108 protein-coding genes, 1 tRNA gene and 1 pseudogene are annotated in these 115,343 nt (G+C 43.6%); 48 read left to right on the top strand and 62 right to left on the bottom strand.

Going from position 1 to position 115,343, the window contains the following annotated elements; all coding sequences use genetic code 11:
* Nucleotides 1-14: 14 nt before the first annotated feature.
* The 3 genes from rsmG to J4N23_RS11025 are packed head-to-tail and all read right to left on the bottom strand — an operon-like array spanning nt 15 to nt 2,381.
* Nucleotides 15-647, bottom strand: coding sequence for a 16S rRNA (guanine(527)-N(7))-methyltransferase RsmG (rsmG, locus tag J4N23_RS11035; protein WP_207427268.1), 633 nt, complete (start codon nt 645-647; stop codon nt 15-17).
* A complete protein-coding gene (locus J4N23_RS11030) occupies nt 637-1,251 on the bottom strand; it encodes an RNA polymerase sigma factor (protein ID WP_207427266.1) in 615 nt (204 codons plus the stop codon). Before J4N23_RS11030 ends, rsmG begins: the two co-directional genes overlap by 11 nt.
* Complete coding sequence (locus J4N23_RS11025; protein ID WP_242689193.1) at nt 1,242-2,381, bottom strand: glycosyltransferase; 1,140 nt, start codon at nt 2,379-2,381, stop codon at nt 1,242-1,244. The genes J4N23_RS11030 and J4N23_RS11025 overlap by 10 nt, the downstream gene beginning before the upstream one ends.
* A 90-nt stretch (nt 2,382-2,471) precedes the next feature.
* Here J4N23_RS11025 and tgt point away from each other — a divergent pair, with 90 nt between their 5' ends.
* From tgt to J4N23_RS11000, 5 genes are all read left to right on the top strand, one after another.
* Nucleotides 2,472-3,602, top strand: coding sequence for a tRNA guanosine(34) transglycosylase Tgt (tgt, locus tag J4N23_RS11020; RefSeq protein ID WP_207427264.1), 1,131 nt, complete (start codon nt 2,472-2,474; stop codon nt 3,600-3,602).
* 3 nt (nt 3,603-3,605) lie between these two features.
* The gene (locus J4N23_RS11015) at nt 3,606-4,697 is read left to right on the top strand and encodes an LptF/LptG family permease (protein ID WP_207427262.1); all 1,092 of its coding nucleotides are present in this window, start codon (nt 3,606-3,608) and stop codon (nt 4,695-4,697) included.
* Between the two features lie 4 nt (nt 4,698-4,701).
* On the top strand, nt 4,702-5,616 hold the full coding sequence (locus tag J4N23_RS11010; protein WP_207427261.1) for a DMT family transporter: 915 nt from the start codon (nt 4,702-4,704) through the stop codon (nt 5,614-5,616).
* Between the two features lie 739 nt (nt 5,617-6,355).
* Nucleotides 6,356-9,187: a hypothetical protein gene (locus J4N23_RS11005; protein ID WP_207427259.1), complete on the top strand. Its 2,832-nt coding sequence runs from the start codon at nt 6,356-6,358 to the stop codon at nt 9,185-9,187.
* Nucleotides 9,188-9,192: 5 nt separating this feature from the next.
* Nucleotides 9,193-9,486 carry a hypothetical protein gene (locus J4N23_RS11000; protein WP_207427257.1) on the top strand — a complete coding sequence of 98 codons (294 nt, stop codon included), beginning with the start codon at nt 9,193-9,195 and terminating at the stop codon, nt 9,484-9,486.
* A gap of 135 nt (nt 9,487-9,621) precedes the next feature.
* Here J4N23_RS11000 and ispE read toward each other — a convergent pair whose 3' ends face one another.
* Complete coding sequence (ispE, locus tag J4N23_RS10995; RefSeq protein ID WP_207427256.1) at nt 9,622-10,428, bottom strand: 4-(cytidine 5'-diphospho)-2-C-methyl-D-erythritol kinase; 807 nt, start codon at nt 10,426-10,428, stop codon at nt 9,622-9,624.
* 96 nt (nt 10,429-10,524) lie between these two features.
* On the opposite strand from ispE, the gene J4N23_RS10990 reads away from it, so the two are divergent.
* From J4N23_RS10990 to J4N23_RS10975, 4 genes are all read left to right on the top strand, one after another.
* The gene (locus J4N23_RS10990) at nt 10,525-11,319 is read left to right on the top strand and encodes a thymidylate synthase (RefSeq protein ID WP_207427255.1); all 795 of its coding nucleotides are present in this window, start codon (nt 10,525-10,527) and stop codon (nt 11,317-11,319) included.
* A 51-nt stretch (nt 11,320-11,370) separates the two neighbouring features.
* Nucleotides 11,371-11,883, top strand: a complete 513-nt coding sequence (locus tag J4N23_RS10985; RefSeq protein WP_207427254.1) for a dihydrofolate reductase — start codon at nt 11,371-11,373, stop codon at nt 11,881-11,883.
* 124 nt (nt 11,884-12,007) lie between these two features.
* A complete protein-coding gene (gene secDF / locus J4N23_RS10980) occupies nt 12,008-14,998 on the top strand; it encodes a protein translocase subunit SecDF (protein ID WP_207427253.1) in 2,991 nt (996 codons plus the stop codon).
* Nucleotides 14,999-15,140: 142 nt separating this feature from the next.
* Nucleotides 15,141-16,445 (top strand): NAD(P)/FAD-dependent oxidoreductase, encoded by a 1,305-nt coding sequence (locus tag J4N23_RS10975; RefSeq protein WP_207427251.1) that lies wholly within the window; start codon nt 15,141-15,143, stop codon nt 16,443-16,445.
* A gap of 79 nt (nt 16,446-16,524) precedes the next feature.
* Here the strand turns inward: J4N23_RS10975 and J4N23_RS10970 are convergent, their stop codons facing one another.
* The 4 genes from J4N23_RS10970 to fbaA form a co-directional block, all read right to left on the bottom strand.
* Nucleotides 16,525-16,956 (bottom strand): GNAT family N-acetyltransferase, encoded by a 432-nt coding sequence (locus J4N23_RS10970; protein ID WP_207427249.1) that lies wholly within the window; start codon nt 16,954-16,956, stop codon nt 16,525-16,527.
* 15 nt (nt 16,957-16,971) lie between these two features.
* Nucleotides 16,972-18,306 (bottom strand): flippase, encoded by a 1,335-nt coding sequence (locus J4N23_RS10965; RefSeq protein WP_207427247.1) that lies wholly within the window; start codon nt 18,304-18,306, stop codon nt 16,972-16,974.
* Nucleotides 18,284-19,249 (bottom strand): hypothetical protein, encoded by a 966-nt coding sequence (locus J4N23_RS10960; RefSeq protein WP_242689192.1) that lies wholly within the window; start codon nt 19,247-19,249, stop codon nt 18,284-18,286. Before J4N23_RS10960 ends, J4N23_RS10965 begins: the two co-directional genes overlap by 23 nt.
* Nucleotides 19,250-19,392: 143 nt before the next feature.
* A complete protein-coding gene (gene fbaA / locus J4N23_RS10955; protein ID WP_207427245.1) occupies nt 19,393-20,472 on the bottom strand; it encodes a class II fructose-bisphosphate aldolase in 1,080 nt (359 codons plus the stop codon).
* Nucleotides 20,473-20,618: 146 nt separating this feature from the next.
* Between fbaA and accD the strand changes: the two genes are divergently transcribed.
* Nucleotides 20,619-21,464 (top strand): acetyl-CoA carboxylase, carboxyltransferase subunit beta, encoded by an 846-nt coding sequence (gene accD / locus J4N23_RS10950; protein WP_207427244.1) that lies wholly within the window; start codon nt 20,619-20,621, stop codon nt 21,462-21,464.
* A 14-nt stretch (nt 21,465-21,478) separates the two neighbouring features.
* Here the strand turns inward: accD and J4N23_RS10945 are convergent, their stop codons facing one another.
* The 5 genes from J4N23_RS10945 to glmM form a co-directional block, all read right to left on the bottom strand.
* Nucleotides 21,479-22,372: an MBL fold metallo-hydrolase gene (locus tag J4N23_RS10945; RefSeq protein WP_207427243.1), complete on the bottom strand. Its 894-nt coding sequence runs from the start codon at nt 22,370-22,372 to the stop codon at nt 21,479-21,481.
* Nucleotides 22,373-22,419: 47 nt separating this feature from the next.
* Nucleotides 22,420-22,596: a hypothetical protein gene (locus tag J4N23_RS10940; protein ID WP_207427242.1), complete on the bottom strand. Its 177-nt coding sequence runs from the start codon at nt 22,594-22,596 to the stop codon at nt 22,420-22,422.
* 1 nt (nt 22,597) lies between these two features.
* The gene (locus J4N23_RS10935; RefSeq protein ID WP_207427239.1) at nt 22,598-23,212 is read right to left on the bottom strand and encodes a hypothetical protein; all 615 of its coding nucleotides are present in this window, start codon (nt 23,210-23,212) and stop codon (nt 22,598-22,600) included.
* Between the two features lie 89 nt (nt 23,213-23,301).
* A complete protein-coding gene (locus J4N23_RS10930) occupies nt 23,302-24,441 on the bottom strand; it encodes a cysteine desulfurase family protein (protein ID WP_207427237.1) in 1,140 nt (379 codons plus the stop codon).
* A gap of 83 nt (nt 24,442-24,524) precedes the next feature.
* Entirely contained in the window at nt 24,525-25,916 is a 1,392-nt protein-coding gene (glmM, locus tag J4N23_RS10925) for a phosphoglucosamine mutase (protein ID WP_207427235.1), read from the bottom strand.
* 105 nt (nt 25,917-26,021) lie between these two features.
* Here glmM and J4N23_RS10920 point away from each other — a divergent pair, with 105 nt between their 5' ends.
* Genes J4N23_RS10920 through J4N23_RS10910 form a run of 3 tightly spaced genes read left to right on the top strand, consistent with a single transcriptional unit; the run spans nt 26,022 to nt 28,034 of the window.
* Nucleotides 26,022-26,759, top strand: a complete 738-nt coding sequence (locus J4N23_RS10920) for a cyclopropane-fatty-acyl-phospholipid synthase family protein (protein WP_207427233.1) — start codon at nt 26,022-26,024, stop codon at nt 26,757-26,759.
* The gene (locus tag J4N23_RS10915; protein ID WP_207427231.1) at nt 26,752-27,333 is read left to right on the top strand and encodes a phosphatase PAP2 family protein; all 582 of its coding nucleotides are present in this window, start codon (nt 26,752-26,754) and stop codon (nt 27,331-27,333) included. The genes J4N23_RS10920 and J4N23_RS10915 overlap by 8 nt, the downstream gene beginning before the upstream one ends.
* The gene (locus tag J4N23_RS10910) at nt 27,315-28,034 is read left to right on the top strand and encodes a ZIP family metal transporter (protein WP_207427230.1); all 720 of its coding nucleotides are present in this window, start codon (nt 27,315-27,317) and stop codon (nt 28,032-28,034) included. The genes J4N23_RS10915 and J4N23_RS10910 overlap by 19 nt, the downstream gene beginning before the upstream one ends.
* On the opposite strand, the gene J4N23_RS10905 is transcribed toward J4N23_RS10910, so the two are convergent.
* The 9 genes from J4N23_RS10905 to J4N23_RS10865 form a co-directional block, all read right to left on the bottom strand.
* A complete protein-coding gene (locus J4N23_RS10905; RefSeq protein ID WP_207427228.1) occupies nt 28,031-28,477 on the bottom strand; it encodes a MarR family winged helix-turn-helix transcriptional regulator in 447 nt (148 codons plus the stop codon). The two genes, J4N23_RS10910 and J4N23_RS10905, sit on opposite strands and share 4 nt — an antisense overlap.
* Nucleotides 28,437-28,664: a DUF5522 domain-containing protein gene (locus J4N23_RS10900; protein ID WP_207427227.1), complete on the bottom strand. Its 228-nt coding sequence runs from the start codon at nt 28,662-28,664 to the stop codon at nt 28,437-28,439. The genes J4N23_RS10905 and J4N23_RS10900 overlap by 41 nt, the downstream gene beginning before the upstream one ends.
* Nucleotides 28,664-29,605: an exonuclease gene (locus J4N23_RS10895; protein ID WP_207427226.1), complete on the bottom strand. Its 942-nt coding sequence runs from the start codon at nt 29,603-29,605 to the stop codon at nt 28,664-28,666. Before J4N23_RS10895 ends, J4N23_RS10900 begins: the two co-directional genes overlap by 1 nt.
* A gap of 1 nt (nt 29,606) precedes the next feature.
* Nucleotides 29,607-30,197, bottom strand: a complete 591-nt coding sequence (gene coaE / locus J4N23_RS10890) for a dephospho-CoA kinase (RefSeq protein WP_207427225.1) — start codon at nt 30,195-30,197, stop codon at nt 29,607-29,609.
* On the bottom strand, nt 30,190-31,137 hold the full coding sequence (locus tag J4N23_RS10885; protein WP_207427224.1) for a YbbR-like domain-containing protein: 948 nt from the start codon (nt 31,135-31,137) through the stop codon (nt 30,190-30,192). The genes coaE and J4N23_RS10885 overlap by 8 nt, the downstream gene beginning before the upstream one ends.
* A gap of 134 nt (nt 31,138-31,271) precedes the next feature.
* Entirely contained in the window at nt 31,272-31,583 is a 312-nt protein-coding gene (yajC, locus tag J4N23_RS10880) for a preprotein translocase subunit YajC (RefSeq protein WP_207427223.1), read from the bottom strand.
* Between the two features lie 12 nt (nt 31,584-31,595).
* Nucleotides 31,596-32,054: a DUF1573 domain-containing protein gene (locus J4N23_RS10875; RefSeq protein WP_207427220.1), complete on the bottom strand. Its 459-nt coding sequence runs from the start codon at nt 32,052-32,054 to the stop codon at nt 31,596-31,598.
* Between the two features lie 5 nt (nt 32,055-32,059).
* Nucleotides 32,060-33,007 carry a transcription antitermination factor NusB gene (gene nusB, locus J4N23_RS10870; RefSeq protein ID WP_207427219.1) on the bottom strand — a complete coding sequence of 316 codons (948 nt, stop codon included), beginning with the start codon at nt 33,005-33,007 and terminating at the stop codon, nt 32,060-32,062.
* Between the two features lie 33 nt (nt 33,008-33,040).
* The gene (locus J4N23_RS10865; RefSeq protein WP_207427218.1) at nt 33,041-34,129 is read right to left on the bottom strand and encodes a Glu/Leu/Phe/Val dehydrogenase; all 1,089 of its coding nucleotides are present in this window, start codon (nt 34,127-34,129) and stop codon (nt 33,041-33,043) included.
* Between the two features lie 109 nt (nt 34,130-34,238).
* Between J4N23_RS10865 and J4N23_RS10860 the strand changes: the two genes are divergently transcribed.
* From J4N23_RS10860 to J4N23_RS10795, 14 genes are all read left to right on the top strand, one after another.
* Complete coding sequence (locus J4N23_RS10860; RefSeq protein ID WP_207427217.1) at nt 34,239-36,032, top strand: ABC transporter ATP-binding protein; 1,794 nt, start codon at nt 34,239-34,241, stop codon at nt 36,030-36,032.
* Nucleotides 36,033-36,111: 79 nt separating this feature from the next.
* Nucleotides 36,112-36,441: a DUF3276 family protein gene (locus tag J4N23_RS10855; RefSeq protein WP_207427216.1), complete on the top strand. Its 330-nt coding sequence runs from the start codon at nt 36,112-36,114 to the stop codon at nt 36,439-36,441.
* Between the two features lie 115 nt (nt 36,442-36,556).
* The gene (speB, locus tag J4N23_RS10850) at nt 36,557-37,444 is read left to right on the top strand and encodes an agmatinase (protein WP_207427215.1); all 888 of its coding nucleotides are present in this window, start codon (nt 36,557-36,559) and stop codon (nt 37,442-37,444) included.
* A 44-nt stretch (nt 37,445-37,488) separates the two neighbouring features.
* Entirely contained in the window at nt 37,489-38,589 is a 1,101-nt protein-coding gene (gene ychF, locus J4N23_RS10845) for a redox-regulated ATPase YchF (protein ID WP_207427214.1), read from the top strand.
* Between the two features lie 234 nt (nt 38,590-38,823).
* Nucleotides 38,824-38,895: transfer RNA gene (locus J4N23_RS10840), tRNA-Arg, on the top strand.
* 608 nt (nt 38,896-39,503) lie between these two features.
* On the top strand, nt 39,504-40,235 hold the full coding sequence (locus tag J4N23_RS10835) for a LytTR family DNA-binding domain-containing protein (protein ID WP_207427213.1): 732 nt from the start codon (nt 39,504-39,506) through the stop codon (nt 40,233-40,235).
* A gap of 652 nt (nt 40,236-40,887) precedes the next feature.
* Nucleotides 40,888-42,117, top strand: a complete 1,230-nt coding sequence (locus tag J4N23_RS10830; protein WP_207427211.1) for a glycoside hydrolase family 105 protein — start codon at nt 40,888-40,890, stop codon at nt 42,115-42,117.
* A 1-nt stretch (nt 42,118) separates the two neighbouring features.
* Nucleotides 42,119-43,894 (top strand): alpha-L-rhamnosidase C-terminal domain-containing protein, encoded by a 1,776-nt coding sequence (locus J4N23_RS10825; RefSeq protein WP_207427208.1) that lies wholly within the window; start codon nt 42,119-42,121, stop codon nt 43,892-43,894.
* Between the two features lie 79 nt (nt 43,895-43,973).
* Nucleotides 43,974-44,528 (top strand): OmpA family protein, encoded by a 555-nt coding sequence (locus tag J4N23_RS10820; protein WP_207427207.1) that lies wholly within the window; start codon nt 43,974-43,976, stop codon nt 44,526-44,528.
* 348 nt (nt 44,529-44,876) lie between these two features.
* Nucleotides 44,877-45,899: a pectinesterase family protein gene (locus J4N23_RS10815; RefSeq protein WP_207427206.1), complete on the top strand. Its 1,023-nt coding sequence runs from the start codon at nt 44,877-44,879 to the stop codon at nt 45,897-45,899.
* Nucleotides 45,900-45,908: 9 nt separating this feature from the next.
* Nucleotides 45,909-47,579 carry a glycoside hydrolase 43 family protein gene (locus J4N23_RS10810; protein ID WP_242689191.1) on the top strand — a complete coding sequence of 557 codons (1,671 nt, stop codon included), beginning with the start codon at nt 45,909-45,911 and terminating at the stop codon, nt 47,577-47,579.
* Between the two features lie 26 nt (nt 47,580-47,605).
* Entirely contained in the window at nt 47,606-48,529 is a 924-nt protein-coding gene (locus tag J4N23_RS10805) for an alpha/beta hydrolase (RefSeq protein ID WP_207427205.1), read from the top strand.
* A gap of 4 nt (nt 48,530-48,533) precedes the next feature.
* Nucleotides 48,534-49,715, top strand: a complete 1,182-nt coding sequence (locus J4N23_RS10800) for a right-handed parallel beta-helix repeat-containing protein (RefSeq protein ID WP_207427204.1) — start codon at nt 48,534-48,536, stop codon at nt 49,713-49,715.
* 160 nt (nt 49,716-49,875) lie between these two features.
* Nucleotides 49,876-50,445, top strand: coding sequence for a MarC family protein (locus tag J4N23_RS10795; RefSeq protein ID WP_207427203.1), 570 nt, complete (start codon nt 49,876-49,878; stop codon nt 50,443-50,445).
* A 2-nt stretch (nt 50,446-50,447) separates the two neighbouring features.
* On the opposite strand, the gene J4N23_RS10790 is transcribed toward J4N23_RS10795, so the two are convergent.
* The 4 genes from J4N23_RS10790 to J4N23_RS10775 all read right to left on the bottom strand — a co-directional run bounded on the left by J4N23_RS10790 (nt 50,448) and on the right by J4N23_RS10775 (nt 55,419).
* Nucleotides 50,448-51,608, bottom strand: a complete 1,161-nt coding sequence (locus tag J4N23_RS10790; RefSeq protein ID WP_207427202.1) for an RsmB/NOP family class I SAM-dependent RNA methyltransferase — start codon at nt 51,606-51,608, stop codon at nt 50,448-50,450.
* Between the two features lie 80 nt (nt 51,609-51,688).
* Entirely contained in the window at nt 51,689-53,218 is a 1,530-nt protein-coding gene (gene guaA, locus J4N23_RS10785) for a glutamine-hydrolyzing GMP synthase (RefSeq protein ID WP_207427200.1), read from the bottom strand.
* A gap of 119 nt (nt 53,219-53,337) precedes the next feature.
* The gene (locus J4N23_RS10780; RefSeq protein WP_207427198.1) at nt 53,338-54,807 is read right to left on the bottom strand and encodes an MFS transporter; all 1,470 of its coding nucleotides are present in this window, start codon (nt 54,805-54,807) and stop codon (nt 53,338-53,340) included.
* Between the two features lie 192 nt (nt 54,808-54,999).
* Nucleotides 55,000-55,419 carry a hypothetical protein gene (locus tag J4N23_RS10775; RefSeq protein ID WP_207427196.1) on the bottom strand — a complete coding sequence of 140 codons (420 nt, stop codon included), beginning with the start codon at nt 55,417-55,419 and terminating at the stop codon, nt 55,000-55,002.
* 96 nt (nt 55,420-55,515) lie between these two features.
* Here J4N23_RS10775 and J4N23_RS10770 point away from each other — a divergent pair, with 96 nt between their 5' ends.
* On the top strand, nt 55,516-56,274 hold the full coding sequence (locus tag J4N23_RS10770) for a sulfite exporter TauE/SafE family protein (protein WP_255534808.1): 759 nt from the start codon (nt 55,516-55,518) through the stop codon (nt 56,272-56,274).
* A gap of 5 nt (nt 56,275-56,279) precedes the next feature.
* Here the strand turns inward: J4N23_RS10770 and J4N23_RS10765 are convergent, their stop codons facing one another.
* The 3 genes from J4N23_RS10765 to J4N23_RS10755 are packed head-to-tail and all read right to left on the bottom strand — an operon-like array spanning nt 56,280 to nt 58,681.
* Complete coding sequence (locus J4N23_RS10765; RefSeq protein WP_207427192.1) at nt 56,280-57,350, bottom strand: DNA topoisomerase IB; 1,071 nt, start codon at nt 57,348-57,350, stop codon at nt 56,280-56,282.
* A gap of 21 nt (nt 57,351-57,371) precedes the next feature.
* Entirely contained in the window at nt 57,372-58,184 is an 813-nt protein-coding gene (locus J4N23_RS10760) for an alpha/beta fold hydrolase (RefSeq protein ID WP_207427190.1), read from the bottom strand.
* 2 nt (nt 58,185-58,186) lie between these two features.
* The gene (locus tag J4N23_RS10755; protein WP_207427186.1) at nt 58,187-58,681 is read right to left on the bottom strand and encodes a hypothetical protein; all 495 of its coding nucleotides are present in this window, start codon (nt 58,679-58,681) and stop codon (nt 58,187-58,189) included.
* A 262-nt stretch (nt 58,682-58,943) separates the two neighbouring features.
* On the opposite strand from J4N23_RS10755, the gene J4N23_RS10750 reads away from it, so the two are divergent.
* The 4 genes from J4N23_RS10750 (at nt 58,944) to J4N23_RS10735 (ending at nt 64,160) form a co-directional block, all read left to right on the top strand.
* Complete coding sequence (locus J4N23_RS10750; RefSeq protein ID WP_242689190.1) at nt 58,944-60,860, top strand: rhamnogalacturonan lyase; 1,917 nt, start codon at nt 58,944-58,946, stop codon at nt 60,858-60,860.
* A 127-nt stretch (nt 60,861-60,987) separates the two neighbouring features.
* Nucleotides 60,988-62,205, top strand: a complete 1,218-nt coding sequence (locus tag J4N23_RS10745; protein ID WP_207427185.1) for a family 1 glycosylhydrolase — start codon at nt 60,988-60,990, stop codon at nt 62,203-62,205.
* Between the two features lie 49 nt (nt 62,206-62,254).
* Nucleotides 62,255-63,172 carry an alpha/beta hydrolase gene (locus tag J4N23_RS10740; RefSeq protein WP_207427184.1) on the top strand — a complete coding sequence of 306 codons (918 nt, stop codon included), beginning with the start codon at nt 62,255-62,257 and terminating at the stop codon, nt 63,170-63,172.
* A 7-nt stretch (nt 63,173-63,179) separates the two neighbouring features.
* On the top strand, nt 63,180-64,160 hold the full coding sequence (locus J4N23_RS10735; RefSeq protein WP_207427183.1) for a Gfo/Idh/MocA family protein: 981 nt from the start codon (nt 63,180-63,182) through the stop codon (nt 64,158-64,160).
* 44 nt (nt 64,161-64,204) lie between these two features.
* On the opposite strand, the gene J4N23_RS10730 is transcribed toward J4N23_RS10735, so the two are convergent.
* From J4N23_RS10730 to J4N23_RS10720, 3 genes are all read right to left on the bottom strand, one after another.
* Entirely contained in the window at nt 64,205-65,137 is a 933-nt protein-coding gene (locus J4N23_RS10730; RefSeq protein ID WP_207427182.1) for a 1-phosphofructokinase family hexose kinase, read from the bottom strand.
* Nucleotides 65,138-65,230: 93 nt separating this feature from the next.
* Nucleotides 65,231-66,529, bottom strand: coding sequence for a pitrilysin family protein (locus J4N23_RS10725; RefSeq protein ID WP_207427181.1), 1,299 nt, complete (start codon nt 66,527-66,529; stop codon nt 65,231-65,233).
* 1 nt (nt 66,530) lies between these two features.
* On the bottom strand, nt 66,531-67,913 hold the full coding sequence (locus J4N23_RS10720; protein WP_207427180.1) for a pitrilysin family protein: 1,383 nt from the start codon (nt 67,911-67,913) through the stop codon (nt 66,531-66,533).
* Between the two features lie 77 nt (nt 67,914-67,990).
* Here J4N23_RS10720 and J4N23_RS10715 point away from each other — a divergent pair, with 77 nt between their 5' ends.
* On the top strand, nt 67,991-68,242 hold the full coding sequence (locus tag J4N23_RS10715) for a hypothetical protein (protein WP_207427179.1): 252 nt from the start codon (nt 67,991-67,993) through the stop codon (nt 68,240-68,242).
* 14 nt (nt 68,243-68,256) lie between these two features.
* Nucleotides 68,257-68,742, top strand: coding sequence for a CinA family protein (locus J4N23_RS10710; protein WP_207427178.1), 486 nt, complete (start codon nt 68,257-68,259; stop codon nt 68,740-68,742).
* A 48-nt stretch (nt 68,743-68,790) separates the two neighbouring features.
* On the opposite strand, the gene J4N23_RS10705 is transcribed toward J4N23_RS10710, so the two are convergent.
* The gene (locus J4N23_RS10705; protein WP_207427177.1) at nt 68,791-68,973 is read right to left on the bottom strand and encodes a hypothetical protein; all 183 of its coding nucleotides are present in this window, start codon (nt 68,971-68,973) and stop codon (nt 68,791-68,793) included.
* A 67-nt stretch (nt 68,974-69,040) separates the two neighbouring features.
* Between J4N23_RS10705 and J4N23_RS10700 the strand changes: the two genes are divergently transcribed.
* A complete protein-coding gene (locus J4N23_RS10700) occupies nt 69,041-69,862 on the top strand; it encodes an SDR family NAD(P)-dependent oxidoreductase (protein ID WP_207427175.1) in 822 nt (273 codons plus the stop codon).
* Here J4N23_RS10700 and J4N23_RS10695 read toward each other — a convergent pair.
* Complete coding sequence (locus J4N23_RS10695) at nt 69,859-70,320, bottom strand: dCMP deaminase family protein (protein WP_242689189.1); 462 nt, start codon at nt 70,318-70,320, stop codon at nt 69,859-69,861. The two genes, J4N23_RS10700 and J4N23_RS10695, sit on opposite strands and share 4 nt — an antisense overlap.
* A 25-nt stretch (nt 70,321-70,345) precedes the next feature.
* Nucleotides 70,346-71,620, bottom strand: a complete 1,275-nt coding sequence (locus tag J4N23_RS10690) for a sugar MFS transporter (protein WP_207427173.1) — start codon at nt 71,618-71,620, stop codon at nt 70,346-70,348.
* Nucleotides 71,621-71,816: 196 nt separating this feature from the next.
* On the opposite strand from J4N23_RS10690, the gene J4N23_RS10685 reads away from it, so the two are divergent.
* A complete protein-coding gene (locus J4N23_RS10685) occupies nt 71,817-72,449 on the top strand; it encodes a LysE family translocator (RefSeq protein WP_207427172.1) in 633 nt (210 codons plus the stop codon).
* 66 nt (nt 72,450-72,515) lie between these two features.
* Here J4N23_RS10685 and J4N23_RS10680 read toward each other — a convergent pair whose 3' ends face one another.
* The 20 genes from J4N23_RS10680 to ubiE form a co-directional block, all read right to left on the bottom strand.
* A complete protein-coding gene (locus J4N23_RS10680; protein WP_207427171.1) occupies nt 72,516-74,411 on the bottom strand; it encodes a class II glutamine amidotransferase in 1,896 nt (631 codons plus the stop codon).
* Between the two features lie 68 nt (nt 74,412-74,479).
* A complete protein-coding gene (locus J4N23_RS10675) occupies nt 74,480-75,976 on the bottom strand; it encodes an NADH-quinone oxidoreductase subunit N (RefSeq protein ID WP_207427170.1) in 1,497 nt (498 codons plus the stop codon).
* A gap of 3 nt (nt 75,977-75,979) precedes the next feature.
* Nucleotides 75,980-77,581 carry a NuoM family protein gene (locus tag J4N23_RS10670; RefSeq protein WP_207427169.1) on the bottom strand — a complete coding sequence of 534 codons (1,602 nt, stop codon included), beginning with the start codon at nt 77,579-77,581 and terminating at the stop codon, nt 75,980-75,982.
* On the bottom strand, nt 77,578-79,638 hold the full coding sequence (nuoL, locus tag J4N23_RS10665; RefSeq protein WP_242689188.1) for an NADH-quinone oxidoreductase subunit L: 2,061 nt from the start codon (nt 79,636-79,638) through the stop codon (nt 77,578-77,580). Before nuoL ends, J4N23_RS10670 begins: the two co-directional genes overlap by 4 nt.
* A gap of 1 nt (nt 79,639) precedes the next feature.
* The gene (gene nuoK / locus J4N23_RS10660) at nt 79,640-79,945 is read right to left on the bottom strand and encodes an NADH-quinone oxidoreductase subunit NuoK (RefSeq protein ID WP_207427167.1); all 306 of its coding nucleotides are present in this window, start codon (nt 79,943-79,945) and stop codon (nt 79,640-79,642) included.
* Complete coding sequence (locus J4N23_RS10655; RefSeq protein ID WP_207427165.1) at nt 79,942-80,490, bottom strand: NADH-quinone oxidoreductase subunit J; 549 nt, start codon at nt 80,488-80,490, stop codon at nt 79,942-79,944. Before J4N23_RS10655 ends, nuoK begins: the two co-directional genes overlap by 4 nt.
* A complete protein-coding gene (locus J4N23_RS10650) occupies nt 80,490-81,083 on the bottom strand; it encodes an NADH-quinone oxidoreductase subunit I (RefSeq protein WP_242689205.1) in 594 nt (197 codons plus the stop codon). Before J4N23_RS10650 ends, J4N23_RS10655 begins: the two co-directional genes overlap by 1 nt.
* Before the next feature lie 94 nt (nt 81,084-81,177).
* Complete coding sequence (nuoH, locus tag J4N23_RS10645) at nt 81,178-82,248, bottom strand: NADH-quinone oxidoreductase subunit NuoH (RefSeq protein WP_207427163.1); 1,071 nt, start codon at nt 82,246-82,248, stop codon at nt 81,178-81,180.
* A gap of 137 nt (nt 82,249-82,385) precedes the next feature.
* Nucleotides 82,386-82,943, bottom strand: coding sequence for an OmpH family outer membrane protein (locus J4N23_RS10640; protein ID WP_207427161.1), 558 nt, complete (start codon nt 82,941-82,943; stop codon nt 82,386-82,388).
* 33 nt (nt 82,944-82,976) lie between these two features.
* Nucleotides 82,977-83,507, bottom strand: a complete 531-nt coding sequence (locus J4N23_RS10635; protein ID WP_207427652.1) for an OmpH family outer membrane protein — start codon at nt 83,505-83,507, stop codon at nt 82,977-82,979.
* A gap of 65 nt (nt 83,508-83,572) precedes the next feature.
* Complete coding sequence (gene bamA / locus J4N23_RS10630; protein WP_207427160.1) at nt 83,573-86,128, bottom strand: outer membrane protein assembly factor BamA; 2,556 nt, start codon at nt 86,126-86,128, stop codon at nt 83,573-83,575.
* A gap of 59 nt (nt 86,129-86,187) precedes the next feature.
* Nucleotides 86,188-86,928, bottom strand: a complete 741-nt coding sequence (locus J4N23_RS10625; protein WP_207427159.1) for an isoprenyl transferase — start codon at nt 86,926-86,928, stop codon at nt 86,188-86,190.
* A 117-nt stretch (nt 86,929-87,045) separates the two neighbouring features.
* Nucleotides 87,046-87,864 (bottom strand): DUF6089 family protein, encoded by an 819-nt coding sequence (locus tag J4N23_RS10620; RefSeq protein WP_207427158.1) that lies wholly within the window; start codon nt 87,862-87,864, stop codon nt 87,046-87,048.
* Nucleotides 87,865-87,919: 55 nt separating this feature from the next.
* Entirely contained in the window at nt 87,920-88,804 is an 885-nt protein-coding gene (locus tag J4N23_RS10615) for an NAD kinase (RefSeq protein ID WP_207427157.1), read from the bottom strand.
* 64 nt (nt 88,805-88,868) lie between these two features.
* Entirely contained in the window at nt 88,869-89,531 is a 663-nt protein-coding gene (locus J4N23_RS10610) for a CBS domain-containing protein (RefSeq protein ID WP_207427156.1), read from the bottom strand.
* A 2-nt stretch (nt 89,532-89,533) separates the two neighbouring features.
* Nucleotides 89,534-90,298 (bottom strand): alpha/beta fold hydrolase, encoded by a 765-nt coding sequence (locus J4N23_RS10605; protein WP_207427155.1) that lies wholly within the window; start codon nt 90,296-90,298, stop codon nt 89,534-89,536.
* 104 nt (nt 90,299-90,402) lie between these two features.
* Nucleotides 90,403-90,852: a GatB/YqeY domain-containing protein gene (locus J4N23_RS10600; RefSeq protein ID WP_207427650.1), complete on the bottom strand. Its 450-nt coding sequence runs from the start codon at nt 90,850-90,852 to the stop codon at nt 90,403-90,405.
* A 39-nt stretch (nt 90,853-90,891) separates the two neighbouring features.
* Complete coding sequence (locus J4N23_RS10595; RefSeq protein WP_207427153.1) at nt 90,892-91,662, bottom strand: SDR family oxidoreductase; 771 nt, start codon at nt 91,660-91,662, stop codon at nt 90,892-90,894.
* A gap of 144 nt (nt 91,663-91,806) precedes the next feature.
* On the bottom strand, nt 91,807-92,541 hold the full coding sequence (locus J4N23_RS10590) for an outer membrane beta-barrel protein (RefSeq protein ID WP_207427151.1): 735 nt from the start codon (nt 92,539-92,541) through the stop codon (nt 91,807-91,809).
* Complete coding sequence (ubiE, locus tag J4N23_RS10585; RefSeq protein ID WP_207427648.1) at nt 92,538-93,269, bottom strand: bifunctional demethylmenaquinone methyltransferase/2-methoxy-6-polyprenyl-1,4-benzoquinol methylase UbiE; 732 nt, start codon at nt 93,267-93,269, stop codon at nt 92,538-92,540. Before ubiE ends, J4N23_RS10590 begins: the two co-directional genes overlap by 4 nt.
* A 111-nt stretch (nt 93,270-93,380) precedes the next feature.
* On the opposite strand from ubiE, the gene yihA reads away from it, so the two are divergent.
* From yihA to J4N23_RS10555, 6 genes are all read left to right on the top strand, one after another.
* Nucleotides 93,381-93,989 carry a ribosome biogenesis GTP-binding protein YihA/YsxC gene (gene yihA, locus J4N23_RS10580; protein ID WP_207427646.1) on the top strand — a complete coding sequence of 203 codons (609 nt, stop codon included), beginning with the start codon at nt 93,381-93,383 and terminating at the stop codon, nt 93,987-93,989.
* Nucleotides 93,990-94,049: 60 nt separating this feature from the next.
* Nucleotides 94,050-94,910 (top strand): 4-hydroxybenzoate octaprenyltransferase, encoded by an 861-nt coding sequence (locus J4N23_RS10575; protein WP_207427149.1) that lies wholly within the window; start codon nt 94,050-94,052, stop codon nt 94,908-94,910.
* A 12-nt stretch (nt 94,911-94,922) separates the two neighbouring features.
* Nucleotides 94,923-95,555 carry a Crp/Fnr family transcriptional regulator gene (locus tag J4N23_RS10570; protein ID WP_207427147.1) on the top strand — a complete coding sequence of 211 codons (633 nt, stop codon included), beginning with the start codon at nt 94,923-94,925 and terminating at the stop codon, nt 95,553-95,555.
* Between the two features lie 71 nt (nt 95,556-95,626).
* On the top strand, nt 95,627-96,565 hold the full coding sequence (locus tag J4N23_RS10565) for an NAD-dependent epimerase/dehydratase family protein (protein WP_207427146.1): 939 nt from the start codon (nt 95,627-95,629) through the stop codon (nt 96,563-96,565).
* 70 nt (nt 96,566-96,635) lie between these two features.
* On the top strand, nt 96,636-98,345 hold the full coding sequence (locus tag J4N23_RS10560) for a M3 family oligoendopeptidase (protein ID WP_207427144.1): 1,710 nt from the start codon (nt 96,636-96,638) through the stop codon (nt 98,343-98,345).
* A gap of 139 nt (nt 98,346-98,484) precedes the next feature.
* Nucleotides 98,485-99,147 (top strand): hypothetical protein, encoded by a 663-nt coding sequence (locus tag J4N23_RS10555; protein WP_207427143.1) that lies wholly within the window; start codon nt 98,485-98,487, stop codon nt 99,145-99,147.
* On the opposite strand, the gene J4N23_RS10550 is transcribed toward J4N23_RS10555, so the two are convergent.
* Nucleotides 99,144-100,718 (bottom strand): glycosyltransferase family 39 protein, encoded by a 1,575-nt coding sequence (locus J4N23_RS10550; protein ID WP_207427141.1) that lies wholly within the window; start codon nt 100,716-100,718, stop codon nt 99,144-99,146. The two genes, J4N23_RS10555 and J4N23_RS10550, sit on opposite strands and share 4 nt — an antisense overlap.
* A complete protein-coding gene (locus J4N23_RS10545; RefSeq protein WP_207427139.1) occupies nt 100,711-101,361 on the bottom strand; it encodes a phosphatase PAP2 family protein in 651 nt (216 codons plus the stop codon). The genes J4N23_RS10550 and J4N23_RS10545 overlap by 8 nt, the downstream gene beginning before the upstream one ends.
* 65 nt (nt 101,362-101,426) lie before the next feature.
* Here J4N23_RS10545 and J4N23_RS10540 point away from each other — a divergent pair, with 65 nt between their 5' ends.
* Nucleotides 101,427-103,145 carry an APC family permease gene (locus J4N23_RS10540; RefSeq protein ID WP_207427137.1) on the top strand — a complete coding sequence of 573 codons (1,719 nt, stop codon included), beginning with the start codon at nt 101,427-101,429 and terminating at the stop codon, nt 103,143-103,145.
* A 33-nt stretch (nt 103,146-103,178) separates the two neighbouring features.
* Here J4N23_RS10540 and J4N23_RS10535 read toward each other — a convergent pair whose 3' ends face one another.
* On the bottom strand, nt 103,179-105,119 hold the full coding sequence (locus J4N23_RS10535; protein WP_207427135.1) for a KUP/HAK/KT family potassium transporter: 1,941 nt from the start codon (nt 105,117-105,119) through the stop codon (nt 103,179-103,181).
* A gap of 192 nt (nt 105,120-105,311) precedes the next feature.
* Between J4N23_RS10535 and J4N23_RS10530 the strand changes: the two genes are divergently transcribed.
* Genes J4N23_RS10530 through bcp form a run of 4 tightly spaced genes read left to right on the top strand, consistent with a single transcriptional unit; the run spans nt 105,312 to nt 108,696 of the window.
* Nucleotides 105,312-105,857: a T9SS type A sorting domain-containing protein gene (locus J4N23_RS10530; RefSeq protein WP_207427133.1), complete on the top strand. Its 546-nt coding sequence runs from the start codon at nt 105,312-105,314 to the stop codon at nt 105,855-105,857.
* A gap of 38 nt (nt 105,858-105,895) precedes the next feature.
* The gene (locus tag J4N23_RS10525; RefSeq protein ID WP_207427131.1) at nt 105,896-106,507 is read left to right on the top strand and encodes a fumarylacetoacetate hydrolase family protein; all 612 of its coding nucleotides are present in this window, start codon (nt 105,896-105,898) and stop codon (nt 106,505-106,507) included.
* Nucleotides 106,476-108,227, top strand: a complete 1,752-nt coding sequence (locus J4N23_RS10520) for a M23 family metallopeptidase (protein ID WP_207427129.1) — start codon at nt 106,476-106,478, stop codon at nt 108,225-108,227. The genes J4N23_RS10525 and J4N23_RS10520 overlap by 32 nt, the downstream gene beginning before the upstream one ends.
* Before the next feature lie 4 nt (nt 108,228-108,231).
* Complete coding sequence (gene bcp / locus J4N23_RS10515) at nt 108,232-108,696, top strand: thioredoxin-dependent thiol peroxidase (protein WP_207427127.1); 465 nt, start codon at nt 108,232-108,234, stop codon at nt 108,694-108,696.
* 40 nt (nt 108,697-108,736) lie between these two features.
* Here bcp and J4N23_RS10510 read toward each other — a convergent pair whose 3' ends face one another.
* Genes J4N23_RS10510 through J4N23_RS21165 form a run of 4 tightly spaced genes read right to left on the bottom strand, consistent with a single transcriptional unit; the run spans nt 108,737 to nt 114,690 of the window.
* Complete coding sequence (locus J4N23_RS10510; protein ID WP_207427125.1) at nt 108,737-110,719, bottom strand: OmpA family protein; 1,983 nt, start codon at nt 110,717-110,719, stop codon at nt 108,737-108,739.
* Between the two features lie 9 nt (nt 110,720-110,728).
* On the bottom strand, nt 110,729-111,727 hold the full coding sequence (locus J4N23_RS10505) for a type IX secretion system membrane protein PorP/SprF (RefSeq protein ID WP_207427124.1): 999 nt from the start codon (nt 111,725-111,727) through the stop codon (nt 110,729-110,731).
* A 1-nt stretch (nt 111,728) separates the two neighbouring features.
* A complete protein-coding gene (locus J4N23_RS10500) occupies nt 111,729-112,946 on the bottom strand; it encodes a gliding motility-associated C-terminal domain-containing protein (RefSeq protein WP_207427123.1) in 1,218 nt (405 codons plus the stop codon).
* Nucleotide 112,947: 1 nt separating this feature from the next.
* Complete coding sequence (locus J4N23_RS21165; protein WP_304622448.1) at nt 112,948-114,690, bottom strand: hypothetical protein; 1,743 nt, start codon at nt 114,688-114,690, stop codon at nt 112,948-112,950.
* A gap of 205 nt (nt 114,691-114,895) precedes the next feature.
* Between J4N23_RS21165 and J4N23_RS10490 the strand changes: the two are divergent.
* Nucleotides 114,896-115,343 (top strand): annotated as a pseudogene (locus J4N23_RS10490) (transketolase); the annotation flags it as partial.

The raw sequence follows: 115,343 nt of genomic DNA, 5'->3' as shown, positions 1-115,343 counted from the left end.
TTAAAAATGACCTCTTATTGGGCGGGAAAGTACACGACGTATTTTGTGTCAAAAAACTCTTCTTCGAAATAGGAAGAGAGATTGTACAGTTCGATATCCTTCAGCTTTGAGTCCTTTAACTCTTGTTCCAAATCTCCCCCTTTAAGATATAGAACACCGTTGGGCAGCTTGTTCAATGGCTTTTTCTCAAACTTGCCTCTTACCCATGGATAGAAATCTTTGAGTTGGGTAACTGCTCTTGAAATGATAAAGTTGAATTTTTCATCAATCTGCTCTGCGCGGGCGTGAGAAGCCCGAAGATTTTTGAGACCAATGGCAGAAGAAACCTCACTCACTACTTTTATCTTTTTCCCAATCGAGTCAACCAAATGAAAATCCGTTTCGGGAAATAAAATAGCTAAAGGGATACCCGGAAAGCCTCCTCCTGTACCCACATCCATTACTTTTTCCCCGGGAACGAATTCTAGCACTTTTGCTATACCCAGCGAGTGAAGAATGTGGCGCAGGTAAAGACTGTCTATATCCTTGCGGGAAATGACATTGATTTGCGCGTTCCAAAATTTGTATAGCTCCTCGAGCTGATTGAACTGCTCTTTCTGAGAATCTGTAAGATTGGGAAAATATTTAAAGATGATATCAGAAGTCACTTCCTGGGATTTTCTTCCTTCTATTTAGAATGTTTGACAGCAGATCTCTAGCCCGAAACAACTGTGCTTTCACTGTTCCCAAGGGCAGGTCAAGCTGCTGAGCAATCTCCTCATACGATTGCTCCTCAAAGTAACGCAGAATTATCAGAGTTTTATAGCGGAGAGGCAACTTATCTACAATAATTTTCAACTGTTCCTGCTGTTGCTTTTTAATAGACGTTTCCTCAGGATTTAAAGTATCCGATTTAATCTGCAGCGGGCGATCGTCTCCTTCCTCATCTACCATTGAATTGATAGATACCATACTCACCCTTTTCTTTCTGATGAAATCGATGCAATTGTTGGTTGCAATCCGAAACAGCCAGGTGCTAAAAGCAAAATCCGGCTTATATTTTTCTATGTTTTCAAAAGCTTTTCCGAAAGTCTCAACAGTAAGGTCCATGGCATCATCCTTATTGTTCACCATCTTCAAAGCCATAAAATAGATCGAGTCCTTGTATCGCTGCATCAACTCGGCGTATGCCTTCTGGTCTCCCTCTTTGGCTTTCCCTACAAGGTTGAAGTCATTTAATGCATTTGCTGAAAAATTGGGATTTACTTCCATTCAACTTTTTTCTTAAATAAAGAAATTATGCTTAGGACGAGTATATAAAAATTATAAATCAAATCCAATGCCGGAAGCAGCCAAATTAAATCTTTGTAACTAAGTTTCTTGAATACAGGATAATAAATAATTGCCTGCACAGAGAGTCTGATTAGATAAATAGATACCAGCAGCCACCACTGTGCATTTAACACTACAAGGAGCATCAACATGAGATAAAACAGCAGGGCGGAGGCTGTTTGAACGCTAAGGGAATACTTATCCGAAGTTTTATAGGCCTTGCCTGCTCCCATATGCCTCACTTTTTGGCGGAAGTACGATGAGAAACTTCGTTTAGGCTCAGTCCAGACGTGAGTTTCGGGATGAATTTCAATGGCGGTGTTTGTTGCTGTAGCGTTCTGATTGACAAAGAGGTCGTCATCCCCGGAAGGGATATGCATGTGAGAAGCAAAACCCTTCCCCTTAAAAAACAGCGACTTTTTGTAGGCCATATTTCGCCCTACACCCATGTAAGGTCTGCCAGCCAATGCGAAGGAGAGATAGTTTAACGCAGTATAGAAAGTTTCGAAACGAATCAACGCGTTTAAAAAGCCAGCTTCTTTTTGGTAAGGCGAATACCCCAGCACAATTTCAATACCTCCGCTGAAGTTTTGCTGCATCCTGTTAATCCAACTCTTGCTGGCAGGTTTACAGTCAGCATCAGTAAAAAGCAATTGCTCGTGTTTAGCTGCCTTGATGCCAATTGTTACGGCAAATTTCTTCCCATGCTTAAATCGGCTATGTTCGGTGAGCGTCACCACTTTTAAATGCGGATACTTTTGAGCAAACGCTCGCAGCACCTGGTCGGACTCGTCCAGAGAACAATCGTTAACCACCACGACTTCGAATTCAGGATAGTCCTGCTCAAGAATCATGGGTAAGTTCTCCTGAAGGTTCCGTTCCTCATTCCTTGCGCAGATAATCACAGAAACAGGATGACAGAGGGTGTTTTCAGTTTTGCCTTTATAGCTTCTCAAGCCTCTTTGAATGACAAGAATATAGTATAACTGCACTAAAAAGGCCACCTGGAACAGCACAAAGGCAGCTACAAAAAAATAGTCGGTCAAGTCTTTAGCTTTTAGGAGCTGCAAAGGTCTGATTTTTAAAGAACATTTTTTAACAGTACGGCAATATTTTAAGGGGAAAGGGCGTCTTATTTTTGCTACTTTTGCACACTTAGAATGAAATTTAAATTAGAAGCTTCAGACAAACTTTCTAAAGCCAGAGCAGGGGAGATTACTACCGACCATGGGGTTATAAAAACACCTATTTTTATGCCAGTTGGTACAGCTGCATCAGTAAAAGCAGTCCATCAGCGAGAGCTGAAAGAAGATATAAAAGCGCAAATAATATTAGGAAATACCTACCACTTATATCTCCGCCCAGGGTTAGACACGATTGAGCGAGCTGGCGGGCTTCATAAATTCAACAATTGGAATGGCCCAATTTTAACAGACAGCGGTGGTTATCAGGTATATTCCCTGTCTGAAGTACGAAAGATCAAAGAGGAAGGCGTTACCTTTCGCTCCCACATAGACGGTTCAAAGCATTTATTTACTCCTGAAAGTGTAATGGATGTTCAGCGAACCATTGGAGCCGATATTATCATGGCATTCGACGAGTGCACGCCTTATCCATGTGACTATATCTATGCCCGGAAGTCGATTGAGATGACTCACCGATGGCTAAAAAGATGTTGCGAGCGCTTTGACAGTACAGAGCCGAAATACGGCTACTCACAAACTCTGTTTCCAATTGTACAGGGATCGGTATATAAAGACCTGCGAATAAAGTCTGCCGAAGTCATTGCTTCCTTCGAGCGAGAGGGTAACGCGATTGGAGGATTATCGGTTGGAGAACCAGCGGAGGAAATGTATGCAATGACGGAAGTTGTGTGTGATATATTACCGGAAAGCAAACCGCGTTATTTAATGGGTGTAGGAACTCCTGCAAATATTCTGGAGAATATTGCTCTGGGAGTGGATATGTTTGATTGTGTGATGCCGACGCGTAATGCCCGGAATGGGATGTTATTTACAAAAAACGGCATCATCAACATCCGGAATGAAAAATGGAAAAACGATTTTTCTCCGATTGAAGCTGATAGTGACCTTTTTTCGGATATACAGTATTCAAAGGCATATTTACGCCACTTGATTACCTCTAAAGAAATCTTGGGAGCGCAAATTGCCACGCTACATAATCTGCATTTTTATCTTTGGTTAGTTGCTGAAGCAAGGGATAGAATTATTGCCGGAGACTTTTATGACTGGAAAAATAAAATGGTAAAACAGCTTTCGCAGCGTTTATAAAATATGTTTGGCGGCTTCATAAAACTCATTGACTGGTACATCATCCGAAAATACCTTGGTACTTTTTTGTTTACCATTGTAATATTCTCGGTGATCATCATCATTTTCGACGTTTCTGAGAAGCTGGACGACTTTTTGAAACACAACGCTCCTCTGTCGAAGATTGTGTTTCAATACTATGCCGGATTCCTGCCATTTTACCTCAACTTTCTTTCCCCATTAATCAACTTTATTGCGGTGATCTTTTTTACAGCTAAGATGGCGGATCAGACGGAAATAGTACCGATTTTGAGCGGCGGCGTGAGCTTCACTAGGTTCCTCCGACCCTACTTTGTGGCCTCCTTCATCATTTTTTTGATCACGCTCATATTTAATCTGTTTATCATTCCCGAGACAAACGAGCTTAAAATTAATTTCGAAAACACCTACATAAACCCTAAAGCGGACAACACCAAAATGTATACACACATGCAGTTGGACAAAGGCAGCTATGTGTACGTTGAGAATTTTGACAACAATCAGAAGGTAGGATATAAGTTCTCTCTGGAAAAGTTTAACGGAGATGAGCTGGTTGAGAAAACCATGGCTGAAAGACTTGCCTGGGACTCTGTTAAAAGAAAGTGGAACATCGAAAATTACTCTGTAAGGAGAGTAAACGGCTTGAAGGAGTCGATGGACTACGGAACCAAGAAAGTTCTTCCTCTGGACTTAAAACCGTCGGATTTCGAAATCTACGACAACAACCAGGAAGCGATGAACATGCGCGAACTGAATACCCGAATTGAGAAAGAAAAAATCCGCGGGACGGGCGAATTAGAACGCCTCTTACTAGAAAAATACAAGCGATATGTTTACCCGCTCTCAGCATTTGTACTCACGTTGATGGGCGTTTCTTTATCCTCTCGCAAGGTACGTGGAGGTATCGGACTTCCCTTAGGAATAGGAATATTCCTAAGCTTTGCCTACATTCTTCTCATTCAATTTTCCAATATGTTCTCCTTGAAAGGAGGACTTCCCCCTCTTGTTGCGGTGTTTATTCCAAACATCATTTTTGGCGCTTTAGGTGTTTACCTCGTGGTAAAAGCACCAAAGTAGCATAATGAAAAAAAGCTTAAAGCAAGTTAACAGAAACACACTTATCCTTCATGTAACAGTTTTCGTTTGGGGATTCACGGGCATCCTGGGTGCACTTATTTCGGTCTCCGCAATTCATCTGGTTTGGTACCGGGTTCTGATTGCGTTCATTACGCTGTATCTATACTTTCGCTATACGAAAACGAGAATAACGGTAAGCACCGAGGCATTCCTCAAGCTATTTTTCACCGGTGCAATCGTTGGAGCACACTGGATCCTATTTTTCTATTCTATTAAAGTTTCGACCGTTTCCGTCACGCTTATTTGCCTTTCCTCTCTTACGCTTTTTACCGCAATCCTAGAGCCGATCTTTTATCGGAAACGCATATCAGCTGTGGAGATTTTGGTAGGAGTTATGATCATCAGTGGCATCTACCTTATCTTCGAATTCGAGAGTCAATATACTGAAGGGATTGTTACTGGTCTGGTAAGCGCGCTTTGTGCAAGCATATTTTCGATTATCAATTCAAAGCAAATAAAGAACCGCCCCGCTCCACTTATCAGCTTCTATGAACTACTTGGAGCCTGGGTATGGATATCGCTTTATCTCATTTCTACCAACGGATTTAATAGCGACATGAATCTGAATACAAGCGACCTAACCTACCTTTTAATTCTTGGAACAATATGCACTTCCGTTGCCTATGTTGCAGGGGTATCGGTGATGAAAGAACTATCGGCTTTTAGAGTAGCTTTAATCACCAATCTCGAGCCCTTGTATGGCATTGTCCTGGCCTTCCTGTTCTTCAGAAAAAGTGAACATATGAGTGGAGGCTTCTACCTCGGTTCATTGATTATACTAGTCGCAATTTTCCTATATCCCTTTGCGAAAGCCAAAGTAGAAAGCCGAAAAAGGGAAAAACAAACTGCAGATAAATAAAGCGATATTGTTAAGATATGATGTAAAAACATATACTAAATAGAACAATTTAGCAATCAACAAACGGCCTTAATACGAACCTAAATACTAGTATACATACCATCACAACTCCTAATTCTAGCCAAACCTAAGCAGTCCAAAAAATAGCCGAAACAGCAATTAATAGACCTAGAAATTCAATCAGGTTAACCGCTTTAGATCGAAGTGTTTTAAGGAAAACACAAGCACCCATACCATATAGAAAATGCCATTATGACATCTAAAAATAACCGATGAAAACCAAATAATCTAGTAAAAATACCAGAGACATGTCCATCTCAAATTGGCCCAGATTGAAGCCGATAATCGAAAAAAACAAGCAAATGAAAATGGAACACCAAAGCGGTACAGAAATATAAATAATACACTATAATCTGTCAAACGACCGAAAATAACCACCCCGTTAATCACTTCATCTATTCTACTATTATCCGGAATAACACACCATTTTAAAACTAAAAAAAGAGAATATTGCGGGTGATGAATCTGGAAGATTTCATTAAAGATTAATAACACAAAAAGTTATAAGTTTTACGGAAATAATCGTAAATTGAATAAGACAAAAGAAAGAATCCCAAATAAAAACTAAATTCATAAAATTCGAAATATCAAGACTTTAAGTAAAATAACAAAAGTGCAAATTCACATAAATATACTTAACAAACCCGAATCTTACTAAAATAATTAGCATACACAGAAAATGTGCAAGATAAAAGTAAATAAACAACTAATTATAAGCGTTGTACTAGCGATAATATTAATTAAAACTTCCGGATCAGCACTTGGACAAGTATTCTCTGCTAATCAAAACCCATCAACAATAAAATTTCGGCAAATCAACACCGAAAATTTTCAAATCATCTATCCTACTCAGTTTGAAAATGAAGCAAATAGAATGGCCAATGTTCTTGATGACATAATTAAAAAAGTAGCTTCGTCGCTGAAAATACAACCGAAAAAAATATCAATCATATTGCAAAATCAAGGAATTACTTCTAACGGTTTTGTTCAGCTTGCTCCTCGACGGTCTGAGTTTTTTACCACACCATCTCAGAACTTTGATTACCAAAATTGGCTCAACAGTCTGGCCGTACATGAACTCCGACACGTAGTTCAATTCGACAAATTGTCAGGCAAGTTAAGCAGGCCTTTTTTCGAATCGTTAGCGTTATCAATCTTCGGAATTAACCTGCCACCCTGGTTTTTTGAAGGTGACGCAGTAGGCATTGAAACGGCTCTTACAAAAGGCGGAAGAGGACGTATTCCTGAATGGTTTATTACATTTAGAACAAATACTTTATTCGACCGAAATTTTAGCTACTCCAAGAATTTTTTAGGCTCTCTTAAAGACTTTACTCCGGGCTATTATCAGCTTGGATTCTTTATGACATCGAAACTAAAAAGAGATCACGGTGCGCACGTAATGGACAGTATCTTGTCCCGAGTAGCACGCCTCCCCTTTCGACCATACAACCTCAGCAACTCCATCAAATTAGTAAGTGGAGTTAATTCTGAACAGCTCCATGACTCCACGGTATCCGAATTAAAACAACTATGGACTGATCAGTTGGAAAGAGTTGATGAGACAAATTACACTCCGCTAAATAAAAGGGCAGACAACACTCCTGAAAGTCTAAACCATCCCCAAGCATTTTCAGCCGAAGGCGTCCTTTACCTACTAAGCAGCAAAGCCCAAACTCCTTCGATTAACCTGCTGTCTTCGTCAGGAAGAACGAGGAAAATTATAGACGTTGGCTTGCAGGAAAATCCGTGGTTTCACTATGCGGCAGGAAAAATTGTATGGGATGAGTTTCGCTACGACGCACGTTATCTACAGCGATCCTTTAACGTAATTAATGTCTATGATTTTGAGAGTGGCCGAGCCCGGCAGCTTACTCACAAAACGCGGCTCTTTGCTCCAGCTCTTTCGCCAGACGGCGAAAGAATTATAACGATAGAAGTATCGTACGCGAATGAGATTTCTATAGTAGAATTAAGCGCCGTCAACGGACGAGAAATTAACAGATATCGCAGTCCTAACAATTACATGGCTCAGATGCCGAGCTATAATCCCGAAGGCAACAAAATTGTCTTTGTAGCCATTGCCAACACCGGAAAGATGCTCTACGAATTAGATCAGAAAAACGGCGGGTTTAAACAACTAACTCCCCTTCAGCTCCAGGAGATCAATAAGCCGATATATGCCGGAGATCAGATAGTTTTTAAGGGACATTATAATGGGATCGACAACTTGTATCGCCTAGAGCCAGCTACCCGGAAAGTCTTTCAAATTACCTCTGCAAAAACAGCAGCTGTAAACCCTTCCTTCGATAGCGGCTCCAATCGGCTTCTGTTCAACTACTATGCCCCCGAGGGCTACGATATCTCTGCCATTAAGTGGAGCCCTGACGCTGGCGTGAGCGCCGACAGGATTGAGAATACGTTTGTGAATTACGCAGAGCCGTTAGTAGAACAGGAGGGGCACGGGAATATTTTTGAAAACGTTCCCAACAAAAAATATGCGTCGAAGCCTTTTCGCGACATCAACAATCTATTTTATTTTCACAGTGCAATTCCTTTAATTGAACAGGAGCGGGACGATTACAAATATGGGGTTCAACTCCAGTCAGACAATCTGCTAAACACGCTTAGCTTTTACGCCGGGTATCAGTTCAACAATAGTTTAAAAAAGAGTGAATATTTTGCCGGCTTCGACTTCAAGCGGTATCTCCCTATCTTCTCCTTGAGCTACGTCAACCGGCCCAATCTCATCTACAGAACTGGGATCCCGCAGCCTGTCACGTGGCGGGAAAACGAGTACACCGCCGAGGTTTCCGTTCCCCTTGTTTTCAACAAATTCAATAACACCTATACGGTTCGCTTCCGTACTGGCACCAGCTACAGTAACAAGTATAATATCGACAAACCATTTCCCAATCTTCCTGGCTCCGTTGAGTTCCCGGTCTTCTACCAAATCAATGCTAGCCGGAACAACAGACGCGCTGCTCAAGACCTGGCCCCTCGCTGGGGTCAAAGTATCTCACTAACCTACCGTCACCTTCCATTTGAAGATCGCATCCCCGGCGAAATGCTGGCGCTACAATCTAATTTTTTCTTCCCTGCCCCCTTCAGAAACCATTCACTTCAGGCTTCCTTCAACTGGCGCACGGGCAACAGGGCTTATCGCATCACCGACATTCCGCAGGTAACCGGGTACAGCTTCCTGACAACGCGAGAAAAAGCATTTAACACCTTCCTGCTCGATTATCGATTTCCCATACTCTATCCCGATTGGGAACTAGGCCCCCTCGCCTACATTAAACGCTTCAAGGGAGGATTCTTCGCCGACTTCGAGAATATCGAGTTCAATCAAAGCAATTACATCAGGTCCTTTGGAGCAGAGCTGCGAGCGGACATGAACCTGTTGCGCTTTTACCTTCCCAACTTCGACATCGGAGGAAGAATTATTTTCCTAAATGAAAAATCAATACAAAAACCTATATTCGAGTTTCTGGCAACCTATAATTTCTGATTTTTATGAGTGCTAAAAGTCTTTTCATTATCATCGCCTCAGTGCTTGCGACAGTGATACTAATGAACAACACTGAGGAAATCGATTTCTGGCTCTTTGGAAGCGCCCGAATACCTAAGCTTGCGGCTTTAGGCGCTATGCTCGCTCTGGGTTTTGTTTTGGGTTTCCTGGCCGGCCGGCCGTCTCGTCCGAAAGAGAATAAACGAGATGATGATTTCGAAGATCATGACGACCTCGAGTTTATTACCCAGCCGAGAACCGACAAACTGAGCGACGAAGACCGGGAATATATCAGTTAAGATTTTTGAAAAACAACGGTGTTCCCTGATCTCCTGCAGCCCTGTGTTCCGTTCATACGCCTGCAGGCCTTAGTCACGGGCCGGTATCCACTCCACCCAGGTTTAGCTTACCACGGTAGCATTCCAATTAACTACCTACTGAATACCGTAGAAAACCGCATTCCCGCGTTCCAGTTCCTTCAGATCTACTTTTTCTTTAAAGATTCCGTACACAGAGGCCCCACTTCCACTCATTGACGCATATGCTGCTCCGGCTTCATATAGAGCAGATTTGACACCTCGTATCGAAGGATGGTTCTTAAAAACAGACTCCTCAAAATCATTCTTAACTCGTCCTTTCCACTCCTCAACTGGAAGTGCTATAAGCTCTTTTAAACTTTCTGCAGGCACACTTTGCCTCACGCCCCGGTAGGCTTCTCCCGTTGACACATGCACAGGTGGCATCACCAGAACCAGGAAATAGTCCGAAAGGTCGAGGTTGATTTGTTCAAATTGATCTCCCTTCCCGAAAGCGAACACGGGTTCATCCCGTACAAAAAAAGCGCAATCAGCTCCTAATTCTCGACAGTACTCTTCCATTTGATATACCGATAATCCCAAGCCAAACTTTTCATTCATCAGCTTAATAAAAAAAGCCGCATCTGCAGATCCTCCCCCCAAACCAGCACCAATAGGTATGTGTTTCATTAAATGAATAGCAACCAGGGGGATGTTATGGTCTTTGCGAAGCATTTCAAACGCCTTTAAGCAAAGGTTCTCGTTAGCGTGTCCGGGAATATTGATACCAGATGATTCGAAACTAAGGCTTTCGCTTTCTACTACCTCAAGCGCGTCTTTTATGGCAATAGGATAAAAAACAGTTTCCAGATTATGATAGCCATCAGTCCTGCGGCTAACAATATTTAAACCTATGTTTATTTTTGCATTTGGAAATACGATCATCAGTTCTATCGCTTAAGGAGTTTTTTCACATTCGTAGGACGGTAAAAATACATTTATTTCCTATGTTTGGATGATAGCTTTTGCTCGGCGAATAAAATGAAACAATATCTCGATTTGATGCAGCATGTGCTCGACACGGGCACTCAGAAACACGACCGTACTGGGACAGGAACAATTAGTGTATTTGGATATCAGATGCGCTTTAACCTGGAAGACGGATTTCCACTTGTTACCACCAAGAAACTACATTTACGATCCATCATTCACGAACTGATCTGGTTTCTGAAGGGAGATACAAATATCAAGTACCTTAAAGATAACGGCGTGAGCATTTGGGATGAGTGGGCGGACGAAAATGGCGAACTGGGTCCGGTGTACGGATATCAGTGGCGCTCCTGGCCAACTCCCGACGGCCGACATATTGATCAAATCTCCCAAGTGATTAATCAGATTAAAAACACGCCAGACTCGAGGAGGTTAATTGTATCTGCTTGGAATGTTGCTGAGATCGAGAACATGGCTTTGCCACCTTGCCACAGCTTTTTCCAATTTTATGTAGCAGACGGGAAGCTAAGTTGTCAGCTATATCAGCGCAGCGCCGATATCTTCCTTGGCGTTCCATTCAACATTGCCTCTTATGCATTACTCACCCTGATGGTTGCACAAGTATGTGACCTGAAGCCAGGAGATTTTGTTCATACCTTAGGTGATGCACACCTGTACAATAACCATTTGGAACAAACCAGGCTTCAGCTAAGCAGGGAACCGCGACCACTGCCCAAGATGAAGCTGAATCCGGACATAAAAAATATTTTCGACTTCAAGTTTGAAGATTTTAGCCTGGAGAATTACGATCCGCATCCGCATATAAAAGCACCAGTTGCTGTTTAATTAGAAACACATTTCCTTCCCGCTCGTATAGACAGATTATTATCCAGCAGCATGACTTCCATTAAACAAAACGGTTCGCCGGTAATCTCCAACGTAGTTGTAGTTGACGAACAGTGGGGAATAGGCAAAAACAACCAGTTACTGGTGCACTTCCCGGCCGACTTAAAAAGATTTAAAAGTATTACCACCGGGCATACGATCATCATGGGTAGGAAAACCTTCGACAGCATGGGTAGAGCACTACCAAATAGAAGAAACGTTGTTGTTTCCAGACAAAAGGACCTCAAGCTGGAGGGCGCCGAAGTGTTTGACTCGCTGGATGAAGCACTGAAAGCATGTCAGGGAGAGGCTGAAGTCTTCATTATAGGGGGAGCAGAGATTTTTAGGCAAGCGATTGAAATAACAGATCGGGTCTATCTTACAAGGATCCATGAAACTTTTGATGCAGATACTTTTTTCCCAAAACTCGCCACTACTGAATGGGTTGAAACAGAGGTGGAAGAGCACGAACCAGATGAGAAGAACCCATTTCATTACTCTTATATAACCTATCAGCGTGCCTGATTCTGGCTACGTGATTTTCTGTACTAAAAGAATTTCATAAATTAAAAATTTACTTAGATTTGCCGTCTTATCAGAAAAGGGCTTAATTAAGATTAAAACTGATTTATATATATACTAAACAAAAATGCAAGGTAAAGGATTGATTAAATTCGCCGCTATAGCATTAACGATCGGATGTTTATATTCTCTGTCGTTTACGTGGGTGGCAAACAGGGTTGAAAAAGATGCAAAGGAATATGCAAAGGGTGATCCTGCTAAAGAAAGAGCATATCTCGATTCGATGGCCACTCAGCCGGTCTATAATTTGGGATTCACAAAATTCAACTACCAACAGGTAAAAGAAAACGAAATCCCTCTTGGACTTGACCTGGCGGGCGGGATGAACGTAACAATGGAGATCTCGCTTACCGAGCTAATCAAGAATCTTGCGAACGACAATCCTTCTCCGGCATTCAACACAGCGTTGCAGAATGCTCAAACCCGTTTAAATCGTGGGGAAGATAATTTCATCAACCTTTTTGTTGACGAGTATCAAAAGCTTGCCGGAAACGGAAACCTTGCGAAAATTTTCGCTACCAAAGAAAACGCCGCTTTTATTAAACCTAATACAAGCGACGCAGATGTAGCCACGTTCCTTAGCAATCAAGCTCAGGATGCTATCGATCGTTCTTTCAATATCCTTCGTACACGTATTGATAAGTTCGGCGTTGCTTCTCCAAATATTCAGCTTCAGCAAGGTACTAACCGCATCCTGGTAGAACTTCCTGGTGTTACAGATCAACAACGGGTACGCAAACTTCTGCAAGGTTCAGCACAGCTGGAGTTTTGGGAAACCTACGATAACCGCGAGGTGTTCCCTATCCTGGAAAGCATTAATAGCGTAGTAGCCGCAAGTCAAAAAGCCACTGCGGATACAACTACTAAAGGTGCAACTGCTAAGGCAGATACAACTGGAGGTAAACTAGCAAACCTGGGAGCAAAACAAGGTACAGCTGGTAAAGACACTTCTGCATTGGGGGCGCAGGCTGAACAAGCAAAACAAAATCCTTTGTTTGCGATTTTAGCGCCAAACCTTTCTCAGGGGCAAGGTGGTCAACAAGCCCTTGGTGCTGGACCTGTTGTTGGTTACGCAGCTTTAAAAGATACTGCAAAGGTCAACAAGTTGCTTCGTTCTCCTGAAGTGAGATCAGTAATTCCTCAAAATGTGAATTTCATGTGGGGAGTTAAACCAGCAACAGAAGAAAGCAAAATATTCGAATTATATGCACTGAAAGCTAGTGGGTTCAACAATTCGGCTGCGCTTGCAGGAGACGTAATTACAGATGCACGAAACGATGTAGATGAGCGGGGCAATAACGAGGTGTTGATGTACATGAATCCGGAAGGAGCTCGTCAGTGGAGACAACTGACAGCAGCTGCAGCGGGTGATCCCAACAACCGGGAGGATAACAAATCCATAGCAATTGTTCTTGACGGCAACGTTTACTCGGCACCAACGGTACAAAATGAAATTCCAAACGGAAGTTCTTCTATCAGTGGTAATTTCACTGCTGAAGATACTAAAGACCTAGCAAACGTCCTTAAAGCAGGTCGTTTACCTGCGCCAGCAAAAATAGTCAGTGAGTATGTTGTAGGCCCTTCTTTAGGTTTAGAATCAATCAATAGCGGGCTAATTTCCTCTGTCGCTGGCTTAGTGGTAATCCTGCTTTTCATGGCGCTTTACTATAATACAGCTGGTTGGGTGGCTAACATCGCACTCCTCGTGAACTTGTTCTTCCTTATGGGAGTTCTAGCTTCGTTAGGTGCCGTGTTAACATTACCCGGTATTGCAGGTATCGTCCTATCACTGGGTATGTCAGTGGACGCGAACGTACTTATCTATGAACGTGTAAGGGAAGAAATTGCAGAAGGGAAGAGCGTAAGGCTAGCTATTGCAGAAGGCTATAGCAAAGCGATGTCTTCCATCCTTGACTCAAACATCACCACCTTCCTGACAGGCGTAATCCTGTATATATTTGGTAGCGGGCCAATAGTAGGTTTCGCTACAACCCTGATGATTGGTATCGTCACCTCACTATTTGCCGCGATTTTCATTACTCGCCTTGTTTTTGAATGGCTTTTAGCAAAACAAAAAACCGTAAGCTTCTCAATTAAGGCTACTCAGAATCTATTTAAAGATTCTAAGTTCGACTTCATCTCCGGCAGAAGGAAGTTCTATTTGTTCTCCGGAATCATCATTGTTGCTGGCTTGATCTCTATGTTTACGAGAGGTTTTAGTCTTGGTGTCGATTTCCAGGGAGGCCGCTCCTATTTTGTAGAGTTTGATAAAAGTGTAAGCACCAATGATGTAAGAGAAGCTGTTTCAGCAGAATTTCAAGACGCATCTACAGAAGTAAAAACATATGGATCGGCGAACGAAGTGAAGATCACCACCTCTTACATGGTCGAGGAAACTTCCGAACAGGCAGAACAGCAAGTGTCTGACAAGTTGAACGCGGGATTAAAGAAAATTAGTCCTAACTACGAAATCAAAGATGCTCAAAAAGTTGGTCCTACTATGGCCAACGATATCAAGGTATCTGCAGTTTGGGCAGTTGTTTTCTCAATCCTGGTCATCTTCCTGTACATTTTAGTACGTTTCCGCAGATGGCAGTTTGGTATTTCAGCCATTGTTGCACTGGCCCACGACGTTTTAGTCCTGTTGTCCATCTTCTCTTTACTAAACGGTTTTGTTCCGTTTTCCCTGGATATCGATCAAGCATTTATCGCCGCAATTTTAACCGTAATGGGATATTCTATTAACGATACGGTGGTTGTATTTGACCGGGTTCGGGAATACATCAACCAGCATCATTCGAAAGACGAGGATATGCCTACTGTTATAAACAACGCGTTAAATAGTACGCTAAGCCGTACGGTTATCACCGGGGTCTGCGTAATAGCTGTTCTGATTATCATCTTCATTTTTGGAGGTGAGATTTTAAGAGGTTTCTCTTTCGCGATGTTAATCGGGGTGGTTTTTGGAACTTACTCTTCTCTTTTCGTTGCGACACCATTCGTGGTGGAGTTCATCAGAAAAAAAGGAGAGTCTCTGGTAACCAGAGAAGTAAAATAAGATCAGTAATTACTAATTGTAGAGCCCTTGTTCATTACAGGGGCTTTTTTTATTAGAGAACTTTAACCTACTTTGCTACTTTACGGATATCGTCAACATTTAATTAAGTTTCAGGTTATATAAAGTATACTAAATTTTGAACATGGAAGAAAAAAATAGAGCTGTAAATTTCCCGAAAGTAGTTATAGTTGGTGGCGGATTTGGAGGAATACAATTGGCAAAACACCTGAGAGAAAAAGAAGTACAGGTGCTTATGCTCGATCGGCACAACTATCACACTTTCCAGCCGCTCTTGTACCAAGTGGCAACAGGAGGACTTGAAGCAGACTCTATCGCTTTTCCACTTCGTAAAATATTTAAAGGACAAAAAAATTTCATATTTAGAAATGCAGAGGTTTCAGCTATTCATCCCGAGAGAAAAGCGATTGAAACAAATATAGGCGAGTTCTTTTACGACTATCTTGTACTTGCTACTGGTTCTGACTCTAATTTTTTTGGTTCAAAAGAATTAGAGCATTACACCATGCCTATGAAGACGATTCCCGAGTCATTAAATCTTCGGAGCATGATCCTCCAAAACCTCGAAGAAGCGTTGATAGAACATGATCCAATAAAGAAAGCCGGCCTGCTGAACTTCGTTGTAGTGGGAGGCGGGCCGACGGGGGTTGAGCTTTCGGGAGCCTTATCAGAACTGAAGCGACATGTACTGAAGACTGACTACCCGGAACTCGACCTGTCGGAAGTCAACATCTACCTCATTGAGGGTTCTACCGAACTTTTAGGGCCGATGTCAGCAAAGTCCAGAAGGAGCGCGAAAGACTTCCTGGAGGAGATGGGAGTACAGGTATTAACTGATGTACGGGTTTCTTCCTATGACGGAGAGGTGATTAAGCTATCAAGCGGCGAGGAAATTGTGACAAAAAACGTGCTTTGGTCTGCGGGGGTTAAAGGAGAAGTACCGGCAGGTATTCCACAAGATCGGATCGTCCGCGGAGGACGGATAAAAGTAGATGAATTTAATAGGATCGTGGGATTTCAGGACATCTTCGCCATTGGAGACGTTGCTGCAATGATGACAGAAGAATATCCGAACGGCCATCCAGGTGTTGCGCCAGCAGCTATCCAACAAGGCAAAAACCTGGCAAAAAACCTTATACGCCTGATCAATGGAGAAAAGATGGAGCCGTTTAAATATCGAGATAAAGGATCGATGGCCACCGTTGGAAGAAACAGGGCTGTTGTAGATATTGGCAAAATTCATTTTCACGGCATATTCGCATGGTTTGTGTGGATGTTTGTACACCTAATGAGCCTGGTAGGCTTTAGAAATAAGTTGGTAGTACTTGTGAATTGGATTTGGAGTTATTTTAGTTACGACAGGGGCACGAGATTAATTATCAGAAGATTTAACAGAAATTCAATGACTGAAGATACTTCGGGAAAATAAATGCCGGATCTTTAGAAATGCGGATCAGTTAAGGAGAGGATGAATGTTCTCTCCTGCTACCAAAAGCTTTGTCGATTCTTCATAATGAAGAACTAACTTTAAATACCATTTTATAATGTTGAATACCTGCCTCTTCAAACTGCTCTCCCTCCGCCACAAAACCTAGCTTAGCATACATTCCCATCGCTTGAACCTGTGCATTGAGATAAATATAATCCGCACTCCGAGGAAGGTCGCCTAGAACCGCTTTAACCAACGCCTGGCCTACACCCTTCCCCCTAAATGGTTTCAAAACAGCAAATCTTTCTAACTTAAAACCTTTGTCTGTTCTCCTCCACCTTGCTGCTCCTGCAGGAGAATCATCAACCGTGGCAAGAAAATGAGTGGACTCATCTTCAAACTCCCACTCCAATTCTGGAGGGCAATTCTGTTCAACTACAAAAACTTCCCGCCGGATGGCAAAAACGGTTTCCAAGATGAGCGGATCTTCTACTTTAGTTACTTTAATCATCAGAATAACCTGTTCCTAGGAACGCACGCGAACCATAGCTGGTTTAAGATATTTTGAAAACATTTCTACATAGAAGTCTTTGGCGTAGATGATAGTATTCAAAAACTCTACGTTCAACTCGCGTTTAAGGATAATTTGACCGATGATAAAGCCGATAATGTTAGCAAAAAGAGTCCCGTAGGCTGCTCCCATTACACCATATTGATGTATGAAGACATAGTTAGATGCAATATTTATCAGGGCTGACAGAACTACGATACTAAACGTCAGTTTCGTCTTGCCTATCGAATCCAATAACGTTCCGAACTGGCGTCCATAGGGTATGAATAAGCAATAAATAAGCGTAACACGCAGGAGAGGAATTGTATCCTCATACTTTTCACCCGCTACAAGGTCTACTATGAGTCCTGAAAATAGAAAGCAAAAAATTAGTCCGGGAATAAGTATTGCGAGGATTACCGCCACTGACTTTTCATAAAGATGCTTTACCGCCTCAAGTCCCTCGTTTTCTACTCTTCTTGCGCTTTGCGGAAATACAATGTTCGAAACTGAAGTTGTCGGGATTTCTACCAGATTAGTGATTCTTATTGCGATATTATAGGTTCCTGCCGCAGCGGTAGAAAGATAAGTTCCAAGCATAAACTGGTCAATACTATTGAATAGGATAGAACTTAAAGCCGTACCAAGCACGTACTTGCCGTAATGAAACAGCCGGGAAACCCATTCAAAATTTACCTTCCAGCCTAGCGCGAAGTATTGCCGGGTAAAGAAGTAAGCAATGATAGCTCCAACAAGTGACGAAACAATCTGCACAAATACCAGGGCTATAAGAGAAATAGAAAAACCAAAGATGGCAGAAGACAGTACGTAGCCAAAGAGTATTAACTGCCGGGCAATGGATGTATAGAAAAGTCCATCGAAGCGAAAGTTTGCCTGTTGAATACACTGAAACTGCGTGATCAATCCCGAAAAAACAAAAATGATATTATACCAATAGAACATTGGTAATAACTGAGGCGTTTTCCAGAGCAGACTCAGGTAATTAGCGAATCCGAAGTTTAAAAGAATGCAGATCAATGTAAGGACACCCGTAATTGCGAAAGAAGCTGTAATGATGTCCTTTTTCTCTTCCTGGTGAGAAGCAAGGAACTTTACCAATGCATTTTGAACCAGTCCATTTCTCGCTGCTTCCAAAAAAGCAGTAACGGCAATAAAAAGAGACCATGCTCCGAATTCATTTTTATCCAGTATCCTAACAAGGATATAAAAAGTCCCGAAACCGAGTAGAACTACAAGAAACTGTTGTAGAAACGAAAAAAAGCCTGATTTAAGCCAGTATTTGTTCTTCACCTTGAATGCTTTGTGATTTTATAAAATATTTGTTTAGGTACTCTTTCACCTCATCGTCTGTCTTCGCATGAAAGTTCCTCACGTTAGACAGCTTTGGGTATAGCTTCGTAAAACATTCGAACGTAGCCTCTGGCCCCTTTTTCGAGAGGATTATATTCACCCCTCCAAAGCAACTCGCTAGGGCTGACGACCCTCCATGAGTGGACAGAAAATGCTGACAATTAGCGTAAACCATCAATTGGAAATGATTGTAGTTTTTAGCATTGCCCTTATTCTCCAAATAAAGATCTTCCATCAGAATTACCTCAGGATGAGTCTCCTGAAGCCACTCATAATCGTTTAGGTTATAAATTGCGCTGTTATCAACAGTAATGTGCTGAGGCCGGGGGCGGTTATACAAGATGGTATAATCGTTTTTTAAGTTATTGATGATATAATCCAGCATAGGGATATCATAATAGCTTATTGGAGGGCCTCCCCACTCACTATTATATCGGTTACCAATGATAAGAGTTGGCTTTTCAAAAACGTAAACATCGTTTTGATAATACTCTTTATAGGGTACCTGAGCCCACTTACTTATGTTGTAATCATGACTATATAATACCCTGGGGATCTCATAATTATAGTTGCCCTCGTGGGTCCTCGTCTCAAACTTCTCCTCATGGTCGGGCGAGAAAAAATACAATTCACGAGTATATTTGGAAGAGGTGGTCTTCTTAAGCGTTCCGTTTTTATGGTGCCAGTAAGCAAAGGGAAGAACAAAAATCAACTCAGCAGCAAACTCGCCCTCATAAGTGATCTCCTTATACTTATTTCTTAAAACATAATCGCGAAATATATATTTGAGCTGGATAAGCCGACAGTAATAGGTATCCCGGCAGAAATACCGTAAACCGCGATCGAATTTCCTGTGCCGTACGTGTACAATAAGGCTGAGCAATTTAAAAATAAGAGACCTCAACATACTAAGAAACTCACCAAGAGAATATATTAACTTAAAAAGGAGTACGAATCAAAAACTAAATGTACAAAAAAAACCCAAAGACATATGTCAATGGGTTTACGAAATTTAAATCTATAAGTTTAAAGTTTTGAATTTACATCGAGGCAGTTTAGATCTTCAAATGCTTGTTTCAATCGTTGAACAAAACGCTCCTCCCCTTTCCGTAGCCATACGCGGGGATCATAGTATTTTTTATTTGGAGAATCTTCACCTTCAGGGTTACCAATCTGACTTTGAAGGTACCCCTCTTTGGATTGGTAATAATCCTTAATACCTTCCCAGAATGCCCACTGCATATCTGTGTCAATATTCATCTTAATTGCTCCGTAGGAAATGGCTTCTCTGATTTCTTCCTGAGATGATCCGGAACCACCGTGGAAGACAAAGTTGATCGGCTTTTCTGCCTCTAAACCAAGTTCTTTTTTAATGTAATCCTGAGAGTTTTTCAGAATTACTGGCTGTAATTTAACATTACCAGGTTTGTACACGCCATGCACGTTTCCGAATGCTGCTGCAACTGTAAATCTGTGACTAACAGAGCTTAATTCTTTGTAAGCATAAGCTACTTCCTCTGGCTGTGTATATAATTTTGAGCTGTCTACATCAGAATTATCTACGCCATCTTCTTCCCCTCCGGTTACTCCCAACTCAATTTCGATGGTCATCCCCAACGGCTTCATCCGCTCAAGGTATTTCTTACTAATCTCCAGGTTCTCTTCAATCGGCTCTTCAGAAAGATCAAGCATGTGTGAAGAAAACAGGGGTTTGCCGGTTTGCTGATGAAAGCGCTCTCCATGAGAAAGCATGCCGTCAATCCAGGGCAGAAGCTTCTTGGCCGCATGGTCGGTATGAAGTATTACTGCCACACCGTAATGTTCAGCAAGTAAGTGAACGTGGCGAGCAGCAGATACAGCTCCTAAAATACAAGCCTCAAGTTTCTCATTATTTAGAGACTTTCCTGCATAAAACTGTGCTCCTCCGTTAGATAATTGCACAATTACAGGTGAATTTACAGCCTTGGCAGTCTCCATAACAGCGTTTATCGAATTCGTACCGATAACGTTTACGGCAGGTAGCGCAAACTGATGTTTCTTCGCTTGTTCAAATAATTCCTGAACAGCGTCTCCGTATAAAACTCCTTTGTAATTTTTTAAGTTCATATATAATATTTTCCGTTAGAAAAACCCGAAATTATAAATTTTAGTTTTAGTATAAGTGACAATAGTCATAAAAATAAAAGAGATCAATAATAAAGGAAGGGGTTTCTTAAAAAATTCGTTTATTTGTACCGCTTATTTCCAAAGATATGGCGTGGTTCAAAAGACAGAAAAAAGGAATTATAACTTCTACTGAAGAAAAAAAAGAAGCACCAGACGGCATCTGGAATAAATGTCCGCAGTGTAAGAAGCCCTTACACTATGCAGAACAGGTCGAACACAAGTACGTTTGTCATTATTGCAGCTATCATCTCAGAGTTGGTTCCAAAGAATATTTCTCCATCCTTTTTGACCACAACGAGTTCAATGAACTTTTTGCCAATCTAAAATCCGGTGATCCCCTGTCATTTACGGATTCAAAAAAATACACAGAGAGACTTCAGGAAAGCTATGCAAAAACGGGACTGAACGACGCCATACGATCAGCGCATGGAAAAATAAACGATCAGGATTTAGTGGTTGCATGTATGGACTTCTCCTTTATCGGAGGATCGATGGGCTCGGTGGTGGGAGAAAAAATCGCTCGCTCGATAGATTACTGCCTTGAACACAAACTTCCGTTCCTACTCATTTCTAAATCTGGTGGCGCCAGAATGATGGAAGCGGCATTTTCTCTCATGCAAATGGCTAAAACGTCAGCCAAATTGGCCCTGCTTGCAAAAGCTAAAATTCCTTATATTTCTTTGATGACGGATCCGACCACTGGTGGAGTGACCGCATCTTACGCCATGTTAGGCGATATAAATATTGCAGAGCCTGGGGCGCTGATAGGGTTTGCCGGGCCGCGGGTTATTAAAGAGACCATTAAAAAAGACTTACCCAAAGGATTTCAAACTTCAGAATTTGTTTTGGAGCATGGGTTTCTTGACTTCATTGTAGACAGAAGAGAAATGAAAGAAAAGCTTTCTACTTTTCTGCGTATGATGAAAAACTAATAGCTCGAGCGTTTCTAGCTATTAGTTAGCTCTTGGTAGGCAGCATTGAGACTTCTCTCGATTCCCTGCCCTTTCCATTCGGGAGCGCCGGGAATGGAGGTGGCTTTCAAAATACTTTCCTTGGATTGTCCAGCCTTAATTGCTGCCCCAACAAACTCCAATAATTTCTCCAGGTAGTTCTGGAATGCCTTAAGATCCTCCGCCGTTCCGGTTACTTTTTCGGGATCCAGAGCATGCCCAAAGACAAAAAGGGTGTCCTTGTCAAACTTTTTGATTGTTTTGTCGAGGACTTTGATCCAGCTTCCTATATTAGCTCCTCCAGGTTTATCGATGAAGGGAAAGCGACGATTGAAGACAAGATCTCCCATGTGAACAATATTAGCGCGGCTGAAATGAATGATAGCGTCTCCATTCGTATGCCCTGCTCCGAAATAATAGAGCTTTATATTTTCATCCCCCACCCGAAAATCCATATCATCTTTAAAGGTCTTATTGGGTAGAAACTGCTGGGTTCCAGAACCGGCGCTGGCAGCCTTTTTTAAATGATCCAATGCATTTTGATGAGAAACGACCTGATCTACCATTCCTTTAAAAGCCGAATTACCGGAAGTATGATCGCCGTGATGATGGGTATTGATGAGATATCTGAAAGGCGAGCCTGAAGTTTGTTTCAATTCAGTAATAAGATGAGCAACCGGGTCAGGAAACTGCGAGTCGACCACGACGATTCCATCCTTATTTGCAAGCCATGCTATTGTTCCACCCTGTTCAGTAAATATACCGACGTTATTACGAAGGGGCTTAAATACATAGGCACGGCTAAAAAAATCAGCAAAAGCAGCGTAGTTTAAAGAGGCTAATAAGCCCAGCGAAATGCCTGAAGCTTTCAAAAATTCACGTCTTTCCATTAGTTTTAATTTACAAAAGTAAAAACCCCGATATTATCGGGGCTTCTTTATCTTCCTGTGTTATTTCTGCTACCCAAGTTCGGATCTTTAGCTGTTGAATTGAAATCACTTCGTCTGTCAACCTTTTTCTCGCGTTTCTTCTTCGGCGGATTTATCAACTCCTCGGAAGGAATGTCAGTAGGTGTCTGACCAGTATGATTATGTTTTGGCTTATCGTCGCTCATACTAAAAATCTCCATCAAAACCCTGAACACCCGGCTCGTGACCATACATCCGTCCCGTCTTCCTCTCTGGGTGCCGGGTAGAAAAATCGGTATTCAAATTCGCGGTGCTCGATCCTGTACCATCGCCAGTGGCTGAGTCATCATCTTCGTCATCATCAACACTTAACAGATCATCGTCATCATCGGCCCAGGTTCCCTGATCTTCATCATCATCTGTATCAGGAACAACAGGTATTACATCCGGGTTAGCTATTTCATCATCGTCTTCCATGAAGTCATCATCTTCATCCACGTAATCATCATCGTCTATTGGTGAACTATCCGCTGTGTAAATATCAACTACGTCGTCGTCATCTTCCAGAAACTGGTCGTCATCGTCGAGCAAAAGATCATCTTCATCATCGTCCAGCAAATCATCGTCTTCTTCACCTGGTGCGCGGTAGGAGTTCATGTCTTCTTCATCAACTTCATCCCCGAGAGGGGTAACTTCAGTGTTTTCCCCCAAATCGTCATTGCTGGAGTCAACATCTTCGTCATCCTCAGGGTCCACTGTAAATGTATCCACTCTTAAATCTTCATCTTGAGGAATTAAAAGCTCTTCTTTAAATAATTTCATAGGTATCTAGCTTAAGGTTGTTTTATCAAATAAACACCCGGGCTTACCCTGTTTGTTTCAGTAAAGAGAAAATAAATAAGGTGGGAGAGCTAAAGTAAAGAAGAGCAAATCTCTTTCAGCTTAGCTACTGTAAAGGCGATTTCCTCTTTCGTGTTATACTTACTAAAGGAAAAGCGCACGGCAGGTCGGTTCGGAGATGCACCGATTCCTTCCAAAACGTGAGAACCAATATTAGTACCTGAACTACAGGCACTTCCGCCAGAACAGGAAATTCCTGCAATGTCTAGATTGAACAAGAGCATGTCGGACATTTCCATTTCGGGAAAAGAGACATTCAATACAGTATATAGGCTTTTATCAGCATCAATTTCACCATTGAAACTAATTCCTTCCACCTCCCGCTGCAATTGTTCTATCATGTACGATTTCAGGCCTTGAATATGAGCCCTATGAATATCCATGTCACGATAGGACAGTTCAAGCGCTTTTGCCAAGCCGGCGATACCATATACATTTTCCGTTCCCCCTCGCATATTCCGTTCCTGAGACCCTCCCGAGATCATCGGATTTATCTTGATTGAAGGATTCACATACAGGAACCCTACTCCTTTCGGCCCGTGAAATTTGTGAGCAGCGCAGGTCAGAAAATGGACTTTTAATTTCCGCAAATCATGAGCGTAATGAGCCATAGTTTGCACTGTGTCTGAGTGGAAAATTGCGGAATGCTTTTCACACACCTCCCCTACCGCCTGTAAATCGGTTAAAGTGCCAATTTCGTTGTTCGCTTCCATGAGGGAAACGAAAGACCGTTCATTTTTGCTTAAAAGCTCGTCCAGATGACTAAGGTCAATGTTTCCTCTGCTGTCGGTGCTTACATAACTCAGTTTAATTAAGCCGTTTTTCTCCAACGCCTGTAGCGTATGCAAAACCGCATGATGCTCAATTACTGAAGTGATTGCATGAGTGATTTTATGATCGTTAATAGCAGACCTAATTGCCGTATTGTCGGCTTCAGTCCCGCCTGAAGTAAAAAATATTTCTGCAGGAGAGGCATGTAGAAGCCCCGCAACTGTCTTTCGCGCCTTTTCAACAATAGTACGCACCTCCCGCCCGTGAGCGTGAATTGATGAAGGGTTGCCAAAGCTAGTCTCCATTACCCTGTACATCTCTTTGAGGACATCAGGATCCAGGGGAGTAGTTGCGGCGTTATCGAGATAAATGCGCGACATGAAATCTTGTAATTACAATAATACCAACGAATCCGCACCACAAGTTTGTACAACTTACTGCAGCGCTTTTTCTGTCTCAGATATTATTCAGTTAACTGAAGAATCTCTTTAATATCTGAGATAATTTTATTTGCCAGGTTATTAGCAACCGTTTCAGAGTTACCTTCAGAATAAATCCTGATGATCGGTTCTGTGTTGGACTTACGCAGGTGCACCCACTCTTTATCGAACTCTATTTTTAGGCCGTCAATAGTAGAATGAGGCTGATTTTTATACTTCTCCTGCACTTTCAGCAACAGTCCGTCGATATCCATCTCAGGGGTAAGAGTAATCTTATTTTTAGAAATAAAATAGTTAGGATAGGATGCTCTCAAAGCGGATATAGATTTTCCAAATTTAGCAAGGTGAGTAAGGAAAAGTGCAATCCCAACCAAAGCATCTCTTCCATAATGCGATTCAGGATAAATTACTCCTCCATTTCCTTCTCCGCCAATTACAGCATTTGTTTCCTTCATTTTATTTACCACATTCACCTCTCCTACCGCCGCGGCATTGTAAGCGTTGCCAGTCTTTTCGGTTACATCGCGTAAAGCGCGGGTAGACGACAAGTTGGATACAGTATTGCCCGGAGTATTGCTTAAAACGTAGTCAGCTACGGCAACAAGGGTATATTCTTCGCCAAACATAGAGCCATCTTCACATACAAAGCACAACCGGTCGACATCCGGATCCACAGCTATTCCAAGATGGGCTTTTTTAGCAACTACCTCCTGCGAAAGCGCTATTAGATTTTCCGGCAACGGTTCCGGGTTGTGAGGGAAATGACCGTCTGGCTGGCAATAAAGCTCGTGGATCGTTTCTACACCAAGGGCCTTCAATAAAGCTGGCACAAATATTCCGCCGGTTGAATTTACACAGTCAATTGCAACTTTAAACTTCGCCTTTCTCACCGCGTCCACATCAACCAAAGGCAAAGCCAGAATCTTGTTTATATGTTTGTCGAGATACGTATCGTTGAAGTATATTTTACCAAGCTGGTTCACATCTGAAAACTCAAGATCCAGATTTTCCGCCAGCTCAAGCACTTCCTTCCCATCCTGATCACTAATAAATTCGCCTTTGTGATTCAACAGCTTCAGCGCATTCCACTGCTTAGGGTTATGGCTGGCTGTAATGATAATTCCGCCGCCTGCGTTTTCATCCGGCACTGCCACTTCCACTGTGGGGGTAGTAGATAAACCGAGATCAACCACATCAATTCCAAGGCTTTGGAGTGTACCAGCTACCAAATTCCTAACCATCTCACCCGAAATACGAGCGTCCCGACCTATCACAATTTTACTTTTGCCACTGTTTTGAACCGTCCACTTTCCGAAAGCGGCAGTGAATTTTAGAATATCTACAGGAGTTAGGCCGTTTCCTGGCTTTCCGCCAATAATTCCCCTGATACCTGAAATTGATTTAATAAGCGTCACTTTGAATTTTTTAGGAGTTCAAAAATAAGAATAAAAGCAGAACGGCAAACCGGAAACCAACCAGAAAAGCTTATTTGTATATATTTGCAGCCAATTTAAAATTCTATGTCGCGCAAATGGTATCAAAACTGGTTCAACTCTCCGTACTATCATATCCTCTATCATCAGAGGAATGATGAAGAGGCTGAATTTTTGATTGATAACTTGTGCTCCTTTCTTCAGCCCAACCCACAGTCAAGAATTCTGGATATTGCCTGCGGTCGGGGAAGGCATTCTGTTTATTTGAATAAGAAGGGATACGATGTTACCGGAATTGACCTTTCTCACTCTAACATCAAATTCTCCAAACAGTTTGAGAATGAGAAACTTCACTTCCATGAGCATGACATGCGACATTTGCTGTACATCAACTACTTCGATTTGGCTTTGAATCTCTTTACTAGTTTCGGTTACTTCGAAACAGAACGAGATCACGTCAAGGCGCTAAAGACTTTTCGAAAAGCATTAAAACCGGAGGGAAGATTAGTTCTGGATTACTTCAATACAGAGAAAATTGTAAGAAATCTCACCCGTCAAGAGCTTAAGCTGATTGATGGAATCGATTTCAGCATTGCTAAAAAGGTGGAGAATGGAAAGATCATTAAAAGCATATCTTTTGAGCATAGAAGCAGGGGTTACAATTTCAAGGAAGAGGTCAAAGCGTTTTCCTTCTCAGACTTCGAAAAGTTGTTTAAATTAAGTGGCTTTGAAGTAGAGAACCATTTTGGTGATTATTCACTCAACGCTTTTGATCCCGTTAAATCCGATCGTTTAATTTTTATTTGCAAGAAATCAGATGCTTGAGCAGATCGTTCAGTTAGACCATGAATACTTCCTAGCCATTAACCGTGGCTTGGCAAACCCATTTTTCGACTGGCTAATGCCACTGCTGCGAAATAGGTTCTTATGGTCACCGCTGTATCTTTTCATTGTCGTATTCCTTGTCAGGAATTACAAGAAAACTGGATGGATGTGCACCCTCTTCCTGCTTGTCACTTTTGCAATCAGCGACTTTATGAGCTCTTCGCTTATAAAACCTGCTGTACAGCGCCTGAGACCTTGCAATGAGCCCGGGTTTTATGATGATATCATCACCAGAGTTGCCTGCGGTACTGGTTTCAGTTTCCCCTCCACTCATGCAACCAACCATTTTGCAATCGCGGTTTTCCTGATTGTAATCTTTCAGGAAAAATTCAAATGGGTACTTCCTATTGGAATTCTTTGGGCTTTTAGCATTGCATTTGCACAAGTCTATGTCGGCGTTCACTTTCCGGCTGACGTTACCATCGGCGCACTTCTGGGCAGTATGATCGGTTATATCGTTGCTACTCTTTTTCTCAACTTTCAGCCTGCAACTAAATGGAATTCTGGAAACTGATTATACTATTTGGCAGTTGTCTTGTCGGAGGAGTTGCCGTCTTCTTTTTTCGAAAAGAGAACACCCAGCGGCTAAAACTCATCTTGTCATTCAGCGGCGCTTTTCTCTTTGCCATCACCATTCTGCACCTCATCCCAGAAGTGTATCATGACGGAGATCACGAGATAGGCTTGTATGTACTTGGCGGATTTCTATTCCAGATTCTGCTTGAACAATTTTCGGACGGGATCGAACACGGTCACATGCACAAGCATGCTCATCACCATCACGCATTCCCTTATGGAATCATGATCAGCTTATGCCTGCATGCGTTCCTCGAGGGGATGCCGCTGGCTAGAGGTCCGCAAAATGAACTGTTGTTCGGGATCGCTCTTCACCATATTCCCGCAGCTTTTGCATTAGGAACCGTTTTGGTCCAAAATCACATCAAGAAGACCAGTATTCTGGTGCTCCTGGTCGTTTTCTCATTAATGTCACCGCTGGGCTACCTTCTTAGTGATGCAATTGGCAAAGGTTCTATTGGAAGTATCGATGACTATTTCGACCGGATAATGGGCGTGGTGATCGGAATTTTCCTTCATATTTCAACAACCATTCTTTTCGAATCCAGTGTAGATCACCACTACAACCTCAAAAAATTGATTGCAGTACTGTCGGGTGTAGCTATAGCGCTATTAAATTTCTCGATGCACCTGCACTAGCCTCTGAACTTGTCGAGCAAGTAGTTCAATTGCTTTGCTTCCTCCTGGTCGAGGTTTTGCTTTAGGAAATCAGCGGGGGTAATTATCGGATCGAGCTTTTCGAGCACTTCCAGCCCTTTCCGGGAGATGAAAATGTCTACTGCTCTTCTATCCCTCTGATTTACATTTCGCTCCACAAAACCTTTTTGCACCAGCCGGTCAACAATTCGCGATGCATCAGACATCTTATCAAGCATACGTTCTTTAAGCAAATTTACTGTAGCCGGATTAGGATGCTGTCCTCTTAAAATGCGCAAAATGTTGAATTGCTGCACCGTCAAGTCATACTTCTCTAGATTCTGCTTTAAAAGGGCTGTTACCCAGGAGTGAGTATAAATCACATTGACTAATGCCTTATGATATTCATTCTCGAATTTCGACTGTATCTCCTTCTCTAATTCCATTAATAATCGTTTTGGATGAGGTTTTAATTGATAAGCTGCTTGTGGTTAGTCTATTTCTCTTCTTGTAGCTCCAGGGACAATGTTTACATTCATTTTTACAACAGGTTCCTCTTTTAAGATGATATTCTGATGTAAACACCATCAGTCCATCTCCATTAAAATAGTAATCAATACCCTCCTGAAGCATTAGTTTAAAATTTTCACAGGCAATGTTCCTAAAAAATATTCTTGCAGAAACGTTCCGTCACCATGTAAAGTCCAGATTTCTTTAGGTTTTATCGTTTCTACTGCTTTCAAAATGTCATTCCAATCGGCATGGTCCGAAATGTATAACTCCATGTCATTCCGACTTTGAAGTCTCTTCCATCCGGAGGCAAATGCCCGCAAAACTCCTTTAGCTCTGAAATAACTCTCAAATGTAAGCGGAGGAACGATATAAACAAAGCCTTGATCAGGAAACTTCATCAACTTCCTGTTATAAGGTTCATATTTTCCGGGAGGATACGAAAAGTCTTCATACAGCTTGGTAATAGCTAGCATTGAATGATGCAGCAGCACTTTTCGCTGAGGGCAGTAGCGATTGATGAGATTTACCAACCTCTGAGCTTTGCCTAGTGAATAGGCGCCCAGCAGCACGTTGTGATTAGATTGGTTTAACTTCTCTATTTCCTGCCTCGGATCGGGATGCACAACTGCGGGATTGGCGAAGGTAGTTTCAGTGATCAGAACATCTGCCGTAACCATTTCAGGAGGCTCGCACGTTTCATCTTCCTGCAGTTTAAAGTCGCCGGTGTACAAGTACTTCACATCCCTGTATTCCATCAGGACCATCGCAGACCCAAGAATATGGCCCGCTGAAAAAAAATGCAAACGCACTTCATCCATATTGAATCCCTCTCCAAATCCATGGACAATGAACTCTTTTGCGCATGTCTTCTTTAGGCGTAGCTGCATAATCGCAGCAGTTGCCGAGGTACACAATACAGTGCGATGGCCAGCAACGGCATGGTCGCCGTGAGAGTGAGAAACGACGGCATTGCTTACGGGTAGCTGAGGATCCAAATAGAAATCGCCATACTTGCAATAGAGTCCTTTATCACTCTTTATGATAAAATCAGGTAGAATCATGTTAAATAGTTCCGGAAAGAAAGCGCTGGTGAAGTGTTAGCAATTGTGGGATCAGCAGCTGTCGTTCATCGTTATTCAGAATGAAATCAGCTAGCCGGGCCTTTTCCTCATCAGTCCATTGTCTCGACATTCTCGCCCGCACTTCATCCTTGGTAATGTGATCGCGCGTAGCGACCCGGTGAATGCGAAGTGCTTCCGGAGATTTTACGAGAATAGTTGCATGACAATCTTTATATGATTGGCTTTCAAACAGCAGAGCGGCCTCTTTAATCACATAAACAGAGTCCTGTTTTTCTACCCAGGCATCAAAAGCTCTGAATACTGCGGGATGAACTAAGGCATTCAGCTTCTGCAACTGCTCTTCGTTCCCAAAAACAATCCCAGCAAGGTACCTTCTGTCCAGTACACCGTCTGTTGTGTAACTTTTACTTCCGAAAACTGCTTTGAGGTTCTCAATCAACATCGTATCGGTCTGCATTGCCTGCTTAGCGGCAGCGTCTGCATAAAATACAGGAACACCAAGCAACTCGAAAACCCTGCAGATAGTGGTCTTTCCTGTGCCTATTCCGCCCGTTATCCCAATTTTAATCATTCGGGTAAATTAGAAAATCTACAGTTTGCGGTTCTATTTTCACAAGTTTTGAATGAGCCGGAAATGTGGTAAGATGCACAGGAAGCTGCGAATATCGATGATTAAACCAGCCGTCTAAATTTACAACTGCAGTGATAGAATCGCGCTCAACTTTTGAAAAGTTCCGGAGTGCAGTAAGCAGCGTTAGCTTTACTCTTTCGGGAAGTAGCTTAACATCTGCCCCTCTGTTATTAATCACCTTTAAAGGTACATCTACTACCTTTTCAGTAAACCTGTCAACGGGGACTTCCACCTTCACCTTCTGCGGGAAAATATCGATATTGTTTTTGGGGGAAGAAAGAAACCCAAGCTTCATGTTAATACTAGAGGCTAGATTTTGCAGCCGCAGGGTATCTGTAATCCAAAAAGTGATGCCAGCCACATCTGTTGCTGCCCCGGTTACAATAACAGAATCTGGCGTTACGACAATTGGCCCCGAAACTCCGTAATTTTTTCTAAAAGCAAGCTGGTATAACAATCTCACCGGAACTTTTTTCGTAACTCTTGTTGAGAAATCAAAAAACAAGGTGTCAGGCATTACTGATACAACCTTTTGTTTTCCATGAAACTGCCGGTTGATATCCCGGATTTGCTCGGAAAAGGTGATGTAGTTTCTACTGTTTAAGCTTCTAAGGCTTACGTCAACCGCTGGCGGGTGTTGAAATCTTGAAAAAAGCAGTTGCCATCCAGATCCTTCCACCTTAAAGCTAACCGTATCCTCGTGTAGGGGCTGGTATGCGCGATGTAAAGGTGGGTTGATGAAGTTAATTTTAGTGTCGATTGTATACTCATACCTACCGGACAGTGCAAAGGCTAACCAAGCCATCACCGCTATCATAAGACTGGTAAAAAAGACCGTGAGCCTCCTTCGTTCTATCCTACTTAAAGTCAATACTGGCATACGATCAAAGGTACTTCAGATATTTATAACGAAAAAGAGGCGGAACCTGCGATTTTTGTCAACCAACTTCATAGCAACTGCTTGGAAGAAAATGGTTCATTTAAATCTGAGGTTCGGCCTCTCAGGTCCGGAGACTAGGCTTTGGTACCGTTCGCTGCTTTAGAAGCTTCTAGTGAAACGGCTGATTTGTCGAAACGGATTTTTGTTCCGCTTTCCACTTCCAGAACAAGCGTGGTTTCGTTCAGATCTACAATCCGACCATGGATACCCGCAGTAGTTACCACTTTATCACCTTTTTTAAGAGTTTCAATATACTTCTTATGTTCCTTCGCCTTATTCATCTGAGGCCGGATCATGAAAAAGTAAAACACTATGATAATTAATACCATAGGTAAGAAACTCATTAGTCCGCCACCCGCTGCCTGCAATAAAATTGTTGCTGTCATGTTTGTTCGTTATTATTTACTCTTTGCTTCAACTTCTCCTACAAGGTAAACTTCGGAAGTTGAAGGATTTGCATTACTTGTTATAGTGACTACCTTTCTTTGCATACCAGTTTTGTTAGCAGTATCAAAAACTACTTTAATTGCTGCAGATGCACCGGGTGGGATAGGTTCACGTGGGTAGTCAGGGACGGTACAACCGCAAGTCGCACTAGCATTAGAAATGATTAGCGGCGTTTTGCCTGTGTTGGTGAATTTAAAATCGTACGCCACCTTCTCACCATCAGTCGCCTTGCCGAAGTCATAGGTGTCGTTCTCATATTTAATTACCGGAGCGTTCTCAGCACTCTGCTCTCCGTCTGTAGTAGAAACGCTGCTACTATCTGACTGTTTAGCCTGCTCCTGATTGTTGTTAGAACAAGCATTAAGAAAAAAAGAAACTGCAGCGAATCCTGCTATAATTACTTTCCTCATATTATTTATTCAATTAAACCTCTTCCTGTCTTCCGAACTTTTCCTGCTGCCTTTAACTCAGACAGGATCTTATCTAAAATACCGTTGATAAAGAAATTACTTTTGGGGGTACTGAACTCCTTGGCAATTTCGATGTATTCATTCATGGTAACCTTTACAGGGATCGATGGAAAATGGACCAATTCAGTAATTGCCATTTTCATAAGAAGGATATCGATCAATGCAATCCGCTCAGCCTCCCAGTTCTTTGTTTTTTCTGAAATTAAGCCCTGGTACTCCTCATCAAATGCAATTGTTTTATGAAACAGATTAACAATGAAGTCGCGATCCTCCACCCAGGCTGGACTTATTTGTGCAAGTTTATTATCGTTGGGAACTTCGCTTTGGAAATTGCTGAACGTTTTGGCCAACATCGCTTCAAGCACCTCTTTGTCCACAGGCCAGTTGATAAACTTCTCTTCAAATAGCTGCTCTATGGAAGGCGTTACGCGAATAATCTTCTTGAAGATGTATTTAATGATATCCTTTTCTGCCCTCATGGACTCATCCTGATTAGATAGATATGCCTGATACTCGGGCGCCTCTTTCAACAGATTAAAAATCGTTTTTCCAACCTCAGGATCGAAGCTCCAGGACGTTTTGTACTTCTTAACTGCCGTCTGATACTCCGCATTATCGCGCAAAGCAACAATAAACTTATTAGTATTGAGCTTTAGATTAGTGTTGAGATCTTCCTCAGTAGGTAAGTACTTATTTGCCCGCTCATCTGCATCGATTAGCACATAATCAGCAGTTTCGACAAGCAAAGCCAGCAGCCAGACATACATTTCATATACGTCATCGACACTATCCAGCAGCTTCTTTTCAAAACCTCTCACTTCTCTGTTGTGAGATACATTATAAGCGTATAATGACTGCAATACTTTTACCCTCAGCTGCCTTCTGTTTAACATGTTATAAGAACGATTTATATATACTTTATCCCTTTAATAGGATCCTTTAATCTTTTTAATGTCCGATATGCGCTTCTCAGCAATCATATCAGCTGCTTTATTTGTCGGAATGTTCTCCTCCTTAGACTTCTTCAACACTACGCGGGTAGCCTGATAAATGTTTTCGGCGAGCTGCAATGTCCGTTTTTTACTGTAACCTGATAGCTCTGAGTAGCAATTGATCATCCCCCCTGCGTTAATCAGGTAATCCGGAGCGTACAGAATCCCTTTTTCCAGCAAAAGGCGACCATGTTCATCCTCATCAGCCAATTGATTGTTCGCAGATCCAGCGATGATCGCACATTTCATTTTTGGTATCGTCTCCGAATTTACGGTTGCTCCCAAAGCACATGGCGCATAAATATCAAACTCCAGATCGAAAATACTATTGTTTGCGATAGCTTGTGCTCCGTATTTTTTAGCGATCTGTGCTACCCTTTCTTCATTGATGTCGCTTACGTAAACTTTTGCATTTTCATCTCTGAGCAGATGCACCAGGTTTTCTCCCACATGGCCGATTCCCTGCACAGCTACCGACCGTCCGGCAAGTGTATCAGTTCCATAAAGTTCTTTTACACATGCTTTTATTCCCATCAATACGCCTTTGGCTGCTATCGGCGACGGATCACCGCTTCCTCCCAAAGAAACTGGCACGCCAGTTACATATTCCGTCTCCATACGGATGTACTCCATATCGCGGGTGCTCGTTCCTAGATCTTCTGCCGTAATGAATGAGCCGTTGAGGTTTTTGATGAATCGACCATAGCGGCGCATCAGCGCCTCTGTTTTATCAGTACGGCTGTCGCCTATAATGACTGCCTGTCCTCCGCCCAAATTTAAGCCGCTGATAGCAGCCTTGTAGGTCATCGTTCTTGAAAGTCTAAGCACGTCTTTTAAAGCCTCTGCCTCGCTTCTGTACTTCCACATCCTTGTTCCACCCAGGGCGGGGCCCAGTGTGGTGTCATGAACGGCAATAATTGCTTTTAATCCGGTATCTTCGTCACTGCAGAAAAGAACTTTCTGGTGGCTGCACTTACTAAGTTCATAAAAAACAGAACCTTCTTCAAAAACCTTTGACGACATATTTCGACAGGACTTGTGCGGGCAAAAGTACTAAAATTCTATAGAACAAAGACAGGCCGCCAAAGGTATCTAAACATAAATCTTTAGCTTTGCGACAATCAGGTTCAAAATGAAGCATCTGGCTTACCTCAATAAATTCTTCTACAAATATCGCTGGCGATTGCTACCGGGGATCCTTTTCGTTATCATTTCGAACGTGTTTGGTGTGCTTCCCGGCCGGGTTATCGCTCTAGCGTTCAACCTGGTAAGTGAAAATATTAGTGTCTATCTGTTATTTGCTGGTTTCGATCGTCAGGCTATCGTATACGACTTGCTTAGTCAAAGTCTCCTATTTTTCGGCCTGACCGTTTTGATACTTTCCCTCCTCCGGGGGATTTTTCTTTTTTTCATGCGGCAGACCATCATCCTGATGTCCCGGCATATCGAATACGACCTGAAGAATGAAATCTACCAGCACTACCAGGAACTTTCCATGAGTTTTTACCGGCGGAACAATACGGGCGATCTCATGAATCGTGCAACTGAAGATGTAAGTCGCGTTAGAATGTATGTTGGTCCGGCTATCATGTACGCTATCAACACGCTGGTACTTTTCTTATTGGTAATTATCGTGATGCTGAATGTCAATGTCAGACTTACGATCTACAGCGTATTGCCGCTGCCCATACTAGCCTTCACTATCTATTACGTACATAACCTTATCAGTGATCGAAGTGAGCGAATTCAGGAACGGCTGTCCGCTCTATCAAACTTTGTACAAGAAAATTTTTCAGGCATAAGGGTCATAAAATCATACGGACGAGAGGAAGATGTGCGGGAAAAGTTTGCTGCGGAAAGCGAGGAGTATAAGAAAAGTTCGCTGTCGCTTGTCCAGGTCCAGGCCTTGTTCTACCCACTAATGCTCTTGCTTATTGGTGTCAGTACTATATTAACCGTTTATGTAGGCGGGCTCGAAGTAATTCGCGGAACTATTACTGCGGGAAATATTGCTGAATTTATTGTGTATGTAACGCAACTTACCTTCCCGGTGATGTCTTTAGGTTGGGTAACTTCCCTGGTGCAAAGAGCTGCAGCCTCGCAAAAGCGCATAAACGAATTTCTACACACGCAGCCCGACATTATTTCTCCAGATACTGAGGAGCTTCAACTCAGAGGATCCATCGAATTTCGGAATGTAACCTTCATTTATCCTGATACCGGAATTAAAGCCCTCGATAATGTCTCTTTTAAAGTAAATCCCGGAGAATTTCTGGCAATAATTGGCCGCACGGGATCTGGAAAATCTACCATCGCGAACTTGCTATTACGGATGTATGATGTAACAGAAGGACAAATCCTGATAGATGGTAAGCCTATTAAGGACCTGAACCTGAACAGCTATAGAAGTCAGACTGGCTTTGTGCCTCAGGAAGTATTTCTGTTCTCCGATACGATCGCAAATAACATTGCTTTCAGCCAGGCGAAGATTGACCGTGCTGAAGTTGAACAGGCAGCTAAAGATGCAGCGGTATACAGCAACATCGTCGAATTTGATAAGGGGTTTGAAACGCTAATCGGCGAACGAGGAATTACGCTTTCCGGAGGACAGAAGCAACGGATTTCTATCGCCCGGGCATTAATAAAAAAACCACAGCTGCTTATCCTGGATGACTGCCTCTCTGCCATTGATACAAAAACAGAAGAAGAAATATTATCCAACTTGGGTAGAAACATGCATGATAAAACAAGTATTCTGATTGCGCACCGGGTTTCCACAATAAAAAATGCAGATAATATATTGGTTCTGGAGGAGGGTAAGATCATAGAAGAAGGGAATCACGAGGAGCTGATGTCAAAAAAAGCGGCTTATATGAAATTGTATGAAAAACAATTACTTGAGGAGCAACAATTGGAGAGTATATAGATGTTGCAACAAGAAAATTGTTTTTTGAAGTTTAAAAATTATTACTTTATATTTACCGCAAGCAAACTTTAACTATAACATGGGAGATTTTGAAAACAAAGAGAGAGAAGAGGTTTTTTCAAAAAAGGTAAGAGCCGGAAAGCGCACCTATTTTTTCGATGTAAAGTCAACACGTTCAAATGACTACTACATTACCGTAACAGAGAGCAAAAAGCGTTTAGAAGACGGCGTTTTTGTAAAACATAAGATTTTCTTATACAAAGAGGATTTCGAAAAATTCTCTGAAGGATTGAAAGACACTGTAGATTATATCAAAGCTCATCAGGATGTTGTAGAAAAGAGATATGAATTCAGCGAAAACGGCATTGAGACGGCAAAAGCTGAAGACGACTTTTCATTCGATATATAACTCTATATAACCTGAAATAAAGATTTTCAACCATTCCGGCTTCCCGGGATGGTTTTGTTTTTTATACGCCAGCCGCAGTCACTATTTTCATATCTTTGCCAAAAATTTTCAAACTATGGAAGCTTTATCTCAAGATGAAAATTTCCTTGGCTTGCCTGATGAATCAATTTATGCCTATGACAAAAGCAAAGTTGTAATTCAGCAAGTACCATACGAGCATACTTCTTCTTACTTGCAGGGATCAGCAAAAGGACCAGAAGCTATCGTAAAAGCATCTGCTTTCGTAGAGTGCTACGATGAGGAGTTGGACGCAGAGGTGGTAGAAAAAGTAGGAATATCCACCCTTCCTCCTATCAGCTTTGAAGGAAAGGTGGATGCAGAGGCAGTCGCGCTCATCGAAGAAAACACAGAACGGCTCTTGAACGACGATAAGTTTGTGATATCCCTAGGTGCTGAACACACCGTCACTCTTGGCTTCGTAAAAGCTTTTATAAAGAAATACCCCAAATTAACTGTACTGCAGATCGATGCCCACTCAGATCTTCGATACAGCTATCATGACAATATTTATTCGCATGCTTCAGTAATGGCAAGGGTCCACGAACTTGGTGTTACAATATGTCAGGCCGGTATTCGTGCCCAATGCAAAGAAGAAGCACAATTAATAAAAGAGTCGGAAAACATTCACACATTCTACGCTCATCAAATTCGGCGCAACCCACTCTGGATGGATGAAATTATCGCGCCCATGAGTAACGATGTTTATATTACCATTGATGCTGATGGCTTTGACCCTTCTATTATACCGGCAGTAGGAACTGCTGAGCCGAACGGCTTGTTCTGGACAGAAACACTGGAGCTTTTGAAAAGAGTCTGCAAAGAAAGGAATGTAGTAGGTTTTGATGTGGTTGAATGCGCACCGATAGAGGGTAGCATCCTGTCTGAATATACGCTGGCAAAACTAGTGTACAAGCTAATTGGCTACAAGTTTAGTGGGCAGTAATATGTCCTTCAAGAAAATTCAAATTCGAAAATCGTAAAAAATAGATGGCTTTACAATGTGGAATTGTTGGATTACCGAACGTAGGTAAATCAACACTTTTTAACTGTTTATCAAATGCAAAAGCACAGGCGGCGAACTTTCCGTTCTGTACTATTGAACCTAATGTTGGAGTAATCACAGTTCCGGATGAACGTTTAAACAAGCTCGCCGAGCTTGTTAAACCTCAAAAAATAGTTCCAAATACAATTGAAATTGTTGATATAGCCGGGCTGGTGAAGGGCGCTAGTAAAGGCGAAGGACTAGGTAACCAATTCTTAGGCAACATCCGTGCTACCAATGCAATTATCCATGTTCTGCGTTGCTTTGATGACGGAAATGTGGTACACGTTGATGGTTCTGTGGATCCTATCCGTGATAAAGAAATTATCGATACAGAGCTTCAGCTAAAGGACCTTGATACTGTCGACAAGCGTATCCAGAAGGTCGAAAAGATGGCAAAAACGGGTGGTGACAAAAACGCGAAAAAAACCTTCGAGATATTAAGCGTGGTTAAGAGTCATTTGGAATCTGGAAGGTCTGTCCGCACAGCCCCTATTAGCCAGGAAGATCAGGAATTTATTGCAGAACTAAGTTTGCTAACCTCCAAGCCGGTTCTTTATGTTTGCAACGTAGACGAAGCTTCGGTGAACACAGGCAATGCGTACGTAGATCAGGTAAGAGAAGCAGTGAAAGACGAAAGCGCGGAAGTGCTTGTGATCTCTGCAAAAATAGAATCAGAAATCGCCGAGCTCGAGAGTTACGAAGAACGTCAAATGTTCCTGGCTGACCTAGGCTTAGATGAGTCTGGAGTCGCAAAGCTTATCAGGGCGGCTTACAGGCTACTGGATCTTTACACTTATTTTACAGCCGGCGTGCAGGAAGTCCGTGCCTGGACAATCACTAAAGGCTTTACTGCCCCTCAGGCAGCCGGCGTTATTCACACGGATTTTGAGAAAGGATTTATCCGTGCCGAGGTGATTAAGTACGATGACTTTATTAACTACGGATCAGAAGCAGCATGCAAAGAAGCCGGAAAACTAAGCGTTGAGGGTAAAACCTACGTAGTGGAAGACGGTGATATTATGCACTTTAGATTCAACGTATAACAGTAAAAATTCCAACGAACAAAGCAGTTGCGATTAGCAGCTGCTTTGTTTGCCTCTTTTCATCCCACAGGCTGCCCTTCATTTTGGTCTTATATTCAGATTCGGATACAAGACTTCAAGCAACCGAGCTGGAGCGCGGCTTGAAAAGTAGCAAGTTTCTAACGCCCGTGGCGCTGAGAATAATGATTACATTTAAGTTTAGAATAACGGTTGAATATTATATCTTTGCCGCATGTTCCCGTAGTTCAATGGATAGAATAGTTGATTCCGGTTCAACTGATAGGGGTTCGAATCCCTTCGGGAACACTTTTTACCTGACACACTCCGTCTAGTCCTAAACATGCCACTGAGTCTTCTCGTTGCTTAGCAAGAACTGATAGAAGAAGTTAATGCGCAACCATTTTCATTACCAAGAAATCAGTATAAAAATCTTTTGGAAAAGCAATTGACCTAAGTGAAAATCCCAACACTTCGTTTTTGAGGATAAAAATCTAATCCTTTCTCTGCTACCCGTACTCTTAAAAACTCTTCGACACTGTGCTTTTATTTGGTTTAAGGTTTAAGGTAGATCAAACAGGTGATTAAAAGGTATGCAAGGGAAATCAGAAATGTAAAAACAAGTAAAAGGCGATCCCAAAAGCCAAACTTTTTATTCATGGTCACTATTAAAGGTTTAAATATGTTAAGGTTCAATTATTTCTTTTCTTCAGTAATTGTATTACAAATAAAAGAAATAATTGATAATCTGCTGACAAAAAGACTAAGTTTTTCGCCCCGGTACATTACTTTTTAATCTTAGTTTCACGACGAATACGGCATCTTTTCTTCCCTTCGTATTTCAATTTTTAATACATTAGCAATGTAAACCTCCCGGTAGAATAGGAGCTGAAAACGGAAAGATAAACCAATTAGAAATGCAGCACAATTTGAAATGTTATGCTATAGATGATGAAAGGCATGCAATTGAACTTCTCGTACGTCACATTGAAAAATGCCCCGGACTCGAACTGATTGGCACCGCTGAAAATCCACTGGAAGCTTTAAAAGAATTCCAGAACGGATTAAAGCCGGATATAACTTTTTTGGATATCGACATGCCCCAGCTGTCTGGACTGGAGGTAGCTGACATCATCAAGGATAAAACAGAAATTATCTTCACTACAGCCTTTGCCGATTATGCGGTAGAAGGATTTGATAAAAACATTACGGATTTCCTTTTAAAACCTATCTCATTCGAGCGCTTTGTTAAATGTGTCAACAAAGTTACAAATGCGTTAAAACTCCGTGCTCACCAGGAAAACCTAAACGAACAAGACGAGTTTTTCATTAATCCAGGTGTTAAAGGAAAAATGGTGCGACTCCAATTTTCAAAAATCTTCTATATCGAAGGTCTCAAAAATCATATTGTCCTCCATACAGAGGACAGTAAGCACATTACTTACCTTAGAATGAAAGATATTGAGGACTTCGTCCCCTCTACCTTTGTTAGGATTCATAAAACATACATTGTGAATACCAGCAAAATAAGCATGATAGATGGGTCTAAAATCGTCCTTCTTAACAATATTGTTTTACCGCTTGGAGGAGTTTATAAAGAGACCTTTCTTCAGGAAGCCACAAGTCGTCTTATCCGTAGCAACCGCTAAAATACATTTCATCAACCTACGTTGAAGCGCTACGATTTATCAAATCACTCTAAACCGACATTAATAAATTTGTAAAATAATTAATTGTTTGTATATATTTACGCGTCCTCCCAAAGGACATGTTTTTCATAGGTAGATGTAGGGCCGGTTTTACCGGCCCTTATTTAATTAAAGCCGATAGCGCCACTTCCTTCCCTTCCTGAAAATTAATGATTTTTACTTTTTGTTGGAGACTCAGATGGGACTGTGTACAGGCAGAACCTGTACAACACCACATCTGATTTAGTGCATAGATAGATGATAGATTGTGATAAGGTCCAGGTTGCAGATCTTGATCTGCTTGCTGTGCAAAGATACAAAAGACCTGGATCTTCCAAGGGCTACCACCAGCAGCACCACTATAACTGACTGATAATCATAAAGAAGTGACAAGACTGAAAACGCTCACTTATCTAACCCATAATGAATTTGGTCATGCCGAAACCTGAAGTGGTGTAATTTTTAAAACAAAATAAAAATTTATCTCTCAGCCCGCCTACATCTACTTTTAGCGGCGCCCATTACACCTTTGTAACATTTTAATGATTACACGACGGAGCAGGATGATGATTTTAAAAGGAATCGCTTTATTTAAAGGCTAACATTATAAACCATGAAGATTAAACATCTTTTTCTGATTTTCCTAACCCTGACTTCTTTACAATCTCAAGCGCAAAATAATGAAGAGGTCGTGCGAAAAATAGCTAACCAAATCTTGAAAGAAACGGTGCTGGGCTTTGAAGGCACCAACGATAAGCGGTTTTACAAAGCTTCGTCAGAAATTCCGGAAGGAACCAAGGTTAAATATGCAAGTCCATACACTGGCTGGCATTATACCCACGGCGTGCTTAACATTGCGATGATGAACCTCGGAACCTATCTAAATGATTCAGGTTATTGGAATTATGCTGGGCGGCATATCGATTTCGGTTTGAACAACTACAAAGTTTTTGAACAGCGGTTCAAGGGGGATGTAAAACACTACACTTATCCCTATGGTGAGCTTTTTACGATGGAAGAGCTGGACGACTTCGGAGCAATGAGTGCCAGTATGATCGAAGTCTATAAAAAGAATCCGAAACCCGAGTACAAAGCCTACCTGGAGAAGGCTGCCAAGCATCTGATGGAAGATCGAGTGCGATTGGAAGACGGCACTTATGTGCGTGCTTTCCCACACAAAATGACTCTATGGGCGGATGACCTTTACATGAGTGTTCCCTTTCTGGCAAGAATGGGTGCACTGACCGGCGAAAAGAAGTACACGGACGACGCCATAAAACAGGTAAAGAACTTCAACAAGTACCTTTGGGATGAAGATAAAAACATCTATTGGCATACCTATTATAGTGACGTTAAGAGAAATGGAGTAGCGCACTGGGGGCGCTGTAATGGATGGATTATGCTGGCTACTATTCACCTAATTGATAATCTTCCGGCTAAACATCCTGAAAAACAAAACCTGATCAAGCTACTGGAGCGGCAAATTTTGGGGCTGGCGCAGTATCAGAATGGCGATGGTCTGTGGCATCAGATTCTCGATAAAAATGACTCTTACGTCGAGTCATCCTGTTCTGCCATGTTTGTTTATGGTACTGCCCATGCGGTGAACGAGGGATGGCTGGATAAACGATACGCTTCCATCGCCAGAACGGGCTGGGAAGGCTTGAAAAAGCATAAGATTAATGAACTGGGACAGTTGAAAGATATCTGTGTAGGCACAGGGATTCAGGACAACCTGCCCTTTTACTACAATCGCCCGGTAGGCACAAACGAAAAACATGGTACAGGACCTCTGATTGATGCTGGAGTTGAAATCCTGAAACTGGAGAAAGGAGCAAAATAAGATGAAAAACCGTTTTCTACTCTTTTTTACCCTTATTCTTGGTTGGGGACTTCCCTTGCAGGCCCTGAAGGCTCAAAGCTACCACCCCTACCAGGCAGACCAAAAGGATGTAATAGCTCGTGCGTATCTCAAGCCAAAACGCATCATTTGGAGTACAGACACAGCTTCCATTACCAATCCAAAGGTCCTACTTGAACAGGGCAACAGCCAGGCGTTTTTTGAGAACCGGAATGTTTGCAGAATTGTGAACAAAGGAAATGAACGAAACGGACTAGTGCTGGATTTTGGAAAAGAGATACACGGTGGCATCCAGATAACGACGTCACAAAGCAACAGGGTAACAAGAAAGGTTAGGATTCGTTTTGGCGAGTCGGTTAGTGAAACGATGAGCGACGTGATAGGCGATGGTACTACCGGAAAAGAAGGAGGGGCTACCAATCATCATGCTATGAGAGATTTTGTGGTGGAACTGCCAGGATATGGAACACTGGAAGTTGGGAAATCCGGTTTTCGCTTTGCGAGGATCGACCTGATAGATACCGACACCTTTGTGGCCTTAAAGGAAGTGAGAGCGGTGGCGTATTACCGCGACATCCCCTACCTCGGTTCTTTCAAGTCTAACGACACCCGGCTAAACAAAATTTGGGAAACGGGAGCGTATACTGTTCATGTAAATATGCAGGATTATCTGTGGGATGGCATCAAAAGAGACCGTATGGTGTGGGCAGGCGACATGCACCCGGAATTGATGACGATCAGCAGCGTTTTTGGATATAACGAAGTGGTTCCGAAAAGCCTCGATTTTGTACGGGACAATACGCCTTTGCCTAAATGGATGAATGGGATCAGCGCCTATTCTATGTGGTGGGTGATTATGCATCACGACTGGTATATGCAGCACGGGAAGCTGGACTACCTGAAAGAACAGAAGTCCTACCTTATTCCCCTTCTGGATCTTTTTACTACGAAAGTGGACGAGGCTGGCAGAGAAAAGCTCGACGGGCCGGGTATGCGATTTTTGGACTGGCCATCCAGCGAGAACAAACAAGGAGTACATGCCGGACTGCAGGCCCTGATGGTCCTCACGTTTGAAAAAGGCGCCCGCCTAGCGAGGACCTTGGGTGAAGAGAAAAAAGCCCAAGCTTATACAAAACTTGCCGAACGCATGAGAAAGTATGTTCCCGACGCCAACGGATCAAAACAGGCCGCCTCGCTAATGTCGATGGCTGGAATACTCGAGGCCAGGAAAGCAAATAATGAGGTAATTGCAGTGGGCGGGGTAAAAAACTTTTCGACTTTTTACGGCTATTATATGCTACAGGCCCAGGCACAGGCTGAAGCATATCAGGCAGCTCTTGAAAATATCCGAAAATATTGGGGTGGAATGCTGGATTTGGGAGCTACGACCTTCTGGGAAGATTTCGACCTGCAAGAAGCGGCAAACGCTGCTCCTATTGATCAGCTTGTACCTGAAGGCAAACTGGATTACCACCGCAATACGGGAGCCTATTGCTATATCGGCCTAAGACGGAGCTTGTGCCATGGATGGGCAGCCGGCCCTACTCCCTGGCTTACTGAACATGTACTTGGTATAAAAATAATGGAGCCCGGATGCAAAACTGTAAAAATCCAACCCAACCTGGGTGATTTGGAATGGGTCGAAGGTACCTACCCTACCCCATCGGGACTGATCTCGGTACGGCACACGAGATTGAAGGATGGCTCTATTAAATCAGAAATTAAAGCACCTCAAGGGATTAAGGTTATTAAAAACTAGAGAGCATTTGTTCAAAATGACCGAAAGACTTTGTTTCATTTTTGGAAAATACTAGCTTTAAAAATCACATTTCTTAGATATGAACAGATTTAGAGCTAGAACCATTGTAATGATTATTGCTGTAGCAGCGGTATCATTCGCATCCTGCAAAAGCAAAAAGTTGGCGGCTAAAAAGGCGCCTGCACCTGTAGAAGTTGTCGAAAAAAAGGTAGAAGAGCCTAAGCCGGTTGCGCCAGCACCAGTAGCAGAAGCACCAAAACAAGAACCCTCAGAAGAAGAGAAAAACCGGGAATTAGCTGGTAAGAATTTTAAAAACATTCAATTTGAGTTTAATTCTGCGGTATTGAAAACCTCCTCTTATGAAAGCTTAGAACAAATTGCAGCGACGATGAAAAGTTACCCTAACGCGAAATTCATCATTGCTGGTCATTCCTCCGCTGAGGGAAGTACTGAGCATAACGAGTCATTGTCAGTTGACCGTGCAAATGCTGTTAAAACTTTCTTGGTAAACGCAGGAGTAAAAGACACTAACCTTGCAACTGTTGGCTTTGGTGAGAGACAGCCAATCAGTGCCAACACCAGCGAAGCGAGCAGAGCTGTAAACCGCCGGGTAGAAATAAAGGTAAACCCTTAAAATACCAGCAGGAGGCAGAGGCCTCCTGCTTCTCTTTTCAACCGCTTTTTAGACTGGTATTTGAAAAACCTGCGCTGTAAAATAAACCTGATGGAAACGGCAGCTTTTTGGTTACAGCGGCCTATGCGGTAAGGGGCAAAAAACTACAGTGGACAGCAGGACTGCAGACGACCAATGGCAGACGGCTCGTTTTCTAAAAACATCCTGAGATTCACACTTTTTCGGGAACGTTTGCACAAAAATTTATGAGGATTACACCGTTTAAAAGTGCAAATCTTCTTAATCTTGCAGAACACGCTCTTTTCACCCACAGCTTTTGGGGTGAACAAGTAACCAATTTTACTTCTAATGAAAACACACTTACGAGCAAAAACGATTTTTACTTTTCTCCTTCTTTTTGTTATGGGACAGGCGATTGCGCAAATGCCCACGATCGGACCTATAACGGTTGCCCAGGACGGAAGCGGGAACTTCAAAACAATTCAGGAAGCAATTAACTCGGTGAGGGATTTGGCCCAGCGGGAGGTAAAGATTTTTATCAAAAAGGGCGTTTACAACGAGAAATTGGTAATCCCATCGTGGAAAACCGGGATTACGTTAATTGGGGAAAGCAAGGAAAATACGATTATTACCGGAAACGACCATACGGGAAAAGCCTTTCCGGGAGGCAAAGATCCTTCAGGTAAGACGGAGTATATGACTTTTACCACTTATACTGTTCTGGTGCAGGGCGATGATTTTAGAGCAGAAAACTTAACCATCCAAAATACAGCTGGCAGAGTAGGGCAAGCCGTAGCATTACACGTGGAAGGCGACCGGGCAATTATTAAAAACTGCAACATCCTAGGCAACCAGGACACGCTTTATACAGCTACCGGAAGCAGTCGTCAGTATTATGTAGACTGCTTTATTGAAGGAACCACCGATTTTATTTTTGGAGAAGCGACTGCTGTATTTGAAAACTGCACGATTAAAAGCCTGAGCAACTCGTACATCACGGCTGCAGCAACGACCGCAAACCAGCAGTTCGGCTACGTTTTTATCAATTGCAAATTGATAACAGCTCCGGAGGCATCGGAGGTATATCTGGGCAGGCCGTGGCGCCCTTACGCCAAAACTGTTTTCATATCTACCGAGATGGGAGCTCATATTGTACCCAAGGGATGGCATCACTGGCCAGGTGACAAGATGTTTCCCGACAAGGAGAAAACAACCTTCTACGCCGAGTTCCAAAGTTCTGGCCCAGGAGCAAACTCAGGTTCCCGAGTGGCCTGGTCACATCAGCTAAAGAAAAAGGAAGCTAAAAAATACACACTCAAGAACATTTTTGCAGGCACCTCCCCCTGGGATCCTTCTGCAGAAGTAAAATAACAAATGGCTATGATGAAATATTTATGCGGTACCGCCGCCTGTACCTTATTAACCATCGCTGTGTTAGCACAGCAAAAACCTGCTGGTGCAGCATCTGGTTCTTCTCAAAAGTTTGTTTCAAAAGTTTGGGTTTCTGACCTGGGCAATGGTACGTACAAAAACCCGGTTCTGAATGCGGATTATTCTGATCCCGACGCTATTCGCGTTGGCGACGATTATTACATGATCTCCTCATCGTTTGAAGATATCCCTGGTTTGCCTGTGTTGCACTCGAAGGATTTAGTAAACTGGTCGCTGATTGGCCACGCGCTTCCAAAACTTTCCCCGCAGGAGCATTTTTCTAAGCCTCGTCACGGTGAAGGTGTCTGGGCTCCATCCATCAGATATAGAAACGGTGAGTACCTTATCTACTTCCCGGATCCTGATTTCGGAATTTACCTGACAAAAGCAAAAAATCCAGCAGGTCCCTGGTCTGAACCTATTTTGGTTGAAGGCGGAAAAGGCTTGATTGATCCTTGCCCTCTCTTTGACGATGATGGAAAGGTATACCTGGTTTACGCTTACGCGGGAAGTCGGGCGGGTATAAAAAGCATCCTCGCCGTAAAGCAAATGAACGCGGAAGGAACAAAGACGATTGATCATGGCGTACTGGTATATGACGGTCACGAAATTGATCAAACGGTAGAGGGACCGAAGTTCTACAAGCGCAATGGTTACTACTACATTTTTGCTCCTGCCGGCGGTGTAGCAACTGGCTGGCAGTTGGTGTTGCGATCAAAGAACGTGTATGGCCCTTATGAACGAAAGATAGTGATGGCACAAGGGGCAACTTCTGTAAACGGGCCGCATCAGGGCGGATGGGTTACAACCCCTTCCGGCGAAGACTGGTTCCTCCATTTTCAAGATAAGGAGCAATACGGCCGTGTGGTACACCTAAACCCGATGAAATGGGTAAATGACTGGCCGGTAATTGGTATTGATAAAGATGGAGACGGAACCGGAGACCCGGTGCTGGTGTACAAGAAACCTAATGTTGGCAAGACCTATGCCCTGGCCACCCCTCCTGATTCAGACGAGTTTAATACCACCCGTCTAGGGCTGCAGTGGCAATGGCAATCTAATCCCAAACCGACCTGGTATTTCATGAATCCATCGAAAGGCTCGCTGCGGCTGTTCACAGACAAGCCCGAAGATGCCAAAAATTTGTGGGAGGCTCCTAATGTGTTATTGCAAAAGTTTCCTGCCGACAGCTTTATGGTAACTACCAAAATGACCTTCACTCCCAACAGTCCGAAATTGGAGAATGAGAAGGCAGGCTTAACAGTAATGGGCTTTAGCTATGCCAACGTTGCGATAAAGAGTAAAAAGGACGGGAACTACCTTGTTTATACAGTAGGAAAAGATGCTGTAAAAGGCAACCCGGAAAAAGAAGAAGTAATTACTAAACTTGCCACCCCCACAGCTTTCTTAAGGGTAAAAGTTAGACCTGGAGCAAAATGCCAGTTTAGCTATAGCCTCGACGGTTTGACCTACAAAGATGTGGGAGAGGTTTTCCAGGCTGAAGTAGCCAGATGGAAGGGATCTAAAGTCGGGCTGTTCGCTACCCGGGAAACGACAACCAACGACTCGGGCTATGCAGACTTCGACTGGTTTAGAGTGGAGCCAGTGACGGCGAAATAAGATATCCGATTTTTGACTCATGAGAAATGCATAAGCTAACGCTCGCCTTTTTAACATTCCTGATCGCATGTGCGTGGCCTTCGAAGGCGCAGGACTTCATTCCCCTCTGGGAGCTAGGCAAGATGCCTAATTCCAAGGGAATGCCCGGAAAGGATAGCAGTGCAAACGAGCGAGTATTTAAAGTAGGCAATCCGGGAATGTTTGCCTACTTCCCTTCCGCTTCCGAAAACAAAGGCGCGGCAGTACTTATTTGTCCAGGCGGGGGGTATGAGCGTTTAGCCTATGTAATCAGTGGCACACAGCTCGCCAAATGGTTTAATACCATTGGCCTCACTGCGTTTGTGTTAAACTACCGATTGCCGAATGGTACCGATCTAAAGCAGCGAGAACTTGCGCCACTGCAAGATGCCCAGCGAGCAATGAGGATCATAAGGGCAAATGCGCAACGGTGGGGAATTGATCCGAAGAAAATTGGAGTTCAAGGCTCCTCAGCGGGTGGACACCTGGCGGCTCTCCTGGGTACTTTCAGCGAAGACGTTTCTAATGTAAAAGACAGTCTAAGCCAATTCTCCTACAATCCTGCTTTCAGTATTCTCGTCTCACCTGTTATAGACATGGGAGATTGGGCCCATACAGGCAGCAAGCGGAATCTGCTGGGAGAAAAGCCTTCCATCAACTTGCTAAAGAAATATTCACCTCACTTAAACGTTAGTCAAGCAACCCCACCGGCTTTTATTGTGCACGCTTTTAATGACAAGTCGGTAAGTGTTAGAAATAGCTTGCTGTTCTATCAGGCATTGGTGGATAATAATATTTCTTCCAGCTTGCATGCATTTCCGCAGGGCGGTCATGCCATCGCCTTAAGGAACAATCCAGGATCAGCTAATTTGTGGACGGCGCTGTGCGAAAGTTGGCTGAAAGAAACGGGATTTATAGCTGTTACTAAATAATTATATGAAACAAAATTCGATTATAACATCTACTCTTTTACTGTTTTTAAGCAGCTCGCTAATGGCGAAGGATATCCGGGTAGGCAATGCGCAGGAAGTAGTGGAAGCTGTTGGAAAAGCAAACGCTGGTGATAATATTCTGTTAAAGGAGGGAACCTATATATTTAATGCGCCCCTCACTATCCGCCGACCAGGAACGGAGCAAACACCCATAAAGTTAATGGATGATCCGGCAGACAAAGGAAGACCGAGATTTGATTTCTCCGCTCTTCCCGAGGCGTCGGCAAACAACGGCATTGTGCTGAGGACTAGCTATTGGCACCTGAAGGGAATTGATGTTTATAAGGCAGGGCACAACGGACTGAAAGTTCAGGGAGGTCTTCATAACCTGATCGAAAACTGCACTTTTTTCCAAAACTTCGACACCGGCTTGCAACTAAGTGATGGAGCTGCCTATAACACCGTTCTAAATTGCGACTCGTACGAAAATGCGGACTCTAAGAAGGAGAACGCGGATGGCTTTTCATGTAAAATGGATGTAGGGACAGGCAACAAATTTATCGGTTGCCGTGCCTGGAACAATATGGATGACGGATGGGATGGTTATCTCCGTGGTGTGGATAATGTTAATACCAGCTACGAAAACTGCTGGGCTTTCATGAATGGTGTATCAAAAGATGGAGTAGTAAGCGGAGGTGATGGAAATGGCTTCAAAACAGGTGGAAGCGACGATAAAACGCTGAAGCATAATGCTGTCTACAAAAACTGTATCGCCGCTGCTAATGTCGCCGATGGATTTGACCATAACAGCAACCGTGGCGAAGTTAGCCTTTACAATTGTGCCGCCCATAGCAATAAACGTAACCTGGCGTTTTTGAAAGCCAGTCCCCTATCTAAGTTAACTATCAAAAACACCCTGGTTATAGGTCCAACTGGGAGTCTCGTTGCTGATGTTACTGATATCACCGACAACAGCTGGCAATTACAACGCGCAGTTGCAGATGCCGACGTACAAAGTGTAGATGTTAAACAACTGCTGCAGCCCCGAAAAGCAGACGGTACTTTACCAGAAATAAGCTATCTGCGTCCTGCTGCAGGCAGCATACTTATTGATAAGGGTACAAAGCTAGCCCTTCCATTCAGTGGCACCGCGCCAGATATTGCGCCCTTTGAATCGAACCAGTAGGAAAGTATTAACAAGAGCAGAAGGCCTCCTATCTTCCTTTTGCTCTTGTCCCTTTTATGTTCCGGTTAGCCCTTTGACTCAAGCTTACTCCAAAATCTGGTCGCAATAAAACAAGGACAAGGCTTTTCTAATTATATTTAGCAAAATCTATATTGCCCTGATGTTAGATCTCAATTTGAAGCAAATTATTTCCGTATCGATGATTCTCTTCGCAATCATCGATATCATTGGCTCCATTCCTGTTGTAATTGCGCTTAGACAGAAGGCGGGACACATCGAATCGGGAAAGGCGACCTTGGTATCACTCCTGCTAATGATTCTTTTTCTTTACTTGGGAGATGAGTTGCTGAAACTGATCGGACTGGATGTACCCTCTTTTGCCATTGCTGGTTCTTTCGTGATCTTTTTCATTGCCATGGAGATGATCCTTGGAGTTAATTTTTTTAAGGAGGAAGTTCCTGAAAGTGTTTCCATCGTACCTCTCGCCTTCCCGCTGATTGCCGGGGCAGGTACCATGACAACGCTGCTTTCACTAAAAACCGAATATGCCACCCAAAATATCCTGGTAGGAATTATTCTGAACATGATCTTCGTCTTTATCGTCCTGAAAAACACTCTTCGGATAGAACGACTGTTAGGAAATGCCGGATTGAATGTTTTACGGAAAGCTTTTGGGATTATCTTACTTGCTATTGCTATAAAGCTCTTTAGGGCGAATACCGGTCTGTAAAGCTATTTAATCAGGCGGGCCACAAACATGGTATCTGCTTTTCTTTCGTATCCCTTAAGCACTTGCTGATGCTCCAGCGTTAATCCCAACTCGCTTACCAGATAGTTAACCACTTCCTCATTTTCTTCTTTGAAAGCAGAGCAGGTGATATAGATCAGCGGCTGACCTGTCTTCAAATACTTCACTACATTCTTAGCAATAGATTGCTGAAGGTGCTGAAACGATTTTATCCTCGCCTCCCGAAACTGGCTGATCATCTCCGGACTTCGTCCCCAGGTTCCTGATCCACTGCAAGGAGCGTCCAGGATAATTCCGTCGAACTCATAATTGGATATATAGGGCGCCGGATCTTTCGTCAGGTCCATGGCTTTTTTCTGGTATTTGACTAAACCTGCATTTCTAAAGCGCTCATCCAAATTCTCCAACACGCTTTCCCGAACATCCGAAACAACCAGTTTTACGCTCGGCTCTTGCTGGAATAAAAGCAAAGATTTTCCACCGGAGGCGGCACAACAATCCCACCAAGCCTCATGCTTCTGAGGCCGAAAGTAGTCTCCTGCCTGTTGTGAAGACAAATCCTGAACTTCAAAATCCCTTGCTTCAGGGAAAAGCTGATCCAGCTTGGTGCCGTTAGGCATCCGCAACGTCAAGGGGCGTTCCTCCTGGTATAACACACCCTCCCCTTCCAATTTTGCCTTTACCAGGTTTTCCTTGCCGGGATGTATCCGGATAAAGAGATCGGGTTGGATGAACAAAGAGTGCAGAAAAGCTTCCTTATCTATAGATCCAGAAAGATGGGCATGAAGCGGATAAACGTCCTTTAGCTGAAAATCGGGAATTTCTCCTTCAAGAATCGCGACTTTTTCGAAAAGTGGAAGTTCAATCTTCGAGTGAAGTTCTGGTTTAAAATGTGCAAGAAAGGGAGACGGCCCTGAGCTGCAGAGAAACTCGGCGAGGAACAACCGCTCCTCAGACGGATGATTTGCTACTGCCTTTCCAAGCCTGAAATAGTTATACAGCAATCGGCTCGCAGTGCGCCGGTCGTTGGACCCCATCTGCCTGTTTGCCCGAAAAAAGACGGGAAGAAATTTCGTTAAAGGCATATCCTGCGAATACTCATCGAGTATCCGCAGGAATGTTTTAAGTTGTTGTTCGAATCGCATTACCCTCTAAGAATAAGCAATACCGACTTTTGTTTATCCCAAATAAGAAAGAGCATTGCGATGAGATAAAGAGAAAAAAACTATTCCCATTCAATAGTTGCGGGAGGTTTCGAACTGATATCGTAAACAACGCGGTTGATACCTTTCACGTTGTTGATAATTTCGTTGGATATTTTAGCCAGTAGCTCGTAAGGTAGATGACTCCAATCGGCTGTCATTCCGTCTACAGAGCCTACTGCTCTTAAGCAAATTACATTTTCGTAGGTCCGCTCATCACCCATCACTCCGACCGATTGCACGGGAAGGAAGATAGCGCCTGCCTGCCATACTTTATCGTACCAACCAGAGCTTTTCAAATTGTTGATATAGATTGCGTCGGCTTCCTGAAGGATCGCCACTTTTTCAGGAGTGATTTCACCAAGGATTCTTATCGCTAGTCCCGGACCAGGGAACGGATGACGCTGAAGGATAATATCATCAATACCTAAACTTTTCCCCACTTTCCGAACCTCGTCTTTAAATAGAGTGTTCAGGGGCTCTACCACCTGTAACTTCATAAAGTCAGGCAACCCACCAACATTATGGTGAGATTTTATTGTAGCTGAGGGCCCTTTTACGGAGATTGATTCAATGACATCAGGATAAATGGTTCCCTGACCGAGCCATTTTACATCCTGCACTTCATGGGCTGCATCATCAAACACTTCAATAAAGACGCGACCGATGATTTTCCTTTTCTGCTCGGGATCTTTTACACCGGTTAATTGGCCGATAAAACGATCTTTAGCATCAATACCACGAACGTTCAAACCCATATGCTGATAAGAATCCAGCACCTGAGCGTACTCATCTTTCCTCAGCAATCCGTTATCCACAAAAATACAATGAAGATTTTCGCCGATTGCCCGGTGAAGCAACACCGCCGCAACAGAAGAATCTACACCGCCCGACAGTCCCAGTACTACCTTATCATTGCCTAATTTTTCTTTTAAAGCAGCAATGGTAGTCTCTACAAATGAATCAGGGGTCCAGTCCTGAGAGCAGCCGCAGATATCGACTAAGAAGTTTTCCAACAATTGCTTACCGTCGGTACTGTGCGTCACCTCGGGGTGAAACTGAATGCCATAAGTTTGGGTACCATTGATATGATATGCCGCCACACGAACTGAATCAGTGCTAGCTATCACTTCAAATTCGCCAGGGATTTCGGCAATGGTATCACCGTGTGACATCCACACCTGAGAATCGGTTGGAATATTTTTGAAAAGGGGATGATCAGTATTGATGTAGTGCAAGTTCGCTCTTCCATACTCACGGATAGTAGATGGTACCACTTCTCCACCAGATTGATGAGCTAAATACTGAGCTCCGTAACATACGCCCAGCAAAGGCAGTTTATTATGGAATAAATTGTAGTCAATTTGAGGCGCATCCTCTTGTCTAACAGAGTAAGGACTACCAGAGAAAATAACTCCCTTAACTGTTTCGTCAAATTCCGGGAGCTTGTTGTAAGGATGGATTTCGCAGTATACGTTTAGTTCTCTTACCCTTCGCGCAATCAGCTGAGTATATTGTGAGCCGAAGTCAAGAATGATGATTTTTTCTTGCATGGGCAAAGATAGGAATTTACCGACTTTTACGAAATGTAATTGACACAGATTTGCGCACTGCTGTACAGCAAAAAAGCCGGTGAAGATTCAACCGGCTTTCAATTTCATATCGCCATATCTTATTTCATCACCGTCCAGCTTCCAACAGCTTTTTTCAATCCAGCGAATGACTCTCCAGAATAGACAGCTCTGGCTTCTCGGCTTACAGTCCTGGCCATTCTGGATCGCATGTAAAATACCACGCGGTCTTTTTGTACTTCTCCCTCTTCTCTCACTCTGGATAATAACCGGAGGGAAAGCATAGCCAGCAGGCCGCCTATTATGAAGAAGAAACTCCAGCCTTTCAATGCTATCAGTGGCAGTACAGATGTACCCTCTGCTCCTTTCCACTCAAAGCTCCATATCAACTCGTGCGTAGCGAAGAAATCCGCCATGAGTCCTCCAATAACCGGGGCTATTGCGGCAAAGAATGCTACCATCATATTCTTAACAGAAAGATACACGATCGCTTCGTTCCGCGGAGCCAGCTTCATCCCCACGTTGCCAATGGCAAGATTGGCTCCCGCTGTAGATATTCCACTGAAAATATTGATGAGCACTAAAATTCCGAGCACTGCAACCTTCGAGTCTGCCATCCCTGTAAACGCCCAGGAAAGGATGCAGAGAATATAGACAGGGGCTGAAATTCGTATAATGGTTTTATTACTGAACCGGTCTGACAATCTGCCCCACATCTTTATCGAAAAGATACTGCTTAGCTGACACACGATCCCTAAAGCGATGATGAAAGAAAGTTCGATGTTCAATGTTTTCATCATGTAAACCGAGAAGAAGGGAGTTGCCAAATTAAGCGAGAATGCCCAAAAAGAATTGAAGGCTAGCAGCTTCCGAAAGTTTTTATCTCTCAGAGGCATCTGCAGAAGTTTAAACATGTTATCCTTCACCATTACCGACTGCGGTTCGGGAGTACGAGCAAGCATGTATATCCCGAGCATCCCAAATACACCCCCGACTAAAAACATTCCCGAATAAGTGAGCATTTGATGTTCCGGATAATGCGCTTTTAAGTAATCCAGGCAAAAAGCAATGGTAAGACTAAGTATAACATTCAAACTTTGGGTGAGTCGGCTTCTATGAGAAAAATAAGTACCCAGTTGCTGTGTTGGTATCAAATCTCTCATCCATGAATTCCAGGCTGCACCTGCAACAGATCCAAAGTAATAATGAAAGAATAGAAAGAATATGAGCACGTAAATGCTAGTGCCCGTGCTGAATAAAAAGGGCAACAGACCAATAACGAAAAGCGGAAAACGAGCCAGAAAACTAAAGATTACAGTTATAGCCTTTCGATTGTTGTATTGCCTGACGAGCCAAACGGAAACTAGTTGAAAAATACTGCTAAAGGTGGGCAGAGCCGCAAGAACTCCGAGTTGGAAGTTAGTGGCGCCGAGGTGAATGGCCATTGCTACCAGGAAAGCTCCTCCTGTAAATGAAACCATTGACTCTGCAAATAAGCCATCGGCTATCACTAATCTAAGACCTGATTGAACTTCCTTTTCACTCAGGCTTTCGGATGGTTTAAATTTCATGAAAACGTTAATCCCCTTCTTCTAAATCAGGCTCTTCTACGAGATGATCAGTACTTGGGTTTTAACTATTTAAAAGAAGGAAACTACCGGAAGCGGTAGAAAGTTCAGGAAGACTGCCTGATAAATTAAGCAATAACAACTGCGCGCTAATGCTATAAATTGGCAAGTCTCCGAAATAAACCGCTTTAGAGGTTAGTGAAAGACAATCTCCTCCGGACCAGCGAGCTTGGCGACGTGACAAGAACAATCGTCACGGGCAATAACTAATTTCGCCACCTGGCCAATGTTACTGTCCGGATGAATACCTGATACGATGATCGTATCTCCCTCTTCCGATACTTTCTTCACGTGCAAATCGCTGGCTATGGTGTAGTTTCCTTTCGAATACATCGTATCCGTAACACTTCCTACCACCATCGATTGCCTTGTCCGTAAGTTGACAGCCTTAAAATCTTTCACAGCGATCGGATTTCCAAGTGCATCTTTAAACCGTACCGACACTATTTTGAAATCGTCAGAACACATTAAGCTTGCGCAATGTCTTTTAATTTGTTTTCCGAATGCTAGTACAACTACAAAACTTATTAAGGTTATGATGAAACCTCTTTTCATAACAGGAGTGATAATTTAAGTTCTGGGGAATACGCACATTCTGAAAAAAAGTTACACCTAAGTTATTTTTAGTTTACTTTCGTTAAAAGTTTCACGTTGATCAGCATATTTTCTTACAATTTCGATTACTTCAGTTTATTTCTTTTACTCCTGGTTGCAATTCTTACAGGAATGTCAAAAACTGGAGTACACGGCGCAGGAATGTTATCGGTTCCTTTACTAGCGATCATCTTTGGCGGACAGAAATCAAGCGGGGTAATGCTTCCGATTCTGTTAATTGCCGACGGAATAGGTGTTTGGTACTATCACCGCCATGCATCCTGGAAACATCTTAAAATTCTTTTTCCCTGGGCGGCAATCGGAATTGTGGCAGGAACGGTAATCGGAGAGTTCATCAATGATGCTGCCTTTCGGCTGATCATGGCAATTACCATTGTGTTGAGCGTGGTGATTATGCTTTGGATTAAGAAAGGACATGCGGAAGAGGTGCCTAAAAACAACTTATTCTCGTCGGTTACCGGAATTGCCGGAGGCTTTACATCCATGGTCGGGAATCTCGCTGGCAGCGTTATGGCCGTATATTTTTTAGCTGCGCGGCTTCCCAAAAACATTTTCATTGGTACAACTGCCTGGTTTTTTCTGGTGATTAACTGGTTCAAGGTGCCATTTCACGTGTTCAGTTGGCACACCATCAACTTAAACACCGCCCTACTTGCCCTCAGCACCACTCCTGCCATTATTCTCGGGGCGCTTGTCGGGATATTCATTGTAAAAAGATTATCTGAAGAGCATTACCGCGGCTTTATCATTCTCATGACGATCGTTGCAGCCGCTTTTATGCTGTTTAGATATTAGAGCCCTCAGCTACTCTCCTGTAGCTTCCTTTTGCGTTCAGCCTTCAAAAAGCTGAGAAGCACTTTTTCGTCCGGATCCAGATCAATCTCCGTTATGTCAGTTCGCTTATTTTTTACTTTCTTCAGGTAGGGCATTAAGGAGCCGCTTTCAAACGCATCGATCAGGGCGGGAAAGACGTAATATTTTTTGCAAACTGAGCGGGTGTTCCCCAGCTTGGTAGCTACTTCGTCTAAAACAGCCGCACTTATCTTCTTCCTTTTGTTCTCGCTCTCTGGAAAATCGAACTGAGCATAACTTCGCAATGCTTCCAATGTACCGAACCATGTTCTGAAATCCTTGGCAGTAAAATCGCAGTCGGTTATCTCCTTGATGTATTTATTAATTAATCCTGAATCAATAGATCGCCTTTCTCCATCTGGGGTGTAGTATTGGAAAAGCTCCTGGCCTGGAATATCACGGCACTTCTTAACCAGCCTGGCCAGGCTTCGGTCCGTCAACTTTATATCGTGATTTACACCTTTTTTCCCGCGAAAGGATAGTTTCAAGTTGATTCCGTCAATCTTCACGTGCTTGTCGCGTAAGGTTGTCAGTCCGTAGGATCCATAGAGCTGCTTATAAGCCTCGTTTCCCACGCGAATCAAAGTCTTTTGCATCAGGCTGACGGAGATAGCAAGTACTTTACGGTCGTCATACTCCTTCCGCTTTAGATCTTTCTGCAGGTTTTTCCTGAATTCAGGAAGCTTTTTACCAAACTCAAGTAGGCGGTAAAACTTGTTCTCGTTTCGCGACTTTGCCCAGTCGTTATGGTAGCGGTATTGCTTTCGTCCTGCCTTGTCTATTCCTGTTGCCTGGAGATGGGCGTTAGCTTTAGGAGCAATCCATACACTTTCCCAGGCGGGAGGCAGCACTAATTTCTTGATACGATCGAGGGTTTTCTGGTCGACTACTTCCTGGCCTCTCGAGTTATAGTATACGAAACCATCCTCCGTAACTTTCCGACTAATACCGGGGGATGAATCCGTCATATAAACCAGACCGTTTTCTTCAAGCAATAATTCGGTTTCAGAATCTATCATTGCTTTTTAAAACAATCTGACTCAGAAATGTTTGCTAATGAATCGGTTCAAATAAAAGTTAAATATCTCTGGACTTTCAATATTTGGTAAATGGGCGGCCTCCGGTATCAGCTCCACTTCAGCATTTCTGACATGCTCGCCGAGTTGATTTAAATGTTCCTCCGTCATCAGCTTGTCCTCCTCACCCCGAATCACCAGCACAGGAACATCGATAGCGGGCAAAAACTCAAGCGTCGATGTTCGGGAAGCGAGCGCAAGAAGGGACGAGCAAATAGTCGATACCTCAGTACTTTCAATCATTTGTTTTACAGCGGCTATTTGTTCAGGCAGGTCACTGAAAGATCTGGGAGAAAAAACGTTTTTCACGAAATTATCGGCAAACGCTTGCCTTCCATCGCTCAGTACCTGGTCGATAGTTGCAAAACGCCTCAGCTTACCTTCTTCTGAGTCAGCGACAGCATTTGTGTCCGCAAGTACCAACCCTCCCAGTTTCTGAAGCGCAATTTCTGCTGCTCTCAGCGCAATATACCCGCCCATTGAAATGCCGCAGAGCAGAGGTCTCTCGATATGCAGAACTTCGAGAAGATTTAAGAGATCACGAGCAAAAAGGTCAATACTAAAAAACTGGTGACCGGCTTCGCTACTTCCAAAGCCTCTGATATCGTAAGCAACACCGCTTACGTCCTCCGGAAGACCTTCAAGTTGCGCCCGCCAAATAGCTTTATTGAAGGGAAAACCATGAATAAAAACAGCAGTAAGTTTAGGATTTACTGCTGTTTTTGCAAAATACGAAACATTTAAACTATCAACTAAAACTTGTTTTTCTTCGATCATGCTTACCAACCATTGTTTCTCGATAGAGGCAATGAGTAGATAAGTTTGACAGCAGGACTACTTGACCTAGCGCTTGTGAAGGGATTTACCTCCCCTAAGTTGAAGCCACAACCTACTCCCAGGTTTTCCTGTATCATTACATTTACCCCCATGCCGGTTTCTAAACGAGGCATATTTGAAGTAAACATGGAAAATTGATTTCCGTTTGAAAGATCCGCTTGTAGGTAAGCGCTCACCCTATCGGAAATATGCATCTGAGAATAAACTCTCGCCCCGATACGGTTACGATACGTTCCATTCATCATGAAACTCTTCATCACCGGACCAAAAGCAACCTGATGACCTTCCGCTGTTTGAAATCCGCCCACAACAGCACCGTTCATCGTGGCAGACTTGAAATTACTTGCTCCGGCATGAGCTGAAACAAACCAATTTACATTCTGCGCTTTAACTGAGAGGCTAATTAGAAACAGAATAACTGGAAGTAAATTTTTCATCTTGCCACTTATAATGCAAATGTGAAGCCAACAGACAATACCCCTCAAAAAAAGTAAAAAATAGCCCTTTCCGGAGCTTTATTCATCGAGATATGCGATGCCAATTAGCATCTGGGGAAAAGACTATGGAAAGTATTACCCAGTGACAAATTTCCATGGGGACGACGACTCCCCAATTTCCCCATTTTTCCACACAATTACCAGAACAGCTCGGGTTGCTAAAATGTGGATGAAAGAGTAACTATGTATTTCTTTATCCTTTATGCGTACACTCAAAAAACTCCTCATCCCACTACTAATCGCCACGCTTTTTCCCGGTATTATTACTGCCCAGCGTGTTTCTGAATATCTTAACCGCGGAATTGTAGCAGTGAAGAAAGACAGCAAAACAACTTTTGTAAGTTGGAGAATGCTCCTCGACGATCCCCAAAATATTTCCTTTAATGTATATCGCGCCCTGAACGGCAAGACCGAAAAACTTAATGCTGAACCTATTACCTCCGTAACGTTCTTCGTTGACTCTACGGCAAACCCGAATGAAACGTATAGCTACACAGTGAAATCCGTACTAAACGGTAAGGAAGCCGAAACCGATGGAATCGCGAGGGTTGCGGGAAAGACAGCGAATTATTTAGCAATACCGATAAGCCCTCCCCCTGGTGGAGATGTTTATGGAAGTAAATACACCTATTCGGCTAACGATGCTTCGGTAGCAGACCTGGACGGCGATGGAGAATATGAAATCATCCTGAAATGGGATCCGTCCAACGCTAAAAACCCTCCTCAAAAAGGCTTCACAGGGAACCAGATTATTGACGCTTACAAGTTGAACGGCAAAAGATTGTGGCGAATTGACTTAGGTATCAACATACGATCCGGTGCAGCTTATACCCAATTTTTGGTATTTGATTTCGATGGGGATGGCAAAGCTGAGATGGCTTGTAAAACGGCGGATGGCTCCGTGGATGGTACAGGCCAAATAATTGGCGACAAATCAAAAGACTGGCGAACGAAAGATGAAAAAGATCCGAAATATGGAAAAATAGCAGATGGACCTGAATACCTCACTGTTTTTGACGGACTCACAGGCGCTGCACTCGCTACTACGGATTACATTCCAACCCGATACCCTCTGGATGGCTGGGGCGGGATTGGTGGAAACGGCGGGAACGACAATACTGCCAGCCGCTCAGATCGGTTTACCGCCTGCGTTGCCTACCTGGACGGGAACTTACCGAGTATCGTAATGGTTCGAGGTTGGTACGGGCGTTCTGTGTTGGCTGCCTACGACTTTAGGAAAGGAAAACTTTCTAAACGCTGGGTTTTCGACTCTGCTATGCCTGAATGGAAAAACTACTCAGGAATGGGTAACCATAGCTTATCCGTAGCAGATGTTGACAATGACGGAAAGGACGAGGTTTGCATTGGGGCCATGACTGTAGATGATAACGGAAAGGGCTTGTACACAACAGGTTTACGACATGGGGACGCTCTTCATCTCGCCGACCTCGACCCTGACCGCCCGGGCCTGGAAGTGTTCGGTGTTCATGAAAGCGAAGAAAGAACCGTAGCCCTCCAAACTCCTGGTGTTGCCGCCTTTGATGCCAGAACAGGTGAAATACTTTTTGGTCAGAGTCCGGGAGTAGATGTTGGCCGCGGAGTAGCAGCCGATATCGATCCTCGGCATCGGGGCTTTGAGAATTGGGGAGGGCCAGGCGGACTGCGTGATGTGCATGGCAAAACCATCTCTCAAAAAACTCCGCCTTCAACAAACTTTGCTATCTGGTGGGATGGCGATCTTCTGCGGGAACTGCTCGACAAGAACTACATCGACAAATGGGATTGGGAAAAAGAGGAGGCCGTACGCCTGCTAACTGCCGAAGGCTGCGTTTCAAATAACGGTACCAAGGCAACGCCATGCTTAACTGCTGACATTCTGGGCGACTGGAGAGAAGAAGTGCTCTGGCGATCAGATGACAACAAAGAGTTGAGGATTTACACCAGCACTATCCCAACGAGCTACAGATTTGTTTCGCTGATGCAAGACTCACAATACCGCTTGAGTGTGGCATGGCAGAATGTTTCCTACAATCAGCCGCCACATACTAGCTTTTATCTGGGAGAAGGCATGAAGACGCCGGTCAGACCAGCGCTGAAGGTAAATAAGAAGGGCAAATAATAAAAAACTGCGAGTTAAGGACTTAATCTTTTCAAACATTTAAACTTCCTACCAGCACTTTCTAAAGCAAAACAATTACGTTGTTCTCATTGTAAAATAGGTTAATTGAATCAGACTAATCTACACCATGAGAAGAAATAAGTTCATGTTTGCAACCGGGATAGAAAATAGCTATCCAATGATTACTCTTCCTGACGGGACAAGGAAACGAGTAGATGAAATGGAGAAATGTGGCCATTACAAGTATTGGAAAGAAGATTTCAACCTGGTTAAAGAGATGGGAATCGAGTTTCTTCGCTACGGTGCTCCCCTGCATAAAACTCACATCGGCCCCGGGCAGTACGACTGGAGCTTCTGCGATGAAACCTTCAACTACATGAAGGAAAACGGCATTACACCTATTGTGGATCTCTGCCATTTCGGGGTTCCAGACTTTATTGGTGACTTCCAGAACACAGACTGGCCTCAGTACTTTGCAGAATATGCGCGAGAATTTGCGAAACGATTCCCACATATCGAATTCTACACACCTGTAAACGAAATTTTCGTTGCAGCTATGTTTTCAGGGCAATACGGCTGGTGGAACGAGTGCAAAACTGACGACCGCTCTTTTGTTAGGGCACTTACCAACCTGTGTAAAGCGAACGTGCTGGCCATGAACGCAATTATTGAAGTGCAGCCTAACGCCACCTTCGTGCAGAGCGAGTCCTCGGAGTATTTTCACCCTGAAAGTCCTGACTGTGACGCTCTTGCGGCTTTTCTTAACCAGAAACGGTTCTTGTCACTTGACCTTAGCTATGGCTACCCCATCAGCGTGGTGATGTACGAGTACTTGCTAGAGAACGGAATGACCAAGAAAGAGTATAATTGGTTCGAGAACAACATCATCAAGGGGAACTGTATCATGGGTAACGATTATTACATTACCAATGAGCATATGGTTCATGAGAATGGAAGTACTTCAGCTGCGGGTGAAATTTTCGGTTATTATGTGATTACGCATCAATATTATACCCGCTATAAGTTACCGGTGATGCATACCGAGACAAACATCTCGGAAGCTCATGCAATCAGATGGCTTCAAACACAATGGGCTAATGTTAGGCGTTTGAAACGCGATGGGATACCAATCGTAGGATTTACCTGGTATAGTTTAACCGACCAGGTGGACTGGGACTCTGCTTTACGAAATGACGCTGGTAACGTAAACTCCCTTGGATTGTACGACCTTGACAGAAAAATCCGCCCGGTTGGGGAAGCCTACAAACACCTGATCGAAACTTGGAAAGATACGCTGGAGCATGAAAGCTATGTGCTGACTTTCAAGTCGGGGTATTACAAATAATACATCGCCCAAATCGAGAAATTGTTATAATTGCGGTAAAAAACTGCCAATGTATAAGTTCTTATCTATTGTGCTTTTTACCGCAATTTCTATGACTGGTAATTCACAAACAGTTATCCCCCTGTACCCCGGTAAAATCCCGAATGCTATTGCCGGTGCAGATGAGGAAATAAAACACGTCAATAATACGGGTCAGATCCGGTACGAAAAAGTATCGAAACCGACTCTTGAAATTCACCTTCCTGCAAAAGAGAAAGCTACTGGTGCTGCCGTCGTAATTGTTCCGGGTGGAGGTTACCGAATCGTTTCTTACACCAATGAAGGCACAGACATAGCTGCCGAGTTTACGAAAATGGGGATAGCGGCCTTTATACTGAAATACAGGCTCCCCTCAGACAAAACAATGCCCGATAAAACGATTGGCCCCCTACAGGACGCCCAACAGGCAATAAAGACAGTAAGGTCACGGGCAAAAGAGTGGGGAGTAGATACTTCAAAGGTAGGGATCATCGGTTTCTCTGCTGGAGGCCATCTGGCGGCAACCGCTGGTACTCATTTTTCAAAATCCGTCATTGATAATAAAGATAACATCAGCCTTCGCCCTAATTTTATGGTACTTGTTTATCCTGTAATCAGCTTAACCGAAAACTTGATGCATAAAGGATCAAGGGACAACCTGATCGGTGCTGCTCCTTCATCAGAGCTAACCAGCCGGTTTTCCAACGAGATGCAGGTCTCACCTCAGACGCCTCCTACTATGCTAATACACGCTGCTGACGACAAAACCGTAAAGGTGGAAAACAGCCTTCGCTTTTACGAAGCGCTGTTGAAGAACAATGTCTCCGCTGAAATGCATTTATATCCAAAAGGCGGACATGGATTTGGTATCGGACCGACCCGGGCTCCTGACCATTGGACTGACAGGGTACAACATTGGCTGAAGGGTTTAGGATTCCTACAGAAATAGACTAAAAATGGAAAATATTAATTGGGGAATCATCGGTTGCGGAGATGTAACTGAAGTAAAAAGCGGCCCCGCCTTCAATAAAGTTCCGGGATCTTCCCTGGTGGCGGTGATGCGGAGAGACGCAGCTAAAGCCGAAGATTATGCAAGAAGGCACGGAGTTCCGAAATGGTATTCAAACGCGGAAGAGCTGATAAATGATCCCGAAGTGAATGCTATTTACGTAGCAACTCCACCACTTTATCACGAGGAATATACCTTGATGGCATTAAAAGCTGCTAAGCCGGTATATGTGGAAAAGCCAATGACAATGAACACCGCTTCGGCGGTAAGAATGGCAGAGGCAGAGAAAGAAAGCCAGACCAAATTAACAGTTGCTCATTACAGAAGAGGATTACCACTTTTTTTGAAGATCAAAGAGGCTGTTGAATCAGGATTGATTGGAGACGTGCGATTTGTCCACCTGCAAATGCTTCAGCCAGCCCAGTCTCAGATTATTACGCAGACGGAGGACAACTGGCGCGTCAATCCTGAAGTATCGGGCGGGGGCTTATTTCATGACCTTGCTCCTCACCAGCTGGACCTGATGCTCTACTTCTTTGGTAAGGTCAAAAGCTATTCAGGCTATTCAGGCAATCAAGCCGGCCTTTATCCTGCTGATGATATCGTTACTGGAAGTATGCTCTTTGAAAATGGCGTGATCTTCAATGGCACCTGGTGTTTCACAGTTCCGCCTGAGGAGACGAAAGACATAGTACAAATTGTAGGATCGGAAGGAAAAATCGAGTTTACTGTTTTCGGTGCAAATTATTTCATGTTGTACCGGGATGGCAAGGAAGAGAAGATTGAGTTCGAGATGCCGCAGCACATTCAACAGCCGATGATCCAATGGGTGGTGGAGTACTTTAAAGGTGAAAGAAGCAATCCATGTTCTGCTGAAGTTGGTGTTGAAGTGATGAAAATTATGGACAGCTTCTGTACCAGTAGATAAGTCTGAGTGATCGGATACCTCCCGATCCGATCACTTAATAATAGCTATCGGTTCTGCAGCCATTCAAAGAGGCGTAACACATCCTCCCGTTTAAAAAGCTCGGTCCCTGAATTCATCGTGGCTGCCGTCCCACATGCTACCCCCATCCAAACCATTTCCTGATAACTTCCTCCTTTGGCCAATATAGACACCATCCCCGCGACCATGCTGTCTCCAGCTCCCACAGTACTCAGTTTTTTAACCGTTGGGGCAGGTACGTGTTCTGTGAGATCCTTAGTTACCAGATAGGCCCCCTGAGCCCCGAGCGATACGACGATCACCTCGGTTTTTCCTTTTGTTATCAGCTCACGGGCAGCTTCATCGGCAGAATCATTATCCAGCGCTTCCTTTCCAATCAACTTCCCTAACTCGCCCAAGTTCGGTTTTAACAAATACACACCTTCTTCTACCATAGCCTGCAAAGCATCCCCGGAAGTATCCGCAACAACCTGAGCTCCCTTCGACTTCACCAACCGAACAATCTCTCGCAGAAACTGTGGTTCAATCCCTGGAGGCAAGCTTCCGCTTACTACCACAACGCCCGGAAAGGGTTGTAAACTTGCAATTGCATTTAGGATCCCCTCCTGCTCCAAAACTGATATCTCAGAACCAGGCATTCCAAATCGATACTGTTGGTTAGTTGCGGTCTCTACCACGATAAAATTTTCCCGTGTCTCGCCGCTCACCTCATAGGTCTCATTATCGATACTTTCCTTCGCCAGCAATTCGCGCAAAAGCGAGCCGGTCCGCCCCCCTGCCGGAAAGAAGGCAGTCGATGAGAGTCCCAATCTTTTCAATCCCCTCGACACGTTGATTCCTCCCCCACCTGGTTCAAACTTGGGTTGCTGACACCTTAGCTTCTTCTCGGGAGCCAGATGATCAATACTGGTACTTTTGTCTACTGTTGGGTTGAGGGTGATAGTGAGGATATTTTTCATGAATAACGCTTTTGTAAACTGAACAAGTAACGAATTGGCTCCTTGATTGTTGAAGCTTTAAAACAAAAAAGCCCCGCTCTCGCAGGGCATTATTTATATTTTATTTTTGAAAACCGCCGCAGCTTCAGTCGCCAGCTTCTGATCTCCCAGGTAACTCCACCTGATCGTTTTAACGTACTTTTTAAGCACTTCGTTCATCTCCTTGAGGGTCACTTTATTGATCCTTTCTGCTGCCTCGTCAGCAATTCTCCAATCACCTAACACCTCTGCATTTCCTAAAGCCGCCGCAATAGCCCCGCTGCTCTCTTCCTTCATGTAGTTATTGGTGATGAAGTTACTCTTCCCCGATTTAAGCTCTTCCTCAGTAAACCCATAGTCCCGCAAATCCTTCAACTCATTCAGCATTACTTCTACAGATGCTTTTGGATCTGTTGTACTTACATACATCACTGCATATGGCATCATACGTGTGGTAGTGTAAGCATAGGGAGCATAAGAAAGATTACGTTTAGTTCTGATTTCCCTAAACAATCTGGTGCTCAGATTAGATATCGCCAGACGGAAAGGGAGGTAATCACTGCTACTTACTGGCGGAGCATCAATGGTACCCGTGATATAATTAGTAGCTAGTTCTCTCGATTCTGATAATAGTTTTCCAGCTGTAGCAGGAGCCTTAAGACTTACCGGTTTAAAAGCCTTGCTAGGTAGGCTGGCGAACGAGGCCATGATTTTTTTTGTCAGATCTTCCTTAGAAATTTTCCCAACTACCACGATGAACATCCTGTTCTTGTTAAGCAGCGTGTTGTAATAGTAGTTTTTTGCAGCAGCGGCGTTAATGCCAGCCAGAGACGTTTCATTACCCTTTGGGTCTGTAGCGTAAGGAGTTCCGGTATATGCATTCTGCATCGCTAATTGTTCGATACGCTCATCCGGATCTGACTCGGACTGCTTGATTCCCGAAACCAGCTTTTCCTTCAGCATGCCTACTTCCCGCTCGTCGAACACCGGGTTTGCTACCGCCTCAGCAAACAGGTCCCAACCCTCATTAAAAAAACGAGATATACAAGTCATACTCACTGTACCAAAGTCATAACCAGAAGAGCCGCCGATGTCGATCCCATAAGCGTCGGCGCGATCTTTAAAAGCGCTGGCAGGATATTTTTTCGTTCCCGCTTCCGCTGTAGCAGCCAAAGCTAGGTTCTCAATACCAGCCTGTGTGGCAGGATAGTTAGCTACTCCGCCCCGGTAATACATATTTACATCAATCACCTCTTTTACAGTAGGCTTCAATATCACCTTTATCCCTGCAACATCGAAAGAAGTAGCCGGAGCCTGCGCAAAAACTCCTATTGAAATAAATAAGAAGAATATATTTAGGGTTATTCGTTTCATTCTATTGAGCTTTAAAATATAGTTCAGGTTTTAGTTGTTGTTTCGCTTCCGCACTAATCAGCATACCTGCAGCATATGGCTTGTTTTTAATATATTTCCTTACGTACTGTTTAAGATCGTCCCGATTCACCTTTCTCAGGTTTTCGATATAGGTCGTCAGATAATCAATTGAAGCGGAGGCCCACCAGAAAGAAATGGTGTGCGTAAATTCGGAGGTGATTTCTTCACTTTTCACCTGATAAATCTCTAATTGCCTTTTCGCCGTCTCGATCTGCTCGTCTGTAATGTAGGCATCCGTATCCCATAGGGCAACCTGACGGTTCACTTCTTCAATACATTCTTTTATCCTTGCGGGATTGGGAACTACAAAAAGGCTGATAGGCCCAGTATGCTTCTGGGTGAGATAACCGATGTTTACCTGCAAAGCTAAGCCAGCATCTACCAGTGATTTCGTAAGCTTGGAACCGTTTTGGTTAAGGATAAACGAAAACACATCAGCTGCATAAGTAGCGGGGATATCTGTCCTGGTGTCCGGACCGTGCCAGTTGTACATAATCAGGGGGACTTTCGACAAGTCTGATTCAACGATAAAATAGTCGTTTTTCTGCAACGGCTTAAACTCGGGAACGGGCCATCTTTTTGCAGGATCAAAGCCTGATGACTTCCAATCGCCAAAAATAGCTTCCACTTGCCGGAAGACGTCTTCGTGTTTCACGTCGCCCGCTATGGTCAACAACGAGTTATTAGGCCAGTAGTACTTATTTTTGATCGTGTCCATCTGGGCTGAAGTCGCATTGCGGATCACATCATGATTACCAATTGTATTCTTCCTGCTATACAAATCTCCCCAAAGGCGGCGATTCATCTCATCGTTTAAAGCAAAGTAGGGATTGGACTCATTCCGCTGAAACTCGCCATCCACTACAATATTCTCTTTAGCCATTTCTTCCTTGTCAAATTTAGGATAGCGAATGGCCGAATTCATAAATTTCAAACCTTCATTCAAGTTGAACTTCGGCAGAGTGAAATAGTAGTTAACCAGTTCGTAAGAAGTAGTGCCGTTAAACTGTATCCCCAACTCACTCACCCGATTCAAAAAATCCTCCTGACTAGGATAATCTCTGTTGGCTTTAAAAAACATGTGCTCGTACAAGTGGCTCAAGCCATTGTACTCGGGAGTTTCCGTATAGGCTCCATTTTTTACCGCCAATTCAATAGTCGCCAGAGGTACACTATTATCCTCAACCACGAAAATATCGAGTCCGTTGGGCAAGGTTTTATAGAACATATTGGAAGGGAGCCTGGAGGGGGAATTAGGCAGCTGAGCCTGCACAGAAAAGCCGATCAAACCGGCTATAAGCAGGCAATAAAACTTTTTTAACATAGAATAAAATTTGCTTTCAGTAAATATATCAGAAAAATCAAACATCCTTTAAAAAATCAAATTATACATACTACCGTATGAAATTAAGTGAAGACCTATTGAAGCTGTTAAGCAAAACTTACGAGCCCTCAACCATGATCAACTCGACTTTTAAAGGCTATGATCTAGCTTTCAAAACTAACGAGGAAGGGCTGCCGATATTACTCTTTATGGGTAAGATGACCGAGAAAGGAAGTGTGAAAGGAGAAAGGTATGCCCGCACCTTAAAAAAGGATCGTGATGGAAATACCATTAAAGATCATTGGGAACTAAAAGGAAAAGCCAGTTAAACCATAAAGCAAACATGCCATCAAGATCTGTAATCGCCTGTGCACACAATCTCTTAGCCAAAAACCTTACCATCGCCTTCGCAGAAAGCGCCTCTACTGGTAAGTTGGTGTATGATTTCACCTCAGTTCCAAATTGCGGGACAGTTGTAAAAGGCAGCATTGTCTGTTACGACCGCTCGGTTAAAGAACAGTTATTGGGAATTCCAGGGGAGATTATTGATAAATATACTGCAGAGTCGGCGGAGGTAACGAGCCTCCTTGCTCAGGCAACCAAGAAACTAATTCCAGCTGATGTGGTTGTAGCTGTTACAGGATTAGCATCTGAAGGAGGAAGTGAAAGTGAGGAAAAACCGGTAGGAACAATGTTTGTTCACGGCATCATTAAAGATGAAGAGTGGAAAGCTCAGTTCCTGTTTGATGGCACGCCCGACGAGATTGTAGCTCAGACAATAGACGCGATCGCTACTGTCCTTCTGGAAAAAATAAGCAATATACCCTAACCCCTTCTGGGAGTTAAGATATATTGCGAAAGAGCAATCGAATAAAAATTAGCTCTTTTTTGCCTTTTTATTTCTTGTAGAAATCTTCTTCTTGTTGGCGTCAAAAACGATGCTTTCAACTCCGAACCAGCCACCATGCGCCGCATACCTTGCTTCCGGCTGATCGCGAGTGATTTCAGCTGGTGTAAATTTCATCAATGTCTCTTCTAAAGCGGGAACGAAGTTTCTCATAGTATTAGTTTTTTAGTTATCAAAACATCTTCGTTATTCCAAAAGTTATACCAGAAACATATCAACCTTGAAAGCAATACAAGATTTAACTGTTCTGATAACAGGGGCAACTGATGGATTAGGTAAAGATCTGGCACTCAGGTTCGCTAAGGAGGGATCTATGGTACTTTTACATGGACGAAACCCTGAAAAAGGCCAGGCTGTCTTGGAAGAAATCATTCAAAAAACTGGAAACAAAAATTTAAGATATTTTAACGCCGATTTCGCTTCACTTCAAAGTGTACGGGATTTAGGAGGCGAACTTAAAAAACAGTATCAAAACTTAGACATACTGATCAATAATGCGGGCATTGGCAGCACAAAGATGAACGTAAGAGAATTAAGCACAGACGGTTATGAATTAACTTTATGTGTAAACTATCTTGCCCCTTTCCTCCTTACCCACCTTCTCCTGCCCATGCTACATCACCGGGACACTTCGAAAATTATAAATATAGCTTCAGGTTCCCAACAGGAGCTCAACTTCGATGATCTGATGCTGGACCACAATTACTCTGGTCGAAAAGCTTATGCCCAAAGCAAACTCGCCCTTATTTTATTCACGTTTACCCTTGCTGGCCAGTCGAAGGACAGCACCCTTCGGGTTAATGCAATCCACCCAGAAACCCGGATGAACACCAAAATGGTCCTGGATTATTATGGATCGGCTGAAAGTACTATTGAAGCGGGGACAGAGAACGTTTGGTATGTTGCTACTTCCACCGAAGTAGAAAACCTCACTGGCGTCTACTTCAATAAGGCAACTCCAGCCAAAGCCGACCCACAAGCGTATGACCCGATTGCAAGGGATAAGCTATACCGTTTAAGCAAGGATCTCGTTAAAATCTAGCTTTCGGCTTTTATAGCCAGAACGCCGAAGCGGTTCAGAAAGTCCACCCCCTCGTCTGACGCAAGCCCTTTATATTCCGCGTAGGAGTTTTTGAAGATCACCTTTTTTATTCCCGACGAGTAGATAAGACGGGCGCAGGGCAGGCAAGGTGATAAAGTTACGTATAAGGTAGAGCCTTCAAGCGCAGCACCGTTTTTCACGGCATAAAGAATGGCGTTTTCCTCCGCATGAAGCGCTAACGAACAGCTTCCCCGAGCGTCACGGGGACAACCGCTTTCCGGCCATTCCTCATCGCAGTTATGAGTGCCCGCAGGAGGACCATTATAGCCAATAGAAATTATCCGTGTATCTTTTGTGAGAACGGCGCCTACCTGAGCCTTCACGCAATGCGAGCGCCTGGCGAGGTCGGAAGCCAGGTTCATAAAAATATTCTCGAAGCTCGGTTTACTATTGTTCATTCTAAAAATCGATCGCAAAGGTAATTTAATTCCGGTTCACACCAGCTTTGTGACCACTGATCGAATAGTATAAAATATAGAGATAACAAGGAGCCATGATTAAAAAAAATACCCACTGAAAATCAAACTGCTCTTTTAGATAGCCAAATAGCAGAGGAACAATGGCGCCGCCGGCGATACCCATAATCAGGAAGGCTGATCCCATTTCGGTAAACCGCCCCAAACCCCGAATAGCCATTGGAAAGATGGCAGGCCACATTAAGGCATTGGCCAATCCCAGGGCAGCGACAAAACCAACCGAAACATAACCGGACGTTAAGAGCGCCCCGGCCGAAAACACTACTCCCAAGACGGCTGATATCAAAAGACTTTTCTCCTGGCTGATATACTTCGGAATTGCTATGATACCTGCTACATAGCCAACAAGCATCGCTCCAAGGGTAAAAGAGGTAAAATACTTAGTCTCATCTAAGGGAATGCCGAAGCTTTTACCGTACACTCCAATCGCATCGCCCGCCATCACCTCCACTCCCACGTACAAGAACAGACATAGCACTCCAAGCAAAAGATGGGGAAACTGAAGGGCACTAGTCCGCCCGGCAGCAAGAGATGCTCCTTCCGGCTGAGCATTAGCTGTTTGTGCATCAATCTCCGGAAGAGAAGATCTTCGCACCCAGATAGCCAGAAGAACCAAAACAACTGCCATTACTATATAGGGCAGAATCACTCTCCCAGCCAGCTCATCTAACAGTTGATCCTTCGTCACCGCACTTGTTGCGGCAGTTATGCGCTGCTCAAGTTCGGTAGCATCAGCCAGGACAATTGCGCCTAAGATGATCGGGCTAAGAATACCTGCTACTTTATTACAGATGCCCATAATACTTATTCTTTGGGCCGCACTTTCAATGGGCCCCACAATGCTGATGTACGGATTGGAGGCTGTCTGAAGGATAGATAAGCCGGCGCCCTGTACGAATAAGCCTGTAAGAAAAAGACCAAAGCTGCGGGAATTAGCGGCTGGGATAAAAATCAGAGCGCCTAAAGCCATCACAAGTAATCCCAGTCCCATACCATTTTTCAAGCCCGTAAGTTTAAGAATAGCTGATGAGGGAATCGCCAGAAAGAAATAGGCCATATAAAAAGCAAAGGTCACAAAGAATGCCTGTGCGTCGCTATTTAAATTGCATGCCAACTTTAGAAAGGGAATTAAGGTACCATTTAACCAGGTTACAAACCCGAAAATAAAAAATAGGATCCCGATGATAATGATAGGATTTGAACCTCCTTTATTGTCTGACATAATGTTTCTTTAGATAGCCAAGATAATTAATAAGCTTTAATTGTAGAACAAAAGCATCCGGTTCAAGTTGATTTTAAACCATACTTTAAAAGGCGGACGACCGTTTAAAGTCAGTTACAGACTTATAAGGGAATAAAGATACACTAAGATATTGCTTCAAAATTTGCATATTCGCGTTATTTGAACGAGCCACTTTATGCTTGAATCGATTATATCTGGAATTGGACTTGGGATAGTGCTATCGTTTGCAACAGGGCCAGTATTCTTTGCACTGCTTAAAACCAGTATCGAAAAAGGCTTCCATGCAGGGATGTGGTTGGCTGCAGGAGTTGTTCTTAGCGACGTAGTATATGTTGGACTGGCCATTTACGGTTCGTCCTTCATCAAATTTGAGAATCAATATCGCCTGCCGATAGGCATTGTTGGAAGTGCCGTATTGCTTGGAATTGGCTGTTTTTACTTATTCAAAGAGGTCAAGATCAACTACCAGAATTCCACCTCCAAGAAAAGAAACACCGGATATTTTCTGAAAGGTTTTCTGATGTGCGTATTCAACCCCTCGTTATTTCTTTATTGGGTAAGCGTTACCAGCAGTATTATTTCAGTAAGAGGGCAGCTCGCTCCTAAAGAAACGGCACTATTTTTCGGCTTCATCCTCGTGACGCAATTTAGTATGGACACATTAAAAGCCTACTACGCTAACAAGTTCAGGTATCGCATCAAGGAACAGACTATTATACTCCTCAACAGGGTAGCCGGAACGCTGATCGTCATTTTTGCGCTGAAGCTGATTTACAACCTGTTTTTCCCCAATAGCACCATATTATAAAAAAGCGGCTGAGAGATTGATCCTGTATCAATCCTTCAGCCGCTCGTTTTTCTTTAGCAACTAAAACTATACGTAAGCCCGTTGATTTTTACCTTCTACCCAGTTCATAAATGCCCGGTTAACTACCTTATTTCCTCCTGGTGTTGGATAATTTCCGGAGAAATACCAGTCGCCATGATGATCCGGACAAGCGATATGTAGATTGTCGAGCGTTTGATAAATCACTTCAACTTCTGCATTTATGCCTTTAGGCGATATGATTTCAGTGATCTTCGCTGAAATTTCGTCGTCAGTGAAAGGAGCGTAAATGGCTTTGATATAGTTCTCCACTTCCTCCTTTTCCATGGTCATGGAAGCCTTACACTTCTCGTAGGTCTCCCAGATGATATGCTCACGTCCCGATTCTTTTAAAAGCCTGATCGCAGCTTCAAAAGCGACAAACTCACCCATCCTGGACATATCAATACCATAACAATCCGGATACCTGATTTGTGGTGCTGATGAAACAATTACAATCTTTTTCGGTCCCAAACGATCGAGGATCTTTAGGATACTTTGCTTCAGGGTTGTTCCGCGAACGATAGAGTCGTCGATAAGTACCAGATTATCCTGCCCTGCCTTAACTAGTCCGTAAGTCGTATCATACACGTGAGAAACCATGTCCTGCCGGTCGGCATCCTGGGTGATGAAAGTACGAAGCTTAACGTCCTTGATCGCAATCTTCTCTACTCTTGGCGCCATGCTCAACATTTCGTCCAGCTCCTGATCAGAAATCTTATCTGCTCTATTTAGCAGGGTGTCTTTCTGCACTTGCTTGATATACTTATGGAGCCCTTCCACCATTCCAAAAAACGCTACTTCTGCAGTGTTCGGAATGAATGAGAATACGGTATTTTTTAGATCGTGGTTTACTGAATTAAGTATTTGCGGACAAAGCAAGCGACCAAGTTGCTTTCTCTCCCGGTAGATAGCAGCATCGCTTCCGCGTGAGAAATAAATCCGTTCGAAGGAACACGATTTCTGCTCATATGGCTCGCGGAATTGCTCTTCGGTAATCTGTCCGTTCTTCTTGATGATTAAAGCATGACCCGGCTTGATCTCCTTTACAGCACTGAATGGAACATTAAAAGCCGTTTGAATGGCAGGTCTTTCAGAAGTTACTACAGCAACTTCATCATCTACATAGTAGAATGCGGGTCTGATCCCTGAAGGATCTCTCATAACAAAGGCATCACCATGACCGAAGATACCCTCAATGGTATAACCTCCATCCCAGGTCTTCGCCGAGCGCCTAAGAATGTTTGCAACGTCGAGGTTGTCCGCAATTAGCCTGCTAATTTCTACGTTACTATGCCCTTGCTGCTTAAACTTATCGAACAGCACTTGATTTTCGTCATCCAGGAAATGACCAATTTTTTCAAGAACCGTTACTGTGTCTGCCTTTTCTTTCGGATGCTGCCCCAATTCATACAACTGCTCCAGCAGTTCATCCACATTCGTCATGTTGAAGTTCCCTGCAATAACAAGGTTCCGCGACATCCAGTTATTTTGACGAAGGAAGGGGTGGCAGTTTTCAATGCTGTTTTTCCCATGGGTACCATAACGGAGATGGCCCATCAAAACTTCGCCGGTGAAACTAATATTTTCTTTTAGCCAATCTGCGTCCTGAAGAAGATCAGAAGGAATATCTGCAAACTTTTTCTGAACATGTTCAAATACCTCCGCCACTGCACTTGAGCCCATCGCCCTATACCTGCTGATGTACCTGTTTCCCGGCGCTACGTCAAATTTGATTGTAGCTATACCTGCACCATCCTGTCCTCTATTATGCTGCTTCTCCATCAACAAATACAGTTTATTTAAACCGTAAAGTGATGTCCCGTATTTTTGCTGATAATAAGAGAGGGGTTTTAAGAGACGAATGAGGGCTATACCGCACTCATGTTTTATCGATTCACTCATGATCTGTTATGAGTATGCAAAATTAAGATTAAAACTAAAATTTGTTACAACATTGAACGGAAAAAATTTCAGGCAAGTACGTCTGGGAATACCCCAAGCAGTACAAGCAGGAAACTTAGCAATGCAATGACATAGGTGAGGAAAGCTGGCTTTACAGTTAGCTCCCTTTCTCCTTCGGCCTTCCGGAGGTAGGCATTGAGTGGGATCTTTAAATAATAGAACAGCGAAACAACCGTGGTAACTGCGCCAGTGACCAGCAATAGCAAAAAGAAAACAGACTTAGTTGCAGCATATTGTTCAAAAGCGGAAGAAAACACCAACAGCTTCGCTACGAATCCGACTGTCGGCGGTAGTCCTGTTAGAGAAATCAACACAATTACAAAGCACGCCATTTCCAGTTTAAAAAATCTCCCAAGTCCTTTGTAAGCGCTTGCTGTCTCCGCTCCCGATTCAGTCTCTATCCGGTCGGCAAGCATAAATGCCGCCATATTCATAATTACGTAGACAGCGAAATAGAAAATCAACGAACTGAAGCCGGCCTGTGAAAAAGCAACCAGGGCCATCATAGCAAAACCGGTATGTCCGATGGAGGAATAAGCAAGCATCCGCTTGATATTATTTTGCCAAATAGCAGCAAAGTTCCCGACGATCATCGTGATGATGGCAACTACACAAAGAATCGTATCAAAGTCGAATACCACACGGCCGGAAACGGAAGCAAATGAATAGAAAGGACCCAAAAAGCGGATGAGGATGGCAAAGCCAGCCACTTTAGGTGCAGTAGAAAGAAAGGCAGTAACAGGTGTCGGCGCTCCCTCATACACATCCGGACTCCAAAAATGCAAGGGAACGAAAGACAGTTTGAAGCCGATTCCCACCATTGTTAATATCACTGCCAGGGTCACTGATGAGTCAGGCAGTGCACTAAGACCGGGCAAAAAGCTTTCGTCTGTGATGTTTATCGTTCCGGTAAAGCCGTAAAGCAGGGACATGCCGTAAAGCATAACAGCCGAGCAGACAGAGCCAAACAAAGCATACTTCATGGCCGCTTCCGTTTGCTTGTTCGCTCCTGAAACATAGCCTACCATCAGGTAAGAAGCGATAGATACCATCTCAACGGAAACATAAATCATTAGCAAGCTGCTAGCCATCGCCATCAGGTTTAACCCTAACAGCACCGCTGGTAATAACAGATAAAGGTCGCCGACTCCCTTCTTGTGCTCCATCAATGTTCTGTTGCTTCGGATAAACAGAGAAAAAAGCAGGGTTGCAGCTACAAAGATCAGCTTAAAGCGTACGGCAAGCGGATCTAGTACGATATGCTCATGAAACAAGGGAACTCCCTGATCAAGGAAAGAAAGTTGACCGAAACTCAGGATACCGGACAAGATAATACCCGCAAGACAGAGCCAAAAGGTAAGGCTCGATTTCCTGCCCGGTAAGAATAAGTCGGCCAGAATTACGATAACAAAAGTAGCAACGAGGGCTATTTCAGGCACAAAAAGTGGCAGGCCGGATATGGCTCCGTACACTAATTCCGAGAGATATGGAATGTATTCGTTCAAACCTTAAATTGAATTTACAAGTCTTATCAATTCCAGAACCGATGCATTCATCTTGTCGAACGCCAGCGATGGAAGTATTCCCAACAGCAATGCCATAGCTGCTAAGATCGTTAAGGCCAAAGTTTCCCGACCGTTTATATCGGTAAGTTTAAGCTTCCAGTCCTCTCCTCCCATCAGCCGGGTTTGTCCAAAAAACATCCGCTGAAGTGTCCACAACAAATAGGAAGCGCCCAACAAGATACCCAAAGAACCAGCTACAGCCATCCAACGGGGGATCAATCCATTTATACTCTCTGAGTTAAATGCTCCAATAAGACTAAAAGCTTCCGCGATAAAAGCGGAGAAGCCGGGTAAGCCCAGGGAGGCAAAGAAAGCAATCATCACGAAAGTGGTATACTTCGGCATGATGAGTGCTAAGCCACGAAAGCTTGGGATCTCGCGGTTATGAACCCGGTTGTAGACAATACCGACGATAAAGAACAACATGGAGGATAAAAATCCGTGGCTGATCATCTGCATCATGGCGCCATTAATCCCTTCTGAAGTAACCGAGGCTATCCCTAAAAGAACAAAACCCATATGCGACACGGAAGAATAAGCGATTAAGCGTTTCAGATCCTTCTGTGCAAGTGCATTCAGAGCCCCGTACAGAATAGAAACGACTCCGATTAATCCAAGCCACCAGGTTGATGCAATCGCGGCATCAGGGAAAATGCTTACGCAGATGCGCAGGATTCCGTAGCCTCCAATCTTTAAGAGTATCCCCGCGAGAATGATAGACACTGGAGTGGGAGCTTCTACGTGGGCATCCGGCAGCCAGGTATGCAAGGGCACTATCGGCACTTTGATCGCGAAAGCAACAAACAGCACAATAAAAGCGAGCAGGCGCGCTCCAATTCCGAACAACTCCTGATTTGCTGCTAAGTTGAATATGGAACCATCTACATAATTTGCAGGGTTCATCATATGCACCATATTGAAGGTATGATTTCCTGTAACCGGATCAACCACCGAAAAGTAAAGACCGATAATTACCAGCAACATGAACACCGACCCAAACAGCGTATACAGAAAGAACTTGATAGCCGCATATTCCCGCCGCACTCCGCCCCACATCCCGATAAGGAAATAAAGCGGAAGGAGCATCAATTCGTAGAATATGTAAAACAGGAAGAAGTCGAGTGCTGAGAACACGCCCATTACAGCGGTATCTAACAGTAGCAACAGCGCAAAGTATCCCTTCAGGTTGCTCTTTATTTCCCAGGAGGAGAGTATCGCAACCAGCATTACCAGTGAAGTAAGCACCAGGAAGGGCATGGACAAGCCATCAATTCCTAGAAAATAATCGATTTGCAGCTGTCCGAGTGAACCCAGATCCAAACGTATCCACGACAGTTTTTCTACGAGCTGATACTTGCTTTCTTCATCAATACCGGAAAACGCATTACCATTATAGTTTATATAGATGTAAGCACTCAACAGCATTTGAACAATCACCGCTGCTAAAGCCACATACTTATAACGCTGTTGAAACGAAGCAGGAAGTACAAGGATCACAAGACCTGCAAGCAAGGGAAGAAATATCAACAGAGAAAGTATACTCATATAGCCAGGCTAAAATATTTAATCATAAAAAATGTCAAAACAACAAGAAGCATCCAAACTAAATAGTATTGTAAGCGCCCTGATTGAAAATTTCTGGAAAAGTTACCGATAGCTTTCGCCAGCAGACCTGCTCCATTTACCAGACCGTCTACTATATAGCGATCGACCCAATGTGAAATCACCGACAATACAAGTCCAACCTTCCCTAATAAATTTACCAGGCCATCGACTATTCTTTTATCAAACAGGAACGAAGATCTGGCCAAAGAGGTGGTGCCACCGACAAAGGTCCGGAAGTATAACTTATCGAAGAACCATTGGCCCTCGGAAAAGCGATAGAGTGGATTTCCTGAAAAGTCGGGTGCTTTTTCCCGTCGGACATACCAAAAATAGGCGAGCGAAATAACCAAAAGAGCAATAACGTTTACCACGATGGGAATAAGTGTATGAAAAATACTGGCGGTATGTTCTGCCCGAGGGCTACTTTTCATTCCTTCCATCAACCAGGCGCTATCGTAATTAAGCGGATCGAGAGAAAAAAATGGAAAAAGACAGAACAGGGCAAGTATCACCAGCACGTTTTTCATTGCTGCCGGTGCCTCATGAAGCGAAACAGCTGCTGTATTGTAACCTGGCACTCTTAATTCCCCGAAGAACACTTTAAATATCAAGCGGGAAATATAAAAAGCCGTCAGCCACGACGTTAGCAGTGCCGAATAAGGAATTAACCTGACCAGTCCTCCTTTCCCTTCTGCCCAATCAAAAGCCTGAATTAATATTGCATCTTTTGAAAGATACCCGGAGGTGAACGGGATGCCGATCAAAGCTAAAGAAGCCAACGTCATAGTGATGAAGGTGATGGGCATATACTTCTTCAGTCCGCCCATGTTCCTAATGTCCTGATGGTCGAAGTCTAAACCTTTATGATCCTTCAGATGGTGCATTTCGTGAATAACTGCACCCGCGGCGAGGAAAAGCAAACATTTAAAAAACGCATGAGTCACCAGGTGAAACAAGCCCGAGTTAAAGCCTCCAACTCCCATAGCCAGCATCATAAATCCCAGTTGAGAGATAGTTGAATAGGCTAAGATCCGCTTAATATCATTTTGCGTGAGCGCTATTGTGGCAGCCATGAAAGCGGTAAAAGCACCAATTGAAGCAATTACGAACAGTACCGTTTCATCAAATAGCGGATAGATTCTTCCGAGCAGGAACACGCCGGCTGCAACCATGGTGGCAGCATGGATCAGTGAAGACACAGAGGTAGGTCCTTCCATCGCATCTGGTAACCAGGTATGCAGCGGAAACTGCGCAGACTTGGCTGTTGCACCAAAGAAGAAAGCCAGTCCTGCCAGCGTCAGCCAGATTGCCGGCATTTGTTGAGTACCAAAAGTCCAGTAGTCGCCTGACAGAATGGTTTGTGCAACCAGGCCGTTCGGTGCAAAAAGCTCGGTTATATCAAGTGTTTGAAACTGCGTAAACAGGATCATGATCCCGGTAAGGAAGCCGAGGTCGCCCAGGCGATTCATAATGAATGCCTTTTTGTTTGCCCTTACGGCAGATTCGCGGGTAAACCAGAAGCCAATGAGCAGGTAAGAGGAAAAGCCGACCAGCTCCCAGAACATATAAATAAGTAAGAGGTTGTCTGCAATCACCAATCCAAACATGGAGAAACAAAACAAGCCCAGGTATGCCCAATATCTGAATAAGTAAGAATCGCCTTTCATGTACCTGGTAGAATAGATATGTACCAGTGTCGCAATCAATGAGACGAGCAGCATCATCATTACCGAAAGGTTGTTTAAAAGAATCCCCACCCGAAAAGTCGTGTTCCCTATGGTAAACCAATCAACCTGCTGGTGCAGGGGATCCTGATTCCAAATAGAAAAGAAAAGGATAAGAGAGGAAACGAAGCTAACTGCAATATTAAAAATAGAAAAAGCGCCGCCTCTGTCAGGTCTGCCGGTAAAAAGTAAGATTCCGCAAAACGAAAGTAGCGGCATCAGCGCAGCTACCAGGGCTAGTAAACTTAAATTTCCAGTTATAAAGGTCTCCAATTTAATCTCCCAGTTGATCTATCTCCGTTGGATCAATCGTCTTATAATACTTGTATACATTCAAAATAATGGCAAGAGCAACCGCTACCGCAGCTGCTGCCAATACTATTGCAAATAAAGCAAACACCTGTCCGCTGGCAGCAAACTTGTCGTGCCGGGAAAAAGCTACAAAATTGAGAATCGCAGCATTTAACATAAACTCTATCCCGATAAGAACCATGATGGCGTTCCGTTTTGAAAGGACAGCATAGAGCCCGATACAAAACAAAGCTGCGCTTACCAGCATGAAATGCGATAATGGTATCATATCTTTCGCTCCTTCCTGGCCAAATGGGCCGCTCCAATTAAAGCAAGCATGAGCAATACGGAAATCGTCTCGAACGGTAGCAAATAGCGGGTCATGATATTAATGCCCAGCAACTCGATGGTGTTATCGGAAGGCGATAATGTATTTCCCTCCGATGCAGCTATCCATTCCAGTTCATCCACCTGGAACTGTGAAAAAGCAAACATCAAAGCCGTAAAAAAGAGAAATGAGACAACCAGGCCCGGAAGATGATGAGCCGTCAGGAACTTTCCGTTAATCTTTACTGCGTCAGGGTTGTTTAGAATATCCCTGTTGGAAAGCAGAAACGCAAAAATCATCAGGACCAAGACTCCTCCTACATACACCACTACCTGTGTAATAGCAACGAAGTCGGCCAAGGCAAAAACAAAGAGTCCTGCCATTGAAAACAGTGTTAGAAAAAACAAGAATATAGAACGCACCAGGTTTTTCATTGCAACCACCAGAAGTGCTGAAACCAACACCACTGCAGATAAAAAATAAAACACGATTTGTTCTATGTTCATTACTCTTCCTTCTTTTTCGCAGCTTTCATTGCTGCCTCTTTAGCCGCCTGCTTTTCTGCTTGCTGCTTTGCGAGTTCCTGTCGTTTCTCCTCCGCATCCTGAGGCGTCATATCCGAAAACTTATAGGTTAATTCTGAGATATGAGTCACACTTCGGTCGTACTGGTTGGTCATGGTAATACATTCTGTTGGACAGACCACTGTGCACAAGCCACAGTAAAGGCACTTCGCCATATCGATATCAAACTTTGCCGGATACAACCTTTTAGTGGTTCCATCAGAAGTTTGGCCAATAGGCCCTGTCGCTTTAATACTTTCGATTTCGATGCAATCAACCGGGCAGATTTTAGCGCAAAGATCGCAAACAATACAATCGTCTATCTCTACATGAAGCTGATATCGGCCTACTTCGGGAATTGGAATTTTTTCCTTCGGATATTGGACGGTTACGACACCCTCTTGTTCTGCAAAGTAATTATCGTTTTTTATATCAATGCTTTTACGTTTCTTACCGGCCGCAAACATATGCTTCCATGTAAGAGCTAAACCCTTCCAGGCAGTTATAAAAGCAGATATCGTATTCCTAATTATCAAGTTCAATCAATTTGGGGAATGGAATCAAAGGGAGCTAATTACAACCTTTGATTGTCTTCCTGATAAATCAACACAAATCCTAAACACACTCCTTCTACATCACCAATAATTGCCACACTCCGGAAATCAGCATGCAAAGAAATGCCAGAGGCGTTAGCACCTTCCAGCACAGGTTCATCAGCTGATCTACGCGCAACCTGGGCAAAGTCCATCTTAGCCACATTTGCACAAATACAACTAGCAGTACTTTAGCCACTATCCAAAACACGCCCCAACCTGTACCCGTGGTCCAGTCGGCGAGGGTAAAGCTACCTATATTGGGCAACGGCGTGTTCCATCCTCCCAAGAAGAGCAAAACACCAAACATTCCCACCAGGAACATCATGGAATATTCACCCAAAAAAATCAATGCAAATCGTATTCCTGTATATTCAGTGTGAAAACCAGAAACAAGCTCTGATTCTGCCTCAGGGATGTCAAACGGAGCTCTATTGCATTCGGCGAGAGAGGCTATAAAATAAATCACATACGCTAACAGCAGATGCGGCGCCTGAAAAACATTCCAGGCAAGGAAACCTCCAACCCCACTCACATCCCACAGTCCTAAAAACTTTGCTCCTTCTGTAGACAATATGCCTTGCTTCGTGGCAATTACCTGCAGATCCAAACTTTGTGAGATCATTACTGCTGAAATAATTGCTATCCCAGCCGGAATTTCATAAGATACAACCTGGGCGACAGACCTCAGGGCACCGAGAAGAGAGTACTTGTTATTCGAGCCCCACCCTGCCATCAAAATACCAACCGACTCTACGGAGATAATTGCAAAAACGTAGAATACTCCCAAATTTAATGAAGCCGGTATAAGCCCCGGTCCCCAGGGCAAACTTGCAAAGCCCATGTAGACCGATACAAAAATGATGACTGGTGCCACTACGAATAGCACTTTGTCTGCTGCGGCAGGGACGATGAGCTCCTTTTGCAGCATTTTCAAAATATCAGCCAGCGTTTGTAGGCTCCCATACACTCCTGTTTCCATCGGTCCCAGCCTATCTTGTATAAATGCAGACACCTTGCGTTCAGCATATACTGCAAAGAGCGCAAAAATTGCTGTAAATGAGAATAGAGCTACAGCTATCAGGATATATGTGAAGTATGGATTCAAATTATAAAACTGCGTGCAAACTTAGCAAATAGGCGGGAAAATGCGGTCATTAATATTAATTATGACTAATAAACGGCAGTTATAAAACAAAAAAAGCGGAGCATCTCTGCTCCGCTTTCTTAACCTTTTAATTTCTTTTATTTCTTTGCTGTTGGTGCACCACCCGCAATACCCAACTTTGCTTTTACCGCTGTCAGGATGTCGTCACCGCCATCGAAGTAAACCACCCCAGGTTGAGAGACATCAAAAACGTAAGCGTATCCTTTTTCTTTGGAAACTGCTTTTACAGCCTCTTCTGCTTTCTTGTAAACCGGTTGATAAAGCTCCGCCTGTTTAGCCTGCAACTCTTGCTGAGCTTTTTGTTGAGTCTCACCGATACGTTTTTCCATATCCTGAATCTCTTTCGCAAGAGCTTCCATCTCCTTACCAATTTGCTCTTTATTTGCCTCGCTTAGGGTTCTGGCTTTTTCCTGGTAACTGGTAATCTTTTTTTGACGTTCAGCATCCATTTGCTTTAGCTGATTCTCTTTCTGATCCTGAAAAGTCTTAAAACTCGCATCTGCTGCTTTCATTTCAGGCATGGCTTGCAAAAGATCGCCAGAATTAATATGCGCAAACTTCTGCTGTGCCTGAACAGCATTACCTGCGAAGAATAATCCAACTGCAACTACTGCTACTTTAACTAATTTTCTCATTACTGGTATTAAATTTATTTTATTTCTAAACTCTTACTTTGCTAGTGTACCCGGCTTGTATCCAAGCCTTGTAATTACATCGTTGCTTTTATCTAAACGTAAACTCGCATACAACATTATTACATTGCTGTTTTTGTCGAGGATCATGTCCAAGCCACTACTCTCTGCAACCGCTTCAACGGCCTTTGCTACCCTTTCTTGTATAGGCTTAATCAGTTTTACACGTTGCTGATAAAGATCTCCTTCGAAACCGAATTTCTGGCGTTGGAAATCTTTAGCGGCTTTCTCTTTCTCCACTATTTCATTTTCCCGCCGTTTCCGCATTTCGTCTGTTAGCAGTACCTGATCAGCCTGGTAGGCCTTATACATCTTCTCAATCTCGGCAAACCTGCCGTCCACCTCTTTTTGCCACTGCTGCGAAAGCGCATCAAGCTGTTTTTGCGCGGATGTATATTCAGGAATATGCTTCAGAATATACTCGCTATCCACGTAAGCAAAACGCTGAGCGAAAGCCGATACACTTGCAAGTAATGTAAAAGAAATAAGAAACAAAAACTTTTTCATCATCTATTTTCAGCTTTGATCATTGGCCCTACTAAAAGTTTAAGGCCTCCTACAATTTTATTTTTTTAGAATCCTCCGTTCAACTGCTGCGCAATACTGAAGTGGAACTGTCCTCTACTGGCGTCGGGTAATCCGGGGATACGGTCAAATCCGTAACCGTAGTCAATTCCGAGCAAACCAAAAATGGGCAGGAAGATACGAGCACCAACACCCGCCGAACGACGAACGTTGAATGGATTAAAATCTCGGAATCTGTCCCAGGTATTACCACCTTCAGCAAAAGCTAGTAAGAAAACTGTTGCTTGCTGATTGAGGGTAAGGGGATGTCTCAACTCTAAAATATATTTATTAAAGATCGGGCTTCCTGAGTTCCTTGCGATGGTTGGATCAGATCCATTTGGTATTACTGCGCCGTTTTCGTAACCACGCATTGCGATCACTTCCGATCCCTGAAGGAAATCGAATCCTTGCATACCATCACCACCCAGTTTAAACCGTTCAAACGGAGACTGTCCTACCGCTCTGGTGTACTGTCCCAGGAACCCGAATTGAGCCTGGGCCTTTAACACCAGTTTTCCTGCGATGCGTTGATACCACTGCGATTCGAACTTCCATTTATGATACTCTGTAAACCGGTAGCGGTCTTCAGGGGTAGCAGTTGCGTAATTGACGTTATTTAACAACGAGTATGGAGGCGTTGCCTGTATCGTCAGTCGCAAGTGAGAACCAGTTGTCGGATAAATAGGAGCATCTACGGAGTTCCGGCTATATTGCTGGGTTAAGTTGAAGTTGTACGAATTTCCGTTTTGGATCAGGAAGCCGGTGTAGTTCTTCAGGTTGTACTGCTGAAGGTTCACCGCATAGTTTACCTGGAAGTAGTCATCCGGCCATTTCAATCGCTTTCCTAAACTCACGGTCACACCGTTCATTCTAATTCGGGACATGTCCTCGTCAGGAATATTGGTATTGTAGATACTATACCCCGAAGAATAAAGAGAAGTGAAAGCACTTACCCCAAAATAAACTGGCTTCTTACCACCTAACCATGGTTCTGAGAACGAAAAGTTAAACGACTGATAGAATTTTCCATTCGTTTGTCCCCGGATACTTAACTTCTGGCCGTCACCTTTTGGAAGTGGTTTCCACTCTTTAAAGTTGAACAAGTTACGGGCTGAGAAGTTATTGAAGGTTAATCCCAGGGTACCGATAATCCTTCCCCCGCCAAAACCACCTGAAAGTTCAATCTGATCAGAAGGCTTTTCAACTACGGTGTACTCAATATCAACTGTACCATCTGCAGGGTTTGGAATAGGACGAACGTCTGTTTTCTGTTCATCAAAGTTTCCTAACTGCGCAATTTCACGGGTAGTACGAACAACAAGTTCCTTAGAAAACTTTTGTCCTGGTTTGGTACGGATCTCACGTAAAACTACTTTATCATTAGTAATTTCATTCCCTTTTAAGGATACCTTGTTGATAGTGTACTGAGGCCCTTCGAATATCCGCAGCTCCAAGTCGATTGTATCTCCATGCACTCTTGTCTGTACCGGATCCACACCAAAAGTTAAGTAGCCGTTATTCAGATACAAAGATGATACGTCGGTTCCGTGAGGACTACCCCGAAGTTTTTTCTCAAGTTTTTCTTCGCTAAACACGTCGCCTTTCTCAATAGCGAGCAAAGTATTCAGGTAATCGGTACTGTATACCGCATTGCCAGCCCAGGTGATATTACCAAAATAATACTTAGGACCTTCATGCAGCTTAATAGTAATATCTACTGTTTGATTGGGGTTTCTGATGACAGAGTCACTGACAATCTCCGCGTCGCGGTAGCCCTTGTCATGCAGCTTGGCTATCAAATTTCTTTTATCCTCCTCATACTTATCCTGAAGGAACTTTGCAGAGCGGAAAATATTAAGGGTAGACTTCTCTTTCGTCTTCTTCATCAGCTTCTTCAACTGACTGTCTGAAAACTCTTCGTTCCCTTCGAAAGTAATATCTTCGATTTTGGTCTTGGCATTTTTGTCAACCAGTACCTGCAAAACAACGTTGTTAGCCTCCGAAGTATCTTTAACCTGCTTAAAATTCACATCCGCATAGAGATACCCTTTCTCATTGAAGTATTTTTTGATAATCGCAGTACTTGTACTTAAAAGCGCCTCATTAACAATCTTACCTTTCTTATCATTCAATTTTTCCTGAATATCTTCCGTCTCTCCTTTTCGAAGGCCTTTGATATCAATTCGCGTTAATCTTGGTCTTTCAACCACGCTGATGTTAAAGAAAACAGTATCACTTCTGATCTGAGCGATATTCAGTTGAACATCATCAAACAGTCCTTGAGACCACAAATTTCTTACTGCATTGGCAGTTGCCTCTCCTGGTACTTCAATTCTTTCACCAGGCGTTAGTTTAGCAATTTGTACCAGAATGTCTTTATCCAGGTATTGTGTGCCCGTTACAGAAGTTCCGCCGATAACGTATTCCTTCGGATTTAAATAGCTCAGTTCATCTTCAGCAGCCGCTGGTCTTCGAATACCAGGTTGAGGACGACCACCTATTTGAGCCATAGTTGCCGAAGCGATCAATAATAAATATAAGGTTATTAAAAACTTATTCATTTCTTTTCTTACGTCGCTAAATTAGCTTAAACACTTGTTAATTTTTGTTAAATGGGAAATTACTTGATTTGCTCACTGGTCATTCCAAAGCGACGCTCCCTTTTCTGAAAATCCAGGATGGCTTCAAAGAGGTCTTCTCTCCTGAAGTCAGGCCATAACTTCTGTGTGAAGTATAACTCTGCATAGGCCAGTTGCCATAATAAATAGTTACTTATCCGATGCTCCCCACTTGTACGAATCATTAATTCCGGATCGGGCATATCAGCAGTGCATAAGGCGCCTGAAAACACCTGGTCATTAATATCATCGGGATTTAAACGCCCCTCCTGTATTTGCCTGCCAAGTTTCTTTGCAGCTTCAACAATCTCCCATCTTGAACTATAGCTTAGAGCGAGCGTTAATGTGCAACGTTTATTATTAGCAGTTTTGTTTATGGCCTCCTGTAATTGCTTATAACAGCGATCAGGAAGTTGGGATAAATCACCAATAGCATTTAAACGAACGTCGTTATCCATTAGTGTTTTGGTCTCCTTATTTATGGTTGCTACCAGCAGTTCCATCAAGGCCATTACTTCCAGTTTAGGTCGGTTCCAATTTTCAGTTGAGAAGGCATATAAGGTAAGAAATTCGATTCCTGCTTCAACGGCCCCTTCCACCGTATCACGAACCGCCAACACACCATTTTGGTGGCCAAAAACCCTCAGTTTTCCTTTTTCTTTTGCCCAACGCCCGTTACCATCCATGATAACAGCAATGTGTCTAGGTAGCTTATTTTTATCTATTTGATCGAGTAAACCCATCTTTTAATTGAAGTCCGCAGAGTCGACATTTGGGGTTCAAAGGTAGCAAAGTTTTGATATTTCTCGTTCAGATTAAGAATTAATCCCATACCAGTGTAGGCCGGGAGGAACTGTATCTTACTCAACAACAGGACATTTTTGACTGAAAATCGAATAAGTGATGCTCAGTCCGACAAACATATAAGTGTCCTTAGTTCTGAAATCGCCACGTTGAGTACCTGGAACTCCCACCTTGCCAACAGAACGATCAGCAAGCTCCTGTCGAAGGCGAGTAGTTTGCGGGTCATTAGGCACAACAAGACTGGCGGGAGAAGCATACTTTCCACTCACATCGTCGAGATAATCGGTATAAGCAGTTCTATATCCGGCCTCTGCAATCAGGCTCCAGTTTCCGCTGATATTATATTTAACTCCTCCCCCGTATGGGATCACCAACGCATAGGTATTGTAAGGTTTGTAGAAGTCCTGACCTTCAGTCCCTAATAAATTTAGCTCGTAAGTATTTCCGTCGCTGTGAATCGTTTTTGGATTAAAGGTTACCATGCCTAGGCCAGCGTAAAGGAAAGGAGTATATCGCTTGCGGCTAAAGGAAGGAACGTATTTGAAGAAGTTAAACTCTGTTTGTAAGCTAATCTCGTTGACAGGGGAAAAAAAACTAAGGTTACGAATTCGCTGCTGCTCGCTGTCAGACTGACCATCATAGGCCTCAACCTTTCCCTTCACAAAGTTCAGTTTCAAAGACCAATGCGGGTTGAAATTCCGTTTTACCTGTGCACCAAAAGCGAGGTTATTCACTTTCAAAGGGTTTACAGGATTAAGGTCTCCCATATAAGCTGCTCCCCCAACAAATCCCCCTATATCCCAGCTTTGCGCAAAACTTCCCAGGGAAATGATAGACAGGAGAAGTAAGAGACTTAGTTTTACGGATGAATTCAACGTTCTATTTGTAAGATCTTTTATTGTTATCCCCTGCTTCCGCCATAAGGATTTACTAGTAGTTTCTGGTATCAATACCCCACAGAAGCTTGTTCCTTAACGTGGACAAGTAGGATTCATTGTTCAGCCTCACTAAATTAATTTTAAAGTCGGCCCGGCGAACGCTGAATTTCAGAGAACAGTCAATCACCTCCGTTCTGGAATCACAGGAAAGAAGATATTTTGAGCTTCGACCTTCTAACTCGAAAGACAGGACGTTTGAATCGGACACGACAACCGGCCGTACGTTCAAATTATGCGGAGCTACTGGTGTAATTACAAAATTATCAGAATTCGGAAAAATAATGGGACCGCCGCAACTTAAAGAATAAGCGGTTGATCCGGTGGGCGTAGCGATGATCAAACCATCGGCCCAGTAAGAATTCAAAAACTCCCCGTTCAGATAGGTGTGAATGATCATCATCGCTGAGTTATCTCTTCGATGGATGGTAACATCGTTGAGGGCGAAGTTCTCATTCCCAAATACAGGAGTTTCAGATTCAATGCTTAGCAATTCACGACTGTCTAGAGTGAACTGCTGGTCTACCAGATTCTGAATAGCTGATCTAATATTGTCTTTATTGATACTGGCCAGGAAGCCAAGTCGCCCAAAGTTGATCCCGATCACAGGAATACCTGAATCGCGGATGAGGGTAACTGTATCCAGTAAAGTTCCATCCCCGCCAAGACTAATCAGGACATCAACCTGTTGCTCCTTAATCTCAAGAGATGATTGGAACGTGTCCAATTGCTTTGGCAGGAAGACTTTTCCGGAGATAAACTCATAAAATTTATCATATACGAGCGGTTGGATACCCAACTCGACTAAACAATCAAAAACCTGCTGTACGTATGGTAGTGTATTATTACTGAATTCTCTGCCGTAGATCGCAATTTTCATCAGAATATTGTTTCGGGACGAAAAGATATCAAGAGGGACCAGAGAGCTCCCACTTTTCGTCTTTTTATATGTTTAAATAATTCATCAGCTGATCGTATCTGCCTGAATTGTTTTGATCTGCCTGTTGGTCGCTGTAAACGGCAATAACATTATAATCATACCTTCCGAAAGAAGCAACTATTGCTGAAACATCGGTACGGTTAACCTTTAAGGTTACTTCAAGCTTGGTAGAATCGGCAAATGAATTAATATAAGAGCTTAAAACTTGGGCATTATTAGATTCAACGATTTGAGCTATATGGGCCAGAGAGTTATTTCTGTTACTAATTTCGAGTACAATGATACCTCCCGGCTCTTTCACTGCTGTAATAGAAGCAAAATGTTCAAGCAGAGCGTTGGCAGAAATCACCCCCAGGTAGTTCTTATTGTCGTCAAGAACGGGAACGAGGCTTAATCTTTTATCGTAAAACAACCTGATGACATCATAGATGTGTTGATTCTGATTGACACAGGCATTATTTAAAGACAGATTTACATCCCCCAGCAAAGTGTTAAAATCCGGTGTTTCGATAAGGTCGTCGTCGCTAACTACACCCACTAACTGATTTTCCTCAACAATAGGAAGATGGGACACGCGGAACTCATTCATCCGGTCCATCACTTTCTGAATAGTATCAGAAGTGACTACAGGCGTAATTATATCGGCGATGAGTTCACGTGCTATCATGTTTATTTCAATAATACCCTATCCAAAAACGTTTTCAGGTGCGTTATAAATTGCTCGGGCTGTTCCATCATCGGAGCGTGCCCGCACTTATCAATCCAGTTCAGCTCTGAATTAGGAAGCAATTGATGAAACTCTTCCGCAACCTCGGGAGGCGTCACCCTGTCATCCTTACCCCAAATCAGACACGTTGGTATGGTAATCTTATGCAATTCTTTTGCCATATTATGACGGATGGCCGATTTTGCCATTGCCAGGATACGGATCACCCGGTTGCGATCATTCACCGTTGCAAACACTTCGTCTACAAGTTCTTTAGTTGCAAATTCAGGATCATAGAACGTAAAAGCCACTTTGTCCCTGATAAAGTCATAGCTTTCCCGACGAGGAAAAGTTCCTCCAAACGAATTCTCATACAGTCCTGAACTTCCCGTTAGTACCAGCGTTTTTACAAACTCCGGGTGATTCAGAGTGAATATCAGGCCAACATGCCCTCCAAGGGAATTACCCAGCACGTTGATATTTTGCAGTTTCTTGAACTTTACAAACTTGTGCACATGCTTAGCAAGCGTAGTGACGCCCGTAGTTAAAAGCGGTAGCTCATAAATGGGCAACAGGGGGATTACTACCCGATAGTGAGTTTTGAAAGTTTCAGTGACATCCTGCCAGTTACTTAATGCGCCAAATAAGCCATGAAGCAGCAACAGAACATCTCCTTCTCCTTCTTCTATATATTTAAATCCGTTTTCTTCTTTTACAGTAAAACTCATAAATTCTAAACCAGCGTGTTTAGCTATGTTATTATTTTCTAAAATTAGATAATTATAATTAAAAGTAAGCTTTTATACCACTTATTAATATTGCCGAACAATTTTTAACCCAACTGCTCCTTCACCACTTCGGAGATCGTTTTTCCGTCGGCTCTTCCTGCTAACTCCTTGTTTACCAACCCCATCACCTTTCCCATGTCTTTTACAGACGAAGCACCAGTTCTGGCTATTGCGTCTTTTACAAAAGCTACAATATCTTCACGACTTAATTGTTTTGGAAGAAACTCTTCTATTACCGCCAGCTCGGCAGTCTCTACCTGGTAAAGATCGTCTCTGTTTTGAGATTTGTAGATATCAGCAGACTCCTTCCGTTGCTTTGCCAGTTTTTGCAGCACCTTTATTTCTGCCTCTTCTGTTAGTTCCTCGGAAGCTCCTTTTTCTGTCTTAGCAAGCAGAACGGCAGCTTTGATTGCCCGTAGTCCCTGTAAACGTATATTGTCTTTTGCCAGCATTGCTGACTTTATTTCCTGGTTGATTTTCTGTTCTAACATGATGAATTATATTGGCATGAAAAGCTAAGCGCTGATCAATAGTTATGCGCTTGGTTCTTTCCTGATTAAGTGACTGGAATTAGCTTGAGCTACAGGCATGATAAGCAGATCATTAATATTGACATGAGCAGGTCGCGAAACTACGAACCAAATAGTGTCGGCAATGTCCTCCGCCGCCAAAGGTTCAAAACCTTCATACACTTTTCTGGCCCGATCTGTATCCCCCTTAAAGCGCACCTCCGAAAATTCCGTTTCAACGGCTCCCGGGTGAATGCCGGACACCTTTATCCCGTAAGGCAAAAGATCGATGCGCATGGCCTTGTTCAAAGAATCAACGGCATGTTTAGTAGCACAGTAGACGTTGCCATTTGCGTACGTTTCTTTTCCTGCTATCGAACCTAGATTGACAATATGCCCCGACTTACGGCCGACCATCCAATTGGACACCACCTTGGTAACATACAGGAGGCCTTTAATATTGGTGTCAATCATGGTATCCCAGTCGTCGGTGCTACCCTGGTGGATCGGCTCCAATCCCTGACTTAAACCTGCATTGTTGATTAGGACATCCACTGCCTTCCATTCTTCAGGAAGTTGATTCAGCTGTCGTTCAACCTCCAGCTTGTCTCGCACGTCGAGCGTTAGCTCAACCACTTTTACGGAAAATGTCCTAGTAATTTCTTCAGCCAGCTTTTGAAGTCTCTCTGTCCTGCGGCCGGTAACGATTAAGTTGTACCCCTCCTTAGCAAAGCGTTTAGTACAAGCTTCTCCTATTCCCGCTGTTGCTCCTGTTATCAACGCTATTTTTGACATAATCAAAAATTGAAAGGCCGAAATTACTATAAAGCTTGAAAAGCTGAGCTTAAAAAAAGTTTTTTTATAGGAGAAGCCTTCTATTTGCTGAGGATAGAGATGCAACGACATGTGATCTCCACACTTGCTGAGCTGATGCTCAGATTATTCGAAGTAAAGACTGAATTGAAAATTACGAAGAAAGACCTTGTCAAGAGGTTGCGAAAAAGCGTTCTCCTCCTTATCGCGGTGCAGTATGGAGCCAAAGGAATTAGATAACTTGATTTCCGGAGAGAGTTTGAAAAACTCGAAATAAAGGTCGAGGCCGATACCTGCCTCGTACGAAAAGAAGTTCCGCTTGTTCAAAACCAGCTTTTCGAGAGGATCATTGATCAGTTCGTTATTCGTCTTCTTCTTGGAGATAATATCGATCGAATACTTCCCTCCGGCGATGAAATATGCACGGTAATTATTTATTCTGTCAGATTTAATTTTAAATCCTAAAGGAATATCTACCATGGTAGCGGAGGTCTTCTTTAGCTGATTATCTTCTTCATTCCCATATCTGTAATCAAGCATCCGATCGGTAAATACCAGAAGTGGCGTGAGTCGCAAATTTAAATTTTCAGTTAGTTTCAAATCTGATACGAAGCCTAAAGCAAATCCCGGACTCTTAGGAGAACTAATACTGTAAGGGGAATCTTTGATCATTTGGCCGGAATTATCATAGAAGGGATCACGCCAGTTTGCCTTTTTGTACACCTTCAACTCCGAACTGATGTATTGGAAGGTAAAACCGAAGTGCAGACGATCATAATCCACCCCTCCGCCCCAATTCTGAGCACAAAGATTTAAGGATATCAAGCAGAAGAGAACAGACGCGGATAGCTTTTTGATCATTTAGTTCCGGTGTAAATAGAACAAATCCCAAACGCTAGGGGTCGGTTTTTAGTCTCCCTGTACCCAACTTTTTCCATCAGTGTAATAAAATCCTTTCCATCGGGAAATGCAGCCACCGATTCAGGCAAGTATTTATAGGCACTGTTATCTTTAGAAAACACCTTTCCGATAGCAGGCGTAATAAAGTGAAAGTAGAAGTTATATAGTTGCTTAACTGGAAATACTTTCGGCTTGGAGAACTCGAGAATCACAGCCTTCCCCCCCGGTTTAAGCACCCGTAACATGTCTGACAGTCCTTTTTCCAGGTTCTCGAAGTTCCGCACTCCATAAGCCACTGTAACAGCATCGAAGGTATTATCCTCAAACAAGAGTCTTTCTGAGTCTCCCAGTGTTACCTCAAACTTATTTTGTAAACCTCGTCTATTGATCTTTTCTTGCGCCACATCCAGCATACCCTGGGAAATATCCACGCCGGTTACCTTATCGGGATGAAGCATTTGGATAGCTTCAAAAGCGAAGTCGCCTGTACCGGTTGCTACGTCCAGGATATGTCCTGGTTTCAGCCTTTTCAACTCCGCGATCGCCTTTTTTCTCCAGATAATATCGATCCCCAGCGATAGGAAATGGTTTAGAAAATCGTAAGTTTTGGAGATATTATTAAACATGGTCGCTACCTGTTCCTTTTTGGTAGCATTCTCATTTTTGTAGGGAGTAACCGGTTGAGACATGCCGGCAAAGATAATTATTGCGCCGGGAGTTTGCAGCGGCAACCAATGAAACATGACATTGTCACAACTGGACAGACGGAACTCAAAACTTTAATTCCTACCTTTGCCCCGATGCAAATCCAGTCAGCAGAATTTAAGTGCAGTAACACCCGGACGGATAAGTTACCTCCTCCGGTACTTCCCGAGTACGCCTTTATCGGGCGTTCTAACGTTGGAAAATCCTCCTTAATTAATATGCTTACGCAGCGGAAGGGCTTGGCGAAAACCTCGCAGACGCCGGGAAAAACGCAGCTGATTAATCACTTCCTGATTAATCAAAACTGGTACCTGGTCGACCTGCCCGGTTATGGTTATGCTAAAACTTCCAGGACGAATCGAGGTGAGTGGGAGCGCTTTATCAGGTACTATCTGAAAAACAGAGAGAGTTTGCAGTGTGTCTTCGTGTTGATTGACAGCCGGCTGGAACCCCAAAGAGTGGATTTGGATTTTTGCTTTTGGCTGGGCGAACAAGGCATTCCTTTTGTTTTGGTCTTTACAAAAGCAGACAAGCAATCGAGGCTAAAAACGGCACAAAACGTTGAGAAGTTCAAAAAGGCTTTGCTGCAGTACTTTGAAGAAATTCCGCAAGAGTTTGTTACCTCTTCAGAAGAAAAATTAGGCAGGGAAGAACTACTGGAGTTTATCGGAGGGATTAATGAACGATTTGTGTCTCCTATCTGATACCATCTGAACATCGCACTAAATTCCTCTTTGTTGATTTAAATTTGTGGATATCAATTCATGAAAAAATATCTTTCACTTGTTCTTTTCGCACATACCATCTTTGCAATGCCCTTTGCTTTCATAGGTTTTTTCCTTGCCTTAAGCACCACGGACTATACCTTTAGTTGGGTAAAGCTGGGGCTGATGATATTGTGTATGGTTTTCGCACGCAATGCGGCTATGGCCTTTAATCGATACCTGGATCGTAATTTCGATGCTAAAAACCCGAGAACTGCAGTTCGGGATATCCCTGCGGGACGAATTCCCGCTAAAAACGCCTTGATTTTTACGCTGATCAATTGCGTGCTCTTCGTATTTGCAACCTACTTTATAAACACCCTTTGCTTTTTTCTTTCTCCTGTGGCACTTGCCGTAGTACTTGGCTATAGTTTCACTAAGCGCTTCACTCCCCTTTGTCACCTGATCCTGGGAGTAGGCCTTGGGCTAGCACCACTAGGCGCCTACCTGTCGGTGACAGGAGAATTTGCCGCTTTACCTATATTTTTCTCCCTTGCTGTAATTTGCTGGGTAGGCGGCTTTGATATAATTTATGCGCTTCAGGACGATGAGTTTGACAAAAGCGCCAACCTGTATTCCATCCCCTCTGTATTGGGCAGAAAAAAAGCGCTGCTGGTTTCAACCCTACTCCATGTGCTTTGCGTAGTTTTCGTCATTATCCCCCTATTTATTACGCAGCTTGGCGGATTTTACATTGCGGGAGTAGTCTTCTTTATTGGCCTTCTCATTTATCAGCACCGCCTGGTAAAACCTGATGATTTAAGCAGGGTAAACCTGGCCTTCGGTACTACCAACGGGATAGCGTCGGTCGTTTTTGCTATATGCTTTCTTTTAGATGTATATTCCCGTAATTTAGGTTAAACACCTCTTAAAATGATATCGGAAATTCAGGGCAACATTTACCGAAAATTCCTCGAAAAGTTTGTGTCGTTTACAGACGAAGAATGGGCTATTTTCCTCCCCGTTCTGGAGCTTAAAAAGCTAAAGAAAAAGTCTTTCTTCATGGAAGCGGGGAAAGTGTGTCAGGAAGTGGGCTTCATTCTTCAGGGGACGGTACGCTGCTATTATGTAAAAGACGGCACAGAAGTAACGACTTACTTTAGCTTTGAAAACGAGTTGATCAGTAGCTATAAGAGTTTTCTTACTGAGACACCTTCTATTACCTATGTGGAAGCAATGGAAAATACGGAGTTGATTGTTTTCTCAAAGAAGTCGCTGCAACTGCTCTTAGAAGACTCCCGGATTAAGTATAAAATGGAACGGTTTGGGCGAACAGTTGCGGAATACTACCTCTGCTGTTACGATGATCGCGTATTTTCATTTGTGACCCAAACTCCCGAACAGCGTTACCTCGAGCTGCTAAGCAGCCGGAGCGATATTTTAGCCCGCATTCCTCAGCACTACATCGCCAACTACCTCGGCATCACGCCGGTCTCCCTGTCCCGGATCAGGAGCCGGATTATGAAACCACACATTTCACTTTTAGAAACCCTTCAAAGCCCCTGATTAATTATCTTTTGTTAACGTTTCCGACAGAAACACCTGACTAGCTTTGTCTTGAACAAATAAGATAAATCATGCATACGATATTAGGAGCCGGAGGACCGGTAAGCAACGCTCTTTGCAGACAGTTAGAACAGCATCAGCACTCGGTTAGGCTGGTTAGCCGCCGGCCTGTATCTTCTCAAAATTCCCATACCAGTTGGATGAAAGCTGATCTGCTCAGCTACGCTGAAGTTCTAAACGCAGTAAAAGGTTCAGAAGTAGTGTACCTTTGTGCAGGATTGAAATACGACATTACGGTTTGGCAGCAACAGTGGCCCGTCGTGATGACGAATGTAATCAACGCCGTGAAAGAGACAAATACCCGCCTTATTTTCTTCGATAATGTCTACATGTACGGATTGGTGGAAGGCGAAATGACGGAGGAAACGCCCTACAATCCAATCAGTAAAAAAGGAGAAGTAAGAGCGCAGATCGCCAGGCAGTTGATGGACGAAGTTAAAGCGGGAAATCTTCGGGCAAGTATTGCCCGGGCTCCTGATTTTTATGGAGCCACTGATTCTATGAACAGCTTTTTTGACATGATGGTGTTGACTAAGTTCTCCAAAAAACAAAAGGCCATGTGGCTCGGCAATCCCGACACCCTACATTCTTTCATTTACGTTCCCGATGCCGCTAAAGCAGTTTATCTGCTTGGACAGAACCCGGATAGCGACAATCAGACATGGCATTTACCTACAGCGAAATCTTTGAAAGGACGAAACTTTATTACACTAGCTGCAGAGGCTTTTGAAGAGAAACCAAAATTCACGAGGGTGAACAAACTTATGCTACAAACCCTCGGCCTCTTTAACCCAACAATACAAGGCACAGTAGAAATGTACTATCAGTATCAATATGACTACCAATTCAACTCTGAGAAGTTTGAAAAAGCATTTAAAATAACAGCGGTTCCCTATAAAACCGGGATTGAAGAACTCTCAACCAATTTCTATCGCGAAAAAAGAGTTTGACAACAAGATGCTCGTATTTTGGTTTAACTTCGTACAGTTTTAACTATTCCGACAATTAAAAAATACGATCATGATTATCGAGAAAAAACCACGTGTTTTTGTCCCGCAAAACCTTGAAATAAAATGGGAAACATTGGAGCCTCTGTTTGATGAATTGAGAAACAGAGAAATCCAGTCGGTGGAGGATCTTGAAAAATGGCTTCAGAACAGAAGTGAACTCGAGGCTGTGCTGGAAGAGGATTTTGCCTGGAGATATATCAGAATGACCTGCGATACCGCGAATGAGCAGCTACTACAGGACTTTCAATATTTTGCCACAGAGATCGAACCTAAAATAGCGCCGATCGCTAATGAACTGAATAAGAAATTCATCGCCAGTCCCTTTACTGATAAACTAGATAAGGACAAATACTTCGTCTACATCAGAGGAATCAAAAGAGCTTTGGAGCTTTTCAGGGAGGAGAACGTCCCTATCTTAACTGAAATCCAGGTTAAGCAACAGAAATATCAGGCCATTACAGGAGCGATGAGTGTGGTGATCGACGACAAAGAATACACGCTGGAACAAGCTTCTGTATTTCTGAAAGATACCGACAGAAACAAACGGCAGAAGGCCTGGGAGGCGATCACTGCAAGAAGATTACAGGACAAAGATCAGCTGGACGAGCTTTTTAATGAACTGCTGAAACTACGTCACCAGGTTGCACTGAACGCAGGTTTTGAAAACTTCCGCGACTATATGTTCCATGCGCTGGGTCGTTTTGATTACACGCCGCACGACTGCTATAAATTCCACGCGGCGATAGAACGCGAAATTGTACCGATACTCAAAAAAGAAGCTGACAAGCGAAAAGCAGCGCTGGGATTGGATACCCTCCGCCCCTGGGATATGGACGTAGATCCTTCGGGCAAACCTGCTCTAAAACCTTTCAACAACGGACAGGAGCTGATCGAAAAATCTATCAGCTGTTTTGAAGGCCTTAACCCTTACCTGGGCGAGCGCCTGAGAATCATGCAGGCCAATAACCTGTTCGACGTGGAAAGCCGGAAGGGGAAAGCACCAGGAGGCTATAACTATCCGCTCTCGGAAACAGGAGCGCCTTTCATCTTCATGAATTCTGCCAACACCTTTCGCGATCTCACGACGATGGTGCACGAAGGAGGGCACGCCGTGCATACGTTCATCTCCTCGGATCTTGAATTGAACGACTTCAAACATCTCCCCTCCGAAGTAGCCGAATTAGCTTCTATGAGTATGGAGCTGATTTCGATGGATAAATGGGAGGTCTTCTTTGATAATGAGGAAGATCTGAAACGTGCTAAAAAAGACCAGCTAAGGGACGTGCTGAAAACCCTTCCCTGGGTTGCGGTAGTTGATCAGTTTCAACATTGGATCTACACGAATCCCAATCATACTACCGAGCAGCGCAGAGAAGCCTGGAAGGAAATTTTTGAACCGTTTGGGTATAACTTCGCCGACTGGAAGGGCTACGAAGAAGCCCTCGAAAACCTCTGGCAGAAACAGCTGCACATTTTCGAGGTGCCATTCTACTACATCGAGTATGCCATCGCGCAACTCGGCGCCATTGCAGTATGGAAAAACTACAAGGAAAATCCGGAAGAAGGCCTTCAAAAGTACCTCGCAGCCTTGAAACTGGGCTATACAAAAACAATCAAGGAGATCTATAAGACGGCAGGTATCAAGTTTGATTTCAGCCAGGATTATGTGCACCAGCTGGCCAAATTTATCCGTAAGGAACTAGAGCAGCTGGAGGGCTGAAACTAGAGAATAAAACCAACCGGACTGCCAGTTCCGCCAATAGCGCGGATGATGTTCTTCCAACGCAGACAGCGTTTATAACGCTGTCTGCGCTCTCCTCCCCGCCAAACATTTAGCCCCTCCTCTGGTTAAAACTGGCATGAAATACCTTCATCTCACCTATATATTTGTACTCTTTTCTATGGCTGCAATTGCGCAGGAATGGAAAATGTACCGCATAGATCCCGTAATTCAAGTGTCTCTTCCCGAGAAATTCGAAAGAAAAGATACACTGGGTCAAACTCTAATCAGCTCGGATGCTCCCTTTGGAACTATCCAGATCACCATATCTCCCGACAATCCCAAAACCACCCCGGATATTGAAAAAGAGCGCCACCTAAAAAGATATTACGACGACTTTCGGAATAGGCTACTCTCCACTTCTGCAGGCGGATCAATTTTAAACGAACGAGATACCACAGTAGGAAAACTGAAGGTAAAAGATCTTACCCTGGCGGTTGACAGCGGCAGCGGCAAGCAATACCGCAATATCCGCATCCTGCATGAGGAGGGCAACACTTACACTTTTCAGTATCTATTCAAAGATATCCATCGGGAGTACGCACTCCCGGAAAGTAGAACTTTTTTCCATTCAATTCGCTTTCCCGCGGACGCAGATGTCGCCACTCAATTTACCAATCCTGAAAATACAACAGGGGAAACTCCGCCGGGAGGAAAAAGAAAGATAATTATTTCTGCAGGTGTACTCCTGATCCTTATTGGTATAATCTACATTCTTTGGCGGCGCCGACGAAGGCACTAATTCTTACTTTTCTGGAGGATGACTGTGACAGGTTTTTCAAAAGTATCCTGCTGCTCAAACACGACTTTCACCTTGAATGCTGAATCAATTTCGGCCTGATATTTCTCACGGCTGATAATTAACGCATGTGGGTGCTCATCAACGTAGCTTTTCAACTCTTCCACCGTGTGGAATCCGGGAATCACTCGCTTCAAATTGAAAACGTAAGCAGGATTCATCATTTTGTAGTAGACTAGTTCTTCCTGCTTTTGCAGCGCCTCAAAAGAAGCACTCACGGGGTTTTTGGAGTAAACAGCCGGATAAGCAAACGCAAAGAACAAAATATTGGTAACAACAAACGAAAGGGACACTGCGTAGATAAAATTGTTGTATTGTGCCGACTTCAAAAAACGCCAGCCTAACAGGGCTCCGGCCGGCAACAGCAGGAAGTAAAGCGCCAGGTAGGCGAAGGCCTCCATTTTTGGATCCAGGCGGAAAGCGATAAAAACTCCTGCAGGAATTGCTAGTGCAAGGAAAGTATAAAATCCGAAGGCTGCCAAAAAAGCGCTGCTCTTAAACACGCGCTGATCCAGGTCTTTCAATAGAAAAGCAATGAGAATAGCAGCAAAGGGATAAGCCGGGGCGGTGTAGTTAGGTAGCTTGGTCTGAGAAAAAGAAAAAAAGATAACAATGGTCGCTACGATTATCAGACTAAATAAGAGAAAGTGGTTGTGCCGCTCTTTCCAGCTCTTCAAAACTGATTGTATTCCAAACACCCCAAAAGGCACCAGTCCTAACACAACCATGATAATTGGTAGAAGAAAAAAGCCACCATGCCCCTCCATTGTATCAGTGTACCGCTGCAGATTGTGTTTCAAAAAGAATCCCTCCGTCCACTCTCCATTGGTCCTGATATAGTTCAGCAGATACCAGGGTAGGGCTATCAAAAGCACAATCACGGTACCAGCCGGAATATGAAAAGACTTGATTCTGGAAACATTGAAGTTCCTGCTGATCAGTAAAAACAAAAACATGACCAGCCCGGGCAGGCCAATAGCTACTGGTCCCTTGGTTAATACTCCCAATCCGAAAGCGGCATACATCAGCCATAACCATTGCTTTTTCCCATCGGAATAGTACAAATAAAAGCACATAAAGCAGGCCGTCATGAAGAAAATAAGGTAGGGATCGGGCACGGCAAGCCGCATCTGAAAGTTAAAGTGCAAAGAGGCTATTAAGATCAGTGCTGTCAGCCATGATGCTGTTTCCCCCAGATATCGACGGGTAAAAAGGAAGCTGATCAACACCGTAAGTGCTCCGAATACTGCCGAGAAAAAACGCGCAGAAAAGGCTGAAACTCCAAAAATCTTGTACGAGAGCACCATGAAGAAGTAATGCAAGGGCGGCTTATCCGTTCTTAGCTGGCCATTGAAATTAGGAACAAAGAAGTCGCCGCTCACCAACATTTCCCGCGCACATTCCGCATTCTTTGCCTCATCCAGTATGTAAATCATGGGCTGGCCCAGATTCAGCAGGAGCAAAACCAGACTCACTAAAAACACTACAATTCCATTGATTTTCAGCTTACCCAAACAACCTCCCTTCCAGCTTTTCTGATTTGTACCAGCCTTGGTTTTCCAACCAAACAATTAATTGAAAAGTTAGCAGTGTGCCAATCACTGCCCCGGCGTAAATATCCTGAAAGAAGTGCTGGGCAAGGTATACGCGCGAAAAAGCGACCGGCAAAAAGAGTAAAAATATCAGCCAGCCCCATTTCTTTTGGGGGATCAGGTAAGCAATAACAACAGCAAATGCGAAAGCAGAAACCGTATGACCCGAGGGGAAGCTCTTCCAGGAGTAAACACTTAATCCTTCAATAAGCCTGATCTTTTCGCCGCCCTCGAAAAATTTAACCGGGCGTGGCGAGTTGAATAGATATTTTAGCAACTGCGCAACCAGCGAGGTATAGAGATAGGCAAGCATGATTAACACGGTGTAGCGATACTTCAGTAAACTTACCAGCAGAGCGGCAACTACGATTGTAATACCGTCTCCCAGCCAGGTATAAGCAAGAAAGAAACTGTCCCAGCCTTCGTTGTGGTTGCGGTTTACGATCAGGAAAAGCTCCGATTTTTTAAACACTAATTGCAATGCTGCTCCCAGAACAATAAACAGTAAAAATGGGATAAGGAAGGATCTGTGCCTTTTTAACAACAAAACCAGACTTCTATGCATTATTCATGGTTAAATGAGCTTCAAAGCTAAATATTTTTTATGTTTACGACAGGTTAAATTACTGAATGCAGAAGAACTACTTACGAAAAAAGCCCATTTCTAAAATTCTGGCGGATGTAGATCAGGGGTATGGTGACGGAGAGAATCCGGAAATGGGCAAAGCCCAACTCAACAAGGTGCTGACTGTAAGAGACCTCACGTTTATGGGGATCGCAGCAGTCATTGGCGCCGGCATTTTTTCAACGATTGGCGAAGCGGCTTTTAATGGTGGACCTGGAGTGACAATACTCTTCATACTTACAGCCATTACCTGCGGTTTTTCTGCCCTTTGTTATGCTGAATTTGCTTCGCGAATCCCGGTATCCGGCAGTGCATACACCTATGCTTATGCATCATTCGGGGAACTCATAGCTTGGATCATTGGCTGGGACTTGTTGATGGAATATGCAATTGGCAATATCGCAGTGGCTATTTCTTGGAGTGAGTACTTCACTAATCTTTTAGAAGGTTTCGGGATTCACGTCCCCTCCTATCTCACTATGGACTACCTCTCTGCCTTTAGGGCAAACGAGAGCCTTCAGCAACTTAACGCCTCTGGAAAGATTACGGAGATTACGGACGCAATGAAGTTCAATGCTGCCGCGTGGAATGCTGCTCCTGGTTTTGGCAATTTCAGGCTGATAGCAGACCTACCCGCGCTGCTGATTGTAGCCCTTATCACCTATTTGGTTTATATCGGTATACGCGAAACGAAAAGAGTCACTAACGCGATGGTGCTTTTAAAAATAGGGGTGGTCGTAGCGGTGATTGTTCTCGGTTTCTTCTACGTTACGCCGGAGAACTGGTCGCCTTTTATGCCCAACGGTTTTACGGGAGTAATGAAGGGGGTCTCCGGAGTATTTTTCGCTTATATCGGTTTTGATGCCATTTCTACCACTGCCGAAGAATGCGAAAACCCGCAGCGGGACCTTCCAAAAGGAATGATCTATTCGCTCATCATCTGTACGGTCCTCTACATTCTGATTGCCCTTGTCCTTACCGGGATGGTGAACTACAGCGAACTGCAGGTGGGAGATCCTTTGGCCTTTGTTTTCAAAAGGATCGGACTAGATAATATCAGCTACATTATTTCAGTCAGTGCGGTCATCGCAACCGCAAGTGTTCTCCTGATCTTTCAAATGGGACAACCCAGAATTTGGATGAGCATGAGCAGAGACGGCCTGCTGCCCAAGGCTTTTTCACGCATTCATCCCAAATACAGAACGCCCTCATTCTCCACTATCGTGACAGGAATCGTGGTAGCGGTACCTGCCCTTTTCATGAACCTGACGGAGGTAACAGACTTGACAAGCATCGGAACCCTTTTTGCTTTCGTACTTGTGTGCGGCGGTGTACTGGTTTTGGAGAAAGATCCGGAAAGACGGCCAGGAAAGTTTCGAATTCCCTACATCAACTCCAAATTCATTGTTCCGGGGCTCTTCCTTGCAGGATTGTTTGTTTTTCGAGGTTCGATAGCAGACTTGTTCAGCTACTCGGGCGATTGGCATACCTATAAAGATAGTCTTCCGTATTTTCTTTTCCTGATCCTGGCACTGGTAATGTCGGCCCTTTCATTTCTGAAAAATCTTTCATTGATACCTGTACTTGGCATGCTCAGTTGTCTATATTTGATGACAGAACTAGGGTACCAAAGCTGGGAAAGGTTTCTGATCTGGTTAGCTATCGGACTGGTAATTTACTTCAGCTACAGTTATAAGAACAGCAAACTACACAAGACTATCTAAAACAAATAAAGCGGGACATCCCGCTTTATTTGTTTATTCAATTCTTCTCAAATTGATATTATCCGGATTCGAGATAATCAGCGGCACTTTTTCTACCGTTACAAAACTTAAATCCAATCCAAAACCCCTCTCCTCCGAAAGACTCAGCCGCTTAAGGATAAAGTAATACGCCATAATAAGCCGCTCTCTCAGGTTCAGACGATTCGATCTCGATAGAACTTTCTCGAGGACTACGAAACGGAAATCCCCCACAATTTTGTATTTGTTAAGCGACTCGTATTTACTTGTAATGTCGACTTCTCCACGTCTAACGAGGTCTTCTACTACCAGGCGATACAGGACATTAATTCGTTGTTCAATACGGAATCCTAATTTGAAATCGATTCTGATCAGTTTTCCCGGAATCAGAAAATCAACTTTATATTCTGTTGTATACGGTTCGTCTGTCACATCTACATGCACAAGCCAGTAGACGTCTGCCCGCTTTGGCTGCTTTTGCAAAATGGAGTACATGATCTTTGACTCTATTTCTGAGTTGAAATTCGCACTCGTTAGATATACTAGTTGGGAAGCGTATTTCGGCACCGACGAGTCTTCAGTAAGTTCACTGATGATCTGATAGTAATCCTCAATCTCCACGAACTTTACGTAACGGTTTTTAATACGACGAGCATTAGTCCAGGCATACATCACCGAAAAGATCACCATCGATAGAAGCATGGTAAACCATCCTCCGTGGAGGAATTTGGCTAGGTTACCGGTTAGGAAAGTAAGCTCTAAAAGGCCATAGACTATGGCAAATAGTAGAATTAAATAAGTTGGGAACTTCTTTCTTTGCAGATAAACGCACATTAAGATGGTGGTCATCATGAATGTCAACGTAATAGCCAGCCCATAGGCGCCCTCCATGTTTTCAGATCGTCTGAAAATGAAAATTACCACCAAACATCCGAACCACAAAAGCCAGTTGATAGAAGGTACGTACAATTGCCCCTTTTGATTGGAAGGGTAATTAATTTTCACCTTCGGCCATAGGTTCAGGCGTACTGCTTCTGAAATCAAGGTAAAAGATCCTGATATCATCGCCTGACTGGCAATAACGGCGGCCAGGGTTGCAATACCAATCCCAAACCAAAGGAACTCGGGCGGAAAGATCAGATAAAAGGGATTCTCGCCATCTTGAAGACGTCCTCCCTGATGCTGCCACAACCAAACACCTTGTCCGAAGTAATTCAGCAGTAAACAACTTTTAACATAGATCCAGCTAATCCGGATATTCGATCTGCCACAGTGACCCAGGTCAGAATAAAGAGCCTCGGCACCTGTTGTACACAAGAATACAGCTCCTATTATAAATAATGCGGCGGGGTTGGTGCTGAGTATGTGGTAAGCGTAGTACGGATTCACCGCTTTTAGTATCTCAGGAAACTGTACCACATACAAACTTCCCACTACGGCCATCATGGTAAACCATACTAGCATCAAGGGACCAAAAGCCCTTCCCACCAAGGAGGTTCCGAATTGCTGTATAATAAAAAGCAGCGTAATGATTACAATAACGATCGGAATGGTCTGCAGGTCGGGGTAGAAGATTTGAAGTCCCTCGATTGCAGCTGACACTGTAATCGGTGGGGTAATCATTCCATCCGCCAACAGCGAAGATCCCCCGATCATCGCTGGAATAACCAACCATTTTGCCCTTCGCTTTACCAGCGAATACAATGAGAAAATACCACCCTCTCCCTTATTGTCTGCCCGAAGCGTTATGATGACGTACTTGATCGTAGTCTGAAGAGTCAACGTCCAGAAGATGCAGGATAGTCCTCCTAAAATTAAATCTGTCGTAATTAACCTGTCGCCAACTATTGCTTTGAAAACGTATAACGGTGAGGTACCAATATCGCCGTAAATTATCCCTAAACTTATGAGCAAGCCCGCGGCGGACAGTTTGTGAAGGTCTTTATGATTTGCCACCTATCTATTTGTTATAAACGGGCACAAAAGTACAGAACTAAAACAACTAAACAATGTTGATTTTCAATGTTTTTTAAAAACATTTCCGACATATCGGCTCAACTTTTGTTAAATATTGTTAAAAGAATCTAAGAAAAAGGTTAAGGTTAAGATTTTATTTTTTTTATTGATAGCTTTGTTAAAACACGCTGGATGAAAAAATTTTACTCACTTGCAACTACATTTTACTTACTACTGTTTACTGCACACGCATACAACAGTAGGATAAGTGGGCTTATGGTTCAACAGGGGGTGGATACGGCCAAAAAAGCGACAATAAAAGTAACTACCAAAATTACAGATACTCGGAAGGACAAGCCTGCGTATTTGAAAAACGGGGTAGCTGTAAACATTGTCCCATTCAAACCTGCTGCCATAAAGCCTGCCGGTACTAGTAGCACGACTTCCACTGCTAAACCAGCCAGTCCTGATTTGAAAGTAGTAAGCAACGTAAAAGTTTACCCAAATCCGGTTGCGGACCAGTTAAACTTGTCCTACTCGGTTAATAAGGATTCAAACGTTACCATTAAGATTATGGATGTTTTGGGAAACGAAATTGCTACCCTGCTTTCACAGCGTATACCTGCAGGAGAACAAGTGAACTCCTTTCCTATTGCCTCCAAGCTGAACAGCGGATACTATTTCATCCGGTTGGTGGTAGGCAACGAAACCGTAGTGAAGCGGATTTCTATCATGTAACACTCCTTTACTAAAGCTATGTTTAATATCTTCGCAGCATGAAGATTATAGCTGTAGGGCGTAATTATGCTGAGCACGCCAAAGAGTTGAATAACCCCGTTCCTGCTGTTCCGGTTATCTTTATGAAGCCCGACACAGCTGTTTTAAAAGATAATAAGCCTTTCTATCACCCCGACTTCTCCCAGGAAATTCATCACGAGATCGAAATTGTACTGAAGATTTCGAAAGAAGGAAAGCACATTTCGGAAAAGTTTGCCGGCAACTATTTCGAGGAAATCGGGTTGGGCGTTGACTTCACAGCCAGAGATTTGCAGCAACAACACAAAGAAAAAGGCCTCCCCTGGGAACTTGCCAAAGCCTTCGACAATTCTGCTCCTATCAGTAACTTCTTTTCAAAATCCCAATTCTCCGACCTTTACAACCTCAATTTCCATTTGGAAGTGAACGATCAAACAGTGCAAAAAGGCAACACAAAAGATCTGATTTTTTCGTTTGAGAGGTTGATTGCCTTTATCTCCCAATACATTACTTTGAAAAAAGGAGATCTCATTTTCACTGGTACACCTCATGGAGTCGGAAGAGTGAAAATTGGAGACAGGCTTACAGGTTATTTGGAAAATGAGAAGTTATTGGATTTTGAGATTAAATAAGATTAACACAAGCGCACTACTATTCATACTACTTACCTTAAGCGGTACCGTCACTATAGCTCAGGATATCTTGGTCAGCAAGGCCTATCCAAACGATTTTAGACCACCCCTCGATCTTGCTCCATCCCTTGCAGGTTCCTTTGGAGAGATACGAGGGAACCATTTCCACTCGGGGCTGGATTACCGAACGAACCAGCGGGAAGGATATCCCGTATACGCAGTTGCTGATGGTTTTGTATCCCGATTAAGGGTACAAGCCGGAGGCTTTGGATATGCGGTATATATTACCCATCCCAATGGCTATACTTCTGTTTATGCACATTTGCAGAGGTTTAATGATCGCATCTTCCAAACTGTTAATGACTATCAATATCGAAAACAGAGCTTTGAAGTCGATTTCCCCTTGCTTCCTATCGAAATTCCGGTAAAAAAAGGTGACATTATTGCCTGGTCGGGCAACTCGGGCAGCTCCGGTGGGCCGCATCTGCACTTTGAGCTCCGGGATACCCGAACCGAGGAAACAATCAATCCACAGCTTTTTGGTTTGGAAGTACCTGACAGGGTTAAACCCATTTTGACGGGAATGTACATGTATCGCTTGGGAGGAGCTCCATTTAGTGAGAAAACTCCTTCGCAGTATTTTCAGCTGGTAGGTGGCGATGGAAATTACCATTTGAACCAATCTCCTGTAATTCAGTTTGACGGAGAGGTAGGATTTGGCATTATGACCTATGATCAGCAGGTTCCCGGCGGAAATAAAAATGGAGTTTACTCGATAGAACTATACCTGGATAATGAAGTTATCTACGCTTCTGCTCAGGAAAAGTTTGCTTTTCATAACACCAGAGCTATTAATTCTCATATCGACTACCCGGCCTATATCCTTTACAAGCGAACTGTCCAAAAGAGTTTCATCGAGCCGGGGAATCCGCTTCAGATTTACAAAAAGGCTGTCAACCGCGGGATAGTTGCACTTCGGGACGACAGCATACACCAGATGCGGTACGTCATAAAAGATGCCCGCGGAAATACGAGTACCCTTTCTTTCAGAGTAAAAAGAAATCCAGCATCGTTTATTCAGGCAGAAGCTCCGACAGGACAGCAAAAATTTACCTTTGGAAGCGATAATAACTTTAGTACAGACTTGGTTAAAATATCAGTCCCCAAAGGCACTCTTTATTCGGATATCACCTTTCAGTATGCTAAAAAAAACCGTCGTGCCGGCTATTCTTCGGTGCACGATGTTCATAACCGACTAACTCCCCTGCATACCAACTACGATCTGTGGATCAAGCCAGAAACAGGCCTTCCCCAGCACTTGTTGGGCAAGGCGCTGATTGTAGATACGAGAGGAATATCCCAGGGAGGCAGCTTCGATGAAAAGGATGGTTTTGTTAAAGCGAGTCCGCGAAGTTTCGGTAGTTTCTACGTAACTGTTGATACCGTCCCTCCAAGTATCCGCCCTGTTAATATCAGTGATGCCAAGTCAATGAAGGGACTCGCCTCAATAGTATTTAAAATATCTGATAATTTATCCGGAATACGGTCCTACTCGGCAACGATCGATGGGCAATGGGTATTAATGGAGTTTGACGCAAAGACAGCCACACTGAAACATAGCTTCGACTACCGGACTTCTTCCGGAAAACATCTATTCCAGTTAATAGTTACTGATATGAAGATGAATTCAAGGACTTATACCGCATCATTTTATAAATAAAACTATGTCAGAATTAAAAGAAGGAGACAAGGCTCCGGTATTCACAGCGAAAGATCAGAATGGGAACACCGTTTCTCTTAGTGATTTTCTTGGTAAAGATGTAATTCTTTACTTCTACCCTAAAGACGATACTCCGGGCTGTACGGCTGAGGCTTGCGATTTTCGCGACAATTACCAATCGCTGCAACAAAAAGGCTTTACCGTCATCGGCGTAAGCACCGACGACGAGCAATCACACCAGAAGTTTATTAGCAAGTATCAACTCCCCTTCAGCTTGATTGCCGATACTGATCAAAAGATTGTGAACGACTACGGGGTTTGGGTAGAAAAGAATATGTACGGAAAAAAATATATGGGAACTGCCAGGAAGACCTTTATCATAGACAAAGAGGGCACCATTAAGAAAATAATTGATAAGGTAGATACTAAAGAATCGTCGAAGCAAGTTCTTGACCTGCTAAATGCCTGATACTGTGAGCCCCGCTTCTGACGAAGCGGGCTTTTCCTTTCTACTTTTTCCGTGAGCTTACCGCTACCGCAGTAGGCATCCCTGCATTTTCCGGCTTAATTTTTACAACTTTAAACTCTGTACGCCTGTTAAGCTGGTGCTCCCGCTCTGAGCATTTCACGCCATCACTGCAACGATTCACTAATTCAGTTTCTCCTAAACCTACAGCGCTTAATCTCGAGCTAGCAACACCTCGGTTTACCAGATATCGAATAGCAGATTCTGCCCGCTTCTGAGACAACCACTTGTTGTACGCTGCCTTTCCCCGAGCATCCGTGTGCGAACGCATCTCGATATTAACCCCCGTCACTTTATTCATGAAAGAGACTACCTTGTTGAGCTCATCGGTCGCATCGGGGCGGATATTCCATTTATTAAAATTGTAGTAGATATTATCCAGTCTTACCAAATATACATCGTCCTCTGCCTTTTCCAGCTCAAACTGAACATCAAAGACAGTCGACTCTTTGAGTCCTTTAGTGGATATTTGCCCCTCTTGCCGAGAATAAAGTTTATCCCTGTTCCCACTCACTACATAATCCATCTCAGGCTCCAGCTCGAAATAGAACTTTCCGGCCGCGTCTGACAGTGCTCTTGTTTGTTCTCCCGTCGTTTTATTTACTAATACAACTTCTGTATTGCTCAAGGCGCTTCCTGTTGCTTTATCTACAACTTCGCCCTTGATAGCAAACACTGGCTTGGAAACGTCCATAGAAAAACTATAAATATCATCAAGTCCCTTTCCACCGCCGCGATTAGAGGAAAAATAGCCATTGAATTCGCCAAGGAATAAAATTCCAAAATCGTCTTTGGTTGAATTTGTCGGCGTCTTCAGATTTTCTGGGAGCTTGAACGTATTATAACTACCCTGGGCAGTGAAAATATCCAGGCCACCCATTCCAACATGTCCTTTTGATGAAAAATAAAAACGCCCGTCGCTTCTTACTACGGGAAACACTTCATCCTCTGCTGTATTGATATTGGGACCACAATTTACAGGTTGTCCCCAAGCTCCATTTTCTGTCTTTTTGGATGCATAAAGGTCCATTCCCCCAAGCCCCCCAGGCATATCAGATGCAAAATAGAGGATTGAACCATCCGGGCTTAAAGCAGGATGCTGTATTGAATAATCGGGACTGTTTAATTCAAGGGGTCGGGGACTTTCCCAGGTATTACCACTTTGACGGGAGTAGTAAATCTTTTTTGTCACGATGGATGGACGATCTTTCTTTTTACCCTTAGGTGCTTCGGTCCTTGTAAAAAATACAAGGTCCCCGCTATTAGTGAACACAGCAGGTCCGTTGTGATAATCTTCATTCAAAACTGAAGAGAACGGCTGTAGGTTCCCCCCATTTAGGCTAGTAAGTTGATATATCTTCAGGTACGGATTTCCGGTCCAGCCAAATATTTCTTCCTTCTTTTTGCCTTTGGTTTTTTGAGAAAATAGTCGGTCTGAGGTGAAAACAATGCCTTCTTTGTAAATGACCGGTGAGAATTCAGAATACGGCGTATTCAGCGCAGATGCGTTCTCGATTTTTACATTTTGGTCGGGGTTTTCCGCCCACATTCTGGCAACATCCGTTGAATTAGCCAATCTCGTTGCTTCTCCGGCCTGAGCAGGTGCATTTTGGCCCCAAAGGGTGTAGTTGCGCTTAGCTTCTTCAAATTTTCCATTTTGCTTCAGCGCGTCGGCGTAATATTTGTAATTGATGGGATCAAATCCGCTGAAGGTCAGTACCTGCGCGTATGCCCGCTCTGCCCCTTCTGTATCGTTTATAAACCTATAGCAATTCGCTAGTTTTTGCGCAACCTCAAGGGAAGGTTTTTTGCGCATGATGTCTTCATAGATATCTAAAGCAAGCTTGTAGTCGTACTTTTCATAGTACTTGTTTGCCTTTTTAATGTTATCCGAAAAAATGTTCCCAGGAATTAATAAGGCAGCCGAACTAATTAAGAATACAAGCAATAGTTTTTTAACGGTCATGTTACAAGACTAAAAGTAGCGTGGTGTAAGCAGCGCTGTACTTTTCTTGTTTCCATTTAATACCACTCCTAATGATATTTCATGAGTTCCGTTGGAGTAATTTCCAAGATCGGATAAAGAGTAATCATAAGCATACCCTACACGGAACTTATTTGAAAAATATGTTTCTACCACACCTACCACCGAATTTTGGTGAAAAGTTCCGCTATTCAAACTGCTTTTTTTCCACAAATTAACACCCGTCCGGTAGGAAGCTCCAATCCAGAAAGATTCTTTCACCAGAAAGAAAGAGTTAACATCCAGATTAGTAGGGCCTTTAGTGTCTTCTTTTATAAGAAAGGAGGGTTTAAACTTAAAGTCCTCATTCAAATTAACCAGGTATCCGGCTGTTAAAAAGAAATGTCTGCCCTGCCGCACAACAGTGTTTCCTCTTCCTATCTCCGAGTCTCTTTCTATCTCCTGGTAGTTCATGGCCTTCGACATAAGATTAACTGCCGAGACCCCTGCGTAAAAGCGATTGTCACTGTAATAAATTCCAAAACGGCCATCAGGAACAAAATGCGTCTGATTAGCTGCCAGATTGGGATCGTTGGGATCAGCGAAGGTCGCATCAGAAGCATTTAAAACGTATTGACCAATACCTGCCGCCAGACCAAAGGATAGCCGCGCTCCTTCTTCACCTACTGGAAGGCGGTACGCATAATTTACATAAACCGAACTCTGCCGTTGCAGCCCGATCTTATCATTCACCACCGCCAGTCCTAATCCTACTTTGTTGTCCCTTCCAAAGGCACCGTCCAATACCAGCGATTGAGTTTTCGGTGCCCCCTGTAATCCCGTCCACTGATCCCGATGGAGGAGACTTGCGTTGATAGTTTCCCTATAGCCTGCATAAGCTGGATTAACTACCATCGTATTGAACATGTATTGACTGTATTGTGCATCTTGCTGTCCAACTACAAACGTCGAAAGGAACAGCAGAAAGACCGTTGGTAGATAGCGTTTCATTTTAATCTTTCTTTATCATGGTGATGAATCCCTTGTAAGTCTTCGTGTCACCGTTGATTTTCACGTTCAGAACATAGAAGTAGGTCCCTGCCTGCATGTTACCTCCGTCCCAGGCTCCGGCATTGCTATAACCACTCGTTCTGAACACTTCATCTCCCCACCTGTTGAAGATCGTCAGATCGTTTTGAGGGAAATAATCGATATTCCCGATTGTCCAGGTATCGTTTCTTCCATCTCCGTCAGGAGAAAATGCGTTGAAAAACGTAAATGGATTGCTGAGATCAGTGGTACTTGCAAAAGTGATGGGCATCTGATTGATCAGCTGCGCAGAGGTATACACCAAGCTCCTGTTTAGCCCCACATCAAAGTTTCCGTCTTCCACCGAAGATGGCAATTTCTCCCACATGGAATAGCTCCCCCAATTGATCACTTGAGGAGTATTGCTCTCCAGATCTTTATTCTGATAAAAGCGGACGTTGAATTTGGAGGATCCAAAATTGTGACTGATCAAGTAGAAGTAACGATCGGACACACTTTCAATATCGTAACGTTTCCTGTTTCGATCAAAACCTTCTAAGGAAGGGTCGATATTGTTAAGACTTGCTGAGAAACTATTTTCCTGCGTGTTCTCCGGCTCAAAGCTGATGGGCCGATATAAGGGATTATACGACAGGAAGTTAGGGTTATTCTTTAGTGAACCGAGCGGAAATAAATATGACGCCCCCTGATTCGTCTTTCTTATTAGATATCCTTTTTCATCTGTTGTTATAAAACCCGTAGTTCTCTTGATAGCATCAATTGCCGGATTTGAAATGGTAAGCGAAAATCGGGAAGCATGCAGCTGCTTGTCTTCAAGATAGAGTTCACCGCCAACTTCCGCATCCACTCCCAATGTTTTATCCCCATTACCGGCCAATCGCAAATTAACGAAGCTCGTCTTCGTCTTCCCGCCCAACTGCTGTTGGTTTCCGGACAACAGCACTTCACCGCTAGAGCCAGGAGCAAAAATCACAGAAGTCAGCGAATTGTTTTTCCAGTCTCCCTTCAGGTCAAAAAGTCCGGCATTTTTAATTTGACCTCCTTCATGGATATAATCGGTATCGACAAAAAACAGTCCCCCTGCATCCACCGAAATCGTCTGCCCGGTGTTGACCACCTGGGCCGATGCTTCCATGGAAAAGACAGCACCTAAAATCCATATGAGTGCGTTCTTCTTCATCTTATTGAATCACTGTTGCATTAAAAACAATTGGATTTGCGTCGATAGCAACACCACTAGCGTTGAAGAATTTGATTTCAACGGTATTATTGGCCGACACGCGGCTGTAGGAAATCAAAAGTCCGTCGGGAAGTTCTGTTTGTGGAGAAATATTCACTGAGCCACTTCCTCCAGCAGCCCCTCCCACAATGATTGTTTGTTTATACGCTGTACCGGGAGCGATAGCTGGCAGGTCTAAAGAAACGCTTCCTGCGATCACCTTATTCAGTTGCGATCCCCCATCACCTAGTTTGAACGTTCCTTTTACTTCAAATTTTGCCTGAGGATTAATTTCGCCTATGCCGACATTGCCGGAAGTTCCCTTGATGGTAAGACGGGTAACATTAAAGGTCCGAAGGTTAAGATCTACACCATTCGTTGTGCCCAGGAAATCACTGTTACTCGCCGTATTTCCTCCTTTTGCCCAGGAGTCGGAGGATACAGGCCCTTTTAAGTTACTCCCCGTGTATGACCACTGACCATTATCTTTTTTGTATACGTCGCCCGAAAGCAACTCCAGGTACAAGTCGCCATTTTTTCCTCTGATGTCGTCTGGTGCCAGTGCACCCGATCCCGTTAACCAAGTAGCGCCGTCTGCTCCTGGCGCTCCCTGTGGACCTTGAGATCCAGGGCTACCTTGTGGACCAGGTTGTCCCGGACTACCTTGAGGCCCAGTGGGCCCCGCTGGGCCAGTCTCTCCCTGATCACCTTTCGGACCCGCTGGCCCGGCAGGGCCTTGAATACCTTGCAACCCAGCTGGGCCGGCAGGACCAGTATCTCCCTGATCCCCTTTTGGACCTGCTGGGCCGGCAGGGCCTTGAATACCCTGGGGCCCCGCCGGGCCTGCAGGTCCAGTATCTCCCTGATCACCTTTTGGTCCTGGCAAGCCTTGTGGCCCTGGTAATCCTTGCGGTCCGGCAGGCCCAGCAGGTCCGGTATCTCCCTGATCACCTTTTGGTCCCGCTGGGCCAGGATCTCCCTGAATACCCTGCGGTCCTGCTGGACCAGCAGGACCTACTGCCCCCGGATCACCTTGCGGCCCTTGAATACCTGGTACCCCTTGCGGTCCTGCAGGACCTGCAGGACCAGTAAGCCCCATTGGACCAGCCGGACCGGTTGGCCCCACAAGTGATGCTAAAAACTGTTGTTCGGTTTTTCCCTGATTAATAACCTGAGAAGACCATAGCTGGTAGGCTGACTGCCCATTTATCGAGGTCAAAAACTCGGTTTCAGTCTTATTCGCATTCCCTGGAAATGTCTTCCAAAGCTCATAAGCCGACTGTCCGTCAGTTCCCCTTAGCGACGCTAAAAACTCTGCTTCGGTCTTGCCCGCGTTTCCTGGAAATGTTTTCCAGAGCTCATAGGTAGATTGACCATTAAGCCCATTACCTATATCCCACCATTTATCGCCCAACCAGTAGTTAAACCGATTGGAAGTAGTATTGTAAATAAGAAGACCGATGGCTCCCGCATTGCTAGTCCCTGATGGTAGCAATGTTTCTCGCTGGGCTTCGGAAAGCCTTGGGAGTAATATACCTTTGTTTGGAGATGTTAAGTCTAAGATTGCTTTAGGATTTGGAGCTGTGGTGCCAATTCCCACTGAACCGTTCTGTGCACTCGCAGCCTCGCTGCTGGCAACAATTACTCCAATGGCAAACACTGCCATTTTTGAAAACTTAGACAGGTTAGGTAAATTTTTTTTCATATTCGAACCCTCTGTTTGAGACGTTAATTTAGTTGATACGAATAGAAATCCGTGAAAAATTATTTCTCCAAAGATAACTATTTTTCACCTTTTTACGAATACAATTTGACAAGGTTACGTTTTCCACACTTTTCTTCAGATGTTAATAAATTTAACTAACCGAGCATTCGCCCTAAATAAGTAATTTAGCCGCTTTGTAAATCGTATGAACGCAGATATAAATAAACTAAACCAGGTAGCCACCCAGGTGCGAAGAGACATCGTACGGATGGTACATGCCTGCCAGTCGGGCCACCCGGGTGGTTCTTTAGGATGTACTGATTTCCTTGTTGCCCTTTACTTCGAGGTGATGAAGCACAAGCCTGAGTTCAATATGGACGGCCAGGGCGAAGACCTGTTCTTCCTCTCCAACGGACATATCTCTCCTGTTTTTTACAGCGTGCTTGCCCGTTCCGGATATTTTGATGTAGCTGAGCTTGCCTCTTTCCGTAAGCTGAACTCCAGGTTGCAGGGTCACCCTACCACGCACGAAGGCTTGCCGGGTGTACGTGTAGCTTCCGGATCTTTAGGTCAGGGACTCTCTGTTGCCATTGGTGCTGCTCTTACCAAGAAACTTAACGGCGACAACTCACTTGTCTTTACCCTTCACGGGG

Origin of the sequence: Pedobacter sp. SYSU D00535 (assembly GCF_017355855.1) — a bacterium.
Taxonomy (GTDB): domain Bacteria; phylum Bacteroidota; class Bacteroidia; order Sphingobacteriales; family Sphingobacteriaceae; genus Desertivirga.
Note: the sequence above shows the minus strand (reverse complement) of the source record. Positions and strands in the feature narration are given on the sequence as shown.

Bases quoted from the DNA above. Each gene is read 5' to 3' on its own strand.
- J4N23_RS11030 (WP_207427266.1), bottom strand. From the start codon at position 1,251: ATGGAAGTAAATCCCAATTTTTCAGCAAATGCATTAAATGACTTCAAC.
- tgt (WP_207427264.1), top strand. From the start codon at position 2,472: ATGAAATTTAAATTAGAAGCTTCAGACAAACTTTCTAAAGCCAGAGCA.
- J4N23_RS11015 (WP_207427262.1), top strand. From the start codon at position 3,606: ATGTTTGGCGGCTTCATAAAACTCATTGACTGGTACATCATCCGAAAA.
- J4N23_RS11010 (WP_207427261.1), top strand. From the start codon at position 4,702: ATGAAAAAAAGCTTAAAGCAAGTTAACAGAAACACACTTATCCTTCAT.
- J4N23_RS11005 (WP_207427259.1), top strand. From the start codon at position 6,356: ATGTGCAAGATAAAAGTAAATAAACAACTAATTATAAGCGTTGTACTA.
- J4N23_RS11000 (WP_207427257.1), top strand. From the start codon at position 9,193: ATGAGTGCTAAAAGTCTTTTCATTATCATCGCCTCAGTGCTTGCGACA.
- ispE (WP_207427256.1), bottom strand. From the start codon at position 10,428: ATGATCGTATTTCCAAATGCAAAAATAAACATAGGTTTAAATATTGTT.
- J4N23_RS10990 (WP_207427255.1), top strand. From the start codon at position 10,525: ATGAAACAATATCTCGATTTGATGCAGCATGTGCTCGACACGGGCACT.
- J4N23_RS10985 (WP_207427254.1), top strand. From the start codon at position 11,371: ATGACTTCCATTAAACAAAACGGTTCGCCGGTAATCTCCAACGTAGTT.
- secDF (WP_207427253.1), top strand. From the start codon at position 12,008: ATGCAAGGTAAAGGATTGATTAAATTCGCCGCTATAGCATTAACGATC.
- J4N23_RS10975 (WP_207427251.1), top strand. From the start codon at position 15,141: ATGGAAGAAAAAAATAGAGCTGTAAATTTCCCGAAAGTAGTTATAGTT.
- J4N23_RS10970 (WP_207427249.1), bottom strand. From the start codon at position 16,956: ATGATTAAAGTAACTAAAGTAGAAGATCCGCTCATCTTGGAAACCGTT.
- fbaA (WP_207427245.1), bottom strand. From the start codon at position 20,472: ATGAACTTAAAAAATTACAAAGGAGTTTTATACGGAGACGCTGTTCAG.
- accD (WP_207427244.1), top strand. From the start codon at position 20,619: ATGGCGTGGTTCAAAAGACAGAAAAAAGGAATTATAACTTCTACTGAA.
- J4N23_RS10945 (WP_207427243.1), bottom strand. From the start codon at position 22,372: ATGGAAAGACGTGAATTTTTGAAAGCTTCAGGCATTTCGCTGGGCTTA.
- J4N23_RS10940 (WP_207427242.1), bottom strand. From the start codon at position 22,596: ATGAGCGACGATAAGCCAAAACATAATCATACTGGTCAGACACCTACT.
- J4N23_RS10935 (WP_207427239.1), bottom strand. From the start codon at position 23,212: ATGAAATTATTTAAAGAAGAGCTTTTAATTCCTCAAGATGAAGATTTA.
- J4N23_RS10930 (WP_207427237.1), bottom strand. From the start codon at position 24,441: ATGTCGCGCATTTATCTCGATAACGCCGCAACTACTCCCCTGGATCCT.
- J4N23_RS10920 (WP_207427233.1), top strand. From the start codon at position 26,022: ATGTCGCGCAAATGGTATCAAAACTGGTTCAACTCTCCGTACTATCAT.
- J4N23_RS10915 (WP_207427231.1), top strand. From the start codon at position 26,752: ATGCTTGAGCAGATCGTTCAGTTAGACCATGAATACTTCCTAGCCATT.
- J4N23_RS10910 (WP_207427230.1), top strand. From the start codon at position 27,315: ATGGAATTCTGGAAACTGATTATACTATTTGGCAGTTGTCTTGTCGGA.
- J4N23_RS10905 (WP_207427228.1), bottom strand. From the start codon at position 28,477: ATGGAATTAGAGAAGGAGATACAGTCGAAATTCGAGAATGAATATCAT.
- J4N23_RS10900 (WP_207427227.1), bottom strand. From the start codon at position 28,664: ATGCTTCAGGAGGGTATTGATTACTATTTTAATGGAGATGGACTGATG.
- J4N23_RS10895 (WP_207427226.1), bottom strand. From the start codon at position 29,605: ATGATTCTACCTGATTTTATCATAAAGAGTGATAAAGGACTCTATTGC.
- coaE (WP_207427225.1), bottom strand. From the start codon at position 30,197: ATGATTAAAATTGGGATAACGGGCGGAATAGGCACAGGAAAGACCACT.
- J4N23_RS10885 (WP_207427224.1), bottom strand. From the start codon at position 31,137: ATGCCAGTATTGACTTTAAGTAGGATAGAACGAAGGAGGCTCACGGTC.
- yajC (WP_207427223.1), bottom strand. From the start codon at position 31,583: ATGACAGCAACAATTTTATTGCAGGCAGCGGGTGGCGGACTAATGAGT.
- J4N23_RS10875 (WP_207427220.1), bottom strand. From the start codon at position 32,054: ATGAGGAAAGTAATTATAGCAGGATTCGCTGCAGTTTCTTTTTTTCTT.
- nusB (WP_207427219.1), bottom strand. From the start codon at position 33,007: ATGTTAAACAGAAGGCAGCTGAGGGTAAAAGTATTGCAGTCATTATAC.
- J4N23_RS10865 (WP_207427218.1), bottom strand. From the start codon at position 34,129: ATGTCGTCAAAGGTTTTTGAAGAAGGTTCTGTTTTTTATGAACTTAGT.
- J4N23_RS10860 (WP_207427217.1), top strand. From the start codon at position 34,239: ATGAAGCATCTGGCTTACCTCAATAAATTCTTCTACAAATATCGCTGG.
- J4N23_RS10855 (WP_207427216.1), top strand. From the start codon at position 36,112: ATGGGAGATTTTGAAAACAAAGAGAGAGAAGAGGTTTTTTCAAAAAAG.
- speB (WP_207427215.1), top strand. From the start codon at position 36,557: ATGGAAGCTTTATCTCAAGATGAAAATTTCCTTGGCTTGCCTGATGAA.
- ychF (WP_207427214.1), top strand. From the start codon at position 37,489: ATGGCTTTACAATGTGGAATTGTTGGATTACCGAACGTAGGTAAATCA.
- J4N23_RS10835 (WP_207427213.1), top strand. From the start codon at position 39,504: ATGCAGCACAATTTGAAATGTTATGCTATAGATGATGAAAGGCATGCA.
- J4N23_RS10830 (WP_207427211.1), top strand. From the start codon at position 40,888: ATGAAGATTAAACATCTTTTTCTGATTTTCCTAACCCTGACTTCTTTA.
- J4N23_RS10825 (WP_207427208.1), top strand. From the start codon at position 42,119: ATGAAAAACCGTTTTCTACTCTTTTTTACCCTTATTCTTGGTTGGGGA.
- J4N23_RS10820 (WP_207427207.1), top strand. From the start codon at position 43,974: ATGAACAGATTTAGAGCTAGAACCATTGTAATGATTATTGCTGTAGCA.
- J4N23_RS10815 (WP_207427206.1), top strand. From the start codon at position 44,877: ATGAAAACACACTTACGAGCAAAAACGATTTTTACTTTTCTCCTTCTT.
- J4N23_RS10810 (WP_242689191.1), top strand. From the start codon at position 45,909: ATGATGAAATATTTATGCGGTACCGCCGCCTGTACCTTATTAACCATC.
- J4N23_RS10805 (WP_207427205.1), top strand. From the start codon at position 47,606: ATGCATAAGCTAACGCTCGCCTTTTTAACATTCCTGATCGCATGTGCG.
- J4N23_RS10800 (WP_207427204.1), top strand. From the start codon at position 48,534: ATGAAACAAAATTCGATTATAACATCTACTCTTTTACTGTTTTTAAGC.
- J4N23_RS10795 (WP_207427203.1), top strand. From the start codon at position 49,876: ATGTTAGATCTCAATTTGAAGCAAATTATTTCCGTATCGATGATTCTC.
- J4N23_RS10790 (WP_207427202.1), bottom strand. From the start codon at position 51,608: ATGCGATTCGAACAACAACTTAAAACATTCCTGCGGATACTCGATGAG.
- guaA (WP_207427200.1), bottom strand. From the start codon at position 53,218: ATGCAAGAAAAAATCATCATTCTTGACTTCGGCTCACAATATACTCAG.
- J4N23_RS10780 (WP_207427198.1), bottom strand. From the start codon at position 54,807: ATGAAATTTAAACCATCCGAAAGCCTGAGTGAAAAGGAAGTTCAATCA.
- J4N23_RS10775 (WP_207427196.1), bottom strand. From the start codon at position 55,419: ATGAAAAGAGGTTTCATCATAACCTTAATAAGTTTTGTAGTTGTACTA.
- J4N23_RS10765 (WP_207427192.1), bottom strand. From the start codon at position 57,350: ATGATAGATTCTGAAACCGAATTATTGCTTGAAGAAAACGGTCTGGTT.
- J4N23_RS10760 (WP_207427190.1), bottom strand. From the start codon at position 58,184: ATGATCGAAGAAAAACAAGTTTTAGTTGATAGTTTAAATGTTTCGTAT.
- J4N23_RS10755 (WP_207427186.1), bottom strand. From the start codon at position 58,681: ATGAAAAATTTACTTCCAGTTATTCTGTTTCTAATTAGCCTCTCAGTT.
- J4N23_RS10750 (WP_242689190.1), top strand. From the start codon at position 58,944: ATGCGTACACTCAAAAAACTCCTCATCCCACTACTAATCGCCACGCTT.
- J4N23_RS10745 (WP_207427185.1), top strand. From the start codon at position 60,988: ATGAGAAGAAATAAGTTCATGTTTGCAACCGGGATAGAAAATAGCTAT.
- J4N23_RS10740 (WP_207427184.1), top strand. From the start codon at position 62,255: ATGTATAAGTTCTTATCTATTGTGCTTTTTACCGCAATTTCTATGACT.
- J4N23_RS10735 (WP_207427183.1), top strand. From the start codon at position 63,180: ATGGAAAATATTAATTGGGGAATCATCGGTTGCGGAGATGTAACTGAA.
- J4N23_RS10730 (WP_207427182.1), bottom strand. From the start codon at position 65,137: ATGAAAAATATCCTCACTATCACCCTCAACCCAACAGTAGACAAAAGT.
- J4N23_RS10725 (WP_207427181.1), bottom strand. From the start codon at position 66,529: ATGAAACGAATAACCCTAAATATATTCTTCTTATTTATTTCAATAGGA.
- J4N23_RS10720 (WP_207427180.1), bottom strand. From the start codon at position 67,913: ATGTTAAAAAAGTTTTATTGCCTGCTTATAGCCGGTTTGATCGGCTTT.
- J4N23_RS10715 (WP_207427179.1), top strand. From the start codon at position 67,991: ATGAAATTAAGTGAAGACCTATTGAAGCTGTTAAGCAAAACTTACGAG.
- J4N23_RS10710 (WP_207427178.1), top strand. From the start codon at position 68,257: ATGCCATCAAGATCTGTAATCGCCTGTGCACACAATCTCTTAGCCAAA.
- J4N23_RS10705 (WP_207427177.1), bottom strand. From the start codon at position 68,973: ATGAGAAACTTCGTTCCCGCTTTAGAAGAGACATTGATGAAATTTACA.
- J4N23_RS10695 (WP_242689189.1), bottom strand. From the start codon at position 70,320: ATGAACAATAGTAAACCGAGCTTCGAGAATATTTTTATGAACCTGGCT.
- J4N23_RS10690 (WP_207427173.1), bottom strand. From the start codon at position 71,620: ATGTCAGACAATAAAGGAGGTTCAAATCCTATCATTATCATCGGGATC.
- J4N23_RS10685 (WP_207427172.1), top strand. From the start codon at position 71,817: ATGCTTGAATCGATTATATCTGGAATTGGACTTGGGATAGTGCTATCG.
- J4N23_RS10680 (WP_207427171.1), bottom strand. From the start codon at position 74,411: ATGAGTGAATCGATAAAACATGAGTGCGGTATAGCCCTCATTCGTCTC.
- J4N23_RS10670 (WP_207427169.1), bottom strand. From the start codon at position 77,581: ATGAGTATACTTTCTCTGTTGATATTTCTTCCCTTGCTTGCAGGTCTT.
- nuoK (WP_207427167.1), bottom strand. From the start codon at position 79,945: ATGATACCATTATCGCATTTCATGCTGGTAAGCGCAGCTTTGTTTTGT.
- J4N23_RS10655 (WP_207427165.1), bottom strand. From the start codon at position 80,490: ATGAACATAGAACAAATCGTGTTTTATTTTTTATCTGCAGTGGTGTTG.
- J4N23_RS10640 (WP_207427161.1), bottom strand. From the start codon at position 82,943: ATGAGAAAATTAGTTAAAGTAGCAGTAGTTGCAGTTGGATTATTCTTC.
- J4N23_RS10635 (WP_207427652.1), bottom strand. From the start codon at position 83,507: ATGAAAAAGTTTTTGTTTCTTATTTCTTTTACATTACTTGCAAGTGTA.
- bamA (WP_207427160.1), bottom strand. From the start codon at position 86,128: ATGAATAAGTTTTTAATAACCTTATATTTATTATTGATCGCTTCGGCA.
- J4N23_RS10625 (WP_207427159.1), bottom strand. From the start codon at position 86,928: ATGGGTTTACTCGATCAAATAGATAAAAATAAGCTACCTAGACACATT.
- J4N23_RS10615 (WP_207427157.1), bottom strand. From the start codon at position 88,804: ATGAAAATTGCGATCTACGGCAGAGAATTCAGTAATAATACACTACCA.
- J4N23_RS10610 (WP_207427156.1), bottom strand. From the start codon at position 89,531: ATGATAGCACGTGAACTCATCGCCGATATAATTACGCCTGTAGTCACT.
- J4N23_RS10605 (WP_207427155.1), bottom strand. From the start codon at position 90,298: ATGAGTTTTACTGTAAAAGAAGAAAACGGATTTAAATATATAGAAGAA.
- J4N23_RS10595 (WP_207427153.1), bottom strand. From the start codon at position 91,662: ATGTCAAAAATAGCGTTGATAACAGGAGCAACAGCGGGAATAGGAGAA.
- J4N23_RS10590 (WP_207427151.1), bottom strand. From the start codon at position 92,541: ATGATCAAAAAGCTATCCGCGTCTGTTCTCTTCTGCTTGATATCCTTA.
- ubiE (WP_207427648.1), bottom strand. From the start codon at position 93,269: ATGTCTCAACCGGTTACTCCCTACAAAAATGAGAATGCTACCAAAAAG.
- yihA (WP_207427646.1), top strand. From the start codon at position 93,381: ATGCAAATCCAGTCAGCAGAATTTAAGTGCAGTAACACCCGGACGGAT.
- J4N23_RS10575 (WP_207427149.1), top strand. From the start codon at position 94,050: ATGAAAAAATATCTTTCACTTGTTCTTTTCGCACATACCATCTTTGCA.
- J4N23_RS10570 (WP_207427147.1), top strand. From the start codon at position 94,923: ATGATATCGGAAATTCAGGGCAACATTTACCGAAAATTCCTCGAAAAG.
- J4N23_RS10565 (WP_207427146.1), top strand. From the start codon at position 95,627: ATGCATACGATATTAGGAGCCGGAGGACCGGTAAGCAACGCTCTTTGC.
- J4N23_RS10560 (WP_207427144.1), top strand. From the start codon at position 96,636: ATGATTATCGAGAAAAAACCACGTGTTTTTGTCCCGCAAAACCTTGAA.
- J4N23_RS10555 (WP_207427143.1), top strand. From the start codon at position 98,485: ATGAAATACCTTCATCTCACCTATATATTTGTACTCTTTTCTATGGCT.
- J4N23_RS10545 (WP_207427139.1), bottom strand. From the start codon at position 101,361: ATGCATAGAAGTCTGGTTTTGTTGTTAAAAAGGCACAGATCCTTCCTT.
- J4N23_RS10540 (WP_207427137.1), top strand. From the start codon at position 101,427: ATGCAGAAGAACTACTTACGAAAAAAGCCCATTTCTAAAATTCTGGCG.
- J4N23_RS10530 (WP_207427133.1), top strand. From the start codon at position 105,312: ATGAAAAAATTTTACTCACTTGCAACTACATTTTACTTACTACTGTTT.
- J4N23_RS10525 (WP_207427131.1), top strand. From the start codon at position 105,896: ATGAAGATTATAGCTGTAGGGCGTAATTATGCTGAGCACGCCAAAGAG.
- J4N23_RS10520 (WP_207427129.1), top strand. From the start codon at position 106,476: ATGAGAAGTTATTGGATTTTGAGATTAAATAAGATTAACACAAGCGCA.
- bcp (WP_207427127.1), top strand. From the start codon at position 108,232: ATGTCAGAATTAAAAGAAGGAGACAAGGCTCCGGTATTCACAGCGAAA.
- J4N23_RS10510 (WP_207427125.1), bottom strand. From the start codon at position 110,719: ATGACCGTTAAAAAACTATTGCTTGTATTCTTAATTAGTTCGGCTGCC.
- J4N23_RS10505 (WP_207427124.1), bottom strand. From the start codon at position 111,727: ATGAAACGCTATCTACCAACGGTCTTTCTGCTGTTCCTTTCGACGTTT.
- J4N23_RS10500 (WP_207427123.1), bottom strand. From the start codon at position 112,946: ATGAAGAAGAACGCACTCATATGGATTTTAGGTGCTGTCTTTTCCATG.
- J4N23_RS21165 (WP_304622448.1), bottom strand. From the start codon at position 114,690: ATGAAAAAAAATTTACCTAACCTGTCTAAGTTTTCAAAAATGGCAGTG.